Below are 115,343 nucleotides of genomic sequence, written 5' to 3' on the forward strand. Positions count from 1 at the left end.
CGGGGCCCCGGGCCCCCTCTACTTCTGTTCCGCGCCCCCCCGGGGCGCCGGCGCCGCCCGCGCGCCCAACGGGGTGGGCCCCGCGGCGAGGCCCCGCGGGCCACTCCCTTTGAAGCTCTTTGGAGCTCGTTGAAGCTCTCTCTTTGAAGCCGTCAGGCCTCGATGCTGTCCTTCGGGGACTCGTCGGCCGCGTCCTTGCCCTCGGCCGCGTCCTTCTCGGCCTGCTTCTTGGAGGCGATGAGGCTGGTGATCGTGGTGATGACCAGGACACCGCAGATGACGCCGAGCGAGACCGGGATGGAGATCTCGGGGACGTGCACGCCGTTCTCGTGCAGGGCGTGCAGGACCAGCTTCACTCCGATGAAGCCCAGGATGACCGAGAGGCCGTAGCTGAGGTGGACCAGCTTCTTGAGCAGTCCGCCGATGAGGAAGTACAGCTGGCGCAGACCCATCAGGGCGAAGGCGTTCGCCGTGAAGACGATGTACGGGTCCTGGGTGAGGCCGAAGATCGCGGGGATCGAGTCCATCGCGAAGAGGATGTCGGTGGTGCCGATGGCGAGCATGACGATCATGAGCGGCGTCATGATCTTCTTGCCGTTCTTCTTGATGAAGAGCTTGGTGCCGTGGTACTGGTCGGCGACGCCGAACCTCTTCTCGGCGGCCTTCAGGAGGCGGTTCTCCTCCCACTCCTCTTCGTCATCATCTGCGCGCGCCTCCTGGATGAGCTTCCAGGCGGTGTAGATCAGGAACGCGCCGAAGATGTAGAAGACCCACGAGAAGTTGGCGATGACCGCGGCGCCGGCGGCGATGAAGACCGCTCGCAGGACCAGTGCGATCAGCACACCGAACAGCAGCACCCGCTGCTGGAGGTGGGTGGGCACCGAGAACTTCGCCATGATCAGGATGAAGACGAAGAGGTTGTCGACACTCAGCGACTTCTCGGTGATGAAGCCCGCGAAGAACTCACCGGCCGGCTGGCCACCGCCCCAGATCAGCAGGCCCACTCCGAAGAGCGCGGCCAGCACGATCCAGACGACCGTCCAGATTCCGGCTTCCTTGATCGATACGTCGTGCGGCTTGCGGCCGATGAAGAAGTCGACCGCGATCAGGGCGATCAGACCAAGAATGGTCAGCACCCAAAGGGTCATTGAAACGTCCACTGCGCCTCCGGCGTCGTACGGCTACTGATCAGCGTCGTCGCTGCCGGAGGTCTCTTCCACCCGAGGCGGCTCACCGCCCCGCGGGCCGACGCCCCGGGATCGATGGCGATCCGTATTGACGGGCACGTCGCGTTCGGGAGTACTCCCCTCCGCTGCAAGAAGAGTACGCGAAACACCAAGGGTTGGTAAAGGAGAATCCAAACTGAAGCCAAAAGGCCAGGTCAGAACCTGTCTAATGTCGCTTTACCGTCAGTGGCTCAGGTGACCTGAGTTGCCTGGGTGTCCTGTGTGGCCTGGTGGCTTGGGTGGCCTGCTGGGGTCACCGGGGCGTCAGTGTCCGCCCGTGTCAGCGGCCGCCTGTGCGCCGGGCGTGCGCGACCTGGTTCAGGACCTGCTCGATCACCCGGCTTCCGGGCGGCGCCATCGGCGGTTCGTACGTCCACGCGTGACCGACCCAGGGGTCGGCGAGGTGGTCGTCGGCCACCGGGGTCAGGCGCATGAGGGCCCGCCAGAGGGGGTCGAGCAGCGGGCCGTACTCCGCGGCGTCCTCGCGGTCGGCGACCAGCATCAGGTGCACGCCCACCGCCGGGCCCTCGTCCGCGAGATAGCGGAGCTGGGTCACCGCGCGGTCGTCGAAGCCGTGCGGGAAGTCGTTGACGATCAGGAGCTGCTCGGCGGTGTCCAGGTCCGGCGGCAGCGCGTCGGCGGCGCCCGCGCGGATGGCCATCTGCACCAGGTCCACGCGCTGGGTGAGCTTGGCGAGCACGGCGGAGACGCCCGCCGCACCGGCGGCCGGGGCTGCGTCGAGCACGCCCGCCGCCACCAGCGGGGAGAGCGCGCCGGCCGCGGAGCCCGCGGCGTCGATGACGTGCACCGTAAACTCACCCACGGGATAGACCGCGAGGAGCCGCGCGGCGTGCGCGACCGCGCTGTCCATGGCGAGGCGGCGCAGCTGGTCCGTGTCGGCCAGGGAGTCCGTGCCCGACGAGCGGCCGCTGTCAATCCACAGGCCGCGCTCCAGGGGCAGCCGGACAAGCAGCGGAATGCGCAGGTCGGGGCGCTCGGGCAGATGCAGGTCACCCAGGCGCAGTGCCATGGGGATCTCCATCGGGGTGCGGTACGCGTGCCAGACCGGGCTGTCCCAGCCGGCGAACGCCAGGGGCAGGGCCGGCTCGACGACCTCGGACTCGGCGGCGAGCTGATCCAGGTCGCGGTCGAGGGCTTCCCTCGCCCGGTCGACGAGGAGGCCGTGCTTGGTGCGGGCGGCCTCGCGCGCGAGGTCCCCGGTGTTGCCGATGCGGCTGCGCGGGTCGGAGAGGACCTTGTCGAGCTCCTGGTCCATGCGTGACTCGGCGAAGTCGACGGCACTGCGATACGCGGCCGTGGAGCGGGCCAGGTCCTCGAACATGCCCCACACCTGGTTGTAGAGGCGCTCCTCCATGGACCAGCCGGTCGCGTCGCCCGCCACGGGCTGGGCGGCCCGGCCCGGTTCGGCCGGGGCCGCAGCCGGTGAGGGCGGCGGCGGTGCGCTGGTCTGGCGGCCGGGGTGGGTGTAGTTGACCGGACCGCCCGTGGGGGCGCTCGTGTCACCCGGCTGGTGCGCCGGGGCAGGCTGCTGCGGGGACGCGGCGCTGTCCGGGCCCGGCCCAGGCGCTGCCGGGCCGGATGCGGCGGTCTGCCCCGTCGTCCGCACCCGGGCCTCGTCGGTGGAGCGTGGCGGCGGCGCGGCCACCGAACGGGCCAGGCCCTGCGCCACCGCTTCGTTGATGGAGCCCGCCAGTTCATGGGCCTGCGGGAGGCCCTGGTCGGTGAGCATGTCGGCGAGGCCGCCCGCGTACCCCTGGCCGACGGCGCGCACCTTCCAGGCGTCCTGCCTGCGGTAGAGCTCCAGGGCGACGACGGCGGACTCGGCGTCCAGGTCGGTGATGGTGTAGCTGGCGACCTCGGAGCCGTCCAGCGCGGTGACGGCCACGAAGGGGGCGGCGAGGGAGCCGAAGCGGACCGGTCCCCCGACGCCGACGGGCAGCGCGAGCAGGACGTTGACCCGGTGCACCGCGTCCGGGACGGCGTCGAGATCCACCGCGAGGCGGTGGTCGGCGGCCGCCTGCCTGGGCACTTCGAGCCCGGGCAGCGTGGGCGAGCCGGGGTGGGCCACCCAGTCCGTGCCGCGCACCTTGCCCTGCTCGTCGCTGAGCGTGACCCCCGCCACGATCGGCTTGCCGATCGAGACCCGGATCTCCAGACGGGTCTCGGGAAGCGGGTGGTTCTGCCCCCGGACCAGCTCGGCCGTCATCGCCTTCGTCCCCCTCGTGCCCTTTGAACTTGTTGGTGCCGCGTGTTCTACAGGTGCGGCAGGATCGACGGCATCAGGTCCTGGAACGTGCGGCCGTTGGCGGGATTGCCGATGGCCGTCATCTGCCAGCCCGTGCCCGCGCGGTGGACCTTCGCCATGATCTGCGCGGTGTACTGACCGCCGCCGTCGAGTGTGTACCGGGCGAGCTCCTGGCCGTTGGTCTCGTCGACCAGGCGGCAGAACGCGTTCTGCACCTCCTGGAACGTCTGGCCCGTGAAGGAGTTCACCGTGAAGACGATCTGGTCGATGTGGACCGGGATGCGCTGCAGGTCGACGAGGATCGCCTCGTCGTCCCCGCCCTGGCCGACACCGCCCACCAGGTTGTCGCCGGTGTGCCGCACGGAGCCGTCGTCACTGACGAGGTGACGGAAGAACACGACGTCCACCGGCTGCTTGTCGGCGAACAGGACCGCCGACGCGTCCAGGTCGACCTCACGCGTGCGCGTGCCGAACAGGCCCCGCCTCGGGGCCGCTTGCCAGCCGAGTCCCATGCGCACCGCGGTCAGGGCGCCCCCGTCGTCCTTCTGCAGGCTGATGGCCTGACCCTTGGTCATGTTGACCGTCACGCGCTGTCCCCTCTCGAACTGCCTGGGCAACCGCCGGTCTGTGCGGTTGCCCAGCACCTTATGCAGAGGCACTGACAGTGCCGCACCGCGGGCAGCACTTTGTGTCGGTCTTGCAACACACCAGGCAGTACGCCTACGCCTGCCCCGCCTCCCTCATCTGCCTGAGCTCCTTCTTCATCTCTGACACCTCGTCACGCAGCCGTGCGGCGATCTCGAACTGGAGGTCCGCGGCGGCCGCGCGCATCCGGGCGGTCATCTCCTCGATCTGTTCCGCCAGTTCGGCAGCGGGACGGTCGGTGGGCACCTTCTCGGCGGACTTGCCCTTGGCCGCCTTGCCCGCCTTGCCGCCGAGCGCGGGCACCGGCGCCTTGGCGGCTGTCTTCGCGTCGGCCCCCTTCCCCTTGCGGTAGTCGGTGCCGAGGAGCTGCTCCGTGTCGACCTCCTCGCGCGCGATCGCCGACACGATGTCGTTGATCTTCTTGCGCAGCGGCTGGGGGTCGATCCCCTTCTCCTTGTTGTACGCGATCTGCTTCTCGCGGCGGCGGTTGGTCTCCTCGATGGCCTGCTCCATCGCGGGGGTGACCTTGTCCGCGTACATATGGACCTGCCCGGAGACGTTTCGCGCCGCGCGGCCGATGGTCTGGATCAGGGAGGTGCCGGAGCGCAGGAAGCCCTGCTTGTCGGCGTCGAGGATGGCGACCAGGGAGACCTCGGGCAGGTCGAGTCCCTCACGCAGGAGGTTGATGCCGACCAGGACGTCGTACTCACCGGCGCGCAGCTCGCGCAGGAGCTCGACGCGGCGCAGGGTGTCGACGTCGCTGTGCAGATAGCGGACCTGGATGCCCAGCTCCAGGAAGTAGTCGGTGAGGTCCTCGGCCATCTTCTTGGTGAGCGTGGTGACCAGGACGCGCTCGTCCTTCTCGGTGCGCGTGCGGATCTCGTGCACCAGGTCGTCGATCTGCCCCTCGGTGGGCTTGACCACGACCTCCGGGTCGATGAGGCCGGTGGGGCGGATGATCTGCTCGACGAAGCCGTCGCCGCGCGAGAGCTCGTACTTCCCGGGGGTCGCGGAGAGGTAGACCGTCTGGCCGATGCGGCCGAGGAACTCCTCCCACTTCAGCGGGCGGTTGTCCAGCGCGGACGGCAGCCGGAAGCCGTGGTCCACCAGGGTGCGCTTGCGGGACGCGTCCCCTTCGTACATCGCGCCGATCTGCGGGACCGTGACGTGCGACTCATCGATGACGAGGAGGAAGTCCTCGGGGAAGTAGTCGAGGAGGGTGTTCGGGGCGGTGCCGGGCTCGCGGTCGTCGAAGTGCATCGAGTAGTTCTCGACGCCGGAGCAGGAGCCGATCTGGCGGAGCATCTCCAGGTCGTACGTCGTGCGCATGCGAAGGCGCTGGGCCTCCAGCATCTTGCCCTGCTTCTCCAGCTCGGTGAGGCGCTCGGCGAGCTCCTTCTCGATGCCGGTGACGGCCTTCTCCAGGCGCTCCGGGCCCGCCACATAATGCGAGGCCGGGAAGACGTACAGATGGTCGTCGTCGCTGATGACCTCGCCGGTGAGCGGGTGCAGCGTGGAGAGCGCCTCGATCTCGTCGCCGAACATCTCGATGCGCACGGCCAGCTCTTCATAGACCGGGAAGATCTCGATGGTGTCGCCGCGCACCCGGAAGGTGCCGCGGGCGAAGGCCAGGTCGTTGCGCGTGTACTGGATGTCGACGAAGCGGCGCAGGAGCTGGTCGCGGTCGATCTCGTCGCCGACCTTGAGCGACACCATCCGGTCGACGTACTCCTGCGGGGTGCCGAGGCCGTAGATGCAGGAGACGGAGGCGACCACGATCACGTCACGCCGGGTGAGCAGCGAGTTCGTCGCGGAGTGGCGCAGGCGCTCGACCTCCTCGTTGATCGAGGAGTCCTTCTCGATGTACGTGTCCGACTGCGGGACGTACGCCTCGGGCTGGTAGTAGTCGTAGTACGAGACGAAGTACTCGACCGCGTTGTTCGGCAGGAGCTCTCGGAACTCGTTGGCCAGCTGGGCGGCCAGCGTCTTGTTCGGCGCCATCACGAGGGTGGGGCGCTGGAGCTTCTCGATCATCCACGCGGTGGTGGCCGACTTGCCGGTGCCGGTCGCGCCGAGCAGGACGACGTCCTTCTCACCTGCGTTGATGCGCCGCTCCAGGTCGGCGATGGCCGCCGGCTGGTCGCCGCTTGGCTGGTAGTTGCTGACGACCTCGAAAGGTGCCACCGTGCGTTCGATCTTGGATACGGGCCGCATGGAACCAACCGTACGACCCCCCACTGACAACGGCGCCGGATCACCAGTTCTGCGGGGTCCTCGGGCCGGGTCGCTGCGGGGGCCTGCGGCCCGCCCGCGGGGCATGGCGGTCGCCCGAGCGAGGGACGGGATACGGGGGGTGCTGCCCCTGCGCGGCGTTCTGGAGCTCGGCCTTCCCCATCACCATCAGCGGGTCGAACATCACGATCACCCCCGCGAGGAGCAGGAAGGCGAGCGGCCCGACCATCATCGGCGCGAGCAGCTCGGCGGGCGAGTCTCCCCCGGCGGGCGCGGCGGACGAGCCGTGCAGATGGACCTTGAGGGCGGCCATCCCGGTGTAGTGCATGCCGCTGACGGCGAGACCCATGACGAGGCTCGCGCCCAGGCTCCAGAGGAAACCCCTGACCTGCGCGGCCGCCCAGAGGGCCGCGGAGGCGGCCACGACGGCGATCACGACGGACGCGGAGACCGTGAGGGTGTTGTACTCCAGCGTCCCGCGCAGACGCATACCGGCCATTCCCAGATAGTGCATCGAGGCGACGCCCAGACCGGTGATCGTCCCGCCGGTGAACAGGGCCGTCCCGGTGGCGCCGCGGTACCCCACGATGAAGATCCCGATGCCCACCATGACGATGGCCACGGCGAGGCTCGCGAAGGTCAGCGCCTTGTCGTAGTGGATCGGGGCCTCGTCGACGGTGAAGCCCATCATCGCGATGAAGTGCATGGTCCAGATGCCGGACCCGATCGCCGCCGACCCGAGCGCGAGCCAGCCGGGCCGCCAGGAGTGCGCGACAAGGAGCGACCTGGTGGTGCAGCGAAGGCCGAGCGCTCCGCCGAGACAGGCCATGAGGTACGCCGCCACCGGCGTGACAAGTCCATAGCTGAATCCGTCGACCGTGCCCTGCATGCGCGGTAGCCCTTCCGCCCGTTGTAACCGAATGCCCGGGATTGCCCCCAAGTGGCCCCAGCCGACCCCGTACTGACAGGCCATGGGCTGACGCAGAGAGTAAAGCTCACTCCGGAACTTGCGAACGATTTTCCGGGAAAGAGTCCCGGCTGTCTCCGTTCAACCTGTGGCCATCCTGCACCTGTCTCGCGTTGGCCGTGGACTGTCACTCTCATCCGGTCCGTGCCCGAACATCGCGAGGAGTCACCGTTGTACGCACGCGTTGCCGCTGCCACCACTGCCACTCTTCTTGGAGCCGGTGCACTGGCTCTCCCTTCCGCCTCCGCTCACGCCGCCGACCAGAAGTCGGCGCAGACGTCCACGCGGACCCCCGCTCAGGCGTCCGCCTTGCACGACACCCCGCTGGTCGTCGCGCACCGGGGCGCTTCCGCCTACGCGCCCGAGAACACTTTCGCAGCCATCGACAAGGCGGCTGACATGGGGTTCCGGTGGGTCGAGAACGACGTCCAGCGCACCAAGGACGGCGAGCTCGTGATCATGCACGACGACAACCTGAAGCGGACGACGAACGTCGAGGAGCTCTACCCCGACCGCGCGCCGTGGAAGGTCGCGGACTTCACCGCGGCGGAGATCGCCCGGCTGGACGCGGGCAGTTGGTTCAGCCCGAAGTACGCGGGCCAGCGGGTGCCGACGCTGAAGCAGTACATGAACCGCGTCTCGCGCAACCACCAGAAGCTCGTCTTCGAGTTCAAGAAGCCCGAGCTGTACCCGGGCATCGAGAAGCAGGGCCTCGACATCCTGCGCAAGACGGGCTGGCTGGACAAGCACCACGTCCGGAGCAAGCTGGTCATCCAGAGCTTCAGCGCGGACAGCGTCAAGAAGGTCCACAAGCTGCGGCCCGACATCAAGACCGGCTTCCTCGGCACGCCCGCGGTCGCCGATCTGCCCGAGTACGCCAAGTTCTCCGACCAGATCAACTCGACGCACGGCTCCATCTCCGCCGACTACGTCTCCGCGATCCACGCGCTCAAGGGTCCGCACCGCAAGCGCCTGGAGATCTTCACGTGGACCGTGAACGACGCGGCCGCCGCCAAGCGCGTGGCCGGCTTCGGGGTGGACGGCATCATCACGAACACGCCCGACGTCGTGCGCAAGGCCATCTCCGGCTGACGCCGCTCCGGCGCGGGCGGCGTTGTCAGTGCCCGGTCGTACGGTGGTCCACATGAACGCCAACGGGCAGCACGGGCAGGGCCGGCCGGGTCGGGACGGGTCGCGGCAGGTGGTGTGGGCCGTCGTCGCGAGCGACATCGGCCCGCTGCTGCTCGCCGCGACCGACGAAGGCCTGGTCAGCGTCGTCTTCCACGCCACGGACGAGATACGCGACAAGGCGGTCGAGCGGCTCGGCTCCCGGCTGGGGGCCGAGCCGGTCGAGGATCCCGGGTCCCCGCTGCTCGCCGAGCCGGTGCGCCAGCTCTCGGCGTACTTCGCGGGCGAGCGGCACGACTTCGAGCTGCCGCTCGACTGGTCGCTGATCTCCGGCTTCAACCGCCAGGTCCTGCGCGAGCTGACCACCGTTCCGTACGGCGCCGTCGTGGGGTACGGAGACCTCGCGCGCCGCGTGGGCCAGCCCGGCGCGGCCCAGGCCGTCGGCATGGCGATGGGCGCCAACCCGCTGCCGGTCGTGGTGCCGTGCCACCGGGTGGTCGAGAGCGACGGCGGCATCGGCGGTTTCGGCGGCGGCGTCGAGACCAAGCGCCGGCTCCTCGCGCTGGAGGGGGTCCTGCCACAACCGCTGTTCTGAGGCTCCGGCACCGTGCTCGCGCACCTTGCGGGTCAGCTGTGAAATCCCTGTTTCCCGCGTTCGAGCGTCCTGGCACACTGCGTCAGTGACTTCGACCCTCGACGCTCCTGACATACCCGCGCCGGAAGCGCTGCCCGCGCTGCGCCGCCGGACCACCGCGGTGCTGGTCTCCAGTCAGATACTGGGCGGGCTCGGGGTACCCATCGGCATCGCCCTCGCGCCGATGCTGGCGACCGAGGTGAGCGGGACGGAGGCACTGTCCGGTCTCGCGCCCACCGCGTCCGTGGCCGGGACGGCGCTGCTCTCGCTGCCGCTCGCCGCCCTGATGACGTCGCGCGGACGGCGGCCCGGCCTGGTCCTCGCGTATCTGATCGGCGCGCTGGGTGCGGGGCTCGTGGTCCTTGCCGCGGTCGTCGAGAGTTTCCCCCTGCTGCTGCTCGGCATGGCCGGCTTCGGGGCGGGTTCCTCGGCCAACCTGCAGGCCCGCTTCGCGGCGGCCGACCTCGCCGAGCCCGACCGGCGCGGCCGTGCCATCTCCCTGGTCATCTGGGCCACCACCATCGGCTCGGTCCTCGGCCCGAACATCGCCGCGCCCACGAGCCGCGCCTTCGCCGGCACCTCCATACCCGAGGCGGCGGGTCCCTTCCTCTTCGCCGCCGGGATCTTCGCCGTCGCCGGTCTGGTGGTGGCGGTGCTGCTGCGTCCCGACCCGCTGCTCACCGCCCGCGCGCTCGCCCCGCAGGAGAACCACTCCGCGCAGAGCCGCTCCCTGCGGGCCGGTGTCACCGCGGTGGCCGCGTCCCCGATGGCCCGGCTCGCCCTGGTGACGGTGGCCGCGTCGCACACCGTGATGGTCTCGATCATGGTCATGACCCCGGTCGACCTGGGGCACCACGGGGCGAGCCTGCAACTGGTCGGCCTGGTCATCAGCGGCCACATCGCGGGCATGTACGCGCTGTCGCCGGTGATGGGCTGGCTCTCCGACCGGTTCGGGCGGCTCTCCGTGATCGGACTCGCGGTCGGGCTGCTGTGCTGCGCCGCACTCCTCGCCGGTACGGCGGGGCCCAGCCACGGCCAGACGGCCGCCGGTCTCTTCGTGCTCGGCCTCGGCTGGTCCGCGGGCCTGGTGTCGGGCTCCGCGCTGCTCACCGACTCGGTCCCGCAGCCCGCGCGCGCCGCCGTGCAAGGCCTCTCGGACCTGACCATGAACACGGCGGCGGGCATCGGCGGCGCGGCGGCCGGCCTGATCGTCGCGCGGGCGAGCTACGGCTGGCTCAACCTCATCGGGGTCTGCGTACTGCTGCCGATGGCGGCTCTCGCGCTCCGCAGGGCGGTCAAGAAGACCGCCTGACTAGGGGACCGGGCGTTCTCGGGCCTCGCGGTCAGGGCAGCGTGATGTGGTACGCCTTGCGCAGCGTCTCGTGCACGGTCCACGTCGTACGGTCGCCCTCGCGCAGGACGGCCGCGTCGCCGGGGCCGATCTCGATCACGTCGCCGCCCTCGACCTCGATGGTGGCGCGGCCGCTGACGACGACGAAGAGTTCGTTCGCCTCGGTGTCGGTGACCACGCCGGGCGTGATCTGCCAGATGCCGCGCAGCTGCTTGCCGTCGGCCGACTCCCACAGGACCTTGCCGGTGACCTCCGGGGTGCCGGACACGATCTGCTCGGGGTCGAGGGGCTCGGCCTCCAGCTCGGCATCCGGAATGTGCACGGCAAAGGACGCAGCGGCTTGATCATTCGTGGTCATGGCCGGTCACCCTAGCGGGGCTCGCCGCGGTGCTCCGGCGGGGGTCACCTCTCCCCCCTATGCCGCTTCACTCCTCTCCGTAGTGCCGCGCCTCGAAGATGTTCCCGTCCGGGTCGCGGAAGTAGAAGCTGCGGCGGGCCATGCCGCGAGCCCCGTACGCGTTGTGCGCGATGTCCGACACCGATACCCCGCGCTCCTCCAGGCGGGCGCGCAGTGCCTCGAAGCCGGTCTCCGCGAGGGCGAGGCAGACGTGGTTGACGGGGTGGCCCGCGCTCTTGTCCGCGTCCGGCACGACGTCCATGCGTTCGGCGAGGGTGAGCGGGGCGAGGTCGAAGATGGTCTCCTCGTTGAGCCGAACGGAGGGGAACGCGGCCTTGCCCGCCGTGAAGTCGGCGACGCGCAGGGGTTCGAGGCCCAGCACCTTCTCGTAGAACTCGGCTGACGCCGCGGGGTCGCGCACCCACAGGACGACGTGGTCGAGACGTGTCGTGTTGTCCGTCATGCCGCCAGGCTGCTGTCCCGTACCCGGCGCCGCAAGGGTTTGGCGCGGCGCGCCGGTCGCCAGGGATGAGAGGAGACCCGACAGGCAGGAGGCAGGCCCGTGTTGGTGGTGTCCGACGAGGTACAGACGGCTGTGGCGAACCGGCGGCCCGTGGTCGCCCTGGAGTCGACGATCATCGCGCACGGGCTGCCGCGCCCGCGCAATCTGCAGGTCGCGCGTGAGCTCGAAGAGGTCGTACGCGAGGAGGGCGCTGTCCCCGCGACGATCGCCGTACTGGACGGGCGCCCCCATGTCGGCCTGGAAAAGCAGCAGTTGGAGCGGGTCGCGAACGAGGACGGCGTCCGCAAGCTGGGCCACCGCGACCTGGCCCTCGCGGTCGCCGCGGGCGCGAGCGGGGCGACGACGGTGTCCGCTACGGCGCTGCTCGCGGCTCGGGCGGGCATACGGGTGTTTGCCACGGGAGGGCTCGGCGGGGTGCACCGGGAGTGGACGGTGACCCAGGACGAGTCCGCCGACCTGGGGCTGCTCGCGCGGACACGTATCACGGTGGTGTGCGCGGGGGTGAAGTCGATCCTGGACGTCGCGGCGACGCTGCAGCGTCTGGAGACGCTGGGGGTGGCGGTGGCCGGATACGGGACGGACCGTTTCCCCGGGTTCTATCTCACCGACTCCGGTCATCCGGTGGACTGGACCCTGCGGACTCCGGAGGAGGTCGCGGCGGTGATGGGGGCGCAGGACGCGGTCGGCGGCCCGGAGTCCGCGCTTCTGGTGGCGAACCCCGTGCCGGAGGCGGAGCAGCTCGATCCCGCGCTCCACGCGCGCGTGCTCGCCGAGGCGTTGGAGGCGTGCGCCGAGCGGGGCATCACCGGGCAGGCGGTCACGCCGTTCCTCCTGGACCAGCTGGTGCGGCGTACGGAGGGTGCCTCGCTGAGCGCCAATCTCGCGGCGGTGCGGGGCAATGTGCGCCTCGCGGGACGGATTGCGGCGGCTTGGGCGGGGCGGTGAGTCCGGGGCGGGGCGGGGCCTTGCTGGTGGTCGGGGATGTCATCACCGATGTCGTCGCCCGGCACCGCACGCCGCCGCTTCCCGGCACGGACACGGCGGCGGCGATCCGTACGGTGCCGGGTGGCGCGGGCGCCAACGTGGCGTGCTGGGCGGCTTCTTGGGGGTGCCACGACGTGCGGTTCCTGGGGCGGGCCGGTGCGGACTCGGCGAGATGGCACGAGGAGGCGCTCACGCGCGCGGGGGTGCGCGCACGGCTCGTGGTCGATCCCGAGGCGTCCACGGGGACGGTGATCTGCCTGGTCGACGGGGGTGCGGGGGCCGAGCGGACGTTCCTCACGGACAGCGGCGCGTCACTGCGTCTGTCGGCCGACGACTGGTCACCGGAGCTTCTGGACGGCGTGGGGTGGCTGCACCTGTCGGGGTACCTGTTCTTCGCCGGGCCGAGCAGAGGGGCGGCCGAGACCGCTTTGGCGGCGGCACGCGCGCGTGGAGTGCCGGTCAGCGTGGACCCGGCGTCGGCGGGCTTCCTCGCGGAGCTGGGAGTGGAGCGGTTCCTGGCGGCGGTGGACGGGGCGGACGTGTTGCTGCCGAGCGACGGAGAGCTGAGGCTGCTGGAGCCCGCGGGCGACCTGAAGGAAGCGGCAGCGAAGCTGAGCCGCCGATTCCGCACGGTGGTGGTCAAGCGGGGCGCCGCGGGGGCGCTGATCGCCCGGGAGGGCGAGGTGGCGGCCGAGATCCCGGCACTCTCCGTCACCGCGGTGGACTCAACGGGAGCGGGCGACGCGTTCACGGGAGCTTTCCTAACGGCACACCTGAGGGGCGCGGACCTCGGCGAGGCAGCAAGGGAGGGATGCAGGGCGGGAGCCAGGGCGGTGGAACGGGTGGGAGGCAGACCGGGTTGAGGACACGGTGCCCGTGGCGGAGGGACTCGCCCCGCCCCACCCGAGCAGCCCGCGCCGAGTGGCTGGCAGGTGGGGCCCGAGAGGCCACGCATGGGCGCAACGCACGAGCCACGGCGGTCGAACTGGCGGGCGGTAAGCCTGTGCAAGGCCGCAGCACTCCCGGCAGGGGCGCGCCCCCGCCCCGCCCGGCCAGCCGTCACCGCACGGCTGGCGGGCGGAGTCAGGCCCGGCGAGGCTCCAACGCAAAGGGCGCAAGGCACGAGCGACGGCAGTGGGCCGGGGGGCGGCAGACCGGCTTGAGGACAAGGCGCTCGTGGCGGAGGGACTCGCCCCGCCCCACCCGAGCAGCCCGCGCCGAGTGGCTGGCAGGCGGGGCCCGAGAGGCCCCCACGCATGGGCGCAACGCACGAGACACGGCGATCGAACTGGCGGGCGGTAAGCCTGTGCAAGGCCGCAGCACTCCCGGCAGGGGCGCGCCCCCGCCCCTCCCGGGCAGCCCCGCGCCACGGGGCTGGCGGGCAGGGGCGCGACGCGGCATGTCCGAGGGCCGGGGTACCGGCAGGTGGGCGGCGGGTGGTGCGCCGTCGAGACGGGGCGGGAAGGGTTACGGCTTGCGGGCCCAGGCTGAGATCAGAGGGGGTGTGGCCAGGTCCAGGGGTTCCGCGGTGATGTTCGTCAGGTGGTCGGCGATGTCCGCATCCGTGGCGAGCCCCGCGGCCGTCAGGGCCGCGCGGGACTGCTGGATCGTGGCCGTCTCCAGCGCCGCGCAGGCGGGCGAGGTCAGCGGGAAGTACGCGTCGGCCTCCACCTGGCACAGGCCCGCCGTACGGAGCAGACGGGGCAGCCCGCGGCCGTACGCGAGGTCGGTGCCGCGCTGGGTGAGCAGCGCGTGCCGGATGCGGTTCGCCAACTGCTGGGCCGGCCCGTGCTCGTCCGGGCAGGACAGGGGCTGCAGGGCCGGGTCCACCTCCTCGACCAGCAGACGACCGCCCGGCCGCAGGGCCCGGATCATCGAGCGCAGGGCCCGCTCCCGGTCCGGCACCCGGGCGAGGACGAGCCGCGCGTGGACGAGGTCGAAGCCCCCGCCGGGCGGCGCCACCTCCGTCCCCACGTCGTGGATGCGCACCTCGACCGGCGGCCGGGCGGCCGACGTGTGCCAGGAGATGTCCGCGTCGGTGGCGAGGACCCGCCCGGTGGGCCCGACGCGCTTGGCGAGCCAGGAGACGACGGAGGTGCCGCCCGCGCCCACCTCCCAGCAGCGCCACCCCGGCCCGATGCCGAGCCGCTCGATGTGCCGGAAGGTCGTGGGGTCGAAGAGCGCGGAGAAGGCGTCGGAGCGCTGCCCCGCGCCCGCCCCCTCGGCGTGCCGTTTCCGATTACCGGTCAGATAGCCGTCGATGAGCGTCATGCGGCAATTATCTCGATTGTCTTGCTTGCCCCCGGGAGGCAGCTCCGAACGCCCGGAGCGGAGTCCTCCGTTCCCACAGGCTCCGGCCACTTCGTCGCAGCTCCCTGGCACACTGGCACGTCAAGTCACCAGAACGAGGAGCCACGCATGTCGATGGCAGGCAACCTGCGAAAGGTAGGAAACCTCCGCAAGGTAGGCGGCCTGCGGAGAGTCGCGCGGGTCGCCCAGTTCGTGCGCAAGCACAACCGTGTCGACCTGAGCCACCCCGCCCGCTCCCCCCTGGGCTCGGCGGTGGTGAACTGCGTGACGTACCGGAAGGGCGTGCGCCAGGACGGCGGCCGCGACCTCGTCGAGGAGGTCGAGCGCGTCCGCAGGAGCGGTGACGGATTCGTGTGGCTCGGCCTGCACGAGCCGACGGAGGAGGAGTTCGCGGGCATCGCCGAGCTCTTCGACCTGCACCCGCTCGCCGTGGAGGACGCGGTCCACGCCCACCAACGGCCGAAGGTGGAGCGTTACGACGACACGCTGTTCGCGGTGTTCAAGACCGTTTGCTACGTGGAGCATGCCGAACTCACCGCGACCAGCGAGGTGGTGGACACCGGCGAGATCATGGTCTTCGTGGGCAAGGAGTTCGTGATCACCGTACGGCACGGCCGCCACGGTTCCCTCGGCCCGCTGCGCGAGGAGCTCGAATCGGCGCCCGAGCAGCTCGCGCAGGGCCCCGCGGCGGTCCTGCACGCGCTGGCCGACCACGTCGTGGACGACTACCTCGTCGTGACGGACGCGGTCCAGGCGGACATAGACCAGGTGGAGATGGACGTGTTCTCCAAGGAGGGAGAGCGCGCCGACCCCGGCCGGATCTACCAGCTCAAGCGCGAACTCCTCGAACTGAAGCGGGCCGTGGTGCCACTCGGCCGCCCCCTGCAGATCCTGTCCACCCAGCCGATGCGGGCGATCGCCCCGGAGATACAGGCCTACTTCCGGGACGTCGACGACCACCTCAAGCGGGTCACGGAGCAGATCGCCGCCTTCGACGAGCTCCTGAACTCCATCCTCCAGGCCCATCTCGCCCAGGTGACGGTCGCGCAGAACGAGGACATGCGGAAGATCACCGCCTGGGCCGCCGTGATCGCCGTACCGACGATGATCTGCGGTCTGTACGGAATGAACTTCGACTACATGCCCGAACTGCGCTGGAAGTACGGCTATGCGCTGGTGGTCGGCGTCATCGTCACCATCTGCTTCTCGCTCCACCGCGGCTTCCGCCGCAACGGCTGGCTCTAGGCTGTACGGGCCATGCCAAGTGCGCCATGACAACTACAGGGAAGACCGGGGGACCCCTGGGCAGTCGAGCCGGAGGCGCCGCCGCTGGTGCGCGGCGACGCCATGTACCTCTTCGACTACGCGAACGAGACCGTGCTCGCGCTCGACCTCAAGCGCGGCAAGCCTCTCTGGACGACCTCCCGCGACCTGCGGATCTTCAGCGAGCCGTCGGTGCGGGGCGACACCTTGTACGCCACGATGCCCGACAGCAGCGTCATCGCCGTCGATACCCGTACGGGCAGGGAGCGTTGGCGGTCGGAGCCCTCATTCAAGGACACCGAGGGCGCCAAGGGTGGCGGCTCGGTCGACCAGCGCTCCCCCAGCGGGGTGGCCCCGCTGGCACTGGGGGCGTGCTCTACGGGGTCACGGACGAGGGGACGTTCTCGGTGGCCGCCAAACGGTGAGGCGGCCGAGAGGCGCGCGGCGGGCACGAGGTGAGGCGGTCAGCCCCTCGCGTACACGCTCTCGACCCAGCTCGCGAGCTGGGTGTCGTCGAGGTGCGTGGCGAGGTCGGCCTCGCTGATCATGCCGACCAGGCGCTTGTTCTCGATGACCGGGAGCCTGCGGATCTGGCTGCCCTTCATCTCCTGGAGGACCTCGTCGACGCCCGCGCCCGAGTCGATCCAGCGCGGCGTGCCCTTGGCCATGTCGCCCGCGGTCACCCGGGCCGGGTCGTGGCCCATCGCCACGCAGCCGACCACGATGTCCCGGTCGGTGAGGATGCCGCAGAGCCGCTCGTTCTCGTCACTGATGGGCAGCGCGCCCACGTCGAGCTGCCGCATCAGTTGTGCGGCGCGGTCCAGGGTCTCGTGTGCGGGGATCCACTGGGCGCCCCGGTGCATGATGTCTCCGGCGGTGGTCATGTGGTACCTCCCGGTGCCGGACGGCCGGCGCGGCGCGGAGGCACCGCTAGTCCCGGCGCCCCTCATTCTCGCCGGGCCCCCGGAGGTCCGCACTCCGGAGGCGGGCACCCCAGGCGGGAACCGGGGCCGGGAGGGGGTCCAGGCGCGAGGTCACAGCAGGGCCCGACGTCTTATGCCGAGAAACCGACGATCTTCTCCGGGGTCACCTTGATGATCACCCGGGCCTCCTCGTCCTTCTCGCCGGGCGGGTCGATGCCGAGGTATTTGTGTGAGAGCTCGCGCGGAAGCCGCTTCCCCGGGTCGGGGAGGATCTCGGCGACGCCACGGATCTCGGTCGACGTGTACGGGTTGGCCAGGTCGAAGACCGAGATGCTGATGCGCGGGTCGCGTTCGAGGTTGCGGACCTTCTGACGCCGCGCGGTGGACGAGAAGAGCACGGTGTCACCCTCCCGTTTGATCCACACGACCGAGTTCTGGGGTGCGCCGCCGGGGCCGAGGGTCGCGACGCTGGCGAAGTTCTTGCCGTCGAGGAGAGTGCGGACCGATTCACTGAAGTGGAGCGCTGTCGTTGCCATGCCCAGACCCTAACTATATGCACGTGCATATAAAAGGGGTTCGGGAGTTTTCGTCGAACGTCTTCCGCGAGCCTTCGCGACTACGGGCGTTCGCGCTCTCAGCCGCTCCACGCCGGATGCCGTGGATCATCCGCGCGTACGACGACGTCGGCCACCGCCTCGGGGTCCGTCTCCGCCGCGTACCGCTCGAAGGCGGGCAGGGTCCACCGCTCGCTCTCCGCCGTACGCCGCCGCAGAGCGCCCGGCGAAAGACTCGTGTGAACCGTCAGGTCGAAGGGGAACCAGTGGCCGAGCAGGAGCGGACCGTGCAGCAACAGCAGTGCGCCGGGTTGTAGTTGGACGTACGGGCTGCGCGTCGCGCGGTCCGACTCCGGGTCCCAGAGGTCGGGCAGTACGCGCCCTGTGCCGCCCGGGTCCAGCGGCCCGAAGACCTCGCGCCAGAGGGCGCCCGTGTCGAACCAGCCGCTGTAGTACGACTCCACGTCCTCGCGCCCGTATTCGAGGCGCAGCGAGGCGGGGCGCAGGAAGCCTTCCGTGCCGACGACGAGCGCGGACCGCCCGCGCACCCGCAGCGCGTCGGCCACGCCGTGGGCCAGCTCGCCCGGCCCGGCCGCCGGGGCTCCGTCGAAGGCGATGCGGGGCCAGGGGCCCGCGTCGGCCGTCTTCAGGTCGAGCAGCCGGTCGGCGAGGGTGTCCGTGAGCCGGTCCCAGGTGATCGCTTCGAGTCGCACCCGTCCCATGATGCCGCGCGCTTCCCGCCGCGACGCCGGGCCTCACTCCCCGGCGCCGGGCCTCACTCCCCGGCGCCTGGCCGCACTCCGCAGCGTCGGGCCCACGACAGCTCCGCGACGCTGGGCCTCACTCCCCGACGCCTGGCCGCACTCCGCAGCGTCGGGCCCAGGACAGCTCCACGGCGCCGGGCCTAGGACAGCTCCGCGGCGCCGGGCCTCGCCCCGCGGCGGTAGCCCCGGCCGTTCGGGGGAATCCTTTCCGCATGGCACCAACTCCCCTCGCCCGGAAAGCACTTCTCGCCATCCAGCCCCTCAAGCGCCGGCACTGTGCGGAGTGCCGCGGCGGGCCGCTCTCCCTCCTGGTCGTCCAGGAGTCCGAGCCGCACTGCCTGGACTGCGCCGACCTGGGCCATCTCGTCTTCCTGCCACGCGGCGACACCGCCCTGACGCGCCGGGCCCGCGAGGGGAGCGTGCTCTCGGCGGTGGTCGTCCGGCTCAACCGGCGCCAGGGGCGGTACGAGCGGCAGGGCGTACTTGTCGAGGAGGCGGCGCTCGCGCGGGCCGAGGAGCGGTGCCTCGCGGACGCGGAGGCGCGGGCGCGGCGCCGGGCACGGGACGCGGCGCGTCGGGCCCTGGAGGACGTCCGCTTCACCGCGGCCTTCGCGGAAGAGATACGGCGGCTGTTCCCGGGGTGCCCGGAGGAGCGGTGCCGGGCGATCGCCGGGCACGCGTCCGTGCGGGGCAGTGGGCGGGTGGGCCGGAGTGCGGCGGGGCGGGCCTTGTCCACGTCCGCGGTGACGGCCGCGGTGGTGGCCGCCGTGCGGCACACGGAGACGCCCTACGACCGCCTCCTCATGAGCGGGGTCCCGCGCGGGGAGGCGCGGCGCCGGATCGCCCCGGCGGTCGAGGCGACACTGCGGGCCTGGCGGGAGCCCGGGCGCCGCGGGAACGTGGCGGTCTGAGCCCGCCCCCGGCCCCCGCCCCCGGCCCCCCGCTCAGCGGCGAATATCTCCCGCCCGCCGCCAATTCGTCGCCACGCATCCAGCGGTGCAGGCTGGGGACGCCACCGCGTCCCCCAGACGCACACGCATGCCCCCGCGCGCCCCACGCATGGCCGTCCGGACGGTCCAGGCAATTCACTTGTGGTGCGGCGCCGCGCCATGGAGGATCACTGCGGCTCGCTCACCTGTCGGCTGCCTTACACAACGCGGGAGTTGCCATGATCGAGGGACCGTATTTCGTGCTCGTCGTGCTGGGCGCGCTCGCCTGCGGCCTGGTCGCGGGCGCCTTCGTCGCGTTCTCGACCTTCGTGATGCGGGGCCTCGCCGCCCTGCCCCCGGCGCAAGGCATCGCGGCCATGCAGTCGATCAACGTCAAGGCGGTCACCGCCGGGTTCATGACCGTGTTCATGGGCGCCGCCGGCCTCAGCGCGGTCGTCGCCGTCGTCACCTTCGTGCTCTGGCCCGACGACGGCACCGTCGAGCTGCTGCTGGGGGCCGCGCTGTATCTGTTCGGCTCGTTCGGGGTCACCATCGCCGCGAACGTCCCCCGCAACGACGCCCTCGCCAAGCTCGACCCGCAGGCAGCGGAGAGCGCGGACCGCTGGCGTACGTACGTGCGCGAGTGGACCATGTGGAACCACATCCGCGTCGGCGCCTCCCTGGCCGCCTCGGCTTCCTTCATCCTCGCCCTGACCTGAGCCGGTCACGCCGACGCCGTCCTCCGCTCCCGCCCCCTCGCGGACATGCCCGCCCCGCCCTCCCGTCGTACAGTGGCCGAAAGCCTGAAAACCCACTGCCACAAGCCTGAAGAACCACGCGAGAAGGCACGCGAGGGAGACGGCCATGGCCGACCCCAAGGGCTTCCTCACCACCGCCCGCCAGGAATGGCCGCGCCGGTCCGTCGGCGAGCGGGTCAAGGACTGGGACGAGGTGTACGTCCCCGGCGCGCTGCTGCCCATCGTCGAGCGGCAGGCCGACCGCTGCATGGACTGCGGCATCCCCTTCTGCCACGAGGCCTGCCCGCTGGGCAATCTGATCCCCGACTGGAACGACCTCGTCTCGCGCGCCGACTGGCGTGCCGCGGCGGACCGGCTGCACGCCACGAACAACTTCCCCGAGTTCACCGGACGCCTCTGTCCCGCCCCCTGCGAGGCGGGCTGCGTCCTCGCGATCAACCAGCCCGCGGTGACCATCAAGAACGTCGAGGTGGCCATCGCCGACCGCTCATGGGAGGACGGCCTCAATCCGCCCCGCCCCCCGCACCGGCACACCGGCAGGACCGTCGCCGTCGTCGGATCGGGGCCGGCAGGACTCGCCGCCGCACAGCAGCTCACGCGCGCCGGGCACACCGTCGTCGTCTACGAGCGCGACGACCGCGCGGGCGGGCTCCTGCGGTACGGCATCCCCGCGTTCAAGATGGAGAAGCACCACGTGGAGCGGCGGCTCGCGCAACTGCGGGACGAGGGCACGGTCTTCCGTACGTCCGTCACGATCGGGCGGGACATCGGCGCCGACGAGCTGCGGACCAGGCACGACGCGGTGGTGCTCGCCACCGGCGCCACCGCCTGGCGCGAACTGGACGTGCCGGGCCGGGAGTTGAGCGGCATCCACCAGGCCATGGAGTACCTTCCGCTCGCCAACCGCGTCTGCGAGGGCGACTTCGGCACCTCGCCGCTGAGCGCCGCCGGGAAGCACGTCGTCATCGTCGGCGGCGGCGACACCGGAGCGGACTGCCTGGGCACGGCGATCCGCGAAGGGGCCGCGTCCGTCACGCAGTTGGACATCTACGGGCGGCCCGGCGACGCACGGGACGAGCTGGCCGAGCCCTGGCCGACGTACCCGAAGATCTACCGCCTCTCCCCCGCGCACGAGGAGGCGGGCGAGCTGCGCACGGCCCCCGCCGCGGCCGCGGACGCCGACGCCCGGCTGTTCGCCGCGTCCACCCTGCGCTTCACCGGCGACGCGGCGGGCCGGGTGAACGCCCTGCACCTGACCGAGGTCGACGCGGACCGCCGCCCCCGCCCCGGGACGGACCGTGAGCTTCCCGCCGATCTCGTGCTGCTCGCGCTCGGCTTCTCCGGGCCCGAGCGGGCCGCGGGCGGCCTGGTCGACCAGCTCGGCCTGGACGTCGAGGACCGCGGCACCCTCGCCCGCGGCGCGGACTTCGCGACCAACGTGCCGGGGGTCTTCGCGACCGGCGACGCGGCCCGCGGCCAGTCACTGGTCGTATGGGCCATAGCCGAGGGCCGCGCGACCGCCGCGGCGGTCGACCGGTGGCTGACCGGCGCGACCGGCCTCACGGCGCCGATCGGCCCGTACGACCGGCCGATGACCGCCTGAGGCCGCCGCCCCGGCCACGAAGGACCGGAGCGGCTGTCGAGAGCAGCCGGAGCAGCCGGAGCGGCTCACGAGAGCAGGAAGTCGGCCTCCCCCGCCTTCGCCCCCTGGATGAACGCGTGGATCTCGCCGTACGTGTAGATCAGCGCCGGGCCGTCCGGATCTGCCGACTGGCGGACCGCCACCCGACCGTCGGCCAGCTTCATGGCCTCCAGGCAGTTGCCGCCGTTGCCACCGCTCCACGGCTTGTGCCAGCCCTCGCTGCCGAGGTCACGGGCGGGCATGCCGTTGTAGATCCGGGAGTCGTCCCGGGAGTCGGGACGGGTCCCGCCTCCGGGTTTGGACCCGGGTCGCGTGCCGGCTCGGTGTCGATCCATTCACAGCTCCTTGCGGAGATCCCGGAGGATCTCCTTTGTGCGATGTGCCGTCGCGGCTTGCGCCGCCATGCGGTCCATGACCTCGAGGTGGGTCGCCACCTCGGTGCGCGCGTCCAGATAGACGGCGCCGGTCAGGTACTCGCTGTAGACCATGTCCGGCAGCTCCGCCATGGCGAAGCGGAACAGCACGAACGGTCCGTACGTGCCCGGGTGCGGACCCGCCGCGAACGGCGCGATCTGCAGGGTCACATGAGGAAGTTCGACGGCTTCGAGGAGCTTGTCGATCTGCTCGCGCATCACCTCGGGACCGCCCACGGGTCTGAGCAGGGCGGTCTCGTCCATCACGACCCAGACCCGTGGCGCGTCCTCGCGGGTGAGCAGCGACTGGCGCTCCATGCGCAGCGCCACATACCGCTCGATGTCCTCGGGATTGGTCTGGCCGATCGCTCCGGAGCGCATCACACCACGTGCGTACTCCTCGGTCTGCAGCAGACCGGGCACGAAGTGCGGTTCGTAGGACCGGATGAGGCTGGCCGCCCCCTCCAGGCTGACGTACATGCTGAACCAGCCCGGCAGGATGTCGTGGAACCGCTGCCACCAGCCCGGTTTGTTCGCCTCCTCGGCGAGCGTCACGAAGGCGTCGGCCTCGTCCTCGCCGACGCCGTAGGACTTCAGGAGGAGCTGGAGATACGGGATCTTGAGTGCGACCTCGGCCATCTCCATGCGGCGGACCGTGGCGGGGGCCACGCGGAGAATCCGCGCGGCCTCCTCTCGTTTGAGGCCCGCGCGCTCACGCAGGTCCTGCAAACGACGGCCTAGGACGACCTGGCCGACGGTCGGCGCGGACCGCGGTTCGCTCACGTCCTACCTCCACGTACTCCATGACATGCCAATTCACTCCGCAGCTGGAGCCGTTGCCAGCAGTGTGCCATGTGCCGTCTCGAAGGAACACGCCACTGTGCACTTTTCAGAGTGGGTCTTGCCAAGGTGTTCCCGGCGGGGCGATAGTGGATGGCGTGACTCCGCCCGCGCCGTTACACACAGCTGCCGCCGAAGCCCCTGTTGGCCTGACCGCCGACGCGTGGGCCGAGAGCGGCTCCGAGCTCTGCGTCAGCTTCGCGCTGGTGCCACGGCCGGGCTCCGCCGCACAGGCCAGACGTCTGGCGAACGCCCAGCTCCTGGGCTGGGACATAGGCGAGGACTGCCGCGACGCCGCTGCCCTCGTGGTCTCCGAGCTGGTCACGAACGCGATCGTGCACACGGCGAGTCACCGCATCGTCTGCGAGCTCTGCACCAAGCCCGGGTCACTGCGCATAGCTGTGCGTGACGACGGATATGGATCGGGTGTCCCGCGGCCCGCGCAGGAAGGGCCTGACACCGACGAGGAGCACGGGAGGGGATTGCTTCTCGTCGAGGCGGTGAGCAACGCGTGGGGTGTACGTGACGAGGGCCCCGGCGCCGGCCTCACCGTATGGGCGGAACTGCGGGCATGACGTGACAGAGGGTGCGGGCGTGAGGACGACGTGGACAGGGGGCGTGTGAGCGCGGTGACGGTGCGGCGGCTGTTGGACCTGGACACGCTGGTCCGCCTCGAACGGAGGCGGTCCGCGGCTGCCTCCTCACCGGCCCCGACGCGGCTCGCCGTCCCGGCCGGGATGTCGCAGCCCCTGGGGTGCGACGCGGTCTCGGTGCCCGCGCGGTTCGGACCCCGGCTGATGGCGCGGCTGCCGCGTGTGGGGTGTGTGTACGAGGACACCGGGGACGCCGGGGACACCGCCGCGGCACGGTGGTGGTGGATCGTCCCCGCGGACTCCGATGTCGCACTCGAATGGCCGTCTCCCGCGTACTACGCCGCGGGAGCCGTGGTGCCGGGTGCCCGGCGCGCTCCCTCACTCATCCACAGCCCGTCCGGGGGCGAGGTCCCCTATACGCCGCCGATTCCGCTGTATCTCGCGTGGTGCAGGGCCACGGGGACCACGCCGGGGTGGTCGCGGACGGTGCGGGCGTAGGCCTGCGGCGGCATCGGCCACGGAAGAACTCCTTTGCACGCGCGGTGGCGGAGTCGCTTGCATGAGGTATGGCACTGCACGATAAGCAGAACAACTCCCGTGACGAGACCGGGACTTCAGGCTCGGAGAAGCTCCTCTTCGGCGGGCCCCTGCGCTATGACACCGGCTGGGCCCAGTACGAGGAGGCGTTCCTCCAGCTGGGGTTCCGGTCCATGCTGAAGCGGCTTCCCGCGCTGCTCGCCGCCAGCTTCCGGCTCGCATGGCAGGCCGACCGGCCGGCGGCGCATCGTCATCACCGCCGAGGTGGGCCGCGGCCTCGCCCAGGCGGTGAGCCTCCTCGCGGTCAACAGCGTGCTCGCGCGCCTGCTGACCGACGCCCCGATCGCCGACCGGCTGCGCGGCGCCGCGCCCGCCCTGGTGACGGTGGCGTCCGTGCTGTTCGTGGCCGCGCTGCTGCGCGCCGCGTCGACGTACGCGACGGGGCGTCTCGAACCGAAGGTCGAGCGCGTCGCCACCGAGCAGTACCTGGAGAGAGCGGCGTCGGTGGAGCTGTCGGCCATCGAGGACGACGCGTTCCACAAACTCCTCGACACGGCGCAGTACGGGGCCGCGTCCGCCCGCCGCATGATCGGCATCGCGACACGTGTGGTGAACGCGATGATCTCGCTGGTCGCCGCGGCGAGCGTGCTGACCGTCCTGCACCCGGCGCTGCTTCCGCTCCTGGTGACGATGACCCTGCCGAGCGCGTGGAGCGCCCTGACGATCGCCCGGCGCCGCTATGTCTCCTTCCACGCGTGGGTGCAGCACGCCCGCGCGGGCCGCCTCATCGGCAGCCTGCTCACGGAGGAGCGCGCGGCACCGGAGATCCGGGTGCACGGCGTGGGCCCGTTCCTGCTGCGGCACTTCCGGTCCATGTCGGAGGCCGCGGAGGAGGAGCAGGCGCGCCTGGCACGTCTGGCCGCCCGGACGGGTCTGATCGCGGCGGTCTGGACGGGCGTCGCCACCGTGGCGACATACGCGACGCTCGGCGGTCTGATGCTCGCCGGGGCGATGGCGCTGTCCGTCGCGGGCACCGCCGTCATCGCGATCCGTACCGGCGCGTCCAACCTCGACACACTCGTCGTGGAGATCAACTCCCTGCACGAGGACGCCCTGTTCGTCGGCGACCTGGAGCGGCTCTTCGTGGAGGCGGCGCGGCGCGAGATCCCGGTGGGCGGCGCCGAACTGCCGCCGGAACCACGGGAGATACGGTTCGAGAACGTCACCTTCCGCTATCCGGGGGCCTCGGAGAAGGACGCGCTCAGCGACGTCTCCCTCACCCTGCCGACCGGGAAGATCGTCGCTCTCGTGGGCGAGAACGGCTCCGGCAAGACCACGCTGGTGAAGCTGCTCGCCGGTCTGTACGCGCCGAAGGGCGGCCGGATTCTGTGGGACGACGTCGACGCGGCGACCGCGGACCGGCAGCAACTGGCGGAACGCATCGCGATGGTGGCGCAGGACTTCAAGCGCTGGCCGTTCACGGCGCGCGTGAACATCGCGATCGGCCGGTCGTCGGTGCCGCTGACGGACGACCGGATCGGCGCCGCGATCGAGGAGGCAGGCGCCGATGAGGTGGTGGCCGATCTGCCGCGCGGGCTCGACACGCTCCTTGCGCGCGCGTTCACCGGCGGGCACCAGTTGTCGGGCGGTCAGTGGCAGCGGCTCGGCATCGCGCGCGCCGCCTACCGGCGCGGCAGCATCCTCATCGTGGACGAGCCGACGGCGGCACTCGACGCCCGCGCCGAGCTCGAGGTCTTCGAGAAGATCCGGGCGCTCGCCGGGACGGGCCAGACCGTCATCCTCATCACCCACCGCCTGGCGTCGGTGCGCCACGCCGACCTGGTCCATGTCCTGGACGGCGGGCGCCTGGTCGAGTCGGGCACACCGGACGAACTCCTGAGGACGGGCAGTGTGTACGCGGAGCTGTACGCGCTGCAGGCCGACCAGTTCACGGCGAAGGCTCCCTCGCCGAACGGGCACGCCGAGCGCTGAGGGGCGTAGTCGGGCCTATGCCGCGGCGGCTATTTCCGAGAGGTCGGTGACCGCGGACTCGCCCGTCACGGGCTCGCGCACGATCACCAGGAAGGCATCGGACGCGAGGTCCATCACGACCTCCGCCCGCTGTCCTTCCATGCGGCGGGCCCGCGCGAAGTCCTCCGCGGGCCACGATCCTCGCGGCCCACCGGCCGGAAAGCGTTCCAGTACGACTCGACTGTTCATCATCGTCCTTCTGTTCCCCCGTTGGCAGTCCTTATGGACTCTTTCGGAGAAGAACGCGCCGCGGGGCGGAAAGGACTCGCAACGTGACGGACCTGACACCTGGTTGTACCGGTTCCTCACATCTCGTACTCGTCGTGATACCTGAGCCGGTCGCTGCCCGCGGGCGCCCCGAACCCCGTCGCGCGGCCCTTGGGCTCCTCCCACTCCTCCTGCCGGCCGAGGGCGGTGAGGTCCAGGAGGCTCGAATAGGAGGCGACCCAGTCGGTGCCGCGGGCGTACGTCGAGTACGTGTGGAAGACGCGGTCGCCGTCCCGCAGGAAGCAGCTGAGGCCCGGCTGCTCGTAGGACTCGTCGCCCTCGCCGACGGTGGCGTCGAAGTCGTGGTTGAAGTCGCTGCCGTGCGAGGAGTACCACGGCACCGTCCAGCCCATCCGGGCCTTGAAGGGCAGGATCTTGGTGAAGGGCGCGCGGGAGACCGCGATGAAGTTCGTGCTGCGGGCCCGCAGATGGGCCAGATGCCCGATCTGGTCGAGGAAGGCCGAGCAGCTCCGGCAGCCCGCGTCCCACTCCGGGGCGAACATGAAGTGATAGACGATCAGTTGGGAGTCGCCGTCGAAGAGGTCGAACAGCGTGGCCTTGCCGTCGGAACCGTCGAAGAGGTACTCCTTGCCGATCTCGACCATCGGCAGCCGCCGCCGCTCGGCGTTGAGCGCGTCACGCGCCCGTGTCGCCGCCTTCTCCTTGGCGAGCAGTTCCTGGCGCGCGGCCAGCCACTCCTCGCGCGTGACGATGTCGGGAAGTCGCATGATCCCTCAGTCCCTCCTGCGGACCCGCCCCTCGGATCCGTACATCTGTGAGGGGTGACCGGCGCGGTCATCGGAACTCATCGGTCGCGGCGGAGAAACTTCGGAGAACTTTTCAGCCTTCGTAGTCCTGGATCCGCTTGCCGTGGCCGCGGTCGGTCAGGGCGGGCAGTTCGGCGGCCAACTCCCGTACGGTCTCCGGCACGTCGAGGGTCAGCAGCCGCCGGTCGCGCATCAGGACCCGCCCGTCGACGATCGTCGTGGTGACGTCCGACGAGCGGGCGCTGTGCACGAGCGTGGCCGCGAGGTCGTGCACGGGCTGGGTGTGCGGCCCTGTGAGGTCGACGAGGACGATGTCGGCGCGGCGGCCCGGCGCGAGGCTGCCGATGTCGTCGCCGAGGCCGACGGCCCGCGCGCTCTGCAGTGTGGCGTGGCCGAGCGCCTGGCGCGCGGTCAGCCAGGCCGGGTCGCGCCGCGTGGACTTCTGGACGAGCGCGGTGAGCGTCATGGACTCCCAGACGTCCAGGGTGTTGTTCGACGCGGCGCCGTCCGTGGCGAGTCCGACGGGGGTGCCGATGTCGCTCAGGGCCCGTACGGGCGTGGTGTCCCAGCCGAACTTCATGTAACCGCGGGGCGCGGACGCCACCGCGATGCGTCCCGTGCCCTGCCGGAGGACGGGCAGGTCGCGGTCGAGGATGCCGGTGCCGTGGGCGATGAGGACGTCGACGTCGAGCAGGCCGGTGCGGTGCAGGATCTCGATGGGGGTGCGGCCGTGGCGCTCCAGGCTGTTGTCGGTTTGCGCGCGGTTCTCGGCGGCGTGCAGATGGACCATGAGGCCGTGCTCGCGGGCGAGTTCAGCGGTCGCGGCGAGGTCCGCGTCGTCGACGGTGTACGGGGCGTGCGGCGCGAGCGAGGTGGTGATGCGGCCATCCGCGGCGCCGCGTTGCCGCAGTGCGAACTCCAGGGAGGCGGCGCGGCCATCGGGCCCTTGAGAGGAGAAGAACGCGACGCCGAGGTTGGCGCGCAGACCGCTCTGCGTCACGACATCGGCGACGGTGTCCATCGCGAAGTAGTGGTCGGCGAAGGTCGTCACGCCGCCCCGGATCATCTCCGCGCAGGCAAGACGCGCGCCGAGCCCGACGACGCGCTCGGTCAGGTTGGTCTCGATGGGCCAGATCCAGTCGTTGAACCACTCGTGCGCCGGCAGATCCTCCGCGAGGCCGCGCAGGGCCACCATCGGCGTGTGCGTATGGCAGTTGATCAATCCCGGCAGGGCCACCTGGCCGCGTGCGTCGATGCGTTCGGCGGCCTGGAGTCCGGCGACGCCGGGGGTGGTGGTGACGGCGTCGATGCGCCCGCCGCGTACGACGATTGTGGCGTCGTCGAGGAATCCGATCCGGCCTCCCGTGTCGTGGACGAGGGCCGTGCAGCCCGTGATGACGAGATCGGCGGGGCCGTGCGCGGGAGGCGGCGTCATCTCTTCAAGGTACGGGGAGTGCGCATCCCGTGCCCTGTCGCGTCGCCGGATTCGCGGGCACGCTGACGTCAACCCGCCGACCACGCCCAACAGTTGGAGCCCGCCATGCTCGTCGGCACCTGGAACCTGGAGAACCTCTACCGGCCCGGCGGAAAGTTCGGGCCCAACGACAAGGCCGCGTACGAGGCGAAGCTGGCCTCCCTCGCGGCGACGATCACGGCGCTGAACCCGAGCGTGCTCGGCGTGCAGGAGGTCGGCGACCCGGAAGCCCTCTCGGATCTCGCCGGGATGCTGGAGGGCACCTGGCACACCACGCTCTCGGAGCACGCGGACGAGCGCGGCACCCGCGTCGGCTTCCTCAGCACGCTGCCGGTGTTCGTCGTGGCCGACGAGGTCCGCTTCCCCGAACCGCTGCGCCCGGTGCAGTCGGGTGACGCGGGCCGGCCGGTGACGCGGGCGGGCCGCGGGGTCCTTGCGGTGACGGTGACGACGCGCGCCTTCTTCTTCGACGTGGCCGTCTGCCACCTGAAGTCGAAGCTGCTGTCGTACGGAAACGGCAGGTTCGTGCCGCGCGACGAGGGCGAGCGTGCCCGCTTCGGGGCGTACGCGCTCTACCGGCGTGCGGCGGAGGCCACACTGGTGCGCTCGCTGTCCGACCGCCTCCTGAAGGGTGACGGCCGTGCGCACGATGTCGTGGTCCTCGGCGACCTGAACGACGAGGTGTCGGCGGCGACGACCCAGATCCTGCTCGGCCCGCCCGGCTCCGAGATCGGCACCCCCGGGTTCGACAGGCCGGACAAGGGCGACGCGCACCGGCTGTGGAACGTGGCCCCGCTCATCCCGCCCGAGCAGCGCTACTCCCGGGTCCACGCGGGCCGCCGCGAGCTGATCGACCACGTCCTGGTGAGCCGCGGCTTCCTGAACCTGGTCAAGGCCGCGGGCACCGGCGTGCCGGGTTCGACGGCGACCGCGCTGCCGTCGGTGGAGGACGGCGATCCGGCCCAGCGGCGGGACGCGAGGGGCTCGGACCACGCGCCGGTGTGGGTACGGATCGAACGCTAGCGGGCGTGGCCTGTGCGACCGGCCGGGACCGTGCGGGTCAGCCGCGTGGGAGCACCGTCGAGAGGACGCCCGGCAGCGGATACCAGTCCGACGACACGATGCTGGCGTTGCCGCGCGCGAGCAGGGCGACGCGGTCGCGGGCCTGGGCCTCGGTCGGGTTCACGGCGTCGATGGCCGGGGCGACGTTGTGGGCGTCGGACATGACGACCAGGTAGCGCCGGTCGGCGTACCACTTGGTGTCGATGGTGCCGCCCGCGTACCTGGACGCGTCGCCGTCGAACAGCACGAACCAGGGCCGGATCGACGCGTCCGCGTACCGCCCGCGCGGGTCGCCCGCCTCGGCACCGAGCACGGCGGGGAAGGCGGCGGCATCGCCCAGGCGCCCGGCGGCCTTGAGGTCGCGTAGATGGGTGGCGTACTCGCGGTCGGTCCACAGGGTGTCCGCCGGGTTGCCCTGTTCGACGGTGCCGGGGATCAGCTCGACGATGAACTTGCCCGCGAGTGCGCTCCGCTGGGGCCAGCCGTCACCGCGTACGGCGTCGTCAAGGGTGGCGTGCCCTCCGGTGAGCTGGCCGGGGCGGTAGACGGCATCGCCGAGCTTGCTCTTCAGGAGCGTGTCGAGGTCGGCGGGCCCGCGTCCGTTCCTCCCCTGGAAGCCGTCCTTCAGCTCCACCTTGAGAAGGATGGGGCGGTGGCCGGGGTGGGCGTCGTGCCAGCTCTTCATGTCCGTGAGGCATCCGGCGAGGCTCTGATTGCGCGACTTGGTGCGCAATTCGGCCGGAGTCGCGGCGTTCTCGCAGTTGTTGTCGTTCCCGACGGGGTTGCTGTGCGAGACCCGCCAGCCGCTGCCGAACACATTGGTCCACACGTCGAGTTCGAGCATGGCCGCGCCGGAGTCGAGCGCGTCCGCGAAGTACGGGTACTTCGCCTTCTCGTAGGCGTTGTGGACGCCGACGCCGGTGGTGGAGGCGTACGGCGACTGCGGGGCCGGGTCGTCAGCGGCCGAGGGGGCGGCGCCGCTCGCGGACACCGCGGTTCCGAACGCCAGTACGCCGGCCGTCGCGAGGGCCATGGCGAGGCGTGTCCCAGTACGTGCGCTCATGGCCGCCGCCCCCTCCGTCAATCCGGTCAAGTCCCCCGCAACATATGGGGGTTGAGTGTCGTATGGGAAGACGGCGACTTACGGGAGGGGAGAGATATTCAGCCGTACAGCCGTACGGGAGGGGGCGCGGAGCGTGGCGTGTCGGCTACCGTCTGCGCCCGTTATGGATCAACGTACGCAGAGATCCACACGCCGCGCCGCAACCGCTACGGCGTGCGACACCCCCCGTAGACCCTGATCTGCCCCCGCCGAAAGGGATCAGCCGCCATGTCCCGCACCCTCTCCCGCATCTCCCGCACCCGTCTCGCCGTGACCGCGGCAGCCGCCACGGTCCTCGCGGTCGGCGCCCCGGCCGCGTACGCGTCGTTCGACACCGACACGCGCTCGCCGGGCACGACGACCACGTCCCAGATCTCCCGGGGTCACGCGTACACCGAGACCCGCCTCCTCTTCGGGACCGAGCGCCCCGACGGCGGACCCGACGTGACCGACAAGCAGTTCATGCGGTTCATCGACGTCGAGGTGACGCCGTCGTTCCCCGACGGGCTCACGGTGCAGGAAGGGCGCGGCCAGTGGCGGGACTCGAACGGCAGGATCGAGCGTGAGCGCTCGTACGAGCTGATCCTGCTGTATCCGACGTCGCAGGCGCACCAGCGTGACGCCCGGATCGAGGACATCCGCGAGGACTACGTGAAGAAGTTCGAGCAGGACTCGGTGGCGCGGCTCGACGACCGGGTGCGGGTGGACTTCTGAGACCCGCCCGGCCCGTGGGTGCCATGAGTTCGGCGCCCGGGGGTCACGCCACCGCGGTGAGCTCCAGTTCCGCCAGCAGCGCGTCGATGCGCTCGGCGTGCCGCCGCGGCAGGCGTCCCGTGTCGTCGACGTGCACCGCGCAGGCGGTCGTGGTGTCGACGAGGCGTTCGAGGGTGGCCGCCACCTGCTCCGAGCCCCGGGAGTGCCGGGCCAAGGCGGGAAGTTCGGCGGCCGCCAGGTCGATGGCGGCGCGGGCCTCGGCCAGCGTCCGGTAGGCCTCGCGCCGCAGGGCCCAGCGGGCGGCGCGGTGGTCGGCGCGGTGGTGGTCGGCGCCTGCCCGGACGTCGGCGTGGGCGTCGCTCAGGACGTGGCGCAGGTAGTCGTGCGCGGACGTGTGGGCGGCGGTCAGCCGGTCCTGTACGCGACCACCGCGCCGCACGGGCCACGGCAGCCGCAGATGCCCGACGAGCAGGACGATGCCGCAGGCGAGCAGCGTCTCGCCGATCCGCCCCCAGGCGGCCTGCGGCTCCCCGCCCACCATGACCAGGGCGAGGACGAGGACCGTGACGACGGCGGTCTGGGCGGCGAAGTGCCGGGTGGCGACAGGGATCAGCGCACCGCACACGGCGACGACGGCGACGAGCCCGGCGGGGCGTGGCAGCAGGGCGGCGAGCGCCGCGAAGAGGATGGCGCCGAGGACGGTGCCGAGGGCGCGGCACAGGACGCGGGACGCCAGCGGCCCGAGGTCGGGCTTGACCAGGAAGACGGCGGTGGCCGGCAGCCAGTACCAGTGCGGGTGATGCAGGGCCTGCGCGACCGCGGCGCTCGCCCCGAAGCAGAGCGCGACCCGCACGCCGTACTCGCGCCCGCCGGGCCCGGCGGCGGTGCGCAGGACGCCGACGGGGCCGCGCCGCCGGCCGTGCGGGGGCCGCGCGGCGCCGCTGTCGAAGGCTTCGGCGGCGTGCAGCAGCGCGTCGTCGAGGGCGCGGAGACCGGCGTCGTGGCGGGCGGGCGCGGGCAGCGGACCGCTGGGGACACCGTCGCGGATGGCGGCGGCGAGGCGGCGCGGCCCCTCGCCCGTGCGTGGCGGGAGCGGTTCACCGGCCCAGGCGAGCGCGGTCGCCGCCTCGCCGAGCGGCAGCGAGGCGAGGTACTGCGCGTGCAGCCGCCGCTCGGCGGACGAGGCCGCGTGCCTGCGCAGGCGCGGCCCGGAGAGGGCGTCCTGGGCGTGGTCGAGCGCGGCGGTGAGGGCCGCGCGGCGGGCGGTCGAGTCGGCGGTACCCGCGGCATCGAGAAGCGCGGCGACGGCTTCGTAGACGGCGGACACGGCGGTGCGTTCGCCGTCGAGGCGGTAGGGTCGGGCGATTCCCTTCCGGCTGCCGGGCGAGGGCAACAGAAGCCGCAGCACGATCAGCCAGGCGGCTCCGCCGAGGAAGAACAACGCGCGCTGCCACCCGGGTTCGGGCAACGGCATCCCGGCTCCGACGGCGGCGGCGACGAGCAACTGCGTACCGCTGGCGGAGGCAACAGGCCCCACAGCGCTGAAGCCGCCGGCGACCAGCCCGAGCAAGGCGAACACCACAGGAAGCAGATACGCCCCTCCCCCTGCCTCAACGACGCACACCCCAAGAACAAGCCCACCCGCACCGGCAACCGCGGGCACACCGAGCCGCCGCACGGCGACCCGACGGCTCCCGGGCCGGTCGTTGATCCCGGCGAGCATGGCCCCGAGCGCGGCCACGACCCCCACGGAAACCCGCCCGAAGACCACCCCCGCACCCAACAACGGCCCCGCCGCCAGCGTCCCCCGCAAAACGGCATGCCACGGCACGGGCCCACGCTGCGCACGCAGAGCATGGCCGAGCCAGGGCGGAAGGGAAGCTACGCGCGGGATCACCGGACTCACCGTGCTCCTGTGTCGTCATCGGACGGTCATGAACGGACGGGCGCCGCCGGACGACATCGGCCTGGGCTGGTGATCAACCGTAAACGGTGTTCTTGGAGAAAAAGGGACGAGCGCGTTTCCGCGATGTGACGCTCTCGCGACGCCGCGATCGCACGACGGGGAGGGCCGCCCCACCGGTAGTGCCTGCTCACGGACCCAGCAGGAGCGCCCACCACCGACAATTCACTGGCGAGCGAGGGCACGAGGACCGCAGGCTGACAGCCATGACCCGTACCGGAGACACCCTCACCACCGCACCCCCCACCCACCAGATCCGCGCCCTGCACACGGAGTCGACGATCACGGTCTACCAGGCGTACGCCCCCGAGATCGGCGAACCCGCGGCACGCACCGGCCGCTTTCCCGCCACGTGGAAGCGAGACCGCATGACGTGGATCAAACCGTCATTCCTATGGATGATGTACCGCTGCGGATGGGCCATGAAGGAGGGGCAGCAGACGGTCCTCGCGGTGGAGATCACGCGGGAGGGCTTTGAGTGGGCGCTGCGCCACGCGTGTCTGTCGCACTACGTGCGCGGGGTGCACCCCGACCAGGCCTCCTGGAAACGGGACTTGAGGCGGGCACCGACCCGGGTCCAGTGGGACCCGGAACGCGATCTGCACCTGAACCCCCTTGCTCACCGCTCCCTCCAGCTGGGCCTGGCGGGCGACGCGGCACGCCGGTACGCGGACGAGTGGACGGTCTCGATCAGGGACGTCACCGAGCAGGCCCGTGCCATCCACACCCTCGTACACGAAGACCGAGACCTGGAATCGGCGGCAGCCCTGCTCCCCGAGGAACGCCCCTATCCCACGCCTGATGCCCTGCTCGCCCACCTGCGCGCCTGAGGCGGCAGGGCATCACGCCCCACCGTCCGACGCCCCTCGGCACAGCGGGCACCGATCCCTGCCGTCCCAGCTGGACCAGCCGAATTCCTCGGGCGCGAGGGACTGGCCGTCTAGTTCCTTGCGTACGGCGACTCGGTAGCCCCAGACGCTTCCGATGTACGGGTGGTAGGCGGCGTGGAAGGCCGGTGATGTCTGTGTGGCGCCGGTCGCGACCGTCTTCCTCAGCGCGCGGAGCCGTTCGAACATCACCTGTCCCGCGCCGGCCACCGCGGAGCTCGCGTCGATGAAGAGTCTCTCCCGGACCTCGTAGATCGTGGCTTCCGTCAGTGCCGCGCGCGTGAGCGCGTCAAGGTCGCTGCCTTCCCCGTCACCCCCCGCCGCGCCGGGGTCCTGAGCGATCTGGCGCAGGCGCGAGTGGCAGCCCTCCGCGGCGCTGATGAACTCGATGTAGACCGCCCGGCGCCGCTCGTTGAGGCCGCGGTCCGCCTCGCGGCGGTGACGCAGGTGGTCGGCCAGAACCGTGCCGGTGATGGCGATGAAACCACCGCTCACCGCGGCGACGAGCGTCCCCCAGTCCACAGCTCCCCCAGCCCCCGTCTCAGCAGCAACAACAGCAACAGCAACAGCGGTCACTGTGTCGAGTTGCGTCGCCCACTGTGCCCTACGGTCCGACCATCGCCGTCAGAGCCCCCACCGGATCCGCGTCCGCCTCCCCCTCCGGCCACCAGTCGTCGCGCCCCGGCTCGCTTCGGTACGGGTACCAGCGGCCGTCGTGGCCGAAGCGGAGTTGCAAGGAGCCCTGTGCGTCCGTGAGTTGGTTCCGGTGGATCGTCATGCGCGGGAGGTCCGCCGCGAGCAGCGCGCCCCTCGCTCGGTCGAAGGGGCCCGCCGGGGGGTCCCACGGGGATTCCAGGACCGCCAGGCCCTCCTCGCCGCCCTGGCGCCAGGCCGCCGCCGCACGGGCGAGGTCCGCCGGGGTGTGGTCCACCGACTGTGCCAGTTCGGCGAATTGGCGGCTGAAGCTGCGGCGGCCCGTGAGGCCGGGGTGGGAGGCCGCGAGGCGGACCGCGTCGTGCCAGGGGTCGGCGGTGGGGAACGGGTCCGCGCCCGTGGTCAGATACGCGTGCGCACGGTTCGCCGTGTCCGTGGCCAGGAACTCCAGGGACGTGGGGCTGGGAGCGCCCGGGACCGACGGGAGGAGCGGGGCCTCCCCCGGGTGGGCGGGGGGCGCCGTCGGAGGCGGGAGCGGAGGGCGGTACTCCGTGGCCAGGACGTCCCGGGCCAGGGTGCCGGGGAGCGTCTCGGTGGTCGCGCCCCGCGCGGTGGCGGACTGCTCGCGCGCCGCCTGGTGCGCGTTCCGCTGGGCCAGCTCGTCGAGCAGCGCCTGTTCGTCTCCGCCTCGCAGGAGCAGGAGTACGAAGGGGTCGGCGTCCAGGAGCCTGGCCGTCTGGTAGGTGAGGGCTGCCGCGTGCTTGCAGGGGCGGCCGTGATCCGGGCAGGTGCAGGAGGGGACCAAGTCACCTGGTCCCGGAAGGAGTTGGACCCCGGAGCGTTCGGCCGCGTCCACCAGCGCGTGCGGCATGTCCTTGTCCAGGAGCGCCGCGATGTGCGCGGGTTCCGTGGCCACCGCGTCCAGGAAGCGGTCCCAGTCCTCGGGCTCGAGGGTGCGCATCCGGATCTCGGCGCGGTAGGGACGCGGGCGGCTCCCGTGTACGTACGCCACGATGCGGCCCGGCGCCACCGTGATCGTGTCGACGTGCCCCTCGCGGGCGTAGGCCCGGCCACGGGCGAGCCGCCCCGCGTCGAGCGACGTCCCCTCCAGCGCGCCGATCCAGGCGTTCCCCCACCAGGACGTGGCGAACGGCGCCTGAGGGTCGGGGTGTTGGGGCAGGGGAGGAAAGACGCGCCCGCCCGCACGCCCGCCCCTCACGACACCCTCCGCAACGACACCAGGTCCGCCAGGTCCGCGTCCGACAGCTCGGTGAGCGCCGACTCGCCGCCCTCGCCGAGCACCGCGTCCGCCAACGCCTGCTTCGCCGCGAGGAGTTCGGCGATGCGGTCCTCCACCGTGCCCTCCGTGATCAGGCGGTGGACCTGGACCGGCTGGGTCTGGCCGATGCGGTAGGCGCGGTCCGTGGCCTGCTCCTCCACGGCCGGGTTCCACCAGCGGTCGTAGTGGATGACATGGCCCGCCCGGGTGAGATTGAGGCCGGTGCCGGCCGCCTTGAGGGAGAGGAGGAACACGGGGACCTCGCCCGACTGGAAGCGGTCCACCATCTCCTCCCTCCGCTTGACCGGCGTACCCCCGTGCAGGAGCTGGGTGCCGATGCCGCGTCCCGACAGGTGCGATTCGAGGAGGCGGGCCATCTCCACGTACTGCGTGAAGATCAGTACGGAACCGTCCTCCGCCAGGATCGTGTCGAGGAGTTCGTCGAGGAGCTCCAGCTTCCCCGAGCGCGAGCGTCCCGCGCGCGTGGCGATCGCGCCGTCCTTCAGGTACTGCGCCGGGTGGTTGCAGATCTGCTTCAGCGCCATCAGCAGTTTCATGACCAGGCCCCGGCGCGCGATGCCCTCGGACGCCTCGATGCGGGCCAGCGTCTCGCGTACGACGGCCTCGTAGAGCGACGCCTGTTCGCGGGTGAGCGTCACCGGGTGGTCCGTCTCCGTCTTGGGAGGCAGCTCCGGGGCGATGCCCGGGTCGGACTTCTTGCGGCGCAGGAGGAAGGGGCGCACCAGGCGGGCGAGGCGGGCCATCGCCTCGTCGTTCTCGGCGAACTCGCCGCCCTCCGCGAGGCGGGCGTGGCGGGCCCGGAACGCCTTGAGCGGGCCGAGCAGGCCCGGCGTCGTCCAGTCCAGGAGGGCCCAGAGCTCGGAGAGGTTGTTCTCGACCGGGGTGCCGGTGAGGGCGACGCGTGCCGCGGAGGGGATCGTGCGCAGCGCCTTCGCCGTCGCCGCGTGCGGGTTCTTGACGTGCTGGGCCTCGTCCGCCACCACCAACCCCCACGCCTGGGCGGCCAGTTCGGAGGCGCTCGTACGCATCGTCCCGTACGTCGTCAGGACGAAGCCGCCCTCCAGGTCGCCGTCCAGGCTGCGGCCCGTGCCGTGGAAGCGGCGCACCGGGACGCTCGGCGCGAACCGCTCGATCTCCCGCTGCCAGTTGCCGAGGAGCGAGGCCGGGCAGACCACCAGCGTCGGCTCCGGCCTGGCCCGGTGCAGGTGGAGGGCGATCAGCGTGACCGTCTTGCCGAGGCCCATGTCGTCGGCGAGGCAGCCGCCGAGGCCGAGCGACGTCATGCGGTCCAGCCAGGCCAGGCCCCGGAGCTGGTAGTCGCGGAGGGTGGCGGCGAGCGCGGGCGGCGGGGTGACGGTGCGCAGGTCGTCGGTCAGGCGTTCCCGCAGGCGGGCCAGGGCGCCGACCGGGACCGCCTCGACGCGCTCGCCCTCCACTTCCGCCGTTCCCGTCAGCGCGACGGACAGCGCGTCCACCGGGTCGAGGAGGCCGAGGTCCCGCTTGCGCGCCTTGCGTACGAGTTCGGGGTCGACCAGGACCCATTGGTCGCGGAGGCGTACGACGGGCCGGTGCGCCTCCGCCAGGATGTCCATCTCCGCCTCGGTGAGGGGACTCCCGGCGCCGTCGCCCCCTCCTTCGCCGTCCTCCGCCCCCAGCGCCAACTGCCATCTGAATTCCAGCAGTTGCTCGGTCTTGAAGAAGTCGAAGTTGTCGGCCGCCGTGCCGGGGGCGGGGCGTACGACCGCGGTCGCCGTCAGGCCGCGCGTCAGCTCGCGGGGCCAGTGCACGGCCACGCCCGCGGCGGCGAGCCTGGTCGCCGCGGCACCGAGAAGCTCGTACAACTCCCCCTCACTCAAGGGCAGTACGTCGGGGCGGGGCCGCTCCAGGAGTCGGGTCAGCGGCGGCCATACGCGGGCCGCGCGCCGCACCGCGAGGAGCGTGTCCACGCGGGCCCGCGGGCCGAAGTGGTCGGCGCCGGACCAGAGTAGGGCCGCGTCGGCCACGAGGGTGGGGTCGGCGAGGCTGTGCACCTGCACGACGGCCGCGGCCGGGCTGGCCATGCTCTCGCCGGTGACCTCCGTACGCCTGCCGTGCGGAACATCCTCAGGTACGTCCTCAGGTACGTTCCCGGGAACACCCTCAGGAACGCCGCCACCCCCGGCATCCGTCGCCGCGTCGAACACCTCGTGCGCCTGAAGGTCGAGCCGCAGCGACACCCGTACGCCGGCGTCCATCCCGGCGGCCACCTCCGCGGCCCACTCCCGCGCGCCCGGCAGCCGCTGCGGCTCACGCGCGGCGAAGGGCGCGCCGACCGCGTGCGCCGCGGCGGGCGTACGCGGCAGGGTGTCCACCACGGCGTCGGCGAAGGCCCTGACCAGCGCGAAGGGCTCGGGGAGCAGGAGGGGCCTGCTGCCGGGGAGCGGTACGGCATGCGCCTCGGCCGGCATCGCCGCGGCGATGGCCCGCAGCTGCGTGACGTCGGCGGTGTCCAGCGGCCCCGCCCGCCACGCGTCGAGATCACCGCCGGTCAGCCCGGGCAGCAGCCTGCCCCGCGCGGCCAGGTGCAGCGCGTGCCGGGCGGCGGCGGCCCAGCAGGCCACGGCGGGGTGCGGGGACGCGGCGCGCAGCAGGAGCGGGAGGGCTTCCGCCACGGGCAGGGTCCACGCGGGGACGGTACGCGTACGAACACCCTTGCCGTGGCGGCGTACGACGGCGATCTCCTCCTCGACACCACGGACCGGCGAGTCCGCCGCGCCGGGAGCGACGAAGGCGCCGCCGGCCGGGGCCCAGAACGCGATCCGCCCCTCCCTCGGCACCTCGGCCGGAAGGAACACCGCGGCGCACGACCGCACGAGCTCCGCGAGCAGCCGCTCGGCCTCGCGGGGCGGACCGGCGTCGGCGGCGTCCGTGTTCGCGGCGACTCCCGCCCTCACGTGCACCACCTCGCTCACCCTCAGTCACCCCTACGCCGTTCCCGCACCTCAGCCGTGCCATTCCCGCACCTCAGCCTAGGCCAGCCGTCCCGCGGCGAGCGCCGGGTGGCCCGTCCGACGCCGCCCGCCCCGGCGGAATTCGGATGCGCCCCCGCTCCCCGCTCCCGCAGGATCGGGCCCATGACCACCACACAGCGCACCGTCGTGCCCACCCTCTTCCCGCCGCCCGGTTACGCCCACGCCGCCCTCGTCGAGGCCGGCACCACGCTCGCCTTCATGGCGGGCTCGGTGCCGCTGGACCCCGAGGGGAACCTCGTCGGAGAGGGAGACGTGGCGCGCCAGACGGAACAGGTCATCGCCAATCTCGACGAGGCCCTGCGCGCGATCGGCAGCGATCTGACGCAGGTCGTGGCCAGCACGGTGTACGTCGTGAGCGAGGCGCCCGGCCCGCTGAGCGAGGCATGGGAGGTGATCCGCGCCTCCGACCTGCTCGCGAAGGGCCCGCACACCTCGACGCTGCTCGGGACGACGTGCCTCGGCTACCCGGGCCAGCTGGTCGAGATCACCGCCACGGCCGTGGTCCCGAAGGCGCCTCCCGCCGCCTGAGGCGGCCCGGCTACTGCCGTGCCCTGCTCGCGAGCCCCAGCGCGTACTCCGGCCACCACTGCCCCGCCTTCGGCCCGCCCCGGCACGTCCCGTCGGACTCGCCGGGACGCTTGATCCACAGGTAGGCGTCGAGCGCGGGGTCGCCGGTGGCGGTGGTGGGCGGGGTGCCGAGGGCGCGGCCCGGGGGGTTGCACCAGGGCTGGTCGTCGCTGCCGGTGTAGGGGCCGTTTCCGTTGCGGCTGCTGTCCACGACGAAGTGCTTGGACCCGCCGAGCGCCGCGGCGATGCGATGTGCGTACGCCGAACTCTCGGCGTTGGTCTGATGGTTGGACGTGTTGACGGCGAAGCCGTCGGCCTTGCCGATCCCGGCCTGCCGCAGCGGGGCGACGAGGCGCCGTTCGTCGGGGATCCAGCCGGAGTTGCCCGCGTCCAGGTAGACCTTGGTGTGCGGGCGGGCCTTGAGCCGGTCGACGACGTGGGCGAGCAGGCCGTACCGCTCGTCGGCGTCGGCCTTCGCGCAGCCCGCGATCTCCTGCGCGACGGCGTCGGGTTCGACGATGACGTACGCGGCGCGGTCGCCGATGCCGGCGGCGAGTTCGTCGGCCCACGTCCGGTACTCCGCCGCGGTCGCCGCCCCGCCTCCGGAGTAGTCACCGCAGTCGCGATGCGGGATGTAGTACGCGACGAGTACGGGGGTGCGCCCCGCCTCGGTGGCCGCCAGCGTGACCGCGCGGGCGGTGGGCCCGGGGTCGGCGCCGTACAGCCAGACGGCCTGGGGGCGCCCCGCGATGCGCTGGATGAGCTGGGCGTCGGCGGTCCGGCCCTGGCTTCGCCATGCGGCGACCTGGCGGGCGGCGGCGCTGTCCGGGTCGACCCAGAACTCGGTGGCCGGCGGGGCGGACGCGGGCCCGTCCCCGTCACGCGGGCCGGTGCCGTCCGCCTGAGCGGCGCCGGACGCCGCGGCGCTCACCAGGAGCGTGGCGGCCAGGAGCCGGGCGAGGCGGGGTCGGGGTCGACCGGGTGATCGGAAGGGCGGCTGCGACTGCGACACCGGGCACCTCCAGTTGCTCGGCGCCGGACGGGCCCGGCGCGTTCCCCGGAGTCTGCGGCGACCGGACCACCGCCATGCCCCCTGCACCGCCGGTCGGGCGACAGATCACCAGAAGAATCACTCCGACGGCCGCCCGAACACCCACCCCAAGCCCACACCCCAAGTACCCCCGCCCCGACCACGCTTGACAGACCATCGACTCGCACCCGGCGCGCTCCCCGGAATCTGCGGGAGCCAGGCCACCGCCACGCCTCCCGCACCGCCGGTCAGCCGACGGATCACCAGAAGAATCACTCCGACGGCCGCTCAAACACCCCCCGCGCCCGCCCCCCAAGTACCCGCATACCGCCCACGCTTGACACACCACCAACTCGCACCCGGCGCGTTCCCCGGAGTCTGCGGGAGCCGGGCCACCGCCACGCCTCCCACACCGCCGCTCGGCCGACAGACCACCAGAAGAATCACTCCGACGGCCGCCCGAACACCCACCCCAAGCCCACACCCCAAGTACGCGGCCCTCGCGGATGCTTGGCATGGCCACCGACTCGCGCCCGCCCAACCCGGGCCCGGCAACCGACCGCCTACGAAGGGCCACTCCGCCTCCGCCCCCAAGTCCGCTCCTTGGGAAGGGGTTTGGCGTAGCCGCCCGAACGGCTCGTGGTCAGGCCCAGGGTGATCAGGGACTCGGCGAGTTTCACCGCCGCCGCCACTCCGTCGACCACCGGCATGTCGAGGGCGGTGCCGACCTTCTCCTGCAGGCCGGTCATCCCCGCGCAGCCGAGGACCAGGACCTCGGCGCCCGCGTCGCGGGCCCGTTCGGCGGCGGCCAGGAAGGCCCGGGTGGTGACCTCGGAGTCCCCGAGGTCGAGGACGCCGAGCCCCGTGCCGATCACCGCCGCGCAGTTCTGCGCGACGCCCGCCGCGTGCAGGCTGTCCTCGATCTGGCCGCGCGTCCGGTCGAGGGTGGTGACGACGCCGTACCGCCGCCCGAGCAGGCAGGCGAGATGCGCGGCGGCCTCGGTGATGTCGACGACGGGCACGTCGAGAAGTTCCCGGGCGCCCTCGCGTCCGTGCTCGCCGAACCCGGCCATGACCACGGCGTCGCAGGGTTCTTCGTAGCCGCGCAGGGTGTCCAGGACGGCGGCCGCCGAGAGGTAGCTGTCGAGCCACCCCTCGGCGGACTCGGGGCCCCAGGCGGGGGTGAGCCCGGTGATCGTGGTGCCGGGGGCGGCGGCCGCCGTGGCACCCCGCACGATCTCGTCGGTCATCGCCCGCGTGGTGTTGCAGTTGGTGACGACGATGCGCACTAGGCCTCCACCGCGTCCGTGGGCGCCGCGGCCCGCTCGGCCCCGCACAGCGCCGCGGCCCGCTCGGCCCGGCACAGCGCCGCGTACAGCAGCGCGGCCGTGGCCGTCCCGATGAACCAGGAGTACGGCGCGACGTAGTCGAAGAACGGCACGAGCGCGCACACCGCGGCGACACCGGCGGTCGGCACGAACGCCCCCAGCGCCTTCGGGTTGACGCCCTTCTTGTAGTAGTAGGCCGATCCGGGCTCGGCCTTGAAGAGCGCCTCGGCGTCGATGCGGCCACGCTTCACCCAGAAGTAGTCGACCGCGATGATCCCGAACAGCGGTCCGAGGAAGGCGCCGAGCCCGCCGAGGAAGTAGTTCACGACGGTCGGGTTGGAGTAGAGATTCCATGGCGTGACGAGCAGGGCCGCCACCGTGGAGATGATCCCGCCGATCTTGAAGGTGATCTTCTGCGGCCAGACGTTGGCCAGGTCGTACGCGGGCGAGACGAAGTTGGCCACGATGTTCACGCCCATCGTGGCGACGGCGAAGGTGAGCGCCCCGAAGATCAGCACCCAGGTGTTGCCGATCTCGGCGACCAGTTCGGCGGGGTCGGTGATGGCCTTGCCGAAGACCTCCAGGCTGCCCGCGGTGACGATGACGGAGAGGATCACGAAGGCCGTGGAGTTGATGGGGAGGCCCCAGAAGTTGCCGCGCTTGACGGTGCGGTAGTCGGGGGCGAAGCGCGAGAAGTCGCAGAAGTTGAGCATCAGCGTGCCGTACGTGGCGAGGATGAGGCCGATCGCGCCGAACCACTGCCGCACCTGCTCACCGGTGGAGACCGGGTTGGGGGTGCTGGTGAGCGAGATGGTCCAGCCGGCCTTCCAGAGGATCCACACCGCGAGGGCGATCATCACGACCCAGATGGCGGGCCCGCAGAAGTCCTGGAACTTCCGTACGGATTCCATGCCTTGGGTCATGATCAGCCCCTGCACGAGCCAGAGGGCGACGAACGAACACCAGCCGAGGGCGTGCAGGCCGAGGAAGGAGTGCTCGGTCCACGCGTCGAGGCCCGGGAAGGCGGCGATCAGCATGACGTTGACCGCGATGGACGCCAGATAGGTCTGGATTCCGTACCACATGATGGCGATCACGGCCCGGATCAGGGCGGGGATGTTGGCGCCCCAGACGCCGAAACTGATGCGGCTGACGACGGGGAACGGCACGCCGTGGCGCTGGCCGATCCGCCCCATCATGTTCATCCCGACGTAGATGAGCACGAAGCCGACGAGCAGGGAGGTGAAGATCTGCCAGACGTTCAGGCCGAGGACCAACAGGCCCGCCGCGAACGTGTAGTTGCCCAGGTTGTGGACGTCCGACATCCACAGGGCGAAGAGGTCGAAGACCTTCCACTTGCGTTCGGTGGAGGGGGCGAGGTCTTCGTTGGTGAGGCGGGGGTCGGGCACGAAGTCGGTCGCGGCGCCCGGGGAGTCGGCGCGCTGGATGGGTGTCACGGGGGTGAGGGACACGGGGCCTCCTGCAAGGGGGACGGAGGTGCGCCACCATTTGGTATACCAAGTTTTGGTATACCAAAGATTCCGACATGCTCCCGCTCCCACCGGCGCCCGGCAATGTCCGTACGGTTACGAATCGGTAAATCGATGCGGGGTTCGGCAATGATGGACCCCATGACGACCGTGGAGCAGCCGCTGGCCGCCGTACGCGAACGAGTGCTCGCCGAGCTGCGGCAGGACATCATCGCCGGACGCCTGGGACCGGGCGACCGCCTGGTGGAACGCGAGCTCGCGGAGCGTCTCGGCGTGTCCAGGGTTCCGGTCCGCGAGGCGATCCGGGCGCTGGTCGCCGAGGGCTTCGTCACCTTCGAGACCCCGCGCAGGACCGTGGTGCGCCGTCTGACCCGCACCGACGTGGCCGAACTCTTCGAGCTGCGCGAGGCGTTGGAGGTGTTCGCGACGGGACGCGCGGCGGAGCGGGCCACGGAGGAGGGCCTCGCGGAGCTCTCCGCGCTGCTCGACAGCGCGGCCGAGGCGACGCGCACGGCGGACGCGGAGGCGATCACGGACATCAACACCCGCTTCCACGACCGCCTGCTCGCGATGGCGGGCAACGGCCTGCTGACCTCGGTCATGGAACCGGTGGACGGGCGCCTGCGGTGGATGACGCGGCGCAACGAGGAGTGGACGCATCTGCTCGCGGAACACCGCGAGTTGTACGAGGCGGTGGCGTCCGGGGACGCGGAGCGCGCGCGGCGCGTGGCGCTGGCCCACGTACGGACCAACTACCGCTCCACGGTGCGCCACCTCTTCGGCGAAGAGGAGCAGGACTAGGCCCCCCGGGCCCCACCCCGGACCCCAGCCGACCTCGGTCACGAGGCCCGCAGCACCCGCATCCGCCCGTACGCGTACACGCAGCCCGCGAGCGCCAGGTCCGAGAGCAGCATGAACCCGATCGAGTACGAGTCCTTGGCGCTGTAGATCGCGCCCATGACCAGCGGGGGGACGAAGCCTCCGAGGCCGCCCATCGCTCCCACGATCCCGGTCACGGAGCCGACCTGCGCCTGGGGTGTCACCTGGGAGACCAGGGCGAAGACGCTGCCGCTCGCCGTGCCGAGCCCGGCCGCCATGACCAGGAAGCAGATCGTGCCGCCCGGGTTCAGCGACGGTTCGAAGGCCTGCGCGATGGCGAAGACGGCGACGACGCCCAGCGCGACCGAGGTGACCGAGGCGGGGTGGACACGGTCCGACAGCCAGCCGCCGACGGGCCGGAAGATGACCGTGACCAGCGCGAAGCCGGCCGCCTTGGTGCCCGCGTCGGTGGGCGAGAGGTCGTACCAGGTCTTCAGGTACGTGGGCAGGTAGACGCCGAAGGCGACGATGCCGCCGAAGCCGATCGCGTACAGCGCGGAAAGCTCCCACGTCACCCGCAGCCGTCCCGCCTCGCCGAGGCGGGTCGCGAGGGGGCTCGTCGGCACCGGCCGGTCGGGGCGGTCGGTGATGAGCAGCGCCGCGACCACCGCGAACGCCGCGAGGGCGATCGCCACGACCAGGAACGGGAGATTGTCGCCGTGCTTGGCGATACGGGGCGTGAAGTAGCCGGAGAGCGCCACACCGCCCATGCCCATGCCGAAGACGCCGAGCGCGAAGCCGCGGTGCGCGGGCGGGAACCAGGAGTTGACCAGCGGGATGCCGATCGCGAACGTCGTCCCGCCGAGGCCGAGCAGGAAGCCGACCGCGAGCATCGCGACGTAGTTGTCCTTGGCCGGGATGATCAGCAGCACCGGCACGATGGTGAGCGCCGAGACCAGCGGGAACATCAGTTTGGCGCCGTAGCGGTCGGTGAGCGCGCCGACCGGGACGCGGCCGAGCGAGCCGACGATGACCGGCACGGCGACCAGCAGGGACTGCGCGAACGAGGAGAGCCCGAGCCGCTCCCCGAAGTCGCTGCCGAGGGGTGCGATCAGGTCCCACGCCCAGAAGGTGAGGGTGAACCCGACGGTGGCCACGAGGAGATTGCGGTAGGCGGCGGCCGAGGGGCGTGCCGCGGCGGACGCGGCGGTGGCCGGTGCTTTCGTTGTCATGTGAGAGCCGCTCCAAGCGCCACGAAGGCGCAGATCAGGACGAACAGGATGGCGAGCAGCGGCCACACGAAGCGCAGGTACTTGTCGTAACCGACCTTCGCGAGTGCGACGCCGCCGATGGTCACGGCCGTGGTCGGGACCCACAGATTCATCCAGCCGCTCGCCGCCTGCCAGGCCGTGACGACGACGGAGCGCGAGACCCCGGCGAAGTCGGCGAGCGGGGCGAGGATCGGCATGGCGAGGGTCGCGTGGCCCGAGGTGGAGGGGATGAGGAAGGCGAGCGGCAGGTTCACGACGAAGACGATGATCGCGAAGAGGCCGGAGGACGTGCCCTTCACCACGCCCTCGATGGAGTGCAGGACGGTGTCCGTGACCTTCGAGTTGTTCATGATCACCGTGACGCCGCGGGCGAGCACGATGACCAGCGCGGGCGAGATGAAGTCGGCCGCTCCCTGGGTGATGGTCGAGCTGAGCTGCTGCTCGCCCATCCGTGCCACGCACCCGACGAGTACGGCCGCCACGAGGAAGAGCGCCGCCAACTGCGGGAAGGACCAGCCGAGTTCGAAGCCGTACGGCTGCGCGTCCGCGTCGCCCGTCAGCGCGCTCGACCAGGGCACCACCGAGAAGATCATGAACGCGAAGACGAGCGCGACCAGGACGAGCACGGCCTTGTGCAGGCGTGTCAGCTCGGGCACCTCGCCCGCGTCGGCGGCGGTCTGCCCCCGGTCACCGGGCAGGAAGCCGGAGAGGGAACGCGCCGGGTTCTTCTGTACGCGCTTCGCGTAGCGGATGACGTAGGCGATGGTGACCGCGGTCAGGACGATCCACATCGCGAACCGCAGGATGATGCCGTCGCCGAGCGAGATGTCGGCGGCGGACGAGGCGACGCCGGTCGCGAACGGGTTGACCGTCGAGCAGAGCACGCCGATCCCGGCGCCCAGGATGATCGCGCCGACCGCGACCATGCGGTCGTAGCCGAGGGCGAGCATCAGCGGCACGATCAGGCCGTAGAAGCCGAGGGTCTCCTCCGCGAAACCCTCGACCGTGCCGAGGACGGAGAAGACGAGCATCACCCCCGCGATCAGCATCGCGCCGCGCTCGCGCAGCCGGTGGGCGAGGCGGCCGATGCCGCGGTCGAGGGCACCGGTGGCGAAGACGACGGTGATGAACGCGCCGATGGCGAGCACGAACAGGAAGACGCCCGCGCTGCCGTACAGCTCACCGGCCAGGTCGGGGCCGACCACGCCCGACTTCTCGTCCTGGATGCCGTACAGGCCGTTGACCGGGGCGAGGAAGAGGTCGTTCAGCCGGTCGACGAAGGTCTGGCCCGAGTCGACGCGGTGGTAGCTGCCCTGGACGGGGGCGCCCTTGTCATCGCGGTCGTACGCGCCGGACGGGATGAGGAAGGCGAGCAGCCAGACGGCGACGGTGACGATCGCGAGGATGGTCAGGGCGCTGGGGAAGGTGAACTTCGGCTTGTGCCGCGGCTCTTCGGTGCCGGGATCGGTCGTGGTGGTGCTCATGCGCCGCTCTTCCCGTTTCCGGCGACGCCCCCGAAGTCCGCGGCGTACTCGCGCACGAACGCCGCCATGGCGACGACGGTGTTGCGCAGCTCGGAGAACAGGACGCGTTCGTTCGGGGCGTGCAGATTGCACATGCTGTCCTGGGCGCCGAAGAGCAGGACCTCGGCGCCGGGCGCCGCCTTCGCGAGGCCGTTGACCAGCGGGATGGAGCCGCCGGTCGCCACGAACGAGGCTTCTTCGCCCCAGGCCTCCTTGAGCGCGGCGCGGGCGGCACGGTAGGCGGGGCCGCCGGTCGCGGCCTCGTAGCCGGGGCCGGTGTCGCCGGGCGTGACGGTGAGGGGGACGCCGAAGGGGGTGAGCGAGCGCAGGTGGTCGACCAGCTTCGCCCGGGCCTCCTTCGCGCCCTGCCGGGGGTGGAAGCGGAGGTTCAACTTGGCGCGCGCGTACGGCACGACGGCCGAGGCCGCGTGCTCGACGCTCGGCGCGTCCAGGCCGACGACGGTGATCGCGGGACCGCTCCAGAGCCGTTCGCCGAGGCTGCCGCTGCCGACGAGCGGCACCCCGTCCACCACCCCGGCGAGCTCGCGGAACTCCTCGTCGGTGTAGCCCGTGCCGCTCCAGTCCTCGCGCCGCAGCCCCTCCACGGCCACATCGCCGTGTACGTCGTGCAGGGTGGCCAGGGCCTTGAGCAGCACGAGCAGCGCGTCGGGCGCCGCGCCCCCGAACTCCCCGCTGTGGCGCGGCTCGTCGAGGGTGCGTACCTCCACCACGACCTCGGACGCGCCGCGCAGGGCGGTGGTGAGGGTGGGGGTGCCCGGCCGGAGGTTGCCGAGGTCGGCGACCACCATGGCATCGCAGGCGAAACGCTCGGGGGCGGTGGGCGGATAGTCGTCGAAGGCGCTGCCGTACTCCTCCTGGCCCTCGATGACGATCTTGATCCCGACGGGCGGGCGGCCGCCGTAGGCCCGCAGCATTCCCAGGTGCGCGATGACATTGGACTTGTCGTCCGCGATGCCGCGGGCGCGCAGGCCGCTCCCCGCCTCGTCGATGGGGGTCGGCTCGAAGGGCGGCGACTCCCACAGGCTCTCGTCGCCGGGCGGCTGGACGTCGTAGTGGCCGTAGAGCAGGACCGTCGGCGCCTCGGGGGTCGGCGGCGGGATCTCCCCGTAGATCACGGGCGCGGTGTCGGGCAGGTCGAGCCGCTCGACATGGGGCACCCCCGCTTCCCGCAACAGCTCGGCCAGCAGGTCGTGCGCCTCCTGTACCGGTGCGGCCGGGAAGCCGGGGAAGGCGATCGACGGAATCGCGGCGAGGCGTACGAGGTCGGCCCGCAACGTGTCCATCAGGCCATCGACAGTGGCTTCGAGCTTCATGGGCGGCACCCCTCGGTCTACGTCCCGCTTTGCGGCGAATAGACCGAATTATCGGACTCCGAGGGGAGCGGTTTCCGTGCGGCTCGCCGGGCGGGCGGGGATGCCGCACTGCTGCCGCACGCCCCGCACTCCGGCCCTGAACCGCCGGGCAGGCATTAGAGTCGGGGCATGGCTTCGCAGAATTCAGGCGGTGCGGGCAGCGGTGACGGGACCGGTGGAGCTCCGGCGGCCACGGCTACGGGCAGCGGTCCGGGCGGTGGCGCGGGTGCGGCCGGGGGCTCGGTGCGTGTCGACGCGTGGATCTGGTCCGTACGCCTGGTCAAGACCCGCTCCGCGGGCGCGGCGGCCTGCAAGGGCGGCCATGTACGGGTCAACGGCGAGCGCGTGAAGCCCGCTTACGGCGTGCACGTCGGTGACGAGGTGCGCCTGCGCCACGCGGGCGGCCGCGAACACGTGGTCGTCGTCAAGCGCCTGATCCGCAAGCGCGTCGGCGCCCCGGTGGCCGTCGAGTGCTACGTCGACAACAGCCCTCCCCCGCCGCCCCGCGAGGCCGTCGCCCCCGCCGGCGTACGGGACCGGGGAACGGGCCGCCCCACCAAGCGGGACCGCCGCGAGCTGGAACGACTGCGCGGCTTCGAGGGCTGACGACGAACGACTGCGCGGCTTCGGGGGCTGACTGACGGCACCGGGCGGAACCCCTCGCCCGTCAGCACACCGCCCCTGTACCGCGCCGAACTACCTGTACCGCGCCGAACTACCGGATCGGCAGCGCCCGGACCCAGACTCCGTCCTCCGTCAGATACTTGTCGACCTTCAGCCCCGCCTCCTCCAGCGCCTGCTCGAACTCCTCCTTTGTCAGCGGCCGGGCGCGGAACGTCTGGGTCCATACGGCGTCCGGGAAGACGTACTCCGCGCGCACCTCGTTCACGCCGTCACCGATCGGCTCCGCCGACATGATCCGCACCGTGTAGCCCGCCGGGTCGACCCGCTCCCTCGGCAGGTTCGTGTGATAGTCCGCGCCCTCCCGCTGGATCAGCACACAGCCGTCGTCCGTCACATGGCTGCGGCAGGCCCGCAGCATCCCGCGCCGGACCGACGTGTCGCCGTCGTGCACGAGGAACGACGCGAGCATCACCACCTCGAACCGCTCCCCCAGGTCGAGCTCCTCGATCGGGCTCCGGATCGTGCGCACCGGCCCGTCGAGCGCGGAGACCTTCTCCAGCATCTCGGTGGACTCGTCCACCGCCGTGACCCGGAACCCCCGCTCGAGGAGGGGACGCGTCACCCGTCCCGCGCCGCAGCCCAGCTCCAGGATGTGCGCCCCGGCCGGCACCGCCGCGGCGATGACATCGGGCTCGTCCCCGACGGACAGGCGTGTGTAGAGCTCGACCGCGCAGCCGTCCGGCGTGATCGCCCCGGGCCCCGTCCCCGCGTATCCCTCACGCATCTCAACAGTCATGCCACCTCAACGAAGCGGTTCGGGGGCCCGTTCCCGCCGCGCCCGAAGGCCTCGCGGTCTACAGCGGGAACCAGCCATGCTCCCCGTACCAATGGCCGCCGGCCCGCAGATGGTCGCCCACGGCCCGCTCCACCCTTGTCCGCCTCGGCAGTCCGGCCACGGGCAGGTCGCGGTCGCCGAAGACGAAGGCGACGGGGGTCGTATCGTCCGCCGTCCGCTCGTATCCGGGCGCCAGGCGGAAACGCTCCTGGAAGCGGACGATGTTCGAGTCGGCCGGCAGATAGTGCCTCAGTTGCGGATCGAGCAGCCAGGAGTGGCACACGGCTGTCTCATATCGCTCCTCCGGATAGTGCCGCGCGAAGAACTCCCGCGCCAGCGCCATCGAGCGGTCACAGGACTCCGGGGACAGAGGCCCCCGGAAATCGGCTATGTGGAGGTTCAGACAGGGATCGCCCCGGTCCGCGGAGTGCCCCGCCGCGGCCACCGCCCCGCCCATCCGCTCCCCCAGCACGGCGCGCTGGAACTGCAGCCGCCCCAGTTGGTAGAGCTCGCCCCGGAAATGCAAGGCGTTCCAGCCCGGGTGCAGCAGCCCGGGACCACCGCGCGCCCGGCGGTGCACCGCCATGTGCCGCCCGAGGTCCGCGAGCGTACGCCGGGAGATGTCGTCCGGGATGCCGCGGCTTTGGTGATACGCGCGCACGTGCGGCACGGTCGCCACGAGCACGAAGACGTGGAAGAGGGCCCCGAGCCCGCCGAGCTCCGCCGGCAAGGCCGGGTACTGGGGGTCGTCACCGACCTTCCCCATCTCCCGCACCATCGCGTCGACGCTGCGGTCGAGCAGCCACCGCGCCTCCGGGTCCCCCATCAGCCGCCCGCGCAGGGCCACCAGGTCATTGATGTCCTCGTGCGGCACAGCCAGGTCGAGCAGCACGTCCGGCAGCTCGTCGGCGGTGGGCAGCACCGCCTCGCTCCGCGGCTCCCCCGCGGCCTCGAGATCCTTCAGCCACCCGGCGAGCCATTTGTCGGTCCTCGCCCTGTCCCTCAGTACGTCCAGCACAGCCATACCCCCGATCGTCGCATCTGCGATCTTGAAGGCGCAGGCCCTTCCGGTCCACCGTGCACGGGTGGATGCTGGGAGGTGGGGATGTCCGGGGAGCACGGCGGACAGGGAGGAGATGACCTCTCGTGATGCGCACAGGCAGTGAACCGGTGACCGCGCGCAGTCCGCTGCGCATGCGTTTCTGGCTCAGCGTGTGGGGTCTTATCTGGGCCACGTTCGGCACCGTCGCCTTCGCCCTCACTGGCCGTCCAGGGTGGGCCGTGGTGTGCGGGGCGCTCTGGCTGATCGTCACCGTGGACCTGGCGATGATCCTGCGCCACATCCACCAGGGCCCGCACTATCAGCCGGGCCGCGACATCCCGCCGTACGAGCCGCCGTACGAGCCTCCGAGGGCCGGTTAGCCCTCGGTCGGCCTGGTCAGGCCTCGGTCAGGTCTCGTCGTCGAAGCGCGCCGCCGCCACGTACTCCGGCTGCGGGTCGAGCGCCGCGGCCAGCCGGAAGTGGCGCCGCGCCTGGTCGGGCCGCGCCCCGCGTTCGTAGGTGCGGGCCAGCGCGAAATGGGCGAACGCGTTGTCCGGCTCACGCTCCAGGACGATGCTGAACTCCAGCTCGGCAGCGCGCAGTTGGGCGGCGGCGAAGAAGGCACGGGCCCGCAGCAGCCGCGCCGCCGTGTTCTCGGGGTGGGCCGCGATGACCGTGTCGAGCAGCTTCACGGCGCCTCTGGGGTCCCGGGCGGCAAGGAGCTGCTCCGCCGCACGGAAGTCGATGACATGAGTCTCCGGGGTTATTTCGGGCACGCGTGACTCCTTCCCTCGCTGCACTGTGTCAACGCCCCACACGCCGCCCTCTATTCCACTCCCGCCGCCTGCTCGTCCCTCCCCGCCACTGCTAGGCCGCCCGCGCCCGCCGCGCCAGCTCCGCCCAGACGTCGCCGACCCGCTGCCGCAGGCCTTCCAGCGGGCCGTCGTTGTCGATCACGAGGTCGGCGATCTCCAGACGCTTCTCGCGCGTGGCCTGGGCGGCCATCCGCGCGCGGGCGTCCTCCTCGCTCATGCCGCGCAGCCGCACGAGGCGGTCGAGCTGGGTCTCGGGGCTCGCGTCGACGACGACCACCACGTCGTACAGGGGTGCCAGGCCGTTCTCCGTGAGCAGCGGCACGTCATGGACGACCACGGCGTCCTCGGGAGCGGCCTCCTCCAGCTCGGCCGAGCGGGCGCCGACCAGGGGGTGCACGATCGCGTTCAGCGCGGCGAGCTTCTTCGGGTCGGCGAAGACGACCGAGCCGAGCTTCGGCCGGTCGAGGGTGCCGTCCGGAGCGAGGATCTCCTGGCCGAAGGCTTCAACGACCTTGGCCAGGCCCGGAGTTCCTGGCTCCACGACTTCCCGCGCGATCTTGTCGGCGTCGATCAGGACGGCTCCCGACGCGACGAGGAGACGCGATACTTCACTCTTGCCGGCGCCGATACCGCCGGTCAGGCCCACCTTCAGCATGACCGGCAGCTTAGGGGGTGGCCCCCTCCGCCATACGTCGCCCTCCCGGCTATGCGTCGCCCTCCCGCTCCGCGAGGAAGCGCTCGAACTCCTGGCCGATCTCGTCGGCCGACGGAATGTCCATGGGCTCCGCGAGCATGTTCCCGCGCGCGTCGCCGCCCGCCGCCGCGTCGTACTGGTGCTCAAGTCCCTGCACGAGGGCGACCAGTTCCTCGTCGCCCTCCTGGATCTGCCGGTCGATCTCGGTCTGGGTGCGGTGCGCCTCCGTACGCAGGTGGTGCGCGACGCTCGGCAGCACGAGGCCCGTCGCGGCGGTGATCGCCTCGAGGACCGTGAGGGCGGCGTCCGGGTACGCGGAGCGCGCGATGTAGTGCGGGACGTGCGCGGCGACACCGAGCACGTCGTGGCCCGCCTCCAGGAGGCGGTACTCGACGAGCGAGGCGGCGCTGCCCGGCACCTGCGCCTCGTCGAAGGGGCTGCGGTGCCCCGGCACCAGGTCGGTGCGGTTGCCGTGCGGCGTGAGGCCCACGGGGCGGGTGTGCGGCACGCCCATGGGAATGCCGTGGAAGTTCACCGCGAGGCGCACGCCGAGGCGCTCCACGATCTGCTCGATCGCCGCCGCGAACCGCTCCCACTCGATGTCGGGCTCGGGCCCGGAGAGCAGCAGGAAGGGCGCTCCCGTGGCGTCCTGGAGCAGCCGCACCTCCAGCGCGGGCACCTCGTAGTCCGTCCAGCGGTCGCGCCGGAACGTGAGCAGCGGGCGGCGCGCGCGGTAGTCCACGAGGCGGTCGTGGTCGAAGCGTGCGACCACCTGGCCGGGCAGGCTCTCCGTGAGCCGCTCGACGATCTGGTCGCCGGTCTCACCCGCGTCGATGTAGCCGTCGAAGTGGTAGAGCATGACCAGTCCGGCCGATTCCTGGGCGAGCGCCATGTCGACGACGGCAAGGCCCTTCGGCTCCCATGCGTACAAATCCTGCGGATCAAGCACTGTGACCGCTCCTCGCCCTCTTCGTCGTGACTCGTACAGGAGAACGCCCGCGGCGACGCGCGCATTCCCTCCGCCGCCTCTTCACGGCGGCTTCCCGCGTCACGGCGAACCCCCGCGGGGGACAGCCGAGTTCACGACGGCGGCGAGCGAACGCACCGCGGGCCCGCACCTCCGAAGAGGTACGGGCCCGCGGTGTTCAGCTGTTACCGCCTAGGGGCGAGCCTCAGCTCTGGCCGCCGGCGAGCTTCTCGCGCAGCGCGGCAAGGGCCTCGTCCGACGCCAGGGCGCCGGAGTTGTCGTCCGACTCCGAGGAGTACGAACCGCCGCCGCCACCGCTGCCACCGGCAGCCGGGGCACCGGTCGAGGACGCGGGAGCCGCAGCACCCTCGGCCTCGGCCTGGGCGTCCGCCTCGCGGGACTTGATGACCTGGGCCTGGTGCTGCTCGAAGCGCTGCTGCGCCTCGGCGTACTGGCCCTCCCAAGCCTCGCGCTGGGTCTCGAAGCCCTCGAGCCAGTCGTTCGTCTCGGGGTCGAAGCCCTCGGGGTAGATGTAGTTGCCCTGGTCGTCGTAGGACGCGGCCATGCCGTACAGGGTCGGGTCGAACTCGACGGCCGACGGGTCGGCGCCGAAGGACTCGTTGGCCTGCTTCAGCGACAGCGAGATCCGGCGACGCTCGAGGTCGATGTCGATGACCTTGACGAAGATCTCGTCGTTGACCTGGACGACCTGCTCCGGGATCTCCACGTGGCGCTCGGCCAGCTCGGAGATGTGGACCAGGCCCTCGATGCCCTCGTCGACGCGCACGAACGCACCGAACGGAACGAGCTTGGTGACCTTACCGGGAACGACCTGCCCGATCTGGTGCGTGCGGGCGAACTGCTGCCACGGGTCTTCCTGCGTCGCCTTGAGCGACAGGGACACGCGCTCGCGGTCCATGTCCACGTCGAGAACCTCGACGGTGACTTCCTGGCCGACCTCGACAACCTCGGAGGGGTGGTCGATGTGCTTCCAGGAAAGCTCGGAGACGTGCACGAGACCGTCGACGCCGCCGAGGTCCACGAACGCACCGAAGTTGACGATCGAGGAAACGACGCCGGAGCGGACCTGACCCTTCTGCAGGGTCGTGAGGAACGTCTGGCGGACCTCGGACTGGGTCTGCTCGAGCCAGGCACGGCGGGACAGGACCACGTTGTTGCGGTTCTTGTCCAGCTCGATGATCTTGGCCTCGAGCTCCTTGCCCACGTAAGGCTGGAGGTCGCGGACGCGGCGCATCTCGACGAGGGAGGCCGGCAGGAAGCCACGGAGGCCGATGTCGAGGATGAGACCACCCTTGACGACCTCGATGACGGTACCGGTGACGATGCCGTCTTCTTCCTTGATCTTCTCGATCGTGCCCCAGGCACGCTCGTACTGAGCGCGCTTCTTGGACAGGATCAGACGGCCTTCCTTGTCCTCCTTCTGGAGAACCAGGGCCTCGATCTCGTCACCAACCGCGACGACCTCGTTCGGGTCGACGTCGTGCTTGATGGAGAGCTCGCGGCTCGGGATGACGCCTTCGGTCTTGTAACCGATGTCGAGCAGGACCTCGTCCCGGTCGACCTTCACGATGACGCCGTCGACGATGTCGCCGTCGTTGAAGTACTTGATCGTCTCGTCGATCGCGGCGAGGAAGGCTTCCTCGTTACCGATGTCGTTGACCGCTACCTGCGGAGTGGTGGCGGTGGTCTCGGTGCTGCTCGTCATGTGGGAAAGGGCTCCGGTACGGACAGAAGTCGTAGGTACTGCTAGCGCCGGAACCGATTTCGCTCTGAAGAAGCCGGACAGCCTGGGAAGCGCCGATTCCTGAGTTTCCGAAGAAACGGAAGGCGCCTCGACAACCGAGGGGACATACAACAGACGCGAGCGCATCCTGCTATGTCTGAGGACGGCAGGCTCGCAGCGCAACTTGTAGCATACGGGGGCAGCCGGACAGGGTCAATGCGCGAAGGCGCACACCCGGGGCGGAAGGCCGCAAACCCGGCACAAATGCTGTCGCGTGAGGCCACATGGGCCGCACGGCGCCCTGTCGCGACGCCTTCACGGCGTTCCGCGAGCGCCTCACCGCGACGAGCCTCGACGAAGCCAGACGGAAGAGTACGACGATGGAGCCGATCATCCAAGAGTCCGAGCTGCCCGAGACGCCCGAGCCCGAGGCCACCCGCCGCGACGCGGGGGTCACGGAGAGCAGCCGCGCCAATCGTGGCTGGTGGGACAGGAACGCGGACGACTACCAGATCGAGCACGGCACCTTCCTGGGTGACGACCGGTTCGTGTGGGGTCCCGAGGGTCTCGACGAGGTGGAGGCCGAGCTCCTCGGCCCGCCCGAGGAGCTGAAGGGCAAGGACGTCCTGGAGATCGGCGCGGGGGCGGCGCAGTGCTCGCGCTGGCTCGCCGCGCAGGGCGCGCGTCCGGTCGCCCTCGACCTCTCCCACCGCCAGCTGCAGCACGCGCTGCGGATCGGCGGGAGCGTTCCGCTGGTCCAGGCCGATGCCGGGGTGCTGCCCTTCAAGGACGGCGCCTTCGACCTCGTCTGCTCCGCCTACGGGGTGATGCCTTTCGTCGCCGACCCCGTGCTGGTCCTCAAGGAGGTGCGGCGCGTGCTGCGCCCCGGGGGCCGGTTCGTCTTCTCCGCGACGCACCCCATCCGCTGGGCTTTCCCGGACGAGCCGGGTCCCGAGGGGCTCTCCGTTTCGGCCTCCTACTTCGATCGCACTCCCTATGTGGAGCAGGACGAGAACGGGAACGCGGTCTACGTGGAGCACCACCGGACGCTCGGCGACCGGGTGCGGGACATCGTGGCCTCCGGTCTCCGGCTGGTCGACGTGGTGGAGCCGGAGTGGCCCGCGTGGAACACCCAGGAGTGGGGCGGCTGGTCCCCGTTGCGCGGGAACCTGATCCCGGGGACGGCGATCTTCGTGTGCGTACGAGACTGAGTGCGTGACCCGACTGCGTGACGAAGCCCTCGATCTGCCCGTGAGCAGCGCGCTGCCCGCGCTGCGTTCCGCTCTGGAGGGGCCGGGCGGCGCCGTGCTGTGCGCGCCTCCCGGTACGGGCAAGACGACGCTGGTGCCGCTGGCCCTCGCGGGGCTTCTCGGGGACGGCGCTCCCGTACGACGTGTGGTGGTCGCCGAGCCGCGGCGCATCGCGGCACGGGCCGCCGCGCGGCGGATGGCGTGGCTGCTCGGCGAGAAGGTCGGCGAGAGCGTCGGGTACACGGTGCGCGGTGAGCGTGTCGTGGGCCGCCACGCGCGCGTGGAGGTCGTCACGACGGGTGTCCTGTTGCAGCGGTTGCAGCGGGACCAGGAGCTGGCCGGTGTGGATGTCGTGATCATCGACGAGTGCCACGAGCGGCATCTGGACGCGGACACCGTGGCGGCGTTCCTGGTCGACGTACGGGCGGCGCTGCGGCCCGAGCTGGGCCTGGTGGCCGCGTCGGCGACGACGGACGCGGAGGGATGGGCGCGGATTCTGGGGGACGCTCCCGTGGTGGAGGCGCGGGGCACGTCGCATCCGGTCGAGGTCGTCTGGGCGCCCCCGAACCGTCCGGTGCGGCCGCCGCACGGGATGCGGGTCGACCCGGCGCAGCTCACGCATGTGGCGTCGGTGGTGCGGCGGGCGCTGGCCGAGCGCGACGGGGACGTGCTGTGCTTCCTGCCCGGGGTCGGCGAGATCGCGCGGGTCGCGGGACAGCTGGGGGACGTGGCCGCGGAGGTCCTCCAGGTGCACGGGCGGGCGCCCGCGGCGGTGCAGGACGCGGTGCTCGCGGGCTCGGACGGCACCCGCCGGGTGGTCCTGGCGACCTCGGTGGCCGAGTCGTCGCTGACGGTGCCGGGGGTGCGGGTCGTCGTCGACTCGGGGCTCGCGCGTGAGCCGCGCGTCGACCACGCGCGCGGGCTGAGCGCGCTGACGACCGTACGGGCTTCGCAGGCGGCGGGACGGCAGCGGGCCGGCCGTGCGGGACGTGAGGCGCCGGGGGCCGTGTACCGGTGCTGGGCGGAGGCCGAGGACGCGCGTCTGCCGCGCTTTCCGGCGCCGGAGATCAAGCTGGCCGACCTTTCCGCGTTCGCCCTGCAGACGGCCTGCTGGGGCGATCCCGACGCCTCTGGTCTGGCGCTGCTCGATCCCCCGCCGGCCGGCGCGATGGCGGCGGCGCGTTCCGTCCTGGCGGCGGTGGGGGCCGTGACGCCGGAGTCGGGGCGGGTCACGGACCGGGGCGCGCGGATGGCGCGGGTCGGCCTGCACCCCCGCCTGGCGCGGGCCCTGCTGGACGCGGCTCCCCTCGTGGGCGCCCGCCGCGCGGCCGAGGTGGTGGCTCTCCTGAGCGAGGAGCCGCCGCGTGAGTACGGGGACGACCTCGCGGCGGCCTGGCGCGCGGCCCGGCGGGGCGCGGACGGGTACGCGGCGCGGTGGCGCGCGGAGGTCCGGCGGCTGACCGCCGCGGTGCCCACGGCCGCGGAGCCGCGGGACGCCGGAAGCGATGAGCGGGCCGCCGGTCTCGTCGCCGCCCTCGCCTTTCCCGAGCGGGTCGCCCGGAGCCGCGGCGACGGGGCGTACCTCATGGTGAACGGGACCCGGGCCGAGGTGCGGGCGGGGTCCGCGCTGACCGGGGCGGAGTGGATCGCGGTGGCCGTGGCCGACCGGCCCGTGGGCGCCGGGCACGCGCGCGTGCTGCTCGGCGGGCACATCGACGAGGACGTCGCCCGGAGCGCGGCCGCCTCGCTGCACGCCGAGGGGGACGAGGTCGTCTGGGGCGACGGGGATCTCGTCGCGCGGCACGTGGAGCGGCTCGGCGCCGTGGAGCTGACGGTGCGGCCCCTCAAGAAGCCCGCCCCCGGACTCGTACGGGAAGGGCTGCTCGCGGGGCTCAGGGAAGAAGGCACCGCCCTCCTGAACTGGTCCCAGGGTGCACGGGAGCTGCGGGAGCGGCTCGCGTTCCTGCACCGGCATCTCGGCGCGCCCTGGCCCGACGTGTCCGAGAGTGCCCTGCACGCGCGCGTGGACGAGTGGCTGGAGCCCGAGCTGTCGAAGGCGCGGCGCCGGGCCGACCTGCGGCGCATCGACGCGGGCCAGGCCCTGAACCGGCTTCTTCCCTGGGCGACCGGCGAGGCGACCCGCCTCGACGCGCTCGCCCCGGAGCGGGCGGCTGTGCCGAGCGGTTCCAGGATTCGGATCGACTACTCCGACCCCGAACAGCCCGTGCTCGCCGTGAAGTTGCAGGAGATGTTCGGGCTCGCCGAGACCCCGCGGATCGCGGACGGCGGCGTACCCCTCCTGGTGCATCTGCTGTCCCCCGCCGGGCGTCCCGCCGCCGTCACCGCCGACCTCGCCTCCTTCTGGCGGGACGGCTACCGGGCCGTGCGGGCCGAGCTGCGCGGGCGCTACCCGAAGCATCCGTGGCCGGAGGACCCGGCGGCCGCCGAGGCGACGCGGTTCACCAACGCGCGGCTCAGGCGTTGACCGGTTCCGGCTCGGGCGCCGCCGTGGCCTCCGGATCACCGGGCCTGCGGCTGCGGGCCTCCAGCCAGAGGGACAGGGCGAGCAGGAGCAGGCCGAGGCCGAGGAAGCTCCAGGGGAGATAGGACGTCATGAGGAGGACGAGGACGCGCTGGGACTTCACCAGGTCGACCGTGTCCCTGATGTAGTCCTCGCGCATCTTCACGTGGCCCGCGAAGACCGTGACCTTGTCGCGGTCACCGAGGAGCGTGCCGCCGCGCAGCTCGTTCCGCTGGATCTCCTCGCCGTAGACGGGCGCTCCGGTGGTCGGCTCGACCCAGAACTTGCGGACGGTGGTGTACCAGCGCGTGGTGCCGGTCTTGGCGAGGGACTCCGGGGTGATGCCCTTGACCGGCATGGTCTTGGGGAAGGGCACCTTGGTCCACGGGATGATCTGCTCGAAGTAGTAGACGTCGACGCCACGGAAGGTCTGCGTGCCCTTGTAGTGGATGGGCTTGGTGACGCGGGCCTGGGCGTCGAAGTACTTGTAGTCCCGCTTCTCGGTGAGGAAGGGCCACTTGAACTCGATGCCCTCACGCTTGACCGGGTCTCCGTCGACCATCTCGCCGGTCGCGTGCACCGGCTCCTGGCTGTGCGCGTCGAAGATGTAGCGCTCGGGGACCTTGGACACCATCTTTCCGTCGCCGTCCTGCACGTAGGAGAGGGCGTCCCAGACGACGACGTCACGGGAGGAGTTCGCGTCGGTCTTCTCGATCTTCTCCGAGGCCTCCACATTGCCCTTGAGCGTTTGCACGATGGTGACCTTGTCGACCTTCTTGGCCTGCATGCTGCCGTAGTCGATGAGGGTCGGGTTCTTCGCCTCGAGCACCGCCTCCTGGTACTGGCTCGGCGGGATCTTGGCGAGGCGCGGGAAGGCGTACCAGCGCATGAGCGGGGACATCGCCGTGAAGAACACGGCGAAGGCGAGCAGGATCAGGCTGGCCTTGCGGCGCATCGCGGCGGCCCTCCCTAGGGAGTCAGGGGTGCTTGGGGACGGTGGTGAGCAGCGGCTCCGGCGAGGTCTCGCCGGGCGGGGCCCCCATCGCGGTGATCGTCAGGACCAGGGCGAGGGCGACGGCAAGACCGGTCGCGGCGGCGATGAGAGCGCGCATGCGGAGCCTCCCGAGGCGGTGAACGGCCGGCACCGAGGACGCCGACCATGAACTGACAGGGCGTCAGGGCTGGGGCACCGTAGCAACGCGGCGGCCAGATGAGAACACGTTGCACACACAACGACGCCCCCGCGCCGGGTGGGCGCGAGGGCGTCGCGTTCGGAAGCGTGCGGCGGACCGCCAAGGGTCAGGCCGCGGGTGCCGCCACCTTCAGTTCGACCGTGAGCGTCGCGCCGCCCGCGGTGGTGACGCGCAGCAGATATGTGCCCGCCGCGTCGTCGGCGTACATCTTGGGGAGCTTGAGCACGCCGTTCGCGTCCGTCTTCAGGGCCTTGAGGGTGCGGACCGGCTTGCCGTCCGCGTCCTTGAAGTACGGGCCCTTGTCGTTGGCCGTGGCGTCCGTCGCCGACTTGATCATGGTGGCGGTGGCCGCCACGCGGTCGGCGGCCTCCCCCTTGTACGTCGCCTTGACCTCGAGCTGCTCGGCGAACTCCTTGCCCGGCTCGCAGATCAGCGCCTTGTCGCTGGTCCTGGTCAGGGCGTCGGCCTGGCGCGCGGTGACCGTCGCCGTGTAGTTGAGGCCGGGCAGCGACCGGCCGACGACGGTGGCCCGGACCGTGAACTGACCGGTCTTCTCGCCCGACTTGAGTGCCGGGGCGGTGGCCTTGCCGGTGGCGCTCGTGGTGACGGTCGCGCTGGTGGCACCGCCGGAGAAGCGCGCGTCGGTGTCGCCGACGATGACGAACCGCACCTTGGCCTTGGCCACGCCGGAGCCCGAAGCGGCCTCCGTGCGCACCTGGACGCGCTCGGCGAAGGCGTCGCCCGCCGTCGCGGCGAGCTTGCCGGTGCCGGCGTCCTCCAGGCGTGCGACCCGGTCGGTGGGCGACGGGGAGGGAGCGGGGCTCTCGGAGCCGCCGCCCTGCGAGGGGGGAGGCGTGGTCGAGCCGCCGCTGCCGCCGCCGTTGCCGGGCTCGGAGGGCCTGTCGCTCGGCTTGTCGTCGCCGGACTTGGGGGGCTTCGGCGAGGGCGAACCGGACGCCGGGGGCGTGGGCGTCGGGCTCGTGCTCGGGCCGTTGCTGTCGCTGCGGTCGCCCGGCAGGTCGCCCGTGCCGTCGGGGATCTCGTTGATGCCCTTGCGGTAGTGCTCCAGCCACCTCAGGACCGTGTTGAGGTAGTCCGTCGAGTGGTTGTAACTGAGGATCGCCTTGCGCAGATCGGCGTCGACGGACAGATCGCGGCCGTTCGCGCAGAGGTAGTTCCCGGCGGCGAGCGCGGCGTCGTAGATGTTGTTCGGGTCCGACTTGCCGTCCGCGTTGCCGTCCTCGCCCCAGCTCTCCCACGTCGAGGGGATGAACTGCATGGGGCCGACCGCGCGGTCGTGCGTCTTGTCGCCGTCGTACGCGCCGTTGTCGGTGTCGGTGATCTTCGCGAAGCCGTTGCCGTTGAGGGGTGGGCCGAGGATCTCTCCGATGGTCGTGCCGTTCGCGTCCACGCGGCCGCCACGCGCCTGACCGGACTCGACCTTGCCTATCGCGGCCAGCAGTTCCCAGGGGAGGTTGCAGCCCGGCTTGGAGGTGGCCAGGGAGGCCTCGGCCTTCTTGTACGCGTCCAGGACGGTGGCCGGGATCTCCGAGTCGGCGGTCTCGGCGTCACCGGTGCCGCCGTCGGGCGCTCCGGTCGGCGGGACGGGGCTCTTCAGCTCTGGCAGGTCGGTGTAGTAAGGGGAGTTGCCGGTCGCGGAGTCCTCGGCCGGTGGCGTGGCGCCGGAGGCACCCGCCCGCTCCTCGCGAGGGACGTCCGTCACGCCCGGGGCCTGGGAGGCCGCGAGCGCGGCCACCGCCGCCGCGGCCACCGCGGTGGTCACCGCTCCCCTGCGCAACCGCCTGCCGAATACCGCCGCCATGACCGTGAACCCCTCCCCTTGACGACCGTGTGTGTCGCCGCCCGCTCTGTTGTGTTCCCGGTGCTGCTCCCCAGCGGGCCGACGCAGGCGACACTACGACAACTTCCGGCGCCCAGACACCCGTTCGTGCCCGATTTTCACCGGTTGGCCGCGTGCTGTTCGGACGGGGCCGAACCGGCGGTGAGGGGGCGGGGGCCACCGGACGGGCTGGAATTCAGCCCGTCCGGCGATTGAGGACGAACTCGGCGAAGCCGGTGACGGGACAACCCCGCCAGGATGACGCTCAAGCCCGACGCAGTCAGTGCGCCGCCGACTCCCAGTCCGTTCCCACGCCCACCGACACGTCCAGCGGCGCCCGGAGCGACACCGCGCCCGCCATCTCGCGACGGACCAGCTCCTCCACCTCGGCGCGCTCGCCCGGAGCGATCTCCAGGACGATTTCGTCGTGGACCTGGAGCAGCATGCGGGAGTCGAGCTTCGCCTCCGTCAGCGCGCGGTGCACGTTCAGCATGGCGATCTTGACGATGTCCGCGGCCGTGCCCTGGATCGGCGCGTTCAGGGCCATCCGCTCGGCCATCTCGCGGCGCTGGCGGTTGTCGCTGTTGAGGTCGGGGAGATACCGGCGGCGGCCCAGCATCGTCTCCGTGTACCCCGTCGCGCGGGCCTCGTCGACGGCTCGGCGCAGATAGTCGCGTACGCCGCCGAACCGCTCGAAGTAGGTGTCCATCAGGGCGCGGGCCTCGCCCGCCTCGATGTTCAGCTGCTGGGAGAGACCGAACGCGGACAGGCCGTACGCCAAGCCGTACGACATGGCCTTGATCTTGCGGCGCATCTCGGCGTCGACCGCGGAGCCCTCGACGGAGAAGACCTGGGAGGCGACCGTCGTGTGCAGGTCCTCGCCCGAGCCGAACGCCTCCAGGAGGCCCTCGTCCTCAGAGAGGTGCGCCATCACGCGCAGTTCGATCTGGCTGTAGTCCGCGGTCATCAGGGACTCGAAGCCCTCGCCGACCACGAAGCCACGGCGGATCGCCCGGCCCTCGTCCGTGCGGACGGGGATGTTCTGGAGGTTCGGGTCGGTGGAGGAAAGACGGCCCGTCGCCGCGACGGTCTGGTTGAACGTCGTGTGGATGCGGCCGTCCGCGGCGATCGACTTGATCAGGCCCTCGACCGTGACGCGCAGCTTCGCCTGCTCGCGGTGGCGCAGCATGATGACCGGCAGTTCGTTCTCCGTCTGGGCGGCGAGCCAGGCCAGGGCGTCGGCGTCCGTGGTGTAACCGGTCTTGGTCTTCTTCGTCTTGGGGAGGTTCAGCTCGCCGAAGAGGACTTCCTGGAGCTGCTTGGGCGAGCCGAGGTTGAACTCGTGGCCCGCCGCCGCGTGGGCCTCCTTCACCGCCTGCTGCACCGCGCCCGCGAACTGCTGCTCCATCGCCTCCAGATGGGCCCGGTCCGCCGCGATGCCGTGCCGCTCCAGGCGGGCGAGGAGGATGGACGTGGGCAGTTCGATGTCGGTGAGGAGATTGCCCGCGCCGACCTCCGGCAGCTTCTCGCCGAAGGCCGCGCCCAGGTCGAGGATCGTGCGGGCCTGCGACATCAGCGCGTCCGCCTCGGCCTGGTCGTCCTCCTCCGTGCCGAAGGCGAGCTGGCCCTCGGCCACGGAGGCGGGCGCCAGCTCCCGGCCCAGATATTCGAGGGACAGAGCGTCCAGGGCGAAGGAGCGGCGGCCGGGCTTGACCAGGTACGCGGCGAGCGCCGTGTCCATGCTGACGCCGTCCACCGTCCAGCCGTGCTCGGGGAAGACCCGCATCGTGGCCTTGGCGTTGTGCAGGACCTTCGGCTTCTTCGGGTCGGCGATCCAGGCGGCGAAGGCCTTCTCGTCGGCCTCGTCCAGGCGGGAGGGGTCGAACCAGGCCGCCGCTCCGCCGGCCGCGGCGAGGGCGACCTCGGTCACCGAGCCCGTGCCGAGCTGCCAGGTGTCGACCGTGGCCATGCCGAGGACCGCGTTGCCGTGCTCGGTGAGCCACGGGGCGAGCTCGCCCGCGCCGATCACCGTGCCGTCCAGCTCCACGCCGGGCTCGGCCGGGGCCTGCTCGGCCTCCTGCGCGCCGGGGTCGACGGCCAGGAGGCGCTCGCGCAGCGAGGGGTTACGGATCTCCAGGGTGTCCAGGACCATGGCGAGGGCCGTGCGGTCGTACGGAGCGCGCTCCAGTTCGGCGACCGTCTTGGGGAGCTCCACGTCGCGGACCATCTCCGTGAGGAGGCGGTTCAGCTTCACCGCGTCCAGGTGGTCGCGGAAGTTCTGTCCGGCCTTGCCCTTGACCTCTTCGGCGCGCTCGACGAGCTCCGCGAAGGAACCGAACTGGTTGATCCACTTCGCGGCGGTCTTCTCGCCCACCCCGGGGATGCCGGGGAGGTTGTCGGACGGGTCGCCGCGCAGGGCCGCGAAGTCCGGATACTGGCTGGGCGTGAGGCCGTACTTCTCCTCGACCTTCTCCGGGGTGAAGCGCGTCAGCTCCGATACGCCCTTGGTCGGGTACAGCACGGTCACGTGGTCGGTGATCAGCTGGAAGGAGTCGCGGTCGCCGGTGACGATCAGGACGTCGAAGCCGGCCGCCTCGGCCTGCGTGGCGAGGGTGGCGATGACGTCGTCCGCCTCGAAGCCGTCCACCGCGAACCGCACGGCGTTCATCGCGTCGAGGACCTCGCCGATCAGCTCGACCTGCCCCTTGAACTCGTCCGGGGTCTTGGAGCGGTTCGCCTTGTACTCGGGGAACTCCGTGGAGCGCCACGTCTTGCGCGAGACGTCGAAGGCGACCGCGAAGTGCGTGGGCGCCTCGTCGCGCAGGGTGTTCGCCAGCATCGACGCGAAGCCGTAGATCGCGTTCGTCGGCTGGCCCGTCGCGGTCGTGAAGTTCTCCGCGGGCAGCGCGAAGAACGCCCGGTAGGCCAGGGAGTGCCCGTCCATGAGGAGCAGGCGCGGACGCTGCTCGCCACTCGGCTTCGTCGCGGTCTCGGACTTCTTCTTCGCTGCTTTTTCTGCCACGTCCCCGATCCTGCCACGCCCCACTGACACTCAGGCCCAACCCTCACCCGCGAGGGCTCCGCCGGCGGCGCGTGGGAGGATCGGAGACATAGCTCACGCACGTGCTCGAAGGGGAGCCGACCATGGCAAGGAAGTCGCCCAAGGGTGATCCGGTCCAGGACGCGCCGCAGGTCGCGCAGGCGCAGCACTCCGCGGCGGGCATTCCCGCCATCGGGCACTCGCTGCGCATGGCCCAGCAGCAGATGGGCGTGCGGCGCACGGCGCTGACGCTGCTCCGGGTCAATCAGAAGGACGGCTTCGACTGCCCCGGCTGCGCCTGGCCCGAGCCCGAGCACCGGCACACGGCGGAGTTCTGCGAGAACGGCGCGAAGGCGGTCGCCGAGGAGGCCACGCTGCGCCGCGTCACCCCCGACTTCTTCGCCGCGCACCCCGTGGCCGACCTCGCCACCCGCAGTGGGTACTGGCTGGGTCAGCAGGGCCGCCTCACCCACCCGATGTATCTGGCGGAGGGCGCCGAGCGCTATGAACCCGTCCCCTGGGAGCGGGCCTTCGACATCATCGGCGAGGAACTGGCCGCGCTGGACAGCCCGGACGAGTCCGTCTACTACACCTCGGGCCGCACCAGCAACGAAGCGGCGTTCCTGTACCAGTTGTTCGCCCGTGAGCTGGGCACGAACAATCTGCCCGACTGCTCGAACATGTGCCACGAGTCGTCGGGCTCCGCGCTCACCGAGACGATCGGCGTCGGCAAGGGCAGCGTCCTCCTGGAGGACCTCTACAAGTCGGACCTGATCATCGTGGCCGGGCAGAACCCGGGCACGAACCACCCCCGCATGCTCTCCGCCCTGGAGAAGGCGAAGAACAACGGCGCGAAGATCATCACGGTCAATCCGCTGCCCGAGGCCGGCCTGGAGCGCTTCAAGAACCCGCAGACCCCGCAGGGCATGCTCAAGGGCACCGCCCTCACCGACCTCTTCCTGCAGATCCGCCTCGGCGGCGACCAGGCCCTGTTCCGTCTCCTCAACAAGCTCATCCTGGAGACGGACGGAGCAGTGGACGAGGAGTTCGTCCGCGAGCACACCCATGGGTACGAGGCGTTCACCGAGGCCGCGCGCGGCGCCGACTGGGACGAGACCCTCGCCGCGACCGGCCTCTCCCGCGAGCGCATCGAGGAAGCCCTCGCCATGGTGCTCGCGTCAAAGCGCACCGTCGTGTGCTGGGCGATGGGATTGACCCAGCACAAGCACGCCGTGCCGACCATCCGCGAGGTCGTCAACTTCCTTCTGCTGCGCGGCAACATCGGCCATCCAGGCGCGGGCGTGTGCCCGGTGCGCGGGCACTCCAACGTGCAGGGCGACCGCACGATGGGCATCTTCGAGCGGCCCGCGCCGGCGTTCCTCGACGCCCTGGAGAAGGAGTTCGGCTTCGCGCCGCCGCGCGAGCACGGCCTGGACGTCGTCCGCGCGATCGAGGCACTGCGGGACGGCAAGGCGAAGGTGTTCTTCGCGATGGGCGGCAACTTCGTGGCGGCCTCGCCCGACACGGAGGTGACAGAGGCGGCGATGCGCAAGGCCCGCCTGACCGTGCACGTGTCGACGAAGCTGAACCGTTCGCACGCCGTCACGGGCGCGCGCGCCCTGATCCTGCCGACGCTCGGGCGCACCGAGCGGGACCTCCAGGCCAGTGGCGAGCAGTTCGTGACCGTCGAGGACTCGATGGGCATGGTGCACGCCTCACGCGGCCGTCTGGAGCCCGCGAGTCCGCATCTGCTCTCCGAACCGGCCATCGTGTGCCGCCTGGCCCGCCGCGTCCTCGGTCCCGAATCGGCCACGCCCTGGGAGGAGTTCGAGAAGGACTACGCCACGGTGCGCGACCGCATCGCGCGCGTGATCCCCGGCTTCGAGGACTTCAACGCGCGCGTGGCCGACCCCGCGGGCTTCGCCCTGCCGCACGCCCCGCGCGACGAGCGCCGCTTCCCCACGGCCACCGGCAAGGCGAACTTCACCGCGGCGCCGGTGGAGTTCCCGGCGCTTCCGAAGGGCCGCCTCCTGCTCCAGACGCTGCGCTCGCACGACCAGTACAACACCACGATCTACGGCCTCGACGACCGCTACCGGGGCATCAGGAACGGCCGCCGGGTCGTCCTGGTCAACCCCGACGACGCTCGCGAGCTGGGCCTCGCCGACGGGTCGTACGCGGACCTCGTGAGCGAGTGGAAGGACGGCGTCGAGCGGCGCGCGCCGGGCTTCCGGATCGTGCACTACCCGACGGCCCGGGGCTGTGCGGCGGCGTACTACCCGGAGACGAACGTCCTGATCCCGCTGGACGCGACCGCCGACACCAGCAACACCCCCGCCAGCAAGTCCGTCGTCGTGCGCCTGGAACAATCGGGGACCGACTGAGCGTTCGCTCAGTGACGGTGTGGACGACGAACGGAGCCGGGCCCCATGGGCGAGCAGCACAGCGTGAAGTTCCCGCAAGAGGTCATCGACGAGTACGCGGCGCTCGGTGTGGACCTGCCCGCCCTCTTCTCCGCGGGTGACCTGGGGACCAGGATGGGCGTCGAGATCGTCGAGGCCTCCGCCGATCGCGTCGTGGGCACCATGCCGGTCGAGGGCAACACCCAGCCGTACGGCCTGCTGCACGGCGGCGCCTCCGCCGTCCTCGCCGAGACCCTCGGCTCGGTCGGCTCGATGCTGCACGGCGGGAGCACCAAGCTCGCCGTCGGCGTCGACCTGAACTGCACGCACCACCGCGGCGCGCGTTCGGGCCTGGTCACCGGCGTGGCGACGCCCGTGCACCGGGGCCGCTCCACGGCGACGTACGAGATCGTCATCACCGACGAGCAGGACAAGCGGGTGTGCACCGCCAGGCTGACCTGCCTGCTGCGTGACGTGCAGCCCAACGGCGCCGCCGCGTAAGGGGGTTGAGGGCGGGCGCGCCTCCTGCCGGAACAGGCGCGCCCCACGCATTGTCGGGGCGTGCGGCCCCGGTCTAGCGTCGGTGCATGAGGCACCGGAAACAGCTCTGTGCGCTCGCCCTCGCCGCCGCCCTCCTGGGCGCCACCCCCGGCATCACCGGCTGCAAGGATCTCTCTCCTGCCGAAGACGCCCACAGCAAGACCCCCGAGCCCTCCGCCGCCACCACCCCTCCCCAGGACCTCTGCACGGCCCTGATCACCAAGTGGGGCCGGCAGATCTACGACTCGGGCAAGGAGACCTACGGCGACTACCAGTCGATGGGCCTCTCCAACGGTCAGTACATGATCCTGCGGGACACCCTCGACCTCGCCCGCGCCGAGCGAAAGCGCCACGGAGCCGACGCGGGACGGAAGTTGATCACCCGTGAGGCCCGCGAGCGGTGCGAGGAGCGCTACCTCCACGGGGAGCCGAGCGGCGGGCCGTGGGTGTGAACGCCATCGGCCCCATCGAGCCCGGCGACGACACCTACGAGACCCGAGCCGTCCGCGTCACCGCCACGGATCCGGCCACCGCCCCCGTCCGGCCCCGCCCACCCCTCACCCGGCGCCGAAGAACCTTCCTGGCACTCGCCGCGGCCGCGATCGTCGCCGCCGCCGCTCTCGGCCTCTATCTGACCCGCCCGCGGCCTCCCGCGCCCCCGCCGCCGCTCCATCCGTCGCAGACCGTGTCCGTGACCTACCGGGGCGACATGACGCACCCGAGGGCCGGCGACCGTACGTTCGGCTTCACCGTGGCCCTGCGCCAGGAATCAGGGCCCCCGGTCTCCGTCAGACGGATCACGCAGCCATCGGCGGCACTGTCGGTCACCGTCGCCCCCCATACCCCATTCACCGTGAAAACGGGAAGCCCTCGTACGGCACGAATCACGATGCACATTCGCGAATGCGGAAATGTGCAACGGAATGCCGGACTCCCTTTCCTGGTGGTAACACTGCGTAATGTGCGCGCAATGCAGTTACAGGCCTTCATCCTCGGCGAGAGGTACGCAAAAGATCTTTCTCGGGCCCTGACAGCCGCATGCCCCCCGAACACTGATGTCATGAGTAAAACACCCTGACAGTCCTGCAAGTTCTCAGTATGCGGGATGCGCCGAAGATGGCGTATTCCGGCACAACCGCCCCCTGAGTTCCACCCCGGAATACTCCGTGGCATAACAAGAGCGTCACACCTTTGGCCTGACCACTCCACCTGGAACAAAGCGCGCCTTAGAGTCACGGCCAGTCACCGCGCCCACCGGATTCCTGTCAGTTCGGTTCTGCGCTCGACCCGGCCACCCAACAGGGGACGGCCGTGCCAGGGGAAAGGACTGATCGTGCGTCAACGTTCGCTCATAGCCATCACCGCTGCACTCACCGCGGGGGCACTCACCCTCACCGCCTGTGGCTCACGCGACGACAAGGACAAGGGAGACGACGCGGGCGGCGGTACCACCGTGGTCATCGGCGTCGACGCGCCACTGACCGGCGACCTGTCCGCGCTGGGCCTCGGTATCCGCAACTCCGTGGATCTCGCCGCCAAGCAGGCCAACGAGAAGAAGTACGTCGACGGCATCACCTTCAAGGTGGAGTCCGCCGACGACCAGGGACAGCCCGCGTCGGGCCAGACCAACGCGACCAAGTTCGTCGCGAACAAGGACATCCTCGGCGCCGTCGGCCCCCTGAACTCCTCCGTCGGCGAGTCGATGCAGAAGGTCTTCGACGACGCGAAGCTCGTCCAGGTCTCCCCCGCCAACACCAACCCGGCCATGACCCAGGGCCAGGACTGGAACGGCGGCAAGAAGGTCCGTCCGTACAAGGCCTACTTCCGTACGGCGACCACGGACGCCGTCCAGGGCCCGTTCGCGGCGCAGTACCTGTACAACGACGCGAAGAAGAAGAAGGTCTTCGTGGTCGACGACAAGAAGACCTACGGTGCCGGCCTGGCCGCCACCTTCACGGACGAGTTCAAGAAGCTCGGCGGCAAGGTCGCCGGCACCGAGCACGTGAACCCGGACACCAAGGACTTCGGCGCCGTCGCCACCAAGATCAAGAACTCGGACGCGGACGTCGTCTACTACGGCGGCGAGTACCCCGCGGCCGGCCCGCTCAGCAAGCAGATGAAGAAGGCCGGGGCCAAGATCCCGCTCGTCGGCGGTGACGGCATCTACAGCGCCGACTTCGTCAAGCTCGCCGGCAAGGAGGGCAAGGGCGACATGGCCACCTCCATCGGCCAGCCCGTCGAGGAACTGCCGTCCGCCAAGGAGTTCATCGCGAACTACAAGAAGGCCGGCTACAAGGAGGCCTACGAGGCCTACGGCGGCTACTCCTACGACTCGGCCTGGGCGATCATCGAAGCGGTCAAGAAGGTCGTCGAGGACAACGACGGCAAGCTGCCCGACGACGCCCGCGCCAAGATCGTCGAGGCGATGCAGGACGTCTCCTTCGACGGTGTGACCGGCAAGGTCTCCTTCGACGAGTACGGCGACGCGACCAACAAGCAGCTCACCGTGTACGAGGTGAAGTCCACCGAGGACCCGGCCAAGGGCTGGAAGCCGGTCAAGTCCGGCACGTTCACCGGCTGATCCGACCCCGCAGCCAACGACACCACCGCGCGGGGCGCTGCCTCTGCAGCGCCCCGCGCGGCGTCGCATCCGTCACCTAAGCCGTACGGCCGGCGAGGCCCACCGCCACCGCCCCCCGGCCGAACGACACCGAAAGACTCGGAGGACCTGCGGTGCACGAACTGCCGCAACAGCTGGTCAACGGCCTGCTACTGGGATCCATGTACGGCCTGATCGCCATCGGCTACACAATGGTCTACGGCATCGTCCAGCTCATCAACTTCGCCCACGGCGAGATCTTCATGGTCGGCGGGTTCGGCGCCCTCACCGTCTGGCTGTGGCTGCCGGGCGGCACCAGCATGTGGATCGCCCTGCCGCTCATGCTCATAGGCGCCGTCATCGTCTCCACGCTCATAGCGGTCGGAGCCGAACGCTTCGCCTACCGCCCGTTGCGCGGCGCACCCCGCCTCGCACCGCTCATCACCGCCATCGGCCTCTCGCTCGCGCTGCAGCAGGCCGTCTGGGCCTGGTACCCGAACGCGAAGTCGTCCCGCACCTTCCCCGAGATGCCCGGCGACTCCATCCACCTGGGCTCCGTCACCATCCAGCCCGGCGACATCTTCCTGCTGATCACCGCCCCGATCTGCATGTTCGCCCTCGGCTACTTCGTGATGAAGACCCGCGTCGGACGCGGCATGCAGGCCACCGCGCAGGACCCCGACACCGCCAAGCTCATGGGTGTCAACACCGACCGAGTCATCGTCGTGGCCTTCGCGATCGGCGCCGCCTTCGCCGGCATCGCCGCCGTCGCCTACGGCTTCCGCTACGGAGAAGTCCAGTTCCGCATGGGCTTCCTCTGGGGCCTCAAGGCCTTCACCGCCGCCGTGCTCGGCGGCATCGGCAACATCTACGGCGCGATGATCGGCGGCCTCGTGCTCGGCATCGCCGAAGCCATGGCCACCGCCTACATGAACGACATCCCCGGCATGAGCCAGCTCGGCGGGCAGTCCTGGGCCGACGTCTGGGCCTTCGTACTCCTCATCGTCGTACTCCTCGTCAGGCCACAAGGTCTCCTTGGCGAGCGCGTCGCGGACAGGGCGTGAGAACCATGACCACACAGACCACTGCGGCCGACGCGCCAAGCCCCAAGCAGGACCACACCGCCACCGGCCTCATCGCCATCCCCGAGGGCCCCGCCCGCGCACTGGCCACCGGCGGCGGCATCCTCACCATCGTCTCCACGTTCATGGCGTGGACCTGGACCGCGGCGTTCCCCGGCGACCTCACCGTCTACGGCTACCCCGGCGGCCTCCAGGTGCTCGTCCTGATCGCCGGCATCCTGACCACGCTCTTCGGCCTCGCCTCCTACGGCGTCAAGGGCGTACGGGCGCTGGCGCCCGGCGGCGCCGACGCCGCGCTGAAGTACGCGGCCCTCGCGGCCTTCGCCACCACCTGGTACACGGTCATCTCGATCAGCTACCAGCTCGGCGGACTCGCCAACCTCGACCCCGGCGGCTGGGTCGCCGCCATCGCCACCCTGGCCGCCTTCGTCGGCGCCCTCGCCCTGCCCTTCGTACGGCCGCACACCTACGCGGTCGACCCCGAGGACAGCAGCGGCGAGCAGTTCAAGCACCGCCTGCGCAACGGCATGACCATCTTCAAGGGCGCCTTCGCCGCGGAGGCCCCGCCCACGCCGCGCAAGCTCCCCAGCTACCTCGAGATCCTCATCATCGTCGCCGCGCTCGCCGTCGGCCTCCTGGTCTTCACCTACGGCATCGGCACCGAGTACGACGAGCTCTTCATCGGCTTCCTGATCACCGTGGCGTTCAGCTTCGCCGCGCTGTCCAAGGCCGGGCTCGTCGCCCAGGTCTCCACGTACACCGCACGGCACCGCAACATCACGCTCATCGGCGCCTTCGTGGCCGCCGCCGCGTTCCCCTTCACCCAGAGCGACGACCAGTACGCCACCATCGGCGTCTACATCCTCATCTTCGCCACCGTCGCCCTCGGCCTGAACATCGTCGTCGGCCTCGCGGGCCTCCTCGACCTCGGATACGTCGCCTTCCTCGGCGTCGGCGCCTACGCGGCGTCCATGGTCTCCGGATCGCCCTCCTCGCCCTTCGACGTCCACCTGCCGTTCTGGGGCGCCATCCTGGTCGGCGCGGGCGCATCGCTCATCTTCGGCGTGCTCATCGGCGCCCCGACCCTGCGACTGCGCGGCGACTACCTCGCCATCGTCACCCTCGGCTTCGGTGAGATCTTCCGGCTCGTCGCGATGAACTCCGACGGCACGTCCGGACCGGACATCACCAACGGCTCGAACGGCATCTCCTCGATCCCGAACCTGAAGATCCTCGGCTTCGACTTCGGCCTCGAGCACACCATCTTCGGCGTCACCATCGGCCGGTTCGCGAACTACTTCTTCCTGATGCTGCTCATCACCCTCGTCGTGGTGCTGGTCTTCCGGCGCAGCGGCGACTCCCGCATCGGGCGCGCCTGGGTCGCCATCCGCGAGGACGAGACCGCGGCGCTCGCCATGGGCATCAACGGCTTCCGCGTGAAGCTCATCGCCTTCGCGCTCGGCGCCTCGCTCGCCGGACTCGCGGGCACGGTGCAGGCACACGTCACCTACACCGTCACCCCCGAGCAGTACCAGTTCGCCAACACCGTCCCGCCCAACTCGGCGTTCCTGCTCGCCGCGGTCGTCCTCGGCGGCATGGGCACCATCAGCGGACCCCTCGTCGGCGCGGCGCTGCTCTACCTCATCCCGAGCAAGCTCTCGTTCCTGGGCGACTACCAGCTCTTCGCCTTCGGCCTCGCGCTCGTGCTGCTCATGCGCTTCCGCCCCGAGGGCCTCATCCCCAACCGCCGCCGCCAGCTCGAATTCCACGAGGCCGACCTGGCTCCCGGTGACACGCCGCCTCCCACAGTCCTCAGCAAGACAGGGGCCTGAGCCATGACCACCGACACCACCACCAGCAAGGACAGCCCCGCCGCGACGCCGGCCGGGCAGACCGTCCTGGACGCCCGGGGCGTCACGATGCGGTTCGGCGGCCTCACGGCCGTACGCTCCGTCGACCTCACCGTCAACAGCGGCGAGATCGTCGGCCTCATCGGACCCAACGGCGCGGGCAAGACGACCTTCTTCAACTGCCTCACCGGCCTCTACATCCCCACCGAGGGCGAAGTCCGGTACAAGGACAAGGTCCTGCCCAGCAAGTCCTTCAAGGTCACCGCGGCAGGCGTGGCCCGCACCTTCCAGAACATCCGTCTGTTCGCGAACATGACGGTCCTGGAGAACGTCCTCGTCGGCCGCCACACGCGGACCAAGGAAGGCCTCTGGTCGGCCCTCCTGCGCGGCCCCGGCTTCCACAAGGCGGAGGCCAAGTCCAGGGAGCGCGCCTTGGAGCTCCTGGAGTTCGTCGGCCTCGCCGAGAAGGCGGAGCACCTGTCCCGCAACCTGCCCTACGGCGAGCAGCGCAAGCTGGAGATCGCCCGCGCGCTGGCGAGCGAGCCCGGACTGCTCCTCCTGGATGAGCCGACCGCGGGCATGAACCCGCAGGAGACCCGCGCCACCGAGGAACTCGTCCTCGCCATCCGCGACATGGGCATCGCCGTCCTCGTCATCGAGCACGACATGCGCTTCATCTTCAACCTGTGCGACCGCGTGGCCGTACTCGTCCAGGGCGAGAAACTCGTCGAGGGCGACAGTGAGACCGTCCAGCAGGACGACCGCGTCATCGCCGCCTACCTGGGCGAGCCCTTCGAAGGAGCCCCCGGCAGCACGGAAGCCGACGCCACGGGCAACGAGGAGACCAGCTGATGACCGCACTGCTCGAAGTCGAGGACCTCAAGGTCGCCTACGGCAAGATCGAGGCCGTCAAGGGCATCTCTTTCAAGGTCGAGGCCGGCGAGGTCGTCACGCTGATCGGCACGAACGGCGCAGGCAAGACCACCACGCTGCGCACGCTGTCCGGACTGCTCAAGCCGGTCGGCGGCTCCATCAAATTCAACGGGAAAGCGTTGCGCAAATACCGCGCCGACCAGATCGTCTCGCTCGGCCTGGCCCACTCTCCCGAGGGCCGGCACATCTTCCCGCGCATGACGATCGAGAACAATCTGCGGCTCGGCGCATATCTGCGCAACGACAAGGGCGGCATCGAAAAGGACATCGCGCGCGCCTATGACCTCTTCCCCATTCTCGGGGAACGCAGAAAGCAGGCGGCGGGCACGCTCTCCGGCGGCGAGCAGCAAATGCTCGCCATGGGCCGCGCCCTGATGTCCCAGCCGAAACTGCTCATGCTCGACGAACCCTCCATGGGACTTTCGCCGATCATGATGCAGAAGATCATGGCGACCATCGCCGAGCTCAAGTCCCAGGGCACGACGATTCTGCTCGTCGAGCAGAATGCCCAGGCGGCTCTCTCGCTCGCCGACCACGGTCATGTCATGGAGGTCGGCAAGATCGTCCTGTCCGGATCGGGGAACGACCTGCTGCATGACGAGTCCGTGCGCAAGGCGTACCTCGGCGAGGACTAGGACTCCGGCCCCGCACACGAGAAAGGCCCGCCCCCCGGCTTCGGGGGGCGGGCCTTTTCCGTACGTACGCGCGTGACGCGCGCGAGGGCTACTGCCCCTTGGCGGCCTTCTTCTCGTCGGCGTCCTCGATGACCGCCTCCGCGACCTGCTGCATCGACAGGCGCCGGTCCATCGACGTCTTCTGGATCCACCGGAAGGCGGCGGGCTCGGTCAAGCCGTACTCGGTCTGAAGAATCGACTTGGCCCGGTCCACCAGCTTCCGCGTCTCCAGGCGCAGGGTGAGGTCGGCGACCTCGCTCTCCAGCGTCTTCAGCTCCGTGTAGCGCGAGACGGCCATCTCGATGGCCGGCACCACGTCGGTCTTGCTGAAGGGCTTCACGAGGTACGCCATGGCGCCGGCGTCCCTGGCCCGCTCGACCAGGTCACGCTGCGAGAACGCGGTCAGCATGAGCACCGGGGCAATGCTTTCCTCGGCGATCTTCTCGGCCGCCGAGATGCCGTCCATGACGGGCATCTTCACGTCAAGGATCACCAGGTCCGGCTTGTGCTCGCGGGCCAGCTCGACGGCTTTCGCACCGTCACCGGCCTCGCCGACGACGGTGTAGCCCTCCTCCTCGAGCATCTCCTTGAGGTCGAGCCGGATGAGAGCCTCGTCCTCGGCGATGACGACACGGGTCGTCAGCGGAGGCACATGCGACTTGTCGTCGTCATCGGCTACGGGCTGGGGCGACTCGGGGGAAGTCACGGGGGCTCCTTGTTACGGGCCGGGCAGGTACTGCTGCCTCGCCAGCCTACCTAGCTGCAGCGTCCCACGGTGACCCGGTATAGTTCCGGCAGTGCCTGCCGGGTTGGTGGAACGGTATACACGGAGGTCTCAAACACCTCTGCCTGAAAGGGCTTGCGGGTTCGAATCCCGCACCCGGCACATCGCAGGAAAAAGCGGGTGCCCACGATTTCGTGGGCACCCGCTTTTCTGTGCGCGCCTCGCCGGTTTTCATGACGGACAGTAGCCGCACGGCTGCGCGCCCGGCCCCGGCACCCGCACCGCGCCGCCCGCGCAATAGGACGCGTCACTCCCCTCCCCCGTCCTCCCTGGGAGCTGCCCCAAATCCCCCCAGAACCCTTGCCCCGCCCCGGGGCCCGCTGCGATCTTCGGCCGCATGACTCCCTTGAACCGGCGTACCTTCGTCGCTGCCGCAGCGGGGGCCGCCGCGGCGGCCGTGGCCATGAATCCGCAGACCGCCTTCGCGATCGACCGCGAGGGCAGCAGTAAGGGAGGGGACGACTTCGCCGATGCCGAGAAGGGGTTCATTGCCGCCCTCACTCCCGGGGTCGTGAAGAACGCCAAGGGGCAGGTCGTGTGGGACGCCGACGCGTATGACTTCCTTGAGAAGGAGGCGCCCAGGACCGCGCACAAGAGTCTGTGGCGGCAGTCGCAGCTCGTGTCGAAGCAGGGGCTCTACAAAGTCACTGACCGTGTTTATCAGGTGCGTGGGCTTGATCTGTCGAACATGACGATCATCGAGGGTGACACCGGGGTCGTCGTCATCGATCCGCTGATCTCGGCGGAGACCGCCGCCGCCGCGCTGAAGCTGTATCGCGAGCATCGCGGGGAGAAGGTGGTCACCGGGCTCATCTACACCCATCCGCACGTCGATCACTTCGGCGGTTGCCGTGGTGTGCTGCCGGAGGGGGCCGGTGATGTGCCCGTTCTCGCTCCCGACGGATTCATGGAGCATGCCGTCTCGGAGAACGTTTACGCCGGGACCGCCATGCAGCGGCGTTCCGGGTACATGTACGGGGCGTTGCTGCCCAAGTCGCCCGCCGGGCAGATCGGCTGCGGGCTCGGGCAGACCGTGTCCCTGGGGTCGATCGGGTTGATACCGCCGACCAGGGACATCACCGAGACCGGTCAGGTCGAGACCGTGGACGGGGTGCGGTTCGAGTTCCAGATGACGCCCGGGACCGAGGCCCCTGCCGAGATGAACTTCGTGCTGCCGGACCTGCGTGCCGTCTGCATGGCGGAGAACGCGACCCACACGATGCACAACATCATCACGCTGCGTGGCGCGCAGGTGCGGGACGCCCGGCAGTGGGCGCACTATCTGAATGAGTCTGTCGTGCTCTTCGACGGGCGCGTCGATGTCGCGTTCGCCTCGCATCACTGGCCCACGTGGGGCGGCGGCACGATCGTGGAGCTGCTGGAGCAGCAGCGGGATCTGTACGCGTACATGCATGACCAGACGCTGCGGATGATCAATGCGGGGATGACGGGGCGGGAGATCGCCGAGGAGATCGAGCTGCCGCCTGCGCTGGCGGGGGTGTGGGCGAACCGGGGGTATTACGGGTCGCTGAACCATAACGTGAAAGGCATTTATCAGCGGTACATGGGCTGGTTCGACGGCAACCCGGCGCATCTGTGGGAGCACCCGCCCGTCGAGGAGGCCAAGCGGTACGTCAAGGCCATGGGTGGTCGTACGGCGACGGTCGCGAAGGCCAGGTCGTTCGCGAAGAGCGGTGATCTGCGGTTCGCCGTGACGCTGCTCAATCATGTGGTGTTCGCGGACCCGGGACACAAGACGGCGAAGGCCGAACTCGCCCGGCTATACACCACGTTGGGGCAGGCCTCCGAGAACGCCGTGTGGCGGAATTTCTATCTGACGGGCGCGCAGGAGCTGCGTGAGGGCGTACGGGACTCCCCCACGACCGTGGCCAGCGCGGACATGCTGATGGCGCTCTCCGTGGATCAGTTGATCGACTCCGTGGCGATCCGGGTGAACGGTCCGAAGGCGTGGGACCTGAAGCTGCGGATGGACTGGAGTCTTCCGGCGCTGGGCAAGGTGTGGCATCTGACACTGCGGCACGGGGTGTTGACGTATCGCAGCGACAAGAAGGCGGACCCGGAGGCGGGTGTCACGCTGACGATGACCAAGCCTCAGTTGCTCGCGATGCTGGGCGGCAAGGGGCTCGGTGACATCAAGGTCGAGGGCGACGCGTCGCTGCTCACCGACCTGCTCGGCGTGGTGGAGAAGCCGGATCCGAAGTTCGCCATCGTGACCCCCTAGGCATTGGGCGCCAGGCGCGCGGCACGAGCGAGGGGCCGCTCCCCCCGAAGCGGCCCCTCGATTCCCGTACCCCGACTGCCTACTTGGGGCTGTCGTCCTCACCGATGTGGTGGATGCGTACGAGGTTGGTGGAGCCGGCGACCCCGGGCGGGGAGCCGGCGGTGATGACGACCACGTCGCCCTTCTCGCAGCGCCCGTACTTCAGGAGGAGCTCGTCGACCTGGCGGACCATGGCGTCGGTGGACTCGACGTGCGGGCCGAGGAAGGTCTCCACGCCCCAGGTGAGGTTGAGCTGCGAGCGCGTGGCCCGGTCCGGGGTGAAGGCGAGCAGCGGGATCGGGGAGCGGTAGCGCGAGAGGCGGCGGACCGTGTCGCCGGACTGCGTGAAGGCGACGAGGCACTTGGCGCCGAGGAAGTCGCCCATCTCGGCGGCGGCGCGGGCCACGGCGCCGCCCTGGGTGCGGGGCTTGTTGCGCTCGGTCAGCGGCGGCAGGCCCTTGGCGAGGATGTCCTCCTCGGCGGCCTCGACGATGCGGCTCATCGTGCGGACCGTCTCGATGGGGTATTTGCCGACGCTGGTCTCGCCGGAGAGCATCACCGCGTCCGTGCCGTCGATGACGGCGTTGGCGACGTCCGAGGCCTCGGCGCGCGTGGGGCGGGAGTTGTCGATCATCGAGTCGAGCATCTGGGTGGCGACGATGACCGGCTTGGCGTTGCGCTTGGCGAGCTTGATGGCGCGCTTCTGGACGATCGGCACTTGTTCGAGGGGCATCTCGACGCCCAGGTCGCCGCGGGCGACCATGATCGCGTCGAAGGCGGCGACGATGTCGTCGATGTTCTCGACGGCCTGCGGTTTCTCCACCTTGGCGATGACGGGGAGGCGGCGGCCTTCCTCGTCCATGATGCGGTGCACGGCCTCGATGTCGCGGCCGCTGCGGACGAAGGACAGGGCGATGACGTCGAACCCTGAACGCAGGGCCCAGCGCAGGTCGGCCTCGTCCTTGTCGGAGAGGGCGGGGACGGAGACGGCGACACCGGGGAGGTTGAGTCCCTTGTGGTCGGAGACCATGCCGCCCTCGACCACGGTGGTGGTGACGCGGGGCCCGTCGACCGCGGTGACCTCCAGGGTCACTTTGCCGTCGTCCACGAGGATGCGCTCACCGGGGGTGACGTCCCCGGCGAGGCCGCCGTAGGTCGTGCCGCAGGTCTGGCGGTCGCCCTCGACGCCCTCCTCGACGGTGATGGTGAACTCGTCGCCCCGTTCAAGGAGTACAGGTCCTTCGCTGAAGCGGCCGAGGCGGATCTTCGGGCCTTGAAGGTCGGCGAGGACGCCGACGCTGCGGCCCGTCTCGTCGGATGCCTTCCGTACGCGCTGATAGCGCTCCTCGTGCTCGGCGTACGTGCCGTGGCTGAGGTTGAAGCGGGCCACGTCCATTCCGGCTTCGACCAGTGCCTTGATCTGGTCGTACGAGTCGGTGGCGGGGCCCAGGGTGCAGACGATTTTCGCTCGGCGCATGGTTCGAGCCTAGGGCTTACCGGCCGGTAGAGAATTGGCTGGGCATGACTACTCAACAACCTTTGCGTGAAAGGTTATTGACAAGTGTTGAATTGTGCGGGGCGCTGCTCTGATGAGCGATTTACCGGGCGCCCCGCCACGTAAAGCCACTTCGTGACTACAGCCGCGGGGGTGTCATCGTGAAGCGCGCGTTGACTTGTGCGTAGACGTGTTGCCGCTGGGGTTCGAGGTCGAGGGGGGCCGCTTCCTGGACCATGTCGGCGGCGCCTCCGTACGCGACGGTGCGCATCGCGGGCGTGGGGCCGCCGTAGCCGAACGGCTGGGCGTTCTCGGCGCCGATGTCGGCGAGTTCGACGAGGGCGGCGAGCGTGGTCCCCAGCGCCTCGGCGTACTCCCTGCCGCGCTGCACCGCTTCCCTGACCGCCTGCTGGCGGGCCTCGCGGTGGGTGGGCGAGTCGGGGCGCAGCGCCCAGTAGGGGCCGTCGACGCGGGTCAGTTCGAGGTCGGCGAGGCGGGTGGTGAGTTCGCCGAGCGCGGTGAAGTCGCTGAGTTCGGCGGTGACGTGGACCCGGCCGTGATAGGCGCGCACGCGTTCGCCGCGGCCGTGCTTGGTCAGTTCGGGGCTGATGGAGAAGGCGCCGGTCTCCAGCGTCTCGACGGATTCGCCGTACGTCTTCACGAGGTCGATGACGCCTGCGTTGCGGCGCGTCAGGTCGTTGAGGGCCTCGCGCCGGTCGGTGCCGCGCGCGCTGACGGTGATGCCGATGCGGGCGATCTCGGGGTCGACTTCGAGGTGTGCCTCGCCCTTCACGGCCAGGCGCGGGGCGCCGGGGGTGCCGTAGGGGGCCGGAGTGGGGGTGGTCTCGTCCATGCGGCCACTCTCGCACTGGGGGGCGGCGGCGGACAGTCAAAGGACACGGCACCGGACAGTCATCGGATCGAAACCTGCGGGGTCTGTTGCCGGTGGGGTGGTCGGGGTCAGAATCTACGCGCGTTATCTACGCGCGTTACACCGATCGTCCCTGGGTCCAAGGAGAGTACGAAATGCCGCTGAACCGCCGGAAGTTCCTGGGCAGGTCCGCCGCCGCCACGGGCGTGGCACTCGCGGGCGGAATGGCCGCCGCCCCCTCCGCGTCGGCGCAGGCGCCCGGGAAGCCCGCCCAGCGGAAGAAGCGCTATTCGTTCACCGTGATGGGCACGACGGACCTGCACGGCAATGTCTTCAACTGGGACTATTTCACGGACAAGGAATTCGACGACAAGGACCACAACGACGTGGGCCTGGCGAAGATCTCCACCCTCGTGAACGAGATCCGCGAGGAGAGAGGGCGCCGCAACACGCTCCTCATCGACGCGGGCGACACCATTCAGGGCACGCAGCTCTCGTACTACTACGCCAAGATCGACCCGATCACCGCCAAGCATGGCCCTGTCCACCCGATGGCACAGGCGATGAACAGCATCGGATACGACGCCGCGGCGCTCGGGAATCACGAGTTCAATTACGGCATTCCCGTGCTGCGGAAGTTCGAGGAGCAGTGCGACTTCCCGCTGCTCGGCGCCAACGCCCTCGACGCGAAGACCCAGAAGCCCGCTTTCCCGCCGTACTTCATGAGGCGCCTGCGCACCCCGCACGGCCGTGACGTGAAGGTGGCGGTCCTCGGCCTGACCAACCCCGGCATCGCGATCTGGGACAAGGCGAACGTGCAGGGCAAGATGACGTTCCCGGGCCTGGAGGAGCAGGCGGCGAAGTGGGTGCCGAAGCTGCGCTCGATGGGCGCCGACGTCGTGATCGTCTCGGCGCACTCCGGTTCCAGCGGCACGTCCTCGTACGGTGACCAGCTCCCGCACATCGAGAACGCGGCCGGTCTGGTGGCCGAGCAGGTGCCCGGCATCGACGCGATCCTGGTCGGGCACGCGCACACGGAGATCCCCGAGTACTTCGTCCAGAACAAGGAGACCGGCAAGAAGGTCGTCCTGTCCGAGCCGCTGAAGTGGGGCCAGCGCCTCACCCTCTTCGACTTCGACCTGGTGTGGGCCAAGGGCCGCTGGACGGTGGAGAAGGTCGGGGCGCAGGTCCTCAACTCCAACACGGTGAAGGAGGATCGAAAGATCACCCGGTTGCTCGCCGACGAGCACAAGAAGGTCGTCGCGTACGTCAACCAGGTCATCGGTACGTCGACGCAGGCGATGAGCACGGCCGAGGGCCCGTACAAGGATGTCGCGATCATCGACCTGATCAGCCATGTCCAGGCGGAGACGGTCAAGGAGGCCCTCAAGGGCGGCCAGTACGCGGCGCTCCCCGTGCTCTCGCAGGCCTCGTGCTTCTCGCGTACGGCGGGCATCCCGGCGGGCGAGGTGACGATCAAGGACGCGGCGGGGCTCTACCCGTTCGAGAACACCCTTGAGGCGCGCCTCCTCACGGGCGCCCAGCTCAAGGAGTACCTGGAGTACTCGGCGCGCTACTACGTCCGGACGGCGGCCGGCGCTCCGGTGGACCCGGCGAAGCTGACGAACGCGGACAACACCCCGGACTACAACTACGACGCGCTGTACGGCGTGACGTACGAGATCGACATCGCCAAGCCGGTGGGTTCCCGTATCGCGAAGCTGAGCTTCGAGGGCAAGGAACTCGACCCGAAGGCCGAGTTCGTGCTCGCGGTCAACAACTACCGGGCCAGCGGCGGCGGCAACTTCCCGCATGTGGCGGGCGCCAAGCAGCTGTGGGCGAACTCCGACGAGATCCGCAACACGATCATCCAGTGGGTGCAGGCCAAGGGGACGGTCGACCCGGCCCAGTTCGCGTCGGTGGACTGGAAGCTGACCCGGGACGGCACTCCGGTGTTCTGATCCCCTCTTTTGATCCCCGTCAGTTCTTCAGGCGTACGAGGTTGCCGCGCTGCTCGCCGATCAGGCCGGTGGCGCGGCGGGCCTGGGTGTCCTGGAGGCCGAAGCTGGTGAACGCGGTGCGCTGCGGGAGCGGGTAAGGGGCCTCCTCCATCAGGGTGTTGAGGATGGTGGCGCTGCGCCAGGCGGCGAGTCCCAGGTCGGGGGCGCCGACGCCGTGGGTGTGGCGCTCGGCGTTCTGTACGTAGACGTTGCTGCCGGTGCCGGTGACGGAGGGGTCGAGGACGAGGCGGTACTGCTCGTCGATGCGGGGGCGTTCGGCGGAGTCCCGGCGCATGTACGGGTCGAGGCCCGCGAGGAGCTGGTCCAGGGGGCGCTCGCGGTAGCCGGTGGCGAGCACGACCGCGTCCGTGGTGAGGCGGGAGCGGGTGCCCTGCTGGAGGTGTTCCAGGTGGAGCTCGACGCGGGTGGTGGCGACGCGGCCCGCGGTGCGCACGGAGACGCCCGGGGTGAGCACGGCGTCGGGCCAGCCGCCGTGCAGGGTGCGCCGGTAGAGCTCGTCGTGGATGGCCGCGATGGTGTCGGCGTCGATGCCCTTGTGGAGCTGCCACTGCTGGGGGACGAGTCCGTCGCGCACGGCTTCGGGCAGGGAGTGGAAGTAGCGGGTGTAGTCCGGGGTGAAGTGTTCCAGGCCGAGCTTGGAGTACTCCATGGGCGCGAAGGCCTCGGTGCGCGCGAGCCAGTGGATCTTCTCGGCGCCGGTCGGGCGGTGCTTGAGCAGGTCGAGGAAGACCTCCGCGCCGGACTGGCCCGAGCCGATGACGGTGATGTGGTCGGCGGCGAGCAGCCGGTCGCGGTGCAGGAGATAGTCCGCGGAGTGGATCACCGGCACGGCGGGGGCGTCGGCCAGCGGCTTCAGGGGCTCGGGGATGTAGGGCGCGGTGCCGACGCCGACGGCGATGTTCTTCGTGTACGTCCGGCCGAGCGCCTCGGCCTCGCCGTCGGCGTCGAGCTGCGTGAAGTCGACCTCGAAGAGGTCCCGTTCGGCGTTCCAGCGCACCGCGTCGACCTGGTGGCCGAAGTGCAGCGCGGGGAGGTTCTCGCTCACCCAGCGGCAGTACGCGTCGTACTCGGCGCGCTGGATGTGGAACCGCTCGGCGAAGTAGAAGGGGAAGAGCCGCTCGCGGGTCTTGAGGTAGCTGAGGAAGGACCAGGGGTTGGCCGGGTCGGCGAGGGTCACCAGGTCGGCGAGGAACGGCACTTGGAGGCTGGCGCCGTCGATGAGGAGCCCCGGGTGCCAGTGGAAGCCGGGCCGCTGTTCGTAGAAGGCGGCGTCGAGTCGGGCGAGCGGCTGGGCGAGGGCGGCGAGGGAGAGGTTGAAGGGGCCGATGCCGATGCCGACCAGGTCCCGGGGTTCCTCGGGGGTGGTGAGCGGCGGGGCGGGCTTGTCGTTCTGGCCGGTCATCGGGGGGTGGTTCCTTCCACGAGCTTCAGGAGCTCGGCGAGGTCGCCGGGCCGGGTGTGCGGGTTGAGCAGGGTGGCCTTGAGCCAGCGGCGTCCGTCGATGCCGGCCCGCCCGAGCACGGCACGGCCCTGGACGAGGAGTTCGCGCCGGACGTACGCGATGTGGTCGTCGTCGGCGCCGACGGGCCGGAACAGGACCGTGCTGATGACGGGCCGGTCGTACAGCTCGAAGCCGGGGTGCGCCGCGACGAGACCGGCGAACTCCTGTGCCTGGAGGCAGACTTGGTCGACGAGGGCGCCGATCCCCTCCCGCCCGAGGGCCTTGAGCGTGACGGCGAGTTTCAGTACGTCGGGCCTGCGTGTGGTGCGCAGGGAGCGGCCGAGGAGGTCGGGCAGGCCCGCTTCGGTGTCGTCGTCCGCGTTGAGGTAGTCGGCGTGGTGGCCGAGTGCTGCGAGGTCGCGGCCGTCACGGACCAGGAGCAGCCCGGCGGCGACGGGCTGCCAGCCGAGCTTGTGCAGGTCGAAGGTGATGCTGTCGGCGCGCTCCATGCCGTTCAGCAGTCCTCTGCGTACGTCGCTGAAGAGGAGCGGACCGCCGTACGCCGCGTCGATGTGCAGGCGGGCGCCGTGAGCGGCACAGAGGCCGGCGATCTGGTCGAGGGGGTCGATGAGCCCTGCGTCGGTGGTGCCCGCGGTGGCGGCGACGAGGAACGAGCCGGGCGGGCAGGCGAGTTGGGCCAGGGCCTCGTCGAGCGCGGCCGGGTCGAGGACTCCGGCGGGGGCGGGCACGGTGACCGGTTCCGGCATGCCGAGCAGCCAGGCGGCGCGGGCGAGCGAGTGGTGGGCGTTCTCGCCGACGACCAGTTGGACGGGGCCGTGCGTGGCGGTGCGTTCGCGGGCCAGGAGCAGGGCGAGCTGGTTGGCTTCAGTGCCGCCGGTGGTGACGAGGGCGTCTCCCCCGCCGGTTTCGTGGACGCCGCTGCCGTAGACCTCCGTGGTGAGGGCGCGGGTGACCAGGGCCTCGATCTCGGAGGCGGCGGGAGCTTGGTCCCAGGAGTCCATCGAGGGGTTGAGCGCGGACGCGGCGAGATCGGCGGCGACGGCCACCGCGAGGGGCGGGCAGTGCAGGTGAGCGGCGCAGAGGGCGTCGGCGGGGTCGGCGGCGCCTTCGGCAAGGGCGTGGACGAGCGTACGCAGGGCCGCTTCCTCGCCCTCGCCGCGGGCGGGCAGGATCTCGCCCGCGACCTCGCGCACCCTGGCCGCGACCGCGGTGGGGCCGCCTGCCGGGAGCGGGCCGCCGCGGGCCGTCGCCCCGGTGCGCAGGGCGTCCAGGGCGGCGGTGAGCAACGGCCGCAACGCGTCCGGGCCTCGGGCTCCTCCGGCGAGGGGCGGCGGAGTGCTCATGGGCGACGTCCTTCGGGTGCGCGCGGGCGGGGACAACCAGCCTGTCCGCCGAGCGGACGGCACGCCCGAAGAGCTCAACGATCCAAACCCGAAAGTGGTACTGCTGCGGGGAGACAGCGTGTCGGCGCGGGCGGGGATGCTAGGCGCTCCGCGGGTCTGCGGTGTACTGACCCCGCGGGGTCCCGCGGGCTCCGCGGGTCAGCGGAGGTCTGCCCCTGCGGGAGCGTTGTGGCTGGGCGCGCCGTTCCCCGCGCCCCTGTCGGGGCGCGGGTGCTGTCTCAGACCTGCGGGTGCGACGTGGCTTGGTGCGCCGTTCCCCGCATCCCTATCGGGGCGCCTGGTTCGCCTCCCGTACTCGCAACGCCCTTGCCAGGTCGTCTAGTTGGTCCGTCAGTTTGCGGCGTAGGGCGGGGATGGGGTTGGCGTTGTGGAGGGTTTCCTTGCCCAGGCGGAGTGTTTCGGGGTTTACCGACGAGGCGGGGAAGGCCCAGCGGCCCGCTACGTCGGCGATGGCGGGGCCGCGGCGGGCCGCGAGGGTGACCGCGTCCGTGAAGTAGCGGGGGACGTACTCCCGTACGAGATCGGCCTGTTCGGGCTGCCAGAAGCCCTGGGCGGTGGCGGTGAGGAGGTAGTTGGAGAGGTCGTCGGAGGCGAACATCGCCTCCCAGGCGCGGCGCTTGGCCTCCGGGTCGGGCAGCGCGGCACGGCAGCGGGCCGCGCCCTCCTGCCCGGTGGCGCTGGGGTCACGCTCCAGCTCGGCGGCGATCGCGGACTCGTCGGCGGCACCGAGGACGGCGAGGCGGGTCAGGACACGCCAGCGCAGCTCCGGGTCGAGTTCGGGCCCGCCGGGGACGGTGCCCTCGGAGAGCCACTCCTGAAGCGGGTCGGGCCGCGACGCCACGTCGATGAGGCCGCGCACGGCGGTGAGCCGCAGGCCCGCGTGGGAGCCGTCCTCCGTGCGCCGGATCAGGTCGCGGCACAGCTCGGTGAGCGTGGTGAGGGCGACCGGTCGCAGCGCCGGGGGCAGGAAGCGGTCCGCGACATAGGTGGAGGCGAAGGCCAGGACGCCCTGGACGAGGGCGAGGTCGGTCTCGTCGGGCAGATGGGCGCGGGCCGTCTCCAGGTAGGCCATGCCGTCGAGTTCGCCGTCGCGCACCATGTCGCGCAGGCTGTTCCACAGGACGGCGCGGGTGAGCGCGTCCGGGACGCGGGAGAGGCTGCGCAGGGCCGTCTCCATGGAGTGCTCGTCGAGGCGGATCTTGGCGTACGTGAGGTCCTGGTCGTTGGGGACGATCAGGGCGGGGCGCCCGCCGTCACGCGGCGCGGTGGCCCCGGTGTGGGGGACGTCCCGCTCGTACCGCTCGCGCAGCACCAGGCCCTGGGGGTCGGTGAGGTCGCGGTCGTACACGCCGACGGCGACGCGGTGGGGGCGGCTGCCGTCGCGGTCGACGGACAGGGTCCACTCCCGGGCGTCGTGCGTGACCGTGGAGGTGAGCGTGTCGACGCCGGTGGTGCGCAGCCAGGCGTCGGCCCAGCCGTGCACGTCGCGGTCGGTGTTGTGCGCGAGGGACTCGATGAAGTCGGCGAGGGTGGCGTTGGAGAACTTGTGCCGGGCGATGTGGGTGTTGATGCCGGCGAGGAAGTCCTTCTCGCCGAGCCAGGCGACGAGTTGGCGCAGGGCGGAGGCGCCCTTGGCGTACGAGATGCCGTCGAAGTTGAGCATCGCGGACGCGGTGTCGGGCACGGCGTCCGGGTCGGGGGCGACGGGGTGCGTGGAGGGACGCTGGTCGGCGTCGTACCCCCAGGCCTTGCGGGCGACGCCGAAGTCCGTCCAGGTGTCCGCGAAGCTGGTGGCCTCGGCGGTGGTCTGGAAGCCCATGTACTCGGCGAAGGACTCGTTCAGCCAGATGTCGTCCCACCACCGCAGGGTGACGAGGTCGCCGAACCACATGTGGGCCATCTCGTGGGCGATGACCATGGCGCGGGTCTGCCGCTCGGTCTCGGTGACGGCGGAGCGGTAGATGAACTCGTCGCGAAAGGTGACGAGTCCGGGGTTCTCCATCGCGCCCGCGTTGAACTCCGGGACGAACGCCTGGTCGTACGAGTCGAAGGGGTAGGGCTCCTCGAACTTCTCGTGGTACCGGTCGTAGCACGCGCGCGTGACGTCGAGGATCTCGTCGGCGTCGGCCTCCAGGAAGGGGGCGAGCGAGCGGCGGCAGTGGATGCCGAAGGGCAGCCCGCGGTGCTCGGTGCGGACCGAGTGCCAGGGCCCCGCGGCGACCGCGACGAGGTACGTGGAGATCAGCGGGGTGGCCGCCGCGCGCCACGTCCCGTCGCCGAGGTGCTCGGTGACGCCGTTCGCCAGGACCGTCCAGCCTTCCGGGGCGGTGACGGTCAGTTCGAAGACGGACTTCAGGTCGGGCTGGTCGAAGGCGGCGAAGACCCGCTGCACGTCCTCCATGAAGAGCTGCGTGTACGTGTACGTCTCGCCGTCCGTGGGGTCGGTGAAGCGGTGCATGCCCTCGCCCGTGTGCGAGTACCGCATGGCCGCGTCGACGCGCAGCTCGTGCTCGCCCGGGGTGAGCCCGGTGAGCGCGAGCCGGTTCTCGACGAGGCCCCCGGGGTCGAGGGCCCGCCCGTCCAGGGTCACGGAGCGCAGCTCGGCGGGCTTCAGCTCGACGAAGGTGTCCGCCGTGGCCGCGGGGCCGCCGGCGGACTCCCCGAGCACCGTGAACCGGATGACGGTGCGGGAGTCGAAGGTCTCGGCTCCCCGGGTCAGGTCGAGCTCGACCGTGTACCGCTGGACGTCGATGAGCCGGGCTCGGGTCTGCGCTTCGTCGCGCGTCAGTACGGGCATGGCTCCATGCTGCCTGATGTCACCGACAAGCAGTCCCGGTGGTCCGCTTCACGACGACTTGGCGATCGTCTCGTGGTGGCGGATGACCTCCGCGATGATGAAGTTGAGCAGCTTCTCGGCGAACGCCGGATCCAGCTTCGCGCTCTCCGCGAGCTCGCGGAGCCGGGCGATCTGCCGGGCCTCGCGGTCCGGGTCGGCGGGCGGAAGGTGGTGGTTGGCCTTCAGGTGGCCGACCTGCTGGGTGCACTTGAAGCGCTCGGCGAGCATGTGGACGACGGCGGCGTCGATGTTGTCGATGCTGTCGCGCAGGCGGGACAGCTCGGCGCGCACGGCCTCGTCCGCGGCCCCGGTGCCGTTCGCGTCACTTGTGTGGCTGGTGGTCATGGTCCACGAGCCTACGTTGCCTGTCCTTCGCCACCGACGGCGGAAGAGCGCAGAATCGGCGGGTGGTCCGGGTCGGGAATCTGCTGCGACCAGCCGCCGGGTACCGCGCGTCCCTGCTGCTCACGGAAGCGCACGGGCGCCGTGCCCACGCGGCGCGTGAAGAGCCGCGAGAAGTAGGCGGGGTCGTCGTAGCCGACGCGGCGCGCGACGGCCGCGACCGGGAGCTCCGTGGCCGCGAGGAGTTCCTTGGCGCGTCCCAGGCGGATGCCGAGGAGGTAGTCTTTGGGGCTGCAGCCCGCGCCCCTGCGCACCGCCGTGCGCAGCTCCGCGGGTGTCATGCCGTGCCGTGCCGCGTGCCCCGCGACGGAAAGTGGCTGGAAGGCGTCGCGGGCCAGCGCCTGGAGGACCGGGTCGCCGTCGGGGGCGATGTCGGCGCGGGCCCTGCGCAGCGCGACGAGCAGTTCGTGGACGGCGGCGCCCGTCTCGACCTCCAGGAGCGGATTGCCGCGCCGTGCGGCGCGCGCGATGCGTCCGACGGCGGCCCGCGCCCCGGTGGCGTCGGAGAGCGGCACCACGGGCCGGTCGGGTTCGATGTAGCCGAGTTCGGTGTACGTCGTCGTGGCGGGCCCGGTGAAGTCGACGAAGCACTCGTCCCAGCCGGTCTCCGGGTCGGGCCCGTAGTGGTGGCGCACTCCGGGGGTGAGCCAGATCAGCGCGGGCGCCGTCACCGTCGTACGCCTGCCGTCGGGGTTCTGGAACCAGCCGCCGCCCGCGCTGATGACGACGGCCACGTGGTGGTCGAGGGTGCGCGGGCCCACGGTCGGCAGGAGGCCGTGCTGCAGGCCGACCCCGAGGCAGGCGAGGCCGAGGCGGTGGTGGGCCGGGCTCGGCGTGAAATACCGCATCCACGTGTGGTACATCCGCTGGTGCCCCCTTCGTCCGGTCGCGTCCGGGCCGTGGCCCGCTCGCTGCGTCCAACCCGCCTAGATCTTTGTCCATGGACCCTGCCGCCCGCCAGAGGTGATCGTGACGGAGGGGTCATGTGAGCGAGAGGGACACAGGGAAAAGATGAACGGCTTCAGGGTGGGCGAGGACGACTTCGAGCTGGACGGGCGGCCCGTTCGGCTGCTCTCCGGTGCGCTGCACTACTTCCGGGTGCATGAGGCGCAGTGGGGCCACCGTCTGGCGATGCTGCGTGCCATGGGGCTCAACTGCGTGGAGACGTACGTCCCGTGGAACCTGCACGAGCCGCGTCCCGGCGAGTACAGCGACGTCGAGGCGCTCGGCCGTTTCCTGGACGCCGCCCGGGACGCGGGCCTGTGGGCGATCGTGCGGCCCGGACCGTACATCTGCGCCGAGTGGGAGAACGGCGGGCTTCCGCACTGGCTGACGGGTGCGGTGGGGTCGCGCGCGCGTACTCGCGACGCGGAGTATCTGGGGCACGTGGACCGCTGGTTCGGCCGTCTCCTGACGCAGGTCGTCCCGCGTCAGCACGACCGGGGCGGTCCCGTGATCATGGTGCAGGTGGAGAACGAGTACGGCAGTTACGGCTCGGACCAGGTCTACCTCCGCCATCTCGCCGGCCTGCTGCGGGCCGAGGGCGTGACCATGCCCCTGTTCACCTCCGACGGCCCCGAGGACCACATGCTGACCGGCGGCTCCGTCCCCGGTGTCCTGGCGACGGCCAACTTCGGCTCGCAGGCCCGCGCGGGCTTCGAGACGCTGCGCGCGCACCGTCCGAAGGGGCCGTTGATGTGCATGGAGTTCTGGTGCGGCTGGTTCGACCACTGGGGCGCCGGGCCTGTCGTGCGGGACGCGGCCGACGCCGCGGACGCGCTGCGGGAGATCCTGGAGTGCGGGGCCTCGGTCAACGTCTACATGGCGCACGGCGGCACGAACTTCGCCGGGTGGGCGGGGGCGAACCGGGGCGGCGGCGCCCTGCACGACGGTGTCCTGGAGCCGGACGTCACCTCGTACGACTATGACGCGCCCATCGACGAGTTCGGGCGCCCCACGGAGAAGTTCTGGCTCTTCCGTGAGGTGCTCGCCCCGTATGTGGAGGGGCCGCTGCCGGAGCCGCCCGTGCCGCTGCCCGCGCTCGGGGAGCGTGCCTCGGTCGGTCTGCCGGAGTGGGCGCCGCTGTCCGCCGTCATGGACGCGCTCGGCGGCCCGTTCGCGGAATACGCCGTACCGCCCACCTTCGAAGAGCTCGACGTGGACCGCGGCCTCGTCCAGTACACGCTGACCGTGCCGGGCCCGCGGCAGCCCTATCCACTGCGGGTGCGGGGCCTGCGGGACCTGGCCGTGGTGTACGTGGACGGGGTGCGGGCCGGTGTCCTGACCGAGGAGGAACCGGCTCTGGCCGAGCCCGTCGCGGGGCACGCGCGCGTGGAGCTGTGGGTGGAGTCCCTGGGGAGGGTCAACTACGGGCCGCGGACCGGCGAGGCGAAGGGCGTCACCGGCGGGGTGCTGCACGAGCGGCAGTACCTGCACGGGGTGCGGGCGAGGGGGCTGCGGCTCGACGCGTTCTCCTCGGCGGAGGCGGTCAGGGGGGTGCCTGCCACCGGGGCCGAGGGCGGGCGCCCGGGGCTCCACCGGGGCTCGGCGGTGGTCCGTGGCGCCGGGGACGCGGTGCTGGAACTGCCGGGCTGGGCACGGGGGTTCGCGTGGGTGAACGGCTTCAATCTGGGCCGGTACTGGTCCGTGGGGCCGCAGTCCTCGCTGTACGTCCCCGGGGCGGTGCTCCGGGAGGGGCAGAACGAGGTGTGGGTGCTTGAGCTGGAGGGGGCGGCCGAGGCGGGAGCGGTCTCCCTCTCCCCCCTCCCACCCCTTCCCGAGGCCGGTTCCGCCGGGCGGTGAGCACCGGCCGGTGAGCGCCGGCCGGTGAGCGCCAGCGGGTGAGCACCGGCCTCGACGCCGGGCGGGCCGGGGGCTCGGCCCGCCCGGCGGAGCGTCAGGCCTCCCGCGCCTCTCGCACCTCGAAGGCGTCCAGCGCGAACTCGGCGGTCCCGTCGTCCCCGGTCTTGCGCAGTCCGACCCACGCCTCGCCCTTGGCGGGGGCGGTGAACTCGTAGGTCAGGACGGTGGGTCCGGTCGCGACAGGCAGTTCCTTGCGGTCGAGCTCACGGGCCGCGGGCTCGTCGACGGCGGTGATCCACGCGTACTGCCCCGCCTTCTCGTTCTCGTACCGGAACGAGACGCGGTAGCGCTTGCCCGCCTCGAAGCGGACGGTGTGCGGGACGGTGCGGTAGACGAGCCCGGCGTTCTCGCCGCGTGACTTGAGGGACTGCGAGCCGTCGATGACGTCATCGATGACCTTGCCGTTCCAGCCTCGCTGCGTGTAGGGGGCGTGCCGTTGCGCGATGTGCGTGCGCGGGTCGGTGACGTTCCCGGCGTCGCCCTTCACGAACGGCCCCCAGCCCTGCGGCACGTGCTCGAAGTCCTCGGAGACGAGCCTGCCCTCTCCGAGGGCGCCGCCTCGCGTGGTGGCGACGATCCGTACGTTGTCGAAGCGCACGCGCGCGTGACCCGCGTCGGCCCGCAGCGTCAGCTCGGCGGGGCCGCCGCCCTCGGGGACGGTGAAGGGCACGGACATCCGCTGGAAGCGGGTGCCGTGCTTGCGGTCGGCCGCCACGTAGTTGCCCGCCGTCGAGGTCCGCGTCCAGTTGGCCGCGGTGACACCGTCGGCGGTGCGCACCTCCAGGACGGCCTTGCGCTCGTCGCCCGCCTTCTCCCCGACCTCGACCTGCACGGAGGCGACGTACGCTCCCGCCTTCAGGCGGCGCAGCCGCTGGCCGACGGCTGCCTTGCCGCCCGGGGCGATGACGAGCTCGTGGTCACCGAGCTTGCTGAGCTCCACGGACGCGGGCCCGGAGACCTTCCACCCCCGCAAGGACCCGGAGTTGAAGCCGGGGTCGTGCAGAGGGGTGGCCTGCCCCCAGCCGGGGTCGGGCAACGCGGCGGCGCGCCGGCGGTAGAGGACGTAGGGCTGCTTGGCCTTGGCGTCGAGGGTGACCTTGCCGCCGCGCACCGGAACATCGGCGACGAAGACCCGCCCCTGGTCGGTGAGCCGGTACAGCGCGACCTTCGAGAGCCCGGACCAGCCGCGCGGCAGCCGCCAACTCCCCTTACCGCCCTTGGGGTTGTAGTGATAGAGCTTGCCGGGGTCGGTGGCCTTGCGGGGTTCCCAGGGCAGCAAATAGCTGCCCCCTTCATAGACGACACGGCCGTCGGTCACGATCCGGCGGGTGCCGTCCGCGTCGGAGACCGTCGTCCCGCCCTCCCCGAAGAAACTGATCTCGTGCTCCCCCCAGGTCTTGATGGGGTAAGCCTGGAGATATTTCGCGGGCAGCGAGTCCGTCCAGATCAGATCGCAGAAATACGACCAGTCGGTCTTGCCGACCCACCCCTCGAAATTGCCCATGCGGGCAATGCCCAGAAGGGTCGGCCATTTGTCGGCGAACACGTCCTTCTGGTGGTTCCGGATAAAGCGGATGAGCCGCGAGTTGATGCCCCGGGATGTGTCGGGGCCGTAATCCGGTTCCGTCGCCCAGTGCGACCAGACGGAAGAGCGCTCGAAGCCGTGCCCCCATTCGCTGGTGACGATCCACCCCTGCTCGCGCAGGGCGCGCTGCAATCGGTCGGACGTCCACCCGGATTCGCGGAACACGTCGATGTAGAGGGCGTTGAGCCCGCCGTCTGCCTCATCCCGCAGATCGGCGAACCGCTTGACGATGTCACCGGAGACCAGGTCCCTGCGCTGGTCGATGCGGTAGCTCTGATCCAGCCAGTCCCACTGTTCATTCGCCTTGTCGACGAGCTTCTCGGAGAAGGCGTTCGCCACGGGATAGGACTCCGTGGCGTTCACATGCACACTGAAGTCGCTGTTCCACTTCTTGCCTTCCCTGACCAGGGTGTTGAGGTCGTCGAGGCCGCCCGCACGCGTGTTGTAGTTGCCCGCGTAATCGGGGTGCGCGGAGTCGTGGCCCTCGGACTGATAGCCCTTGAGCAGCGTGTACTGGCGCAGCCCGTCCGTCGCCAGATGGATCCGCTTGACGTTGTCGAGGGTCGTCAGGAACGGATTCGTCGCCTGCGAGGCGAAGTTGAACGGAATGTGCGGGACGACGCGCAGATGCTGTTCGTCCGCGCCGAGCGGCTTCACCATGATGTCGCGGAACGCGATGGCGGCGTCCTGCCAGTCGACCTTGCCGTCGCCGTTGCGGTCGCCGGTGATGACGACGGTGGCGTACGGAAGGGGCTCGGTGTCGCCGAGGGCGGCGGTGGCCGCGCGGTACGTCCACTGGCCGGGGGTCAGCCGGGCCTCCACGTACCCGCTCTTCCTGACGGTCTCCCGCCAGAGGCGGCCGTTGTCCCAGGTCGTCCCGGCCTCAGTGGTGGGCTTGTCGTAGACGGTGTTGGTCTCGACGGCGCCGCCCAGCGTGTCGTGCGCGACGACGGCGTACGCGCATCCGGTGGCCGCTTCGGCGGCGGTGCCCGGGGACAGCTTGACCTCGGTGTCCCCGCTCTTGGCCTTGTCGAGCTGGACCCTGGCGGCCAGCAGGGTGGCGCCCGGCTGATCACTGCGTACGGCGAGCAGGGCGAGCCCGGGGATGCGGAGCGTGCCCACGCGCAGCGCGTCGGTGTCGTCGATCTCCGTCACCCGCCACCGCACCTGGCGCCCCTCGACGGCGATCTCGACGGTGAGGGTGGTCCCGCCGCCGAGCGCGAGGACGTACTCGGCCCGGTCGTCCCCGTCGCCGCCGAAGGTCACCCTCGGGGTGTGCGGCACGTCGTCCACCAGGAGCGTGGTGACGGCCTCCGGCTGTGCGTGCAGGACCGCCTTGGAGGCGCGGTCCATGTACGAGACGACGCGGGGGAAGTCGGTGGCGACGCGTACCTCCAGGTCGGCGGAGCGAAGGACGGCTTCGCCTGCCGCGGCGGTCGCGGTGCCCCCGAGGCCGATGGCGGCGCTCACCCCGGCCAGCGCGCCCGTGGCGACTACGGCTCTGCGGCTCGGTCCGGACGTGTCTGACGGCTGCATGGCACCCCTCCGTGGGACGGAATTCGGTGCGGTCACCCTGCGCCGGAAGGGACTGGTGCGCCCATGGACAAAGGGGAGGCAGGTCTTGGACTAACGGGGTTCCGCAGGCCCGGCGGCCGGGGGCGGGCACACGAACGCGGGGCCCGGCCAGCACTGGTCGGACCCCGCGTCCAGGGGAACCTCAGAGTTCCGACGCCGCCTTCTCTATGTCACCGGCGAAGGTCGACACCTCGGTGTAGACACCGGGGAACTTGGGCTGCGCGCACCCGTTGCCCCAGCTGACGATGCCCACCTGGATGTACTCACCGGCCTCGTCCTTGCGGAACATGGGGCCGCCGGAGTCACCCTGGCAGGTGTCCACGCCACCCTCCGCCAGCTTCCCGGCGCAGAGCTCCTCACCGGGCGTGAGGTCGGCGCCGTACGCGGCCTCGCAGTCCGCGTCGCTCACGAAGGGCACCTTCGCCTTGAGGAGGTGACGCTGCTGCTCGCCGCCCTCCTTGTCGGCACCCCAGCCGGCGATGTCGAACTCGCCCTCGTTGTACTTGGTGTCCTTGGCGATCTTCAGCGTGGGCTGGTCGATCGGCTTCTCCAGCTTGATGAGCGCCCAGTCCTTGCCCTTGCCGTTGTAACCCGGCGCCTGCAGGACCTTCGTGGACTTCACCTTGATCGCGTCGGGGCTCTCCAGGTCCACGACACCGCCGGTGGCGGTGATGCTCGTGTTGTCACCGGAGCCGTCCACGCAGTGGGCGGCGGTCAGCACGACGTCCTGGGCGTACAGCGCGCCGCCGCAGCCCATCGACAGACGGACCATGAACGGGAATTCACCCTGCTCGGCGGGGGTGCCGCCGACCACGCGCTCGCCCGGGGTGGGGCCCGGGTGCGGGGCCGCGGAGGCGGCGAAGGGCTGGAGGCTGACGGCGGCGAGGGCGATGGCACCGAGGGTGGCGGCTCTCTTGACTCCACGCAGCTTGGTGTTCAACGGGTACTCCTTCGTGGGGGGTTCGTGGGGGGTTTCGTGGGGGGTTGCACGCAACGGCGGAAATGGCATGAGCCCGCCAAAGCGTTGGGTCGGATTATGGAGATCGGTGTCCGCATAGAGCAAGGGGCGGTTTTCGGCCAGCACCGCCCGCGTCACCTGGTTCCGCCGACAGGGACCCGCCTTACAGTGGAGGCGAGTTGAGGACGTCTCCAGGGGGTGCCGGCATGACGGACGGCGGGCCGGTGGTGCACGGATACCCCCACCTGGACACGGTGCGCTCCGCGATCACCGCGCTCTACAAACGCCTGTCGTACGACACCGTCCACACCTTCGGCACCAGCGTCGCCCCCGCCGACGTCGCCTTCTCCGACCAGGACGACCTGCATCTGGGCGTGCAGCGCGTGGCCCGCGAGCTGGTGCGCCACCTGCGGCTTCCGGACGCCCGCGTGATCGTCAGCTTCCGCGGGATGGAACACGCCGCGAACGTCGAACTCACCGCCGGGCCCGAGTACTTCATCGAACTCAACGACCGGTTCCGCACACACCGCAGGGACATCGGCGCGGCGCTCGCCCACGAGATCATGCACGTGTATCTGCACCGGCTTGATCTGGTGTTCCCCGGCACACGCGACAACGAGATCCTCACGGACACCGCCACCACGTATCTGGGGGCGGGGTGGCTCCTTCTGGACGCCTACCGTGAGGACGGCGCCTCGTCCCAGAAGCTCGGCTATCTCACGCCGGAGGAGTTCGGGTACGTCCTGGCCAAGCGAGCCATCGCCTTCGGTGAGGCACCGGAGACATGGTTCACGAGCGCGCAGGCGTACACCGCCTACACCAAGGGCCTCGAGCAGGCCCGGCGCGACGAACAGCAGCCACCGCTGACGGCCGCGGGGTGGGCGGGAAAACGGCGGTACGCGAAGGACCGGCGGCATGCGCTCGGCTCCGGTGGACCGGGGTCTCCCGCCGGGGGCGCTTCGTACTCCTTCTCCCGCGGGTCAGGCGGGGCCGCCGAGCCGCTGCGGGTGTCGTTCCCCTGCCCCACGTGTCAGCAGCGGATCCGGTTGCCTGCCCGGGGGCGGATGCGGGCGCGGTGCACCTTGTGCCGGACGGTGCTCGAGTGCGATACGTGAAGCCCTGAGCTCAGGCCGGGGCGTGACCTAGCCCCAGTGCGCGGGGCGGGCCAGGGCCGGCGGCAGTTGCGTCTCCGCGTCGCCCTTCGCCGCGTTCACCTGCGACTGGGTCAGGAAGATGCTGCCGGTGAGGTCCGCGCCCCGCAGGTCCGCGTCCCGGAAGTCGGCGCCGATCAGGTCGGTCTGCCGCAGGTCGGCGCCGCGGAGATCGGCGGCGATGAGGCAGGCGCCGCGGAGGGTGACACCGCGAAGGTCGGCGCCGCGGAGACGGGCGCCGAAGAGGTCGGCTCCCCTGCGGTCCTTCTTCTTCCTGCGGATGTCCGCGCGCACCAGGTCACTGGTGCGCAGGAGCAGGACGTTGACGTCCGCACGGTGTGCGGCCACGTCCGTCCCGGCCACTTCGGCCGGGGTGCCCTGGGTGAGGTGCTCGGTCTTCTGGAGCGCGCTTTGGAGCTCCGCCCGGATCGGGCTGGTCTGGGGAAGGGCGATCGCCTCGGTCAAGTACCAGAGCAGTTCGTGCAGTTGGCGCATCACCGGGAGGACGTCGAACATCTGGCGGGCGGAGGAAGGGTCCTGCCGCCAGTCGACGCCGCCGTAGGTGGTCTGGGAAACCTTCTGCCCGGCGCCGAAGCAGTCGTAGACCGTGCAGCCCGAGTAGCCCTTCGGACGCAGCTTCTCGTGGATGCCGCAGCCGAAGTCCTGCCGGAGGTTGGTGCAGGGGGTCCCGGCCGCCTTGTCGACGGGAAAGTCCGAGGACTTGGAGAAGGTGAGGGCCACGCAGCAGAGCCCGAAGCAACTCCCGCAGTCGGCACGCAGATCCTGCCGCTCGTCGCTGTCGACGACGGGCAGGAGCTGACGCCGGGGGCGCTTCTCGTTGTCAGTCATCAGATCCTCCCTTGCAGAGCACCCGCCCCGGCGGGGGGCCAAGCCCCCCGCCGGGGTCACGCACTACGCCGCCTTGCGCCCCGCGCCCCCGGCGGGGCGACCACCACGCCGGGAACGGCCGCCACCGGCCCCGCCACCGGCGGAGGGGCGGCCCCCACCGGCTGACGGCCTGCCGCCCTGGGACTGGGACTGGGAGCGCGGCTGGGACTGGGACCGGGACTGACCCTGACCACCCTGGGACTGCGACTGTCCCCGCCCCTGGGGGCGCGAGCGGCGCTGGCCCTGGCCTCCCCCGCCCTGCCCGGCGGGACGCCCGCGCCGAGCCCGCTGCGGCGAGGCCTGCTGCTGCTGCGGAACCTCGATCACCACCGGCACCCCGGAAGGCTCACGCGCCCCGGTGATACGGGAGAGTTCCTCGTCCGTGGACTTCACCCGCGCCGTCTTCGGGTTGATCTCCGCGTCGGACATCAGACGCGCCATCTCCCGCTTCTCGTCCGGCAGGACGAGGGTGACGACACTGCCGGACTCACCGGCACGCGCCGTACGCCCGCCGCGGTGGAGGTAGTCCTTGTGGTCGGTGGGCGGGTCGACGTTCACGACGAGGTCGAGGTCGTCGACGTGGATGCCGCGGGCCGCCACGTTCGTGGCGACCAGCGCGGTGACCTGCCCGGTCTTGAACTGGTCCAGGGTCCGGTTGCGCTGCGGCTGCGAGCGGCCGCCGTGCAGCCCGGAGGCCCGTACACCGTTGGCGAGCAGCCGCTTGGTGAAGCGGTCCACCGCGCGCTTGGTGTCCAGGAACATGATCACCCGGCCCTCACGGGCGGCGATCCGCAGGGCGACGGCCTTCTTGTCGGTCTCGTCCTGCACGTACAGGACGTGGTGCTCCATCGTCGTGACCGCGCCCGCGGACGGGTCGACCGAGTGCACCACCGGGTCGGTGAGGAACATCCGGACCAGGCGGTCGATGTTCTTGTCGAGCGTCGCGGAGAAGAGCATCGTCTGACCGCCCTGCTCCACCTGCTTCAGGAGCGCGGTGACCTGCGGCATGAAGCCCATGTCGGCCATCTGGTCGGCCTCGTCGAGGACCGTCGTGCGCACCTGCGAGAGATCGGCGTCGCCGCGCTCGATGAGGTCCTTGAGACGGCCGGGCGTCGCCACCATGATCTCGGCGCCGCGGCGCAGCGTCCCCGCCTGCTTGGTGATGGACAGGCCGCCGACCACCGTCGACATGCGCAGGTTCACGGACGTCGCGTACGGCGTCAGGGCGTCCGTCACCTGCTGCGCGAGCTCACGCGTGGGGACCAGGACCAGGGCGAGGGGTGAGCGCGGCTCGGCGCGGCGGCCCGCGGTGCGGGCGAGCAGCGCGAGGCCGAAGGCGAGGGTCTTGCCGGAGCCGGTGCGGCCACGGCCCAGGATGTCGCGGCCCGCGAGGGAGTTGGGGAGGGTGGCTGCCTGGATCGGGAAGGGCTCGGTCACGCCCTGCGCGGCCAGCGTCTTCAGGAGGGCCTCGGGCATGTCCAGGTCGGCGAACGCCTCGACCGCGGGCAGCGCGGGCTCGATGCTCTCGGGCAGCGCGAATTCACCGCCGACGGGCCTGGGCTTGGCGCGGCCCGGCTTCTTCGCGGCGCCCTTCGCCTGGCCGCCGCCGGCCACCGGGGCCTTTCCGCGTGCGTTCGTGGAGCGCCTGCGGGCAGGACGCGCAGGGCGTTCGGAGCGATTCATACGGAAATGCCTTCCTGGACCTGGTGACAGCACAAGCCGGGACCCGCACCTTTCTGGTGCGGGCCCCGGCTATGAGGTTCGCGTGCTACGACGTTCAGGCGGGAACGATGTTCTCGGCCTGCAGGCCCTTCTGGCCCTGCGTGACGTCGAAGGAGACCTTCTGGCCCTCGAGGAGCTCACGGAAGCCCGAGGACGCGATGTTCGAGTAGTGGGCGAAGACGTCGGGGCCGCCGCCGTCCTGCTCGATGAAGCCGAAGCCCTTTTCCGAGTTGAACCACTTAACGGTGCCGGTTGCCATGTCAATCTCCTCAACAGGGGCAGAGTAAGGAAAGCCACGGAATTGTGGATTCCAAGCGCTGCAATGACCCCCATCCCGGAGAGAACCGGAAAAAAACAATAGTGCGCCTTCGGAGCATTCCCGTCAGGCGCACATAAAGTTCATGGGTACCAAAACTGCGACGCATAAGCCTAACACGGACGAGGGACCCGCTGTCCGCCCCGGGTCGTGAGATACCTGCCACGCGCACCTTCCTCCTTCACGAGCACCCCGCTACCTTCGACCAAACAATCGCTTGGTTGAGCGACGTGTGGCCATGGCGACCGCTCCCGAGGAAGGCGGCCCGATGCGCATCTCCCGAACCCGTACGGCAGTCGGAGTCGCGGTCTGCGCGCTCACGCTGAGCACGCTGCCCGCCTGGGCCGCGCACGCCGGGCCGACCGCCCCCGAGCGCGGCACCGCCCGCCATGCCCCGCACCACCCCGGGCCCGCGTACGACGGCATACGCCACATCCCCCTCCAGGGCGCCGTCAACGTACGGGACCTCGGTGGCCACCGCACCTACGACGGCGAGCGGGTCCGCCACGGCCAGGTCTTCCGCGCCGACGCCCTCACCAAGCTCACCGACGCCGATGTCGCCACCCTCGCCGGGCTCCGCCTGAAGAAGGTCGTCGACTTCCGGGTGCCCGCCGAGGTCCAGTACGACGGGCCCGACCGGCTGCCCGCCGGGCTCACCCCCACGGCCCGCCCCGTCAGCGACAACGGCCTCTTCACGACCCTGATGACCGTGATCGGCTCCCGGGACCCCGTCAAGCAGGAGGAGATGCTGGGCAACGGCAGGGCGGACGCCTTCATGCGCGACGTCTACCGCACCTTCGTCACCGACGGACCCAATCGCGCGCAGTTCGCGGCGACCCTGCGCGACATCGCGCACGGCGGCAAGGCGTCACCGCTGCTCTACCACTGCACGGCGGGCAAGGACCGCACCGGCTGGACCAGCTATCTGCTGCTGCGCGCCGTCGGCGTCCCCGAGCACACCGCCGTACGCGACTTCCTGGCGTCCAACACCTATCGCGCCGCGTACGACGCGAAGGTACGCGAGGGCCTGAAGCAGGGCGGTCTGATGCAGAACCCCGATCTGCTGATCCCGCTTCAGGAGGTCCGCACCGGCTATCTGGAGGCGGCGCAGACCGAGGTGAAGAAGGAGTACGGCAGCCTCAACGGCTATCTGAGGAAGGGACTCGGGCTTGATACGCGGACGATGCTCGCGCTGCGCCAGCGCATGGTCGGCTAACGGAATCGGCGGGCGGGCGCCGCGGGGATCAGGTGGTCACGATCCCCTGCGCCCGCGCCGCCGCGAGCCAGGCCGGGAACTCCCCGACCAACTGGTCGTACAGCCGGTCGTCCGGGACGGTGCGCGGGTCGTGCCCCGCGTGGAAGAAACCCGCGTTGTCGACGGCGCGCTTGGCGGGCACGGCGAGTTCGTCGAGCTTGCGGAGGTAGTCGAACTGCTTGCTCTTCGCGTCCCCGAAGCCGATGAACTGCCAGAACAGCGGCAGCTTCGACGCCTTGCACAGATACCGCTCGGCGGCGAGCTTGTTGATGGGGCCGCCGTCGGTCTGGAAGACGACCAGGGCGGGCGCCGTGGAACCGCTGTCGACGTAGTGGTCGATCACGGCGTCCATCGCCAGGTGGTAGCTGGTCTTGCCCATGTGGCCGAGTCCGGCGACGATCTCGTCGACGCGCCCGTGGTGGCGGTCGAGGGCGATCTCCGTGACGGCGTCGACGTCCGTGGAGAAGAAGACCGTGGGCACGGTGCCGTCGTCGTCGAAGTGCGCGGACAGGCCGAGGACGCGGTCGGCGAGCGCCTGGACGGTGCCATCCTTGTAGTACGGCTTCATGGAGCCGGAGTAGTCGACGACGAGGTAGACCGCGGCGCGTTCGCCGTCCAGGCCGTGCTTGCCGAGGCTGGCCCCGGCGGTCTTGTAGAGGTCGACGAGGGCGGGCGCCGCCTCTTCCACCTTGCTCAGGCTGATCGCCGGTCCCATGTGCGGCCCCAATCTCTCGGCTCCGGTCCGCTCTTGGCGGTGACGTGATCTCTTACGGGCTTGAGGGCAAGACGGTACTCATCACCGGCGCGGGCCGTGGGCAGGGGGCGGCGGAGGCGCGGCTCTTCGCGGCGGCCGGGGCGCGGGTCGTGGTCACGGACGTGCGGGAGGAGGAGGGGCGCGAGGTCGCCGGGTCCCTTGGCGGGCAGGGTCTCTTCGTACGCCATGACGTCACGGACGCGGAGAGCTGGGCGTCGGCCGTGGCGGCCGGGGTGCGGGCGTTCGGCGGCCTGGACGCGCTCGTGAACAACGCGGCGCTGTGGCGGACGGCTTCCGTGGAGAAGGAGACGTACGAGAACTTCGAGGCGCTGATCCGGGTCAATCTCCTCGGCCCGTTCCTGGGCATCCAGGCGGTGCTGCCCGCGCTGCGGGAGGCCGGCGGCGGCTCGATCGTGAACGTCTCCTCGACCGCGGGACTCGTGGGGATTCGGGGGCACGCGGCGTACGGGTCCACGAAGTTCGGGCTGCGGGGGCTGACGCGGAGTGCGGCGCTGGACCTCGCGGAGTACGGGGTGCGGGTCAACTCCGTCCACCCGGGGGCGATCGACACCCCGATGATCTCCTCCGCCTCGGCCGGTCGGGACTGGTCCCATCTGCCGCTGGGGCGGATGGGCCGCCCCGAGGAGGTCGGGGAGCTGATCCTCTTCCTCGCGTCGGAGGCGTCCTCGTACATCACGGGGGCGGAGTTCGCGGTGGACGGGGGGTCGACGGCGGGGTAGGGCTCCGAGATCCGGAAGGCGCGCTACCGCGAAACCGCACGTAATCTTGTGCGAATGAAACGTGCAGGCCTCCTCCTTCTCGCCGTCGCCCCGGTCGCCACGGTCGCCGCCTATCTCCTGGGCGGGGACTCGGACAGTGATGCCGCCGCAGGTCAGCACGGGCCCGGCACCCAGCGTCCGTACGACAAGGACAAGTCGGCGGCCGAGATCAAGGCCGACGACAAGCTGATCGCGAGCCTGCCCCCCGGCCTCGCGACGCCCGCCAAGAAGGAGCTGGCCCAGAAGCTCGTGACGAGCGCGGAGAACTCCACGCTGAACTGGCGCGGTCAGTACGGCTACATCGAGGACATCGGCGACGGGAACGGCTACACCGCGGGCATCATCGGTTTCTGCACCGGCACCCACGACCTGCTGACCCTCGTCGAGCGCTACACGAAGGACCACCCGGACAACGGCCTCGCCCGCTATCTGCCCGCCCTGCGCAAGGTCGACGGCACCGACTCGCACGAGGGCCTGGACCCCGGCTTCACCAAGGCGTGGAAGGCCGAGGCCGCGAAGCCCGCCTTCCGGAAGGCCCAGGACAGGACGCGCGACCGCGTCTACTTCGAGCCCGCGGTGCGCCTGGCCAAGCTCGACGGGCTCGGCACGCTGGGCCAGTTCATCTACTACGACGCGATGGTCCTGCACGGCCCCGGCACCGGCCCGCGCGGCTTCTACGGACTGCGCGAGGCGGCGCTGAACGAGGCGAACACACCCGCGCAGGGCGGCAAGGAGAAGGCCTACCTGGACATCTTCCTCGACATCCGCACCAAGGCGATGAAGGAGAAGAAGGCCCACCGTGACACGAGCCGCGTCGAGACGGCCCAGCGGCAGTTCCTCTACGACGGCAATCTGGCCCTGAAGACGCCGCTGACCTGGAAGGTGTACGGGGAGACGTTCAAGGTCCCGTGACCCTGAACGTCCCCCGGTGCTCAGCCCTTGACGGCGCCCGCCGCCAGGCCCGAGCCGAGCTTCCGGTGCACGATCACGAAGAAGATCATCACCGGCACGGTGACCAGCGTGGAGCTGGCCATGACCGGGCCCCAGGCCGTGGAGTTCTCGCCGAAGAACTGGTAGATGCCCACGGCGGCCGTGTACTTGTCGCTGCCCTTCATGAACGTGTACGCGAAGACGAACTCGTTCCACGCCGTGATGAAGGCGAAGATCGAGGTCGCGACGAGTCCGGGCGCCACCAGCGGAAGCAGCACGGAACGGAACATCCGGAACCAGGACGCCCCGTCGATGTACGCCGCCTCCTCGACCTCCTTGGGCACGGTCTGGACGAAGCCGCGCAGGGTCCAGATCGCGAAGGGCAGCGAGAGCGCGACGTAGACGATCGTCAGGCCGAGCAGCGAGTTGAGCATGTCGTAGTCCCGCATCTGGATGAAGAGCGGGATGACGAGCGCCTCCAGCGGCACCATCTGCACGATCAGGACCATGATCAGTACAGAGGTGCGGAACCGGAACTTGAAGCGGGCCACCGCGATCGCCGCGAAGAGCGAGAGCACTCCGGCGGCGAGGATCGTGCCGAAGCCGACGAGCGCCGAGTTCAGCAGGTAGGTGCCGAAGTTGCCCTTCTCGAACACGTAGGTGAAGTGCTCGAAGCTGATGCCGCTCGGCAGCACGTCCGAACCGCGGGTGACCGCCTTCGGGTCGAGTGCCGTGGAGATCATCCAGTACACGGGGAAGAGCGTGAAGAGCAGCAGCGCGGCGACCGCGACGGGCAGGCCGATGCGTGCGGCGGGTGTGGTGCGACTATGGGGTCTCCCCTGGTCGAGCGAAGTCGAGAGCTTGGGGATGCTCACAGGTCCTCCTCCCCCTGGCGGAACAGCGTGCGGATGTAGACGATCGTGATGGCGAGGAGCAGCAGCGTCAGCAGGACGGCGGCTGCCGCGCCCGTGCCGTAGTCGTTCTTGGCGAACGCCTGGATGTAGGAGAAGACGCCGAGGTTGTAGACCTCTTCGTTGGCGCCGTCACCTCCCGGCATCAGATAGATCTGGGTGAAGACCTTGAAGTCCCAGATGGTGGAGAGGATGGTCACCACGAGGAAGACGGGCTTGATCGTCGGCACCGTGATCTTCCAGAACCGCTGCCAGGCGTTGGCGCCGTCCAGCTCCCCCGCTTCGTAGAGCTCCTTGGGGATCGTCATCAGGCCCGCGAGGACGGTGATGGCGACGAACGGGAAGCCGTGGTGGACGACGTTCAGGGTCGCGATCGCGTAGAACGGCCCGCGCTCGGTGAACCAGTTGGTGGTCTCGGGGTCGATGAGCCCGATCGAGCCCGCGATCTGGCTGACCATGCCGTCCTGCGGCTGGAAGAGCCAGATCCAGACGTACGTCCCGGTGACGGCGGGCATGGCCCAGGCCGCGAGGATCGCGATGGAGCAGATCAGCCGCCAGGTCGGGCCCAGGCGGTTGAGCAGCAGCGCGACCAGGGTGCCGAGCGCGACGGTGAGGCCGACGCAGGCGATCGCGAAGAACGCCGTGTTGGGCAGGACCGTCTTCCACAGGAGTCCGCTGCCGAGCAGGTCGGTGTAGTGGTCGAATCCGGTGAACGTGCCCACTCCGCCGCCGAACTTGACGGCGTAGTCCTGCATCGAGAGCTTGCCGACCTGGATCAGCGGCCAGAGCAGCAGGCCCGCGAGGACCAGAAGGGAGGGGGCCAGGAGCAGCCACGGCCGGGTGAGACCGATCAGCTTCTTCTTGCGGAGGGCCGCTTCGTGTTCGGGGCGGGGGGCGGCGGGGCGACGGACCTCGGTGTCCTTCGGTCCGTCGTCCCTGGGCCCGTCGCCGAGCAGCGTGTCTTTCACTTTCACGGTGCCGACTCGCCCTTGCCTACTTGTCCTTGGCGAAGATCGCGTCCATGTCCTTGGCGGCCTTGTCCGCCGCTTCCTGGACGGAGGACTTGCCGGTCAGGATCGACTGGACCATGCCGGGGATGACCTTCGATGCCTGGATCTCGCCGTACGCCTTGGTCTTGGGGACGGTCGCGCCGGCCTCCAGCATCTGCTTGGCGAACGGCTCGACCAGCGGGTCCTTCTTCGCCTCGATCTTCTTCAGCTCGGAGTTCTGGCCCGGGAAGTAGTTGGTCTCCTCGGCCCACTTGGCCGCGAAGTCACCCGTGGTCAGCATCTTCACGAACTCCCAGGCGAGGTCCTTCTTGTCCGTGTTGAACGTGGACAGGTAGGAGCCGCCGAGGAAGGACTTGCTCATGCCGCCGGTCTGGCCGGGGATCGGCACGGCGCCCAGCTTGCCCTTGAGGTCCGGGTTGGCCTCGACGATGGCCTTCGGGGTCCAGTTGCCGTTGACGGACATGGCGACCTGGCCCTTGCCCCAGGCGTCGCCGACCTCCTTCTCCGTCCAGGTGTTGACCTTGGCCGGGGAGACCTTGTCCTTGGTGGCGAGGCCCGTGTAGAACTCGATGCCCTTGACGGCCTCGGGCGAGTTGATGCCGGATTTCCACGAGCCGCCCTGCTCGGTGGCGAGTTCGCCTCCGGCGCCCCAGATGAAGGGGGTGGCGAACATCTCGGCGCCGCCCGCGACCGGGAAGGGGATCATCCCGGGCTCCTTGTCCTTCAGCGTCTTCGCCGCGGACTGGAGCTCCTTCCAGGTGGTCGGCGCCTTGAGCTTGTGCTTCTCGAAGACGTCCTTGCGGTAGACGATGCTGCGTACGCCCGCGTACCACGGCATGCCGTACTGCTTGCCGTCGAGCGTGCCCGCGTCCTTGAGGCCCTCGACGAGGTCGTCGTTGAGCCCCGACTTCTTGACGTCATCGGTCACGTCGACGAGGGCGCCGGTCTCGGCGAACTGCGGCACCCAGGTCGTGCCGACCTCGGCCACGTCGGGGACCTGGTCCTCGCCGCCCTCGATGGCGGTGGTGAACTTCTTCTGGGCGGTGGCCCACTGCTGGTACTCGACGTGGATCTTGGCGCCGGTCTTCTTCTCGAACGCCTTCCCGGCCTCCTTGAAGAAGGGCCTGGCGTCGGGGTTGGTCCCCTCCATGATCCAGACGGTGAGCGTCTTGCCCTTGCCGTCCGTCGCCTTGCCGCCGCTGTCGCTCCCGTCATCGCCGCCGCATGCCGTCGCGGTCAGTCCGAGCGTCATGGCGATACCTGCCGCGATGACCCGTCGCTTCATACCGGCCCCCTCATGGGTACGTGCTGTCACTGCGCCGATCCGTTTGTGGGAGCGATTGTGGTCACACGCTCAGGGCGCGGTCTAGACCCATTCGGCTAAGGGGTCCGAAACGTGATTTGCGTTGCAAGCAATGCACGTTGCACTGGCTGCAACGGTTTCCCCGGGGCGGGGCCGGTCAGGCGGCCGCCGCTTCGCGGCGATCTCTCCCGCCCACCCACCCGTTACTCCGGAGCAATCGGGTGAGTGGGTGGGAGAGATCGCCGCGCAGCGGCGGGCTTGAAAGGGGCTGGAAACGCCACGACGCCCGCCCTGGTCCGGTCGGGGACAAGGCGGGCGCCGCATCAGTTCCGTACGCCGTTGTACGGGACGTATGAGGGGTTGTGCCGCAGGGATCAGACCATCAGAGATCGGTCCGTGGGTCGAATCGGCGACGGGAGGTCGCTCGCGCCGGTGAGGAAACGGTCCACGCCCCGCGCGGCCGAGCGGCCCTCGGCGATCGCCCAGACGATGAGCGACTGACCGCGGCCCGCGTCACCGGCGACGAAGACGCCGGGGACGTTCGTCTGGAACTCGGCGTCACGGGCGACGTTCCCGCGCTCGTCGAGGTCCAGGGCGAACTGGTCCACCAGACCGTTCTCGCGGTCCGTGCCCGTGAAGCCCATGGCGAGGGTCACCAGCTGGGCGGGGATCTTGCGCTCCGTGCCCGGCTTCGGCGTCAGCTTGCCGTCGATGAACTCCACCTCGGTGAGGTGCAGGAACTGGACGTTGCCGTCCTCGTCGCCCTCGAAGTGGGTGGTCGAGACGGAGTAGACCCGCTCGCCGCCCTCCTCGTGCGCGGAGGTCACCTTGTAGAGCATGGGGAAGGTCGGCCACGGCTGGTTGGCGTTCCGCTCCTCGCCCGGACGCGGCATGATCTCCAGCTGCGTGACCGAGGCCGCGCCCTGGCGGTGGGCGGTGCCCACGCAGTCCGCGCCGGTGTCGCCGCCGCCGATGACGACGACGTGCTTGCCCTCGGCCGAGACCGGGGTCGTGACGTAGTCGCCCTCCTGGACCTTGTTGGCCAGGGGCAGGTACTCCATCGCCTGGTAGACACCCTTGAGCTCACGGCCGGGGACCGGGAGGTCGCGTGCCATCGTGGCGCCCGCGGCGATGACCACCGCGTCGTGCCGCTTGCGCAGCTTCACCGCGTCTATGTCGCGGCCGATCTCCACGCCCGTACGGAACTTGGTGCCCTCCGCGCGCATCTGCTCGATGCGGCGGTTGATGTGGCGCTTCTCCATCTTGAACTCGGGGATGCCGTAGCGCAGGAGGCCGCCGATGCGGTCGGCGCGCTCGTACACGACGACCGTGTGACCGGCCCGCGTCAGCTGCTGGGCGGCGGCCAGACCCGCCGGACCCGAGCCGATGACGGCGACGGTCTTGCCGGAGAGCCGGTCGGGCGCCTGGGGCAGCACGTCGTTGGCGTCCCACGCCTTGTCGATGATCGAGACCTCGACGTTCTTGATGGTGACGGCCGGCTGGTTGATGCCGAGCACGCACGCCGACTCACAGGGCGCCGGGCACAGGCGCCCGGTGAACTCCGGGAAGTTGTTCGTGGCGTGCAGCCGCTCGGAGGCGGCCGACCAGTCCTCGCGGTACGCGAAGTCGTTCCACTCCGGGATCAGGTTGCCCAGCGGACAGCCCTGGTGGCAGAACGGGATACCGCAGTCCATGCAGCGCGACGCCTGCTTGGAGATGATCGGGAGGAGGGAGCCGGGAACGTAGACCTCGTTCCAGTCCCGGACGCGCTCGCCGACCGGGCGGGTCTGCGCGACCTCGCGGCCATGGTTCAAAAAGCCCTTGGGATCAGCCATTGGTCGCCGCCTCCATCATCTTCTCGGTGATCTCGGTCTCGGAGAGACCGGCTCGCTCGGCGGCGTCCTTGGCGGCGAGCACTGCCTTGTACGTGCTGGGGATGATCCTGCTGAAGCGCTCCACGGCGGAGTCCCACTCGGCGAGCAGCTTCTCGGCGACGGTCGAGCCCGTCTCCTCCTGGTGGCGGCGCACGACGTCGTGCAGCCACTTCTTGTCGGAGTCGTCCAGGGGCTCGACGGCGCCCAGGTTGCCGGCGTTGACGTTGTCCCGGTCGAGGTCGATGACGTACGCGATGCCGCCCGACATACCGGCCGCGAAGTTGCGGCCCGTCTCGCCGAGGACCACCGCGTGGCCACCGGTCATGTACTCGCATCCGTGGTCGCCCACGCCCTCGGACACGACCGTCGCACCGGAGTTGCGGACGCAGAAGCGCTCGCCCGTGCGGCCACGGAGGAACAGCTCGCCACCGGTCGCGCCGTACGCGATGGTGTTGCCCGCGATCGTCGAGTACTCGGCGAGGTGGTCGGCGCCGCGGTCCGGGCGGACGATGATCCGGCCGCCCGAGAGGCCCTTGCCGACGTAGTCGTTGGCGTCGCCCTCAAGGCGCAGGGTCACGCCGCGCGGCACGAACGCGCCGAACGACTGACCCGCCGAGCCGGTGAAGGTGATGTCGATGGTGTCGTCGGGCAGGCCCGCGCCACCGAACTTCTTCGTCACCTCGTGGCCGAGCATGGTGCCGACCGTGCGGTTGATGTTGCGGATCGCGACCTGCGCGCGGACCGGCTGGGCGTCGGTCGCGCCGGCCGCCGAGAGCGCGTCGGCGGCGAGCTTGATCAGCTCGTTGTCGAGCGCCTTCTCCAGGCCGTGGTCCTGGGCGGCGATCTGGTGGCGCACGGCGCCGCCGGGCAGCGACGGCACGTGGAAGAGGGGCTCCAGGTCGAGGCCCTGCGCCTTCCAGTGCTTCACGGCGCGCTCGGTGTCGAGGAGCTCGGCGTGACCGACGGCCTCCTCGATGGTGCGGAAGCCCAGCTCGGCGAGGATCTCGCGGACCTCTTCGGCGATGAACTCGAAGAAGTTGACGATGTACTCGGCCTTGCCGGAGAACCGCTCGCGCAGCGCCGGGTTCTGCGTGGCGATGCCGACCGGGCAGGTGTCCAGGTGGCAGACGCGCATCATGACGCAGCCGGAGACGACGAGCGGCGCGGTCGCGAAACCGAACTCCTCGGCGCCGAGCAGCGCGGCGATGACGACGTCACGGCCGGTCTTGAGCTGACCGTCCGTCTGGACCACGATGCGGTCGCGCAGGCCGTTGAGGAGCAGCGTCTGCTGGGTCTCGGCGAGGCCGAGCTCCCAGGGGCCGCCCGCGTGCTTGAGCGAGGTGAGCGGCGACGCGCCCGTACCGCCGTCGTGGCCGGAGATGAGGACGACGTCCGCGTGCGCCTTGGAGACACCCGCGGCGACCGTGCCGACGCCGACCTCGGAGACCAGCTTCACGTGAATCCGCGCCTGCGGGTTCGCGTTCTTCAGGTCGTGGATCAGCTGGGCCAGGTCCTCGATGGAATAGATGTCGTGGTGCGGCGGCGGGGAGATCAGGCCCACGCCGGGCGTCGAGTGACGCGTCTTGGCGACCCACGGGTAGACCTTGTGGCCGGGCAGCTGGCCGCCCTCGCCGGGCTTGGCGCCCTGCGCCATCTTGATCTGGATGTCGTCCGCGTTGACCAGGTACTCCGAGGTCACACCGAAGCGGCCGGAGGCGACCTGCTTGATGGACGAGCGGCGGGCCGGGTCGTACAGGCGGTCCGGGTCCTCGCCGCCCTCACCGGTGTTGGACTTGCCGCCCAGCTGGTTCATGGCGATGGCGAGGGTCTCGTGCGCCTCGCGGGAGATCGAGCCGTACGACATGGCGCCGGTCGAGAACCGCTTGACGATGTCGGCGGCCGGCTCGACCTCGTCGAGGGGGATCGAGGGGCGGTCCGACTTCAGGTTGAACAGGCCGCGCAGCGTCATCAGGCGCTCGGACTGCTCGTTCACGCGGTCCGTGTACTTCTTGAAGATGTCGTAGCGGCGGTTGCGCGTGGAGTGCTGCAGGCGGAAGACCGTCTCCGGGTCGAAGAGGTGCGGCTCGCCCTCACGGCGCCACTGGTACTCGCCGCCTATGTCGAGCGCGCGGTGCGCGCTGGCGATGCCCGAGCTCGGGTAGGCCTTGGCGTGCCGGGCGGCGACCTCCTGCGCGACGACGTCGATGCCGACCCCGCCGATCTTGGACGTCGTCCCCACGAAGTACTTCGCGACGAAGTCCTCCTGGAGGCCGACGGCCTCGAAGACCTGCGCGCCGCGGTAGGAGGCGACGGTCGAGATGCCCATCTTGGACATGACCTTCAGGACGCCCTTGCCGAGCGCGTAGATCAGGTTGCGGATGGCCGTCTCGGCGCCGCCGTCCTCGTCGGGCTCCAGGAACGTGCCGGCGCGGACGAGGTCCTCGACGGACTCCATCGCGAGGTACGGGTTGACGGCGGCGGCGCCATAGCCGATGAGGAGGGCCACGTGGTGGACCTCGCGGACGTCGCCCGCCTCGACGAGCAGGCCCACCTGGGTGCGCTGCTTCGTGCGGATGAGGTGGTGGTGGACGGCCGCGGTGAGCAGCAGCGAGGGGATCGGCGCGTGCTCGGCGTCGGAGTGCCGGTCGGAGAGCACGATCAGGCGGGCGCCGGCCTCTATGGCGGCGTCGGCCTCGGCGCAGATCTCCTCGATGCGGGCGGCGAGCGCCTCGCCGCCGCCGTTGACGCGGTAGAGACCGGAGAGGGTCGCGGCCGTCATGCCGGGCATGTCGCCGTCGGCGTTGATGTGGATGAGCTTGGCGAGCTCGTCGTTGTCGATCACCGGGAAGGGCAGCGTGACGCTGCGGCACGTCGCGGCGGTCGGCTCCAGGATGTTGCCCTGCGGGCCGAGCGAGGAGTGCAGCGAGGTGACGAGCTCTTCGCGGATGGCGTCCAGCGGCGGGTTGGTGACCTGCGCGAACAGCTGCGTGAAGTAGTCGAAGATCAGCCGCGGGCGCTCGGAGAGGGCCGCGATGGGGGTGTCCGTGCCCATGGAGCCGAGCGGCTCGCCGCCGGTCTTGGCCATCGGCGCGAGGATGATGCGCAGCTCTTCCTCGGTGTAGCCGAAGGTCTGCTGGCGGCGCGTGACGGAGGCGTGCGTGTGCACGATGTGCTCGCGCTCGGGCAGGTCGGAGAGCTCGATCTCGCCGGCTTCCAGCCACTCCTGGTACGGGTTCTCGGCGGCGAGGGCGGCCTTGATCTCGTCGTCCTCGACGATGCGGTGCTCGGCGGTGTCGACGAGGAACATCTTGCCGGGCTGCAGGCGGCCCTTGCGGACGACCTTCGCGGGGTCGATGTCCAGGACGCCGACCTCGGAGCCGAGGACGACGAGGCCGTCGTCGGTGACCCAGTAACGGCCGGGGCGCAGACCGTTGCGGTCGAGAACGGCGCCGACCTGGGTGCCGTCGGTGAAGGTGACACAGGCCGGGCCGTCCCAGGGCTCCATCATCGTGGAGTGGTACTGGTAGAAGGCACGGCGGGCCGGGTCCATCGAGCGGTGGTTCTCCCACGCCTCGGGGATCATCATCAGGACCGAGTGCGGAAGCGAACGGCCGCCGAGGTGGAGGAGTTCGAGCACCTCGTCGAAGGACGCGGAGTCCGAGGCGTCCGGCGTACAGATCGGGAAGACGCGATCGAGCTTCTCGGTGCTGTGCTCGCCGGGGGAGGCGAACAGGCTGGAGGCGAGCTGCGACTCACGTGCCCGCATCCAGTTCCGGTTGCCCTTGACCGTGTTGATCTCGCCGTTGTGCGCGACGAAGCGGTACGGGTGTGCGAGCGGCCAGCTCGGGAACGTGTTCGTGGAGAAGCGCGAGTGGACGAGCGCGACGGCCGTGGCGAAACGGCGGTCGGACAGGTCGGGGAAGAACGGCTCGAGCTGGCCGGTGGTCAGCATGCCCTTGTAGACGATGGTCCGGGCGGAGAGCGAGGGGAAGTACGTCCCGGCCTCACGCTCGGCGCGCTTGCGCAGCACGAAGGCCTTGCGGTCGAGCGCGACGCCGGTGCTCTCGCCGTCGGCCACGAAGATCTGCCGGAAGACGGGCATCGTCGAGCGGGCGGTGGACCCGAGCAGCTCGGGGGCGACGGGGACGTCGCGCCAGCCGAGGACCGTCAGGCCCTCCTCCGAGGCGATCGTCTCGATCTGTGAGACGGCGCCGTCGGTCGTGCCCGCGGTGTCGACGGGCAGGAAGGCGATGCCGACGGCGTAGGCACCGGCATCGGGGAGCGCGAAGCCCGCGACCTCGCGCAGGAAGGCATCCGGCACCTGGAGCAGGATTCCGGCGCCGTCACCGGAGTCCGGCTCGGAGCCGGTGGCGCCACGGTGTTCGAGATTGCGCAGTACGGTCAGCGCCTGTTCGACAAGCTCATGGCTGGCTACACCGGTGAGGGTGGCCACGAACCCGACACCACAGGCGTCGTGCTCGTTACGGGGGTCGTACATGCCCTGGGGGGCGGGGCGACCGTCCATGGGCGACCAGGCGTGCGTACGCATTGGCTCTCCCGTCGTCGTCGTGGCATAGGCAAAAAGGCGAGGGACGACGTTGGCCCAGGCAAAATTTCGTGCAGGTTACATGATGGAACGCTTCTCGAAAAGCGGATAGCTCATTCCACCATGTGGACACCGCCCATAGGCGTGGGGAGCGGTGGGGGACCTCTGCGGACAGATCGATGACCGTAGGCCCGAGAGCGGCACAGGCCTCATTGCCCGCAGCGCTTACGGCTCATGCCCGGTGGTTAAGGATTCGAAACCGCCGAGTAACGGCTAGTTATGCAGAGTCCCGCATAGGACTGCAAGGGTTCATCCTACGGCCGTACCGAACAAGCTGCCCAGGGCGTACGTCACACCCGCCGCCGCCCCGCCGAGCGCGAGCTGCCGCAGACCGCTGAACCACCAGGACCGCGCGGTCACCTTCGCGACGACGGCGCCGCAGGCGAAGAGGCCGATCAGCGCGAGCAGTAGCGCGGGCCAGAACGTGTCGGCGCCGAGCAGATACGGCAGCACGGGGAGCAGGGCGCCGAGCGCGAAGGCGCCGAAGGAGGAGACCGCGGCGACGAGCGGGGACGGCAGGTCGCCGGGGTCGATACCCAGCTCCTCGCGCGCGTGGATCTCCAGGGCCTGCTCGGGGTCCTTGGACAGCTGCCGGGCGACCTCGCGGGCGAGGCCCGGCTCTACGCCACGCGACACGTACAGCGCGGCCAGCTCCCGCTCCTCGTCCGCCGGGTGCTTGCGCAACTCCCGCCGCTCCACGTCGAGTTCGGCCTGCACGAGCTCACGCTGCGAGGCGACCGAGGTGTACTCGCCGGCCGCCATGGAGAAGGCGCCCGCGGCGAGCCCGACGAGCCCCGTCACGACGATGGTCCGCTGCGAGACGGCTCCGCCCGCGACACCGGTCATCAGGGCCAGGTTGGACACCAGGCCGTCCATCGCGCCGAAGACTGCGGGGCGCAGCCAGCCGCCGTTGACGTCGCGGTGGGTGTGGTTGTCGCGGTGCGCCTCGTGCAGTGCCGCTTCGGTCTCGATGATCGCCATGGTGGGCCCCCTCAGTGCTTGGACGATCTCGAAAGTACGCGCGAAAAATCGCTCTCGCCAGCAAGGAAGGCCGTACTTACCTGCGCTTGCGCATATGTGAACGGACCGGGAACGGGGGTTCCTCGAACCGGTGAGCGCATGCGTCGGAGGGGTGACGTCAGGGGTGCGGATGCTCGCCTCGGGGGCGCCGCGTGGCAGGGATACCCGCAACGTCTTCGCACCATGGAGGCACGGCATGACGAGCTCGACCGGTGTGACAGGAGCGATCGGCCTGAGAGAGCGGGCGCGCGGCGCCCTTCTCGGCCTCGCGGTCGGCGACGCGCTGGGCGCGCCCGCCGAGAACATGAAGCCGTCGGAGATCCGCCGCCGTTGGGGACGCATCACCGGATACGTCGCCGAGCATCCCGCCGGCACGGACGACACCGAGTACGCGATCTTCTCCGGGCTCCTCCTGGCCCGGCACGGCTCGGCGCTCACCGTCGCGCACGTCGAGGCGGCCTGGCACGAATGGATCGCGGACCTCGACGAGGGCCCTTTCCGGGGCGCGGGCTTCAGCGAGCGCGGCACCCTGGAGAACCTGCGCCGCGGCCTCGCGGCGCCCATCTCGGCGCAGCACCGGCACGCGTGGAGCGACGGCCTCGCGATGCGGGCCGCCCCGTTCGGGGTCTTCGCCGCGGGGCACCCCGCCGAAGCGGCCCGGCTCGTGGCGATCGACGGCTCCGTCAGCCATGACGGCGAGGGCATCTACGGCGGGCAGGCGGTGGCCGCGGGGGTCGCGGCGGCGATGGGCGGCGAGCCGGTGGACTCCGTGGTGGCCGCGGCCCTGGCCGTCATCCCGGAGGACTGCTGGACGTCCCGCTCACTGCGGCGGGCCGTGGCGGTGGCCCATCGCGGCGAACGCGTGGTCCGCTCCGCGGTGGTGATCGGCGGCTACCCCTGGACCGACCTCGCCCCCGAGGCGGTGGGGCTCGCCTTCGGGGCGTACGCGGCCGCCTCCGGGGAGTTCTCCGGTGCGGTGCTCACCGCCGTGAACATGGGGCGGGACGCGGACACGACTGCCGCGGTGGCCGGGGCGCTGGCCGGGGCGACGTGTGGCGCCTCCGCGATCCCACCGCCTTGGGCAGCGGCGATCGGCCCCGTGCGGGGCAGCTGCCTTCCCTCGATGCGGGGG

The 115,343-nt window shown here is 70.7% G+C and carries 94 protein-coding genes, 1 tRNA gene and 1 pseudogene (1 of these 96 cut by a window edge); 39 read left to right on the forward strand and 57 right to left on the reverse strand.

The features are described from left to right. Positions 1–152: 152 nt before the first annotated feature. From ACWFRU_RS00125 to ACWFRU_RS00145, 5 genes are all read right to left on the reverse strand, one after another. Positions 153–1,160 (reverse strand): TerC family protein, encoded by a 1,008-nt coding sequence (locus ACWFRU_RS00125; protein ID WP_453683498.1) that lies wholly within the window; start codon positions 1,158–1,160, stop codon positions 153–155. A 346-nt stretch (positions 1,161–1,506) separates the two neighbouring features. After that, the gene (locus ACWFRU_RS00130; protein WP_453683499.1) at positions 1,507–3,453 is read right to left on the reverse strand and encodes a TerD family protein; all 1,947 of its coding nucleotides are present in this window, start codon (positions 3,451–3,453) and stop codon (positions 1,507–1,509) included. A 47-nt stretch (positions 3,454–3,500) separates the two neighbouring features. After that, positions 3,501–4,079: a TerD family protein gene (locus ACWFRU_RS00135; RefSeq protein ID WP_363208074.1), complete on the reverse strand. Its 579-nt coding sequence runs from the start codon at positions 4,077–4,079 to the stop codon at positions 3,501–3,503. Positions 4,080–4,212: 133 nt separating this feature from the next. Next, a complete protein-coding gene (gene uvrB / locus ACWFRU_RS00140; RefSeq protein WP_453683500.1) occupies positions 4,213–6,351 on the reverse strand; it encodes an excinuclease ABC subunit UvrB in 2,139 nt (712 codons plus the stop codon). Between the two features lie 40 nt (positions 6,352–6,391). Continuing rightward, a complete protein-coding gene (locus ACWFRU_RS00145; protein WP_453683501.1) occupies positions 6,392–7,258 on the reverse strand; it encodes an MHYT domain-containing protein in 867 nt (288 codons plus the stop codon). A gap of 249 nt (positions 7,259–7,507) precedes the next feature. On the opposite strand from ACWFRU_RS00145, the gene ACWFRU_RS00150 reads away from it, so the two are divergent. The 3 genes from ACWFRU_RS00150 to ACWFRU_RS00160 all read left to right on the forward strand — a co-directional run bounded on the left by ACWFRU_RS00150 (position 7,508) and on the right by ACWFRU_RS00160 (position 10,410). Next, positions 7,508–8,428, forward strand: coding sequence for a glycerophosphodiester phosphodiesterase (locus ACWFRU_RS00150; protein ID WP_453683502.1), 921 nt, complete (start codon positions 7,508–7,510; stop codon positions 8,426–8,428). A gap of 52 nt (positions 8,429–8,480) precedes the next feature. Continuing rightward, on the forward strand, positions 8,481–9,059 hold the full coding sequence (locus tag ACWFRU_RS00155; protein WP_453683503.1) for a methylated-DNA--[protein]-cysteine S-methyltransferase: 579 nt from the start codon (positions 8,481–8,483) through the stop codon (positions 9,057–9,059). A gap of 85 nt (positions 9,060–9,144) precedes the next feature. Further along, positions 9,145–10,410, forward strand: coding sequence for an MFS transporter (locus ACWFRU_RS00160; RefSeq protein ID WP_453683504.1), 1,266 nt, complete (start codon positions 9,145–9,147; stop codon positions 10,408–10,410). A 31-nt stretch (positions 10,411–10,441) separates the two neighbouring features. On the opposite strand, the gene ACWFRU_RS00165 is transcribed toward ACWFRU_RS00160, so the two are convergent. Together ACWFRU_RS00165 and ACWFRU_RS00170 are read right to left on the reverse strand one after the other, a co-directional pair. Further along, on the reverse strand, positions 10,442–10,807 hold the full coding sequence (locus ACWFRU_RS00165) for a cupin domain-containing protein (protein WP_453683505.1): 366 nt from the start codon (positions 10,805–10,807) through the stop codon (positions 10,442–10,444). 67 nt (positions 10,808–10,874) lie between these two features. Beyond that, complete coding sequence (locus tag ACWFRU_RS00170) at positions 10,875–11,309, reverse strand: VOC family protein (protein WP_453683506.1); 435 nt, start codon at positions 11,307–11,309, stop codon at positions 10,875–10,877. 99 nt (positions 11,310–11,408) lie between these two features. Here ACWFRU_RS00170 and ACWFRU_RS00175 point away from each other — a divergent pair, with 99 nt between their 5' ends. Further along, entirely contained in the window at positions 11,409–12,314 is a 906-nt protein-coding gene (locus ACWFRU_RS00175) for a pseudouridine-5'-phosphate glycosidase (RefSeq protein ID WP_453683507.1), read from the forward strand. Between the two features lie 20 nt (positions 12,315–12,334). Then, positions 12,335–13,216, forward strand: coding sequence for a carbohydrate kinase family protein (locus ACWFRU_RS00180; RefSeq protein WP_453683508.1), 882 nt, complete (start codon positions 12,335–12,337; stop codon positions 13,214–13,216). 604 nt (positions 13,217–13,820) lie between these two features. Here the strand turns inward: ACWFRU_RS00180 and ACWFRU_RS00185 are convergent. Beyond that, entirely contained in the window at positions 13,821–14,624 is an 804-nt protein-coding gene (locus ACWFRU_RS00185) for a methyltransferase domain-containing protein (RefSeq protein WP_453683509.1), read from the reverse strand. Between the two features lie 147 nt (positions 14,625–14,771). Between ACWFRU_RS00185 and corA the strand changes: the two genes are divergently transcribed. Next, complete coding sequence (gene corA, locus ACWFRU_RS00190; protein WP_453683510.1) at positions 14,772–15,908, forward strand: magnesium/cobalt transporter CorA; 1,137 nt, start codon at positions 14,772–14,774, stop codon at positions 15,906–15,908. Between the two features lie 87 nt (positions 15,909–15,995). Next, a complete protein-coding gene (locus ACWFRU_RS00195) occupies positions 15,996–16,385 on the forward strand; it encodes an outer membrane protein assembly factor BamB family protein (protein ID WP_453683511.1) in 390 nt (129 codons plus the stop codon). Between the two features lie 5 nt (positions 16,386–16,390). Here the strand turns inward: ACWFRU_RS00195 and ACWFRU_RS00200 are convergent, their stop codons facing one another. The 3 genes from ACWFRU_RS00200 to ACWFRU_RS00210 form a co-directional block, all read right to left on the reverse strand. Then, positions 16,391–16,810: a CBS domain-containing protein gene (locus ACWFRU_RS00200; protein WP_453683512.1), complete on the reverse strand. Its 420-nt coding sequence runs from the start codon at positions 16,808–16,810 to the stop codon at positions 16,391–16,393. A 170-nt stretch (positions 16,811–16,980) separates the two neighbouring features. Further along, the gene (locus ACWFRU_RS00205; RefSeq protein ID WP_453683513.1) at positions 16,981–17,385 is read right to left on the reverse strand and encodes a PPOX class F420-dependent oxidoreductase; all 405 of its coding nucleotides are present in this window, start codon (positions 17,383–17,385) and stop codon (positions 16,981–16,983) included. 98 nt (positions 17,386–17,483) lie between these two features. Continuing rightward, positions 17,484–18,116 (reverse strand): uridine kinase, encoded by a 633-nt coding sequence (locus ACWFRU_RS00210; protein WP_453683514.1) that lies wholly within the window; start codon positions 18,114–18,116, stop codon positions 17,484–17,486. Positions 18,117–18,379: 263 nt separating this feature from the next. Between ACWFRU_RS00210 and ACWFRU_RS00215 the strand changes: the two genes are divergently transcribed. The 3 genes from ACWFRU_RS00215 to ACWFRU_RS00225 all read left to right on the forward strand — a co-directional run bounded on the left by ACWFRU_RS00215 (position 18,380) and on the right by ACWFRU_RS00225 (position 21,457). Next, positions 18,380–19,078: a DUF2293 domain-containing protein gene (locus ACWFRU_RS00215; protein ID WP_453683515.1), complete on the forward strand. Its 699-nt coding sequence runs from the start codon at positions 18,380–18,382 to the stop codon at positions 19,076–19,078. A 257-nt stretch (positions 19,079–19,335) separates the two neighbouring features. Further along, entirely contained in the window at positions 19,336–19,815 is a 480-nt protein-coding gene (locus tag ACWFRU_RS00220; protein WP_453683516.1) for an anthrone oxygenase family protein, read from the forward strand. 145 nt (positions 19,816–19,960) lie between these two features. Next, a complete protein-coding gene (locus ACWFRU_RS00225; protein WP_453683517.1) occupies positions 19,961–21,457 on the forward strand; it encodes a glutamate synthase subunit beta in 1,497 nt (498 codons plus the stop codon). A gap of 65 nt (positions 21,458–21,522) precedes the next feature. Here the strand turns inward: ACWFRU_RS00225 and ACWFRU_RS00230 are convergent, their stop codons facing one another. Next, a complete protein-coding gene (locus tag ACWFRU_RS00230; RefSeq protein ID WP_453684449.1) occupies positions 21,523–21,738 on the reverse strand; it encodes a DUF397 domain-containing protein in 216 nt (71 codons plus the stop codon). 93 nt (positions 21,739–21,831) lie between these two features. Next, a complete protein-coding gene (locus ACWFRU_RS00235) occupies positions 21,832–22,692 on the reverse strand; it encodes a helix-turn-helix domain-containing protein (protein ID WP_453683518.1) in 861 nt (286 codons plus the stop codon). Between the two features lie 155 nt (positions 22,693–22,847). Between ACWFRU_RS00235 and ACWFRU_RS00240 the strand changes: the two genes are divergently transcribed. The 3 genes and pseudogenes from ACWFRU_RS00240 to ACWFRU_RS00250 all read left to right on the forward strand — a co-directional run bounded on the left by ACWFRU_RS00240 (position 22,848) and on the right by ACWFRU_RS00250 (position 25,871). Further along, positions 22,848–23,324 (forward strand): ATP-binding protein, encoded by a 477-nt coding sequence (locus ACWFRU_RS00240; protein ID WP_453683519.1) that lies wholly within the window; start codon positions 22,848–22,850, stop codon positions 23,322–23,324. A gap of 30 nt (positions 23,325–23,354) precedes the next feature. Next, the gene (locus ACWFRU_RS00245; protein ID WP_453683520.1) at positions 23,355–23,840 is read left to right on the forward strand and encodes a hypothetical protein; all 486 of its coding nucleotides are present in this window, start codon (positions 23,355–23,357) and stop codon (positions 23,838–23,840) included. 68 nt (positions 23,841–23,908) lie between these two features. Beyond that, positions 23,909–25,871 (forward strand): annotated as a pseudogene (locus ACWFRU_RS00250) (ABC transporter ATP-binding protein). A 15-nt stretch (positions 25,872–25,886) separates the two neighbouring features. On the opposite strand, the gene ACWFRU_RS00255 reads toward ACWFRU_RS00250, so the two are convergent. The 3 genes from ACWFRU_RS00255 to ACWFRU_RS00265 form a co-directional block, all read right to left on the reverse strand. Continuing rightward, positions 25,887–26,099 (reverse strand): hypothetical protein, encoded by a 213-nt coding sequence (locus tag ACWFRU_RS00255; RefSeq protein WP_453684451.1) that lies wholly within the window; start codon positions 26,097–26,099, stop codon positions 25,887–25,889. A 116-nt stretch (positions 26,100–26,215) separates the two neighbouring features. After that, positions 26,216–26,905 carry a DUF899 domain-containing protein gene (locus ACWFRU_RS00260; RefSeq protein ID WP_453683521.1) on the reverse strand — a complete coding sequence of 230 codons (690 nt, stop codon included), beginning with the start codon at positions 26,903–26,905 and terminating at the stop codon, positions 26,216–26,218. Positions 26,906–27,017: 112 nt separating this feature from the next. Continuing rightward, entirely contained in the window at positions 27,018–28,379 is a 1,362-nt protein-coding gene (locus ACWFRU_RS00265) for an amidohydrolase (RefSeq protein WP_453683522.1), read from the reverse strand. Between the two features lie 105 nt (positions 28,380–28,484). On the opposite strand from ACWFRU_RS00265, the gene ACWFRU_RS00270 reads away from it, so the two are divergent. Continuing rightward, the gene (locus ACWFRU_RS00270) at positions 28,485–29,441 is read left to right on the forward strand and encodes an endonuclease/exonuclease/phosphatase family protein (RefSeq protein WP_453683523.1); all 957 of its coding nucleotides are present in this window, start codon (positions 28,485–28,487) and stop codon (positions 29,439–29,441) included. 37 nt (positions 29,442–29,478) lie between these two features. On the opposite strand, the gene ACWFRU_RS00275 is transcribed toward ACWFRU_RS00270, so the two are convergent. Beyond that, entirely contained in the window at positions 29,479–30,543 is a 1,065-nt protein-coding gene (locus tag ACWFRU_RS00275; protein WP_453683524.1) for a phosphatidylinositol-specific phospholipase C domain-containing protein, read from the reverse strand. Positions 30,544–30,810: 267 nt separating this feature from the next. Here ACWFRU_RS00275 and ACWFRU_RS00280 point away from each other — a divergent pair, with 267 nt between their 5' ends. Further along, positions 30,811–31,296: a DUF3574 domain-containing protein gene (locus ACWFRU_RS00280; protein WP_453683525.1), complete on the forward strand. Its 486-nt coding sequence runs from the start codon at positions 30,811–30,813 to the stop codon at positions 31,294–31,296. Positions 31,297–31,339: 43 nt separating this feature from the next. Here the strand turns inward: ACWFRU_RS00280 and ACWFRU_RS00285 are convergent, their stop codons facing one another. Next, positions 31,340–33,193, reverse strand: coding sequence for an FUSC family protein (locus ACWFRU_RS00285; protein WP_453683526.1), 1,854 nt, complete (start codon positions 33,191–33,193; stop codon positions 31,340–31,342). 272 nt (positions 33,194–33,465) lie between these two features. Here ACWFRU_RS00285 and ACWFRU_RS00290 point away from each other — a divergent pair, with 272 nt between their 5' ends. After that, positions 33,466–34,089: a DUF4291 domain-containing protein gene (locus tag ACWFRU_RS00290; protein ID WP_453683527.1), complete on the forward strand. Its 624-nt coding sequence runs from the start codon at positions 33,466–33,468 to the stop codon at positions 34,087–34,089. Positions 34,090–34,101: 12 nt separating this feature from the next. Here ACWFRU_RS00290 and ACWFRU_RS00295 read toward each other — a convergent pair whose 3' ends face one another. From ACWFRU_RS00295 to ACWFRU_RS00305, 3 genes are all read right to left on the reverse strand, one after another. Continuing rightward, entirely contained in the window at positions 34,102–34,668 is a 567-nt protein-coding gene (locus ACWFRU_RS00295; RefSeq protein WP_453683528.1) for a CchlQ, read from the reverse strand. Between the two features lie 82 nt (positions 34,669–34,750). Continuing rightward, positions 34,751–36,019, reverse strand: coding sequence for an SWIM zinc finger family protein (locus tag ACWFRU_RS00300; protein ID WP_453683529.1), 1,269 nt, complete (start codon positions 36,017–36,019; stop codon positions 34,751–34,753). After that, positions 36,016–39,033, reverse strand: coding sequence for a DEAD/DEAH box helicase (locus tag ACWFRU_RS00305; RefSeq protein ID WP_453683530.1), 3,018 nt, complete (start codon positions 39,031–39,033; stop codon positions 36,016–36,018). Before ACWFRU_RS00305 ends, ACWFRU_RS00300 begins: the two co-directional genes overlap by 4 nt. A 180-nt stretch (positions 39,034–39,213) precedes the next feature. On the opposite strand from ACWFRU_RS00305, the gene ACWFRU_RS00310 reads away from it, so the two are divergent. Next, positions 39,214–39,639, forward strand: a complete 426-nt coding sequence (locus ACWFRU_RS00310; protein WP_453683531.1) for a RidA family protein — start codon at positions 39,214–39,216, stop codon at positions 39,637–39,639. 10 nt (positions 39,640–39,649) lie between these two features. Here ACWFRU_RS00310 and ACWFRU_RS00315 read toward each other — a convergent pair whose 3' ends face one another. The 3 genes from ACWFRU_RS00315 to ACWFRU_RS00325 form a co-directional block, all read right to left on the reverse strand. Next, positions 39,650–40,690 carry a glycoside hydrolase family 6 protein gene (locus ACWFRU_RS00315; protein WP_453683532.1) on the reverse strand — a complete coding sequence of 347 codons (1,041 nt, stop codon included), beginning with the start codon at positions 40,688–40,690 and terminating at the stop codon, positions 39,650–39,652. A 581-nt stretch (positions 40,691–41,271) separates the two neighbouring features. Then, a complete protein-coding gene (locus ACWFRU_RS00320; RefSeq protein WP_453683533.1) occupies positions 41,272–41,997 on the reverse strand; it encodes an aspartate/glutamate racemase family protein in 726 nt (241 codons plus the stop codon). Continuing rightward, complete coding sequence (locus ACWFRU_RS00325) at positions 41,997–43,484, reverse strand: NCS1 family nucleobase:cation symporter-1 (protein WP_453684452.1); 1,488 nt, start codon at positions 43,482–43,484, stop codon at positions 41,997–41,999. The genes ACWFRU_RS00320 and ACWFRU_RS00325 overlap by 1 nt, the downstream gene beginning before the upstream one ends. 183 nt (positions 43,485–43,667) lie before the next feature. Between ACWFRU_RS00325 and ACWFRU_RS00330 the strand changes: the two genes are divergently transcribed. Further along, positions 43,668–44,327, forward strand: coding sequence for a GntR family transcriptional regulator (locus tag ACWFRU_RS00330; protein ID WP_453683534.1), 660 nt, complete (start codon positions 43,668–43,670; stop codon positions 44,325–44,327). A 38-nt stretch (positions 44,328–44,365) separates the two neighbouring features. Here ACWFRU_RS00330 and ACWFRU_RS00335 read toward each other — a convergent pair whose 3' ends face one another. From ACWFRU_RS00335 to ACWFRU_RS00345, 3 genes are read right to left on the reverse strand one after another with little or no spacing between them, the layout of a single operon-like run. After that, entirely contained in the window at positions 44,366–45,577 is a 1,212-nt protein-coding gene (locus tag ACWFRU_RS00335; protein ID WP_453683535.1) for an MFS transporter, read from the reverse strand. Then, positions 45,574–47,100 (reverse strand): YfcC family protein, encoded by a 1,527-nt coding sequence (locus ACWFRU_RS00340; protein WP_453683536.1) that lies wholly within the window; start codon positions 47,098–47,100, stop codon positions 45,574–45,576. Before ACWFRU_RS00340 ends, ACWFRU_RS00335 begins: the two co-directional genes overlap by 4 nt. After that, a complete protein-coding gene (locus ACWFRU_RS00345) occupies positions 47,097–48,473 on the reverse strand; it encodes a M20/M25/M40 family metallo-hydrolase (RefSeq protein WP_453683537.1) in 1,377 nt (458 codons plus the stop codon). The genes ACWFRU_RS00340 and ACWFRU_RS00345 overlap by 4 nt, the downstream gene beginning before the upstream one ends. A 168-nt stretch (positions 48,474–48,641) precedes the next feature. On the opposite strand from ACWFRU_RS00345, the gene ACWFRU_RS00350 reads away from it, so the two are divergent. Beyond that, on the forward strand, positions 48,642–49,118 hold the full coding sequence (locus tag ACWFRU_RS00350) for an RNA-binding S4 domain-containing protein (protein WP_453683538.1): 477 nt from the start codon (positions 48,642–48,644) through the stop codon (positions 49,116–49,118). 109 nt (positions 49,119–49,227) lie between these two features. On the opposite strand, the gene ACWFRU_RS00355 is transcribed toward ACWFRU_RS00350, so the two are convergent. After that, the gene (locus ACWFRU_RS00355; protein WP_453684454.1) at positions 49,228–49,920 is read right to left on the reverse strand and encodes a class I SAM-dependent methyltransferase; all 693 of its coding nucleotides are present in this window, start codon (positions 49,918–49,920) and stop codon (positions 49,228–49,230) included. Between the two features lie 70 nt (positions 49,921–49,990). Beyond that, positions 49,991–50,893, reverse strand: coding sequence for an acyltransferase domain-containing protein (locus ACWFRU_RS00360; protein WP_453684456.1), 903 nt, complete (start codon positions 50,891–50,893; stop codon positions 49,991–49,993). Between the two features lie 227 nt (positions 50,894–51,120). Here ACWFRU_RS00360 and ACWFRU_RS00365 point away from each other — a divergent pair, with 227 nt between their 5' ends. Beyond that, entirely contained in the window at positions 51,121–51,393 is a 273-nt protein-coding gene (locus tag ACWFRU_RS00365) for a DUF6343 family protein (protein ID WP_453683539.1), read from the forward strand. Positions 51,394–51,420: 27 nt separating this feature from the next. Here the strand turns inward: ACWFRU_RS00365 and ACWFRU_RS00370 are convergent, their stop codons facing one another. The 4 genes from ACWFRU_RS00370 to rpsA form a co-directional block, all read right to left on the reverse strand. After that, positions 51,421–51,789 carry a tetratricopeptide repeat protein gene (locus ACWFRU_RS00370; RefSeq protein WP_453683540.1) on the reverse strand — a complete coding sequence of 123 codons (369 nt, stop codon included), beginning with the start codon at positions 51,787–51,789 and terminating at the stop codon, positions 51,421–51,423. Positions 51,790–51,880: 91 nt separating this feature from the next. After that, on the reverse strand, positions 51,881–52,483 hold the full coding sequence (gene coaE / locus ACWFRU_RS00375) for a dephospho-CoA kinase (protein WP_453683541.1): 603 nt from the start codon (positions 52,481–52,483) through the stop codon (positions 51,881–51,883). Between the two features lie 49 nt (positions 52,484–52,532). Continuing rightward, a complete protein-coding gene (locus ACWFRU_RS00380) occupies positions 52,533–53,471 on the reverse strand; it encodes a PAC2 family protein (RefSeq protein WP_453683542.1) in 939 nt (312 codons plus the stop codon). A gap of 223 nt (positions 53,472–53,694) precedes the next feature. After that, the gene (gene rpsA / locus ACWFRU_RS00385; RefSeq protein ID WP_190083195.1) at positions 53,695–55,215 is read right to left on the reverse strand and encodes a 30S ribosomal protein S1; all 1,521 of its coding nucleotides are present in this window, start codon (positions 55,213–55,215) and stop codon (positions 53,695–53,697) included. Positions 55,216–55,613: 398 nt separating this feature from the next. Between rpsA and ACWFRU_RS00390 the strand changes: the two genes are divergently transcribed. Beyond that, positions 55,614–56,444: a class I SAM-dependent methyltransferase gene (locus tag ACWFRU_RS00390; RefSeq protein WP_453683543.1), complete on the forward strand. Its 831-nt coding sequence runs from the start codon at positions 55,614–55,616 to the stop codon at positions 56,442–56,444. Positions 56,445–56,448: 4 nt separating this feature from the next. Beyond that, entirely contained in the window at positions 56,449–58,968 is a 2,520-nt protein-coding gene (hrpB, locus tag ACWFRU_RS00395) for an ATP-dependent helicase HrpB (protein WP_453683544.1), read from the forward strand. On the opposite strand, the gene ACWFRU_RS00400 is transcribed toward hrpB, so the two are convergent. The 4 genes from ACWFRU_RS00400 to polA form a co-directional block, all read right to left on the reverse strand. Next, entirely contained in the window at positions 58,958–59,959 is a 1,002-nt protein-coding gene (locus ACWFRU_RS00400; RefSeq protein WP_453683545.1) for a DUF3068 domain-containing protein, read from the reverse strand. The genes hrpB and ACWFRU_RS00400 overlap by 11 nt on opposite strands. Before the next feature lie 22 nt (positions 59,960–59,981). Beyond that, a complete protein-coding gene (locus ACWFRU_RS00405) occupies positions 59,982–60,116 on the reverse strand; it encodes an SPW_0924 family protein (protein WP_160504431.1) in 135 nt (44 codons plus the stop codon). Positions 60,117–60,303: 187 nt separating this feature from the next. Next, complete coding sequence (locus ACWFRU_RS00410) at positions 60,304–62,019, reverse strand: lytic transglycosylase domain-containing protein (protein WP_453683546.1); 1,716 nt, start codon at positions 62,017–62,019, stop codon at positions 60,304–60,306. 298 nt (positions 62,020–62,317) lie between these two features. Next, complete coding sequence (polA, locus tag ACWFRU_RS00415; RefSeq protein WP_453683547.1) at positions 62,318–65,059, reverse strand: DNA polymerase I; 2,742 nt, start codon at positions 65,057–65,059, stop codon at positions 62,318–62,320. Between the two features lie 122 nt (positions 65,060–65,181). On the opposite strand from polA, the gene ACWFRU_RS00420 reads away from it, so the two are divergent. From ACWFRU_RS00420 to ACWFRU_RS00455, 8 genes are all read left to right on the forward strand, one after another. After that, on the forward strand, positions 65,182–67,461 hold the full coding sequence (locus ACWFRU_RS00420) for an FdhF/YdeP family oxidoreductase (RefSeq protein ID WP_453683548.1): 2,280 nt from the start codon (positions 65,182–65,184) through the stop codon (positions 67,459–67,461). 45 nt (positions 67,462–67,506) lie between these two features. Further along, positions 67,507–67,980 (forward strand): PaaI family thioesterase, encoded by a 474-nt coding sequence (locus ACWFRU_RS00425; RefSeq protein WP_363208144.1) that lies wholly within the window; start codon positions 67,507–67,509, stop codon positions 67,978–67,980. Positions 67,981–68,066: 86 nt separating this feature from the next. Further along, on the forward strand, positions 68,067–68,471 hold the full coding sequence (locus ACWFRU_RS00430) for a hypothetical protein (RefSeq protein WP_453683549.1): 405 nt from the start codon (positions 68,067–68,069) through the stop codon (positions 68,469–68,471). Positions 68,472–69,352: 881 nt separating this feature from the next. Beyond that, positions 69,353–70,600 (forward strand): branched-chain amino acid ABC transporter substrate-binding protein, encoded by a 1,248-nt coding sequence (locus ACWFRU_RS00435; protein WP_453683550.1) that lies wholly within the window; start codon positions 69,353–69,355, stop codon positions 70,598–70,600. 152 nt (positions 70,601–70,752) lie between these two features. Continuing rightward, a complete protein-coding gene (locus ACWFRU_RS00440; RefSeq protein WP_363208148.1) occupies positions 70,753–71,682 on the forward strand; it encodes a branched-chain amino acid ABC transporter permease in 930 nt (309 codons plus the stop codon). A gap of 5 nt (positions 71,683–71,687) precedes the next feature. Beyond that, positions 71,688–73,532 (forward strand): branched-chain amino acid ABC transporter permease, encoded by a 1,845-nt coding sequence (locus ACWFRU_RS00445; RefSeq protein ID WP_453683551.1) that lies wholly within the window; start codon positions 71,688–71,690, stop codon positions 73,530–73,532. Positions 73,533–73,535: 3 nt separating this feature from the next. Beyond that, on the forward strand, positions 73,536–74,402 hold the full coding sequence (locus ACWFRU_RS00450) for an ABC transporter ATP-binding protein (RefSeq protein WP_453683552.1): 867 nt from the start codon (positions 73,536–73,538) through the stop codon (positions 74,400–74,402). Next, positions 74,402–75,118 carry an ABC transporter ATP-binding protein gene (locus tag ACWFRU_RS00455; protein ID WP_453683553.1) on the forward strand — a complete coding sequence of 239 codons (717 nt, stop codon included), beginning with the start codon at positions 74,402–74,404 and terminating at the stop codon, positions 75,116–75,118. Before ACWFRU_RS00450 ends, ACWFRU_RS00455 begins: the two co-directional genes overlap by 1 nt. A gap of 88 nt (positions 75,119–75,206) precedes the next feature. Here the strand turns inward: ACWFRU_RS00455 and ACWFRU_RS00460 are convergent, their stop codons facing one another. Beyond that, positions 75,207–75,863 carry an ANTAR domain-containing response regulator gene (locus ACWFRU_RS00460; protein ID WP_363208152.1) on the reverse strand — a complete coding sequence of 219 codons (657 nt, stop codon included), beginning with the start codon at positions 75,861–75,863 and terminating at the stop codon, positions 75,207–75,209. A gap of 97 nt (positions 75,864–75,960) precedes the next feature. Here ACWFRU_RS00460 and ACWFRU_RS00465 point away from each other — a divergent pair. Both ACWFRU_RS00465 and ACWFRU_RS00470 read left to right on the forward strand, forming a co-directional pair. After that, positions 75,961–76,043, forward strand: a tRNA-Leu gene (locus ACWFRU_RS00465). A 235-nt stretch (positions 76,044–76,278) separates the two neighbouring features. Then, entirely contained in the window at positions 76,279–78,183 is a 1,905-nt protein-coding gene (locus ACWFRU_RS00470) for an alkyl/aryl-sulfatase (protein WP_453683554.1), read from the forward strand. Between the two features lie 79 nt (positions 78,184–78,262). Here the strand turns inward: ACWFRU_RS00470 and pyk are convergent, their stop codons facing one another. Both pyk and ACWFRU_RS00480 read right to left on the reverse strand, forming a co-directional pair. Further along, positions 78,263–79,699: a pyruvate kinase gene (pyk, locus tag ACWFRU_RS00475; protein WP_453683555.1), complete on the reverse strand. Its 1,437-nt coding sequence runs from the start codon at positions 79,697–79,699 to the stop codon at positions 78,263–78,265. A gap of 157 nt (positions 79,700–79,856) precedes the next feature. Then, on the reverse strand, positions 79,857–80,570 hold the full coding sequence (locus ACWFRU_RS00480) for an SIMPL domain-containing protein (RefSeq protein WP_453683556.1): 714 nt from the start codon (positions 80,568–80,570) through the stop codon (positions 79,857–79,859). A 173-nt stretch (positions 80,571–80,743) separates the two neighbouring features. On the opposite strand from ACWFRU_RS00480, the gene ACWFRU_RS00485 reads away from it, so the two are divergent. Next, the gene (locus ACWFRU_RS00485; RefSeq protein ID WP_453683557.1) at positions 80,744–82,549 is read left to right on the forward strand and encodes a bifunctional metallophosphatase/5'-nucleotidase; all 1,806 of its coding nucleotides are present in this window, start codon (positions 80,744–80,746) and stop codon (positions 82,547–82,549) included. 19 nt (positions 82,550–82,568) lie between these two features. On the opposite strand, the gene ACWFRU_RS00490 is transcribed toward ACWFRU_RS00485, so the two are convergent. From ACWFRU_RS00490 to ACWFRU_RS00510, 5 genes are all read right to left on the reverse strand, one after another. Further along, positions 82,569–84,011, reverse strand: coding sequence for a lysine N(6)-hydroxylase/L-ornithine N(5)-oxygenase family protein (locus tag ACWFRU_RS00490; RefSeq protein ID WP_453683558.1), 1,443 nt, complete (start codon positions 84,009–84,011; stop codon positions 82,569–82,571). After that, on the reverse strand, positions 84,008–85,414 hold the full coding sequence (locus tag ACWFRU_RS00495; RefSeq protein WP_453683559.1) for a pyridoxal phosphate-dependent decarboxylase family protein: 1,407 nt from the start codon (positions 85,412–85,414) through the stop codon (positions 84,008–84,010). The genes ACWFRU_RS00490 and ACWFRU_RS00495 overlap by 4 nt, the downstream gene beginning before the upstream one ends. Before the next feature lie 325 nt (positions 85,415–85,739). Then, positions 85,740–88,271 carry an aminopeptidase N gene (gene pepN / locus ACWFRU_RS00500; protein ID WP_453683560.1) on the reverse strand — a complete coding sequence of 844 codons (2,532 nt, stop codon included), beginning with the start codon at positions 88,269–88,271 and terminating at the stop codon, positions 85,740–85,742. 48 nt (positions 88,272–88,319) lie between these two features. Beyond that, positions 88,320–88,655, reverse strand: a complete 336-nt coding sequence (locus tag ACWFRU_RS00505; protein WP_453683561.1) for a chorismate mutase — start codon at positions 88,653–88,655, stop codon at positions 88,320–88,322. 11 nt (positions 88,656–88,666) lie between these two features. Next, positions 88,667–89,575: a helix-turn-helix domain-containing protein gene (locus tag ACWFRU_RS00510; RefSeq protein WP_453683562.1), complete on the reverse strand. Its 909-nt coding sequence runs from the start codon at positions 89,573–89,575 to the stop codon at positions 88,667–88,669. 148 nt (positions 89,576–89,723) lie between these two features. Here ACWFRU_RS00510 and ACWFRU_RS00515 point away from each other — a divergent pair, with 148 nt between their 5' ends. After that, positions 89,724–91,514 (forward strand): glycoside hydrolase family 35 protein, encoded by a 1,791-nt coding sequence (locus ACWFRU_RS00515; RefSeq protein WP_453683563.1) that lies wholly within the window; start codon positions 89,724–89,726, stop codon positions 91,512–91,514. A 94-nt stretch (positions 91,515–91,608) separates the two neighbouring features. Here ACWFRU_RS00515 and ACWFRU_RS00520 read toward each other — a convergent pair whose 3' ends face one another. Both ACWFRU_RS00520 and ACWFRU_RS00525 read right to left on the reverse strand, forming a co-directional pair. Beyond that, positions 91,609–94,695, reverse strand: a complete 3,087-nt coding sequence (locus tag ACWFRU_RS00520) for an endo-alpha-N-acetylgalactosaminidase family protein (protein WP_453683564.1) — start codon at positions 94,693–94,695, stop codon at positions 91,609–91,611. A 181-nt stretch (positions 94,696–94,876) separates the two neighbouring features. Then, on the reverse strand, positions 94,877–95,674 hold the full coding sequence (locus ACWFRU_RS00525; RefSeq protein WP_453683565.1) for a S1 family peptidase: 798 nt from the start codon (positions 95,672–95,674) through the stop codon (positions 94,877–94,879). Positions 95,675–95,898: 224 nt separating this feature from the next. Here ACWFRU_RS00525 and ACWFRU_RS00530 point away from each other — a divergent pair, with 224 nt between their 5' ends. After that, positions 95,899–96,807, forward strand: coding sequence for a hypothetical protein (locus tag ACWFRU_RS00530; RefSeq protein ID WP_453683566.1), 909 nt, complete (start codon positions 95,899–95,901; stop codon positions 96,805–96,807). A gap of 27 nt (positions 96,808–96,834) precedes the next feature. Here the strand turns inward: ACWFRU_RS00530 and ACWFRU_RS00535 are convergent, their stop codons facing one another. The 3 genes from ACWFRU_RS00535 to ACWFRU_RS00545 form a co-directional block, all read right to left on the reverse strand. Beyond that, entirely contained in the window at positions 96,835–97,692 is an 858-nt protein-coding gene (locus tag ACWFRU_RS00535; RefSeq protein ID WP_453683567.1) for a pentapeptide repeat-containing protein, read from the reverse strand. A 63-nt stretch (positions 97,693–97,755) separates the two neighbouring features. Then, positions 97,756–99,414, reverse strand: a complete 1,659-nt coding sequence (locus tag ACWFRU_RS00540; RefSeq protein WP_453683568.1) for a DEAD/DEAH box helicase — start codon at positions 99,412–99,414, stop codon at positions 97,756–97,758. A 94-nt stretch (positions 99,415–99,508) separates the two neighbouring features. Then, positions 99,509–99,712: a cold-shock protein gene (locus ACWFRU_RS00545; protein ID WP_037661310.1), complete on the reverse strand. Its 204-nt coding sequence runs from the start codon at positions 99,710–99,712 to the stop codon at positions 99,509–99,511. Positions 99,713–100,037: 325 nt separating this feature from the next. On the opposite strand from ACWFRU_RS00545, the gene ACWFRU_RS00550 reads away from it, so the two are divergent. Then, positions 100,038–100,985, forward strand: coding sequence for a tyrosine-protein phosphatase (locus ACWFRU_RS00550; protein ID WP_453683569.1), 948 nt, complete (start codon positions 100,038–100,040; stop codon positions 100,983–100,985). A gap of 28 nt (positions 100,986–101,013) precedes the next feature. On the opposite strand, the gene ACWFRU_RS00555 is transcribed toward ACWFRU_RS00550, so the two are convergent. Next, positions 101,014–101,739 carry a vWA domain-containing protein gene (locus ACWFRU_RS00555; protein ID WP_453683570.1) on the reverse strand — a complete coding sequence of 242 codons (726 nt, stop codon included), beginning with the start codon at positions 101,737–101,739 and terminating at the stop codon, positions 101,014–101,016. 47 nt (positions 101,740–101,786) lie between these two features. On the opposite strand from ACWFRU_RS00555, the gene ACWFRU_RS00560 reads away from it, so the two are divergent. Both ACWFRU_RS00560 and ACWFRU_RS00565 read left to right on the forward strand, forming a co-directional pair. Further along, positions 101,787–102,518, forward strand: a complete 732-nt coding sequence (locus ACWFRU_RS00560) for an SDR family NAD(P)-dependent oxidoreductase (protein ID WP_453684458.1) — start codon at positions 101,787–101,789, stop codon at positions 102,516–102,518. A gap of 54 nt (positions 102,519–102,572) precedes the next feature. Next, entirely contained in the window at positions 102,573–103,469 is an 897-nt protein-coding gene (locus tag ACWFRU_RS00565) for a chitosanase (RefSeq protein WP_453683571.1), read from the forward strand. Positions 103,470–103,489: 20 nt separating this feature from the next. On the opposite strand, the gene ACWFRU_RS00570 is transcribed toward ACWFRU_RS00565, so the two are convergent. The 6 genes from ACWFRU_RS00570 to ACWFRU_RS00595 all read right to left on the reverse strand — a co-directional run bounded on the left by ACWFRU_RS00570 (position 103,490) and on the right by ACWFRU_RS00595 (position 114,172). Further along, complete coding sequence (locus ACWFRU_RS00570) at positions 103,490–104,356, reverse strand: carbohydrate ABC transporter permease (RefSeq protein ID WP_453684459.1); 867 nt, start codon at positions 104,354–104,356, stop codon at positions 103,490–103,492. Between the two features lie 2 nt (positions 104,357–104,358). Beyond that, positions 104,359–105,354: a carbohydrate ABC transporter permease gene (locus ACWFRU_RS00575; RefSeq protein ID WP_453684461.1), complete on the reverse strand. Its 996-nt coding sequence runs from the start codon at positions 105,352–105,354 to the stop codon at positions 104,359–104,361. 37 nt (positions 105,355–105,391) lie between these two features. Then, positions 105,392–106,693 carry a sugar ABC transporter substrate-binding protein gene (locus ACWFRU_RS00580; RefSeq protein WP_453683572.1) on the reverse strand — a complete coding sequence of 434 codons (1,302 nt, stop codon included), beginning with the start codon at positions 106,691–106,693 and terminating at the stop codon, positions 105,392–105,394. Between the two features lie 392 nt (positions 106,694–107,085). Then, positions 107,086–108,546 (reverse strand): glutamate synthase subunit beta, encoded by a 1,461-nt coding sequence (locus ACWFRU_RS00585; protein ID WP_453683573.1) that lies wholly within the window; start codon positions 108,544–108,546, stop codon positions 107,086–107,088. After that, entirely contained in the window at positions 108,539–113,134 is a 4,596-nt protein-coding gene (gene gltB, locus ACWFRU_RS00590; protein ID WP_453683574.1) for a glutamate synthase large subunit, read from the reverse strand. The genes ACWFRU_RS00585 and gltB overlap by 8 nt, the downstream gene beginning before the upstream one ends. Before the next feature lie 306 nt (positions 113,135–113,440). Continuing rightward, positions 113,441–114,172 (reverse strand): VIT1/CCC1 transporter family protein, encoded by a 732-nt coding sequence (locus ACWFRU_RS00595; protein WP_453683575.1) that lies wholly within the window; start codon positions 114,170–114,172, stop codon positions 113,441–113,443. Positions 114,173–114,407: 235 nt separating this feature from the next. Here ACWFRU_RS00595 and ACWFRU_RS00600 point away from each other — a divergent pair, with 235 nt between their 5' ends. Continuing rightward, positions 114,408–115,343, forward strand: partial view of an ADP-ribosylglycohydrolase family protein gene (locus ACWFRU_RS00600; RefSeq protein ID WP_453683576.1) — the 5' portion only. It continues 54 nt past the right edge of the window; only the first 936 of its 990 coding nucleotides appear in the window; its start codon is at positions 114,408–114,410; its stop codon lies beyond the right edge, outside the window.

The organism is Streptomyces sp. NPDC055099, assembly GCF_053607685.1.

Coding starts and splice junctions, on each gene's coding strand:
- ACWFRU_RS00130 (WP_453683499.1), bottom strand. CDS start 3,453: ATGACGGCCGAGCTGGTCCGGGGGCAGAACCACCCGCTTCCCGAGACC.
- uvrB (WP_453683500.1), bottom strand. CDS start 6,351: ATGCGGCCCGTATCCAAGATCGAACGCACGGTGGCACCTTTCGAGGTC.
- ACWFRU_RS00145 (WP_453683501.1), bottom strand. CDS start 7,258: ATGCAGGGCACGGTCGACGGATTCAGCTATGGACTTGTCACGCCGGTG.
- ACWFRU_RS00155 (WP_453683503.1), top strand. CDS start 8,481: ATGAACGCCAACGGGCAGCACGGGCAGGGCCGGCCGGGTCGGGACGGG.
- ACWFRU_RS00165 (WP_453683505.1), bottom strand. CDS start 10,807: ATGACCACGAATGATCAAGCCGCTGCGTCCTTTGCCGTGCACATTCCG.
- ACWFRU_RS00170 (WP_453683506.1), bottom strand. CDS start 11,309: ATGACGGACAACACGACACGTCTCGACCACGTCGTCCTGTGGGTGCGC.
- ACWFRU_RS00185 (WP_453683509.1), bottom strand. CDS start 14,624: ATGACGCTCATCGACGGCTATCTGACCGGTAATCGGAAACGGCACGCC.
- corA (WP_453683510.1), top strand. CDS start 14,772: ATGTCGATGGCAGGCAACCTGCGAAAGGTAGGAAACCTCCGCAAGGTA.
- ACWFRU_RS00200 (WP_453683512.1), bottom strand. CDS start 16,810: ATGACCACCGCCGGAGACATCATGCACCGGGGCGCCCAGTGGATCCCC.
- ACWFRU_RS00205 (WP_453683513.1), bottom strand. CDS start 17,385: ATGGCAACGACAGCGCTCCACTTCAGTGAATCGGTCCGCACTCTCCTC.
- ACWFRU_RS00215 (WP_453683515.1), top strand. CDS start 18,380: ATGGCACCAACTCCCCTCGCCCGGAAAGCACTTCTCGCCATCCAGCCC.
- ACWFRU_RS00220 (WP_453683516.1), top strand. CDS start 19,336: ATGATCGAGGGACCGTATTTCGTGCTCGTCGTGCTGGGCGCGCTCGCC.
- ACWFRU_RS00225 (WP_453683517.1), top strand. CDS start 19,961: ATGGCCGACCCCAAGGGCTTCCTCACCACCGCCCGCCAGGAATGGCCG.
- ACWFRU_RS00230 (WP_453684449.1), bottom strand. CDS start 21,738: ATGCCCGCCCGTGACCTCGGCAGCGAGGGCTGGCACAAGCCGTGGAGC.
- ACWFRU_RS00255 (WP_453684451.1), bottom strand. CDS start 26,099: ATGAACAGTCGAGTCGTACTGGAACGCTTTCCGGCCGGTGGGCCGCGA.
- ACWFRU_RS00260 (WP_453683521.1), bottom strand. CDS start 26,905: ATGCGACTTCCCGACATCGTCACGCGCGAGGAGTGGCTGGCCGCGCGC.
- ACWFRU_RS00265 (WP_453683522.1), bottom strand. CDS start 28,379: ATGACGCCGCCTCCCGCGCACGGCCCCGCCGATCTCGTCATCACGGGC.
- ACWFRU_RS00270 (WP_453683523.1), top strand. CDS start 28,485: ATGCTCGTCGGCACCTGGAACCTGGAGAACCTCTACCGGCCCGGCGGA.
- ACWFRU_RS00275 (WP_453683524.1), bottom strand. CDS start 30,543: ATGAGCGCACGTACTGGGACACGCCTCGCCATGGCCCTCGCGACGGCC.
- ACWFRU_RS00280 (WP_453683525.1), top strand. CDS start 30,811: ATGTCCCGCACCCTCTCCCGCATCTCCCGCACCCGTCTCGCCGTGACC.
- ACWFRU_RS00290 (WP_453683527.1), top strand. CDS start 33,466: ATGACCCGTACCGGAGACACCCTCACCACCGCACCCCCCACCCACCAG.
- ACWFRU_RS00310 (WP_453683531.1), top strand. CDS start 39,214: ATGACCACCACACAGCGCACCGTCGTGCCCACCCTCTTCCCGCCGCCC.
- ACWFRU_RS00330 (WP_453683534.1), top strand. CDS start 43,668: ATGACGACCGTGGAGCAGCCGCTGGCCGCCGTACGCGAACGAGTGCTC.
- ACWFRU_RS00335 (WP_453683535.1), bottom strand. CDS start 45,577: ATGACAACGAAAGCACCGGCCACCGCCGCGTCCGCCGCGGCACGCCCC.
- ACWFRU_RS00340 (WP_453683536.1), bottom strand. CDS start 47,100: ATGAGCACCACCACGACCGATCCCGGCACCGAAGAGCCGCGGCACAAG.
- ACWFRU_RS00345 (WP_453683537.1), bottom strand. CDS start 48,473: ATGAAGCTCGAAGCCACTGTCGATGGCCTGATGGACACGTTGCGGGCC.
- ACWFRU_RS00350 (WP_453683538.1), top strand. CDS start 48,642: ATGGCTTCGCAGAATTCAGGCGGTGCGGGCAGCGGTGACGGGACCGGT.
- ACWFRU_RS00355 (WP_453684454.1), bottom strand. CDS start 49,920: ATGCGTGAGGGATACGCGGGGACGGGGCCCGGGGCGATCACGCCGGAC.
- ACWFRU_RS00365 (WP_453683539.1), top strand. CDS start 51,121: ATGCGCACAGGCAGTGAACCGGTGACCGCGCGCAGTCCGCTGCGCATG.
- coaE (WP_453683541.1), bottom strand. CDS start 52,483: ATGCTGAAGGTGGGCCTGACCGGCGGTATCGGCGCCGGCAAGAGTGAA.
- rpsA (WP_190083195.1), bottom strand. CDS start 55,215: ATGACGAGCAGCACCGAGACCACCGCCACCACTCCGCAGGTAGCGGTC.
- ACWFRU_RS00390 (WP_453683543.1), top strand. CDS start 55,614: ATGGAGCCGATCATCCAAGAGTCCGAGCTGCCCGAGACGCCCGAGCCC.
- ACWFRU_RS00400 (WP_453683545.1), bottom strand. CDS start 59,959: ATGCGCCGCAAGGCCAGCCTGATCCTGCTCGCCTTCGCCGTGTTCTTC.
- ACWFRU_RS00405 (WP_160504431.1), bottom strand. CDS start 60,116: ATGCGCGCTCTCATCGCCGCCGCGACCGGTCTTGCCGTCGCCCTCGCC.
- ACWFRU_RS00410 (WP_453683546.1), bottom strand. CDS start 62,019: ATGGCGGCGGTATTCGGCAGGCGGTTGCGCAGGGGAGCGGTGACCACC.
- ACWFRU_RS00420 (WP_453683548.1), top strand. CDS start 65,182: ATGGCAAGGAAGTCGCCCAAGGGTGATCCGGTCCAGGACGCGCCGCAG.
- ACWFRU_RS00425 (WP_363208144.1), top strand. CDS start 67,507: ATGGGCGAGCAGCACAGCGTGAAGTTCCCGCAAGAGGTCATCGACGAG.
- ACWFRU_RS00430 (WP_453683549.1), top strand. CDS start 68,067: ATGAGGCACCGGAAACAGCTCTGTGCGCTCGCCCTCGCCGCCGCCCTC.
- ACWFRU_RS00445 (WP_453683551.1), top strand. CDS start 71,688: ATGACCACACAGACCACTGCGGCCGACGCGCCAAGCCCCAAGCAGGAC.
- ACWFRU_RS00450 (WP_453683552.1), top strand. CDS start 73,536: ATGACCACCGACACCACCACCAGCAAGGACAGCCCCGCCGCGACGCCG.
- ACWFRU_RS00455 (WP_453683553.1), top strand. CDS start 74,402: ATGACCGCACTGCTCGAAGTCGAGGACCTCAAGGTCGCCTACGGCAAG.
- ACWFRU_RS00470 (WP_453683554.1), top strand. CDS start 76,279: ATGACTCCCTTGAACCGGCGTACCTTCGTCGCTGCCGCAGCGGGGGCC.
- pyk (WP_453683555.1), bottom strand. CDS start 79,699: ATGCGCCGAGCGAAAATCGTCTGCACCCTGGGCCCCGCCACCGACTCG.
- ACWFRU_RS00480 (WP_453683556.1), bottom strand. CDS start 80,570: ATGGACGAGACCACCCCCACTCCGGCCCCCTACGGCACCCCCGGCGCC.
- ACWFRU_RS00485 (WP_453683557.1), top strand. CDS start 80,744: ATGCCGCTGAACCGCCGGAAGTTCCTGGGCAGGTCCGCCGCCGCCACG.
- ACWFRU_RS00490 (WP_453683558.1), bottom strand. CDS start 84,011: ATGACCGGCCAGAACGACAAGCCCGCCCCGCCGCTCACCACCCCCGAG.
- ACWFRU_RS00495 (WP_453683559.1), bottom strand. CDS start 85,414: ATGAGCACTCCGCCGCCCCTCGCCGGAGGAGCCCGAGGCCCGGACGCG.
- pepN (WP_453683560.1), bottom strand. CDS start 88,271: ATGCCCGTACTGACGCGCGACGAAGCGCAGACCCGAGCCCGGCTCATC.
- ACWFRU_RS00505 (WP_453683561.1), bottom strand. CDS start 88,655: ATGACCACCAGCCACACAAGTGACGCGAACGGCACCGGGGCCGCGGAC.
- ACWFRU_RS00510 (WP_453683562.1), bottom strand. CDS start 89,575: ATGTACCACACGTGGATGCGGTATTTCACGCCGAGCCCGGCCCACCAC.
- ACWFRU_RS00515 (WP_453683563.1), top strand. CDS start 89,724: ATGAACGGCTTCAGGGTGGGCGAGGACGACTTCGAGCTGGACGGGCGG.
- ACWFRU_RS00520 (WP_453683564.1), bottom strand. CDS start 94,695: ATGCAGCCGTCAGACACGTCCGGACCGAGCCGCAGAGCCGTAGTCGCC.
- ACWFRU_RS00530 (WP_453683566.1), top strand. CDS start 95,899: ATGACGGACGGCGGGCCGGTGGTGCACGGATACCCCCACCTGGACACG.
- ACWFRU_RS00535 (WP_453683567.1), bottom strand. CDS start 97,692: ATGACTGACAACGAGAAGCGCCCCCGGCGTCAGCTCCTGCCCGTCGTC.
- ACWFRU_RS00540 (WP_453683568.1), bottom strand. CDS start 99,414: ATGAATCGCTCCGAACGCCCTGCGCGTCCTGCCCGCAGGCGCTCCACG.
- ACWFRU_RS00545 (WP_037661310.1), bottom strand. CDS start 99,712: ATGGCAACCGGCACCGTTAAGTGGTTCAACTCGGAAAAGGGCTTCGGC.
- ACWFRU_RS00550 (WP_453683569.1), top strand. CDS start 100,038: ATGCGCATCTCCCGAACCCGTACGGCAGTCGGAGTCGCGGTCTGCGCG.
- ACWFRU_RS00555 (WP_453683570.1), bottom strand. CDS start 101,739: ATGGGACCGGCGATCAGCCTGAGCAAGGTGGAAGAGGCGGCGCCCGCC.
- ACWFRU_RS00565 (WP_453683571.1), top strand. CDS start 102,573: ATGAAACGTGCAGGCCTCCTCCTTCTCGCCGTCGCCCCGGTCGCCACG.
- ACWFRU_RS00580 (WP_453683572.1), bottom strand. CDS start 106,693: ATGAAGCGACGGGTCATCGCGGCAGGTATCGCCATGACGCTCGGACTG.
- ACWFRU_RS00585 (WP_453683573.1), bottom strand. CDS start 108,546: ATGGCTGATCCCAAGGGCTTTTTGAACCATGGCCGCGAGGTCGCGCAG.
- gltB (WP_453683574.1), bottom strand. CDS start 113,134: ATGCGTACGCACGCCTGGTCGCCCATGGACGGTCGCCCCGCCCCCCAG.
- ACWFRU_RS00595 (WP_453683575.1), bottom strand. CDS start 114,172: ATGGCGATCATCGAGACCGAAGCGGCACTGCACGAGGCGCACCGCGAC.